This window comes from Modestobacter sp. SYSU DS0875, assembly GCF_054050915.1.
Window position 1 is genome coordinate 1 of the sequence record NZ_JBJHAH010000014.1, and the last position, 110,561, is coordinate 110,561.

The 110,561-nt window shown below is 75.0% G+C and carries 118 protein-coding genes, 4 pseudogenes and 1 riboswitch (1 of these 123 running past the window's edge); of the genes and pseudogenes, 63 read left to right on the top strand and 59 right to left on the bottom strand.

Going from position 1 to position 110,561, the window contains the following annotated elements; translation table 11 throughout:
- The 9 genes and pseudogenes from ACI79Y_RS10425 to ACI79Y_RS10465 all read left to right on the top strand — a co-directional run.
- Positions 1-136 (top strand): annotated as a pseudogene (locus tag ACI79Y_RS10425) (methyl-accepting chemotaxis protein); the annotation flags it as partial.
- A gap of 237 nt (positions 137-373) precedes the next feature.
- Positions 374-1,312 carry a hypothetical protein gene (locus ACI79Y_RS10430; RefSeq protein WP_457158412.1) on the top strand — a complete coding sequence of 313 codons (939 nt, stop codon included), beginning with the start codon at positions 374-376 and terminating at the stop codon, positions 1,310-1,312.
- Positions 1,313-1,412: 100 nt separating this feature from the next.
- Positions 1,413-2,546, top strand: a complete 1,134-nt coding sequence (locus tag ACI79Y_RS10435) for a protein-glutamate methylesterase/protein-glutamine glutaminase (RefSeq protein WP_457158413.1) — start codon at positions 1,413-1,415, stop codon at positions 2,544-2,546.
- Complete coding sequence (locus ACI79Y_RS10440; protein WP_457158414.1) at positions 2,543-3,367, top strand: CheR family methyltransferase; 825 nt, start codon at positions 2,543-2,545, stop codon at positions 3,365-3,367. The genes ACI79Y_RS10435 and ACI79Y_RS10440 overlap by 4 nt, the downstream gene beginning before the upstream one ends.
- A 2-nt stretch (positions 3,368-3,369) precedes the next feature.
- Positions 3,370-3,756 carry a response regulator gene (locus ACI79Y_RS10445; RefSeq protein ID WP_457158415.1) on the top strand — a complete coding sequence of 129 codons (387 nt, stop codon included), beginning with the start codon at positions 3,370-3,372 and terminating at the stop codon, positions 3,754-3,756.
- A complete protein-coding gene (locus tag ACI79Y_RS10450) occupies positions 3,753-4,262 on the top strand; it encodes a chemotaxis protein CheX (RefSeq protein ID WP_457158416.1) in 510 nt (169 codons plus the stop codon). Before ACI79Y_RS10445 ends, ACI79Y_RS10450 begins: the two co-directional genes overlap by 4 nt.
- Positions 4,259-4,621 (top strand): response regulator, encoded by a 363-nt coding sequence (locus ACI79Y_RS10455; RefSeq protein ID WP_153362206.1) that lies wholly within the window; start codon positions 4,259-4,261, stop codon positions 4,619-4,621. Before ACI79Y_RS10450 ends, ACI79Y_RS10455 begins: the two co-directional genes overlap by 4 nt.
- Positions 4,618-5,106 (top strand): hypothetical protein, encoded by a 489-nt coding sequence (locus tag ACI79Y_RS10460; protein WP_457158417.1) that lies wholly within the window; start codon positions 4,618-4,620, stop codon positions 5,104-5,106. Before ACI79Y_RS10455 ends, ACI79Y_RS10460 begins: the two co-directional genes overlap by 4 nt.
- Positions 5,107-5,274: 168 nt before the next feature.
- Positions 5,275-7,038, top strand: a complete 1,764-nt coding sequence (locus ACI79Y_RS10465) for a SpoIIE family protein phosphatase (protein WP_457158418.1) — start codon at positions 5,275-5,277, stop codon at positions 7,036-7,038.
- 6 nt (positions 7,039-7,044) lie between these two features.
- On the opposite strand, the gene ACI79Y_RS10470 is transcribed toward ACI79Y_RS10465, so the two are convergent.
- From ACI79Y_RS10470 to ACI79Y_RS10480, 3 genes are all read right to left on the bottom strand, one after another.
- Entirely contained in the window at positions 7,045-7,992 is a 948-nt protein-coding gene (locus tag ACI79Y_RS10470; RefSeq protein ID WP_457158419.1) for an alpha/beta fold hydrolase, read from the bottom strand.
- Between the two features lie 63 nt (positions 7,993-8,055).
- Positions 8,056-9,243 (bottom strand): AAA family ATPase, encoded by a 1,188-nt coding sequence (locus ACI79Y_RS10475; RefSeq protein WP_457158420.1) that lies wholly within the window; start codon positions 9,241-9,243, stop codon positions 8,056-8,058.
- Between the two features lie 248 nt (positions 9,244-9,491).
- Positions 9,492-10,211 (bottom strand): TVP38/TMEM64 family protein, encoded by a 720-nt coding sequence (locus ACI79Y_RS10480; protein WP_457158421.1) that lies wholly within the window; start codon positions 10,209-10,211, stop codon positions 9,492-9,494.
- A 113-nt stretch (positions 10,212-10,324) separates the two neighbouring features.
- On the opposite strand from ACI79Y_RS10480, the gene ACI79Y_RS10485 reads away from it, so the two are divergent.
- Together ACI79Y_RS10485 and ACI79Y_RS10490 are read left to right on the top strand one after the other, a co-directional pair.
- Positions 10,325-10,714, top strand: coding sequence for a phage holin family protein (locus ACI79Y_RS10485; protein ID WP_457158422.1), 390 nt, complete (start codon positions 10,325-10,327; stop codon positions 10,712-10,714).
- 73 nt (positions 10,715-10,787) lie between these two features.
- Complete coding sequence (locus tag ACI79Y_RS10490; protein WP_457158423.1) at positions 10,788-15,752, top strand: NAD-glutamate dehydrogenase; 4,965 nt, start codon at positions 10,788-10,790, stop codon at positions 15,750-15,752.
- A gap of 146 nt (positions 15,753-15,898) precedes the next feature.
- On the opposite strand, the gene ACI79Y_RS10495 is transcribed toward ACI79Y_RS10490, so the two are convergent.
- Positions 15,899-17,311, bottom strand: coding sequence for an amidase (locus ACI79Y_RS10495; RefSeq protein WP_457158424.1), 1,413 nt, complete (start codon positions 17,309-17,311; stop codon positions 15,899-15,901).
- Between the two features lie 42 nt (positions 17,312-17,353).
- Entirely contained in the window at positions 17,354-18,112 is a 759-nt protein-coding gene (gene yaaA / locus ACI79Y_RS10500; RefSeq protein ID WP_457158425.1) for a peroxide stress protein YaaA, read from the bottom strand.
- 175 nt (positions 18,113-18,287) lie between these two features.
- Between yaaA and ACI79Y_RS10505 the strand changes: the two genes are divergently transcribed.
- Positions 18,288-19,142 (top strand): PP2C family protein-serine/threonine phosphatase, encoded by an 855-nt coding sequence (locus ACI79Y_RS10505; protein WP_457158426.1) that lies wholly within the window; start codon positions 18,288-18,290, stop codon positions 19,140-19,142.
- A gap of 65 nt (positions 19,143-19,207) precedes the next feature.
- Here the strand turns inward: ACI79Y_RS10505 and ACI79Y_RS10510 are convergent, their stop codons facing one another.
- From ACI79Y_RS10510 to ACI79Y_RS10525, 4 genes are all read right to left on the bottom strand, one after another.
- Positions 19,208-19,750, bottom strand: a complete 543-nt coding sequence (locus ACI79Y_RS10510; RefSeq protein ID WP_457158427.1) for a hypothetical protein — start codon at positions 19,748-19,750, stop codon at positions 19,208-19,210.
- 6 nt (positions 19,751-19,756) lie between these two features.
- Positions 19,757-20,032, bottom strand: a complete 276-nt coding sequence (locus tag ACI79Y_RS10515; protein WP_457085117.1) for a hypothetical protein — start codon at positions 20,030-20,032, stop codon at positions 19,757-19,759.
- 275 nt (positions 20,033-20,307) lie between these two features.
- The gene (locus ACI79Y_RS10520) at positions 20,308-21,108 is read right to left on the bottom strand and encodes an exodeoxyribonuclease III (RefSeq protein ID WP_457158428.1); all 801 of its coding nucleotides are present in this window, start codon (positions 21,106-21,108) and stop codon (positions 20,308-20,310) included.
- 32 nt (positions 21,109-21,140) lie between these two features.
- Entirely contained in the window at positions 21,141-22,103 is a 963-nt protein-coding gene (locus tag ACI79Y_RS10525) for an acyl-ACP desaturase (protein WP_457158429.1), read from the bottom strand.
- A gap of 284 nt (positions 22,104-22,387) precedes the next feature.
- Here ACI79Y_RS10525 and ACI79Y_RS10530 point away from each other — a divergent pair, with 284 nt between their 5' ends.
- Positions 22,388-23,980 carry an LCP family glycopolymer transferase gene (locus tag ACI79Y_RS10530; protein WP_457158430.1) on the top strand — a complete coding sequence of 531 codons (1,593 nt, stop codon included), beginning with the start codon at positions 22,388-22,390 and terminating at the stop codon, positions 23,978-23,980.
- A gap of 3 nt (positions 23,981-23,983) precedes the next feature.
- Here ACI79Y_RS10530 and ACI79Y_RS10535 read toward each other — a convergent pair whose 3' ends face one another.
- The 3 genes from ACI79Y_RS10535 to ACI79Y_RS10545 are packed head-to-tail and all read right to left on the bottom strand — an operon-like array spanning position 23,984 to position 27,059.
- Positions 23,984-24,505 carry a GNAT family N-acetyltransferase gene (locus ACI79Y_RS10535; protein WP_457158431.1) on the bottom strand — a complete coding sequence of 174 codons (522 nt, stop codon included), beginning with the start codon at positions 24,503-24,505 and terminating at the stop codon, positions 23,984-23,986.
- A gap of 59 nt (positions 24,506-24,564) precedes the next feature.
- Positions 24,565-26,166, bottom strand: coding sequence for an ABC transporter permease (locus ACI79Y_RS10540; protein WP_457158432.1), 1,602 nt, complete (start codon positions 26,164-26,166; stop codon positions 24,565-24,567).
- Positions 26,163-27,059 (bottom strand): ATP-binding cassette domain-containing protein, encoded by an 897-nt coding sequence (locus ACI79Y_RS10545; RefSeq protein ID WP_457158433.1) that lies wholly within the window; start codon positions 27,057-27,059, stop codon positions 26,163-26,165. The genes ACI79Y_RS10540 and ACI79Y_RS10545 overlap by 4 nt, the downstream gene beginning before the upstream one ends.
- Positions 27,060-27,156: 97 nt before the next feature.
- Here ACI79Y_RS10545 and ACI79Y_RS10550 point away from each other — a divergent pair, with 97 nt between their 5' ends.
- On the top strand, positions 27,157-27,666 hold the full coding sequence (locus tag ACI79Y_RS10550; protein ID WP_457158434.1) for a GbsR/MarR family transcriptional regulator: 510 nt from the start codon (positions 27,157-27,159) through the stop codon (positions 27,664-27,666).
- A 9-nt stretch (positions 27,667-27,675) separates the two neighbouring features.
- The gene (locus tag ACI79Y_RS10555; protein ID WP_457158435.1) at positions 27,676-27,873 is read left to right on the top strand and encodes a hypothetical protein; all 198 of its coding nucleotides are present in this window, start codon (positions 27,676-27,678) and stop codon (positions 27,871-27,873) included.
- A gap of 59 nt (positions 27,874-27,932) precedes the next feature.
- Here ACI79Y_RS10555 and ACI79Y_RS10560 read toward each other — a convergent pair whose 3' ends face one another.
- From ACI79Y_RS10560 to ACI79Y_RS10585, 6 genes are all read right to left on the bottom strand, one after another.
- Positions 27,933-28,115 carry a hypothetical protein gene (locus tag ACI79Y_RS10560; protein ID WP_457158436.1) on the bottom strand — a complete coding sequence of 61 codons (183 nt, stop codon included), beginning with the start codon at positions 28,113-28,115 and terminating at the stop codon, positions 27,933-27,935.
- Positions 28,112-29,458 carry a hypothetical protein gene (locus ACI79Y_RS10565; protein ID WP_457158437.1) on the bottom strand — a complete coding sequence of 449 codons (1,347 nt, stop codon included), beginning with the start codon at positions 29,456-29,458 and terminating at the stop codon, positions 28,112-28,114. The genes ACI79Y_RS10560 and ACI79Y_RS10565 overlap by 4 nt, the downstream gene beginning before the upstream one ends.
- 1 nt (position 29,459) lies before the next feature.
- The gene (locus tag ACI79Y_RS10570; protein WP_457158438.1) at positions 29,460-29,960 is read right to left on the bottom strand and encodes a SigE family RNA polymerase sigma factor; all 501 of its coding nucleotides are present in this window, start codon (positions 29,958-29,960) and stop codon (positions 29,460-29,462) included.
- Positions 29,961-30,077: 117 nt separating this feature from the next.
- Complete coding sequence (locus ACI79Y_RS10575) at positions 30,078-31,289, bottom strand: acyl-CoA dehydrogenase family protein (protein WP_457158439.1); 1,212 nt, start codon at positions 31,287-31,289, stop codon at positions 30,078-30,080.
- Positions 31,290-31,370: 81 nt separating this feature from the next.
- On the bottom strand, positions 31,371-31,829 hold the full coding sequence (locus ACI79Y_RS10580; protein WP_457158440.1) for a DUF4383 domain-containing protein: 459 nt from the start codon (positions 31,827-31,829) through the stop codon (positions 31,371-31,373).
- Between the two features lie 123 nt (positions 31,830-31,952).
- Positions 31,953-33,614, bottom strand: a complete 1,662-nt coding sequence (locus ACI79Y_RS10585) for a carbamoyltransferase family protein (protein WP_457158441.1) — start codon at positions 33,612-33,614, stop codon at positions 31,953-31,955.
- 284 nt (positions 33,615-33,898) lie between these two features.
- On the opposite strand from ACI79Y_RS10585, the gene ACI79Y_RS10590 reads away from it, so the two are divergent.
- The gene (locus tag ACI79Y_RS10590) at positions 33,899-34,384 is read left to right on the top strand and encodes an ABC transporter permease (protein WP_457158442.1); all 486 of its coding nucleotides are present in this window, start codon (positions 33,899-33,901) and stop codon (positions 34,382-34,384) included.
- Positions 34,385-34,398: 14 nt separating this feature from the next.
- The gene (locus ACI79Y_RS10595) at positions 34,399-35,067 is read left to right on the top strand and encodes an ABC transporter ATP-binding protein (RefSeq protein ID WP_457158443.1); all 669 of its coding nucleotides are present in this window, start codon (positions 34,399-34,401) and stop codon (positions 35,065-35,067) included.
- A 21-nt stretch (positions 35,068-35,088) separates the two neighbouring features.
- Here ACI79Y_RS10595 and ACI79Y_RS10600 read toward each other — a convergent pair whose 3' ends face one another.
- Genes ACI79Y_RS10600 through ACI79Y_RS10610 form a run of 3 tightly spaced genes read right to left on the bottom strand, consistent with a single transcriptional unit; the run spans position 35,089 to position 38,547 of the window.
- Positions 35,089-36,795, bottom strand: coding sequence for a RecQ family ATP-dependent DNA helicase (locus ACI79Y_RS10600; RefSeq protein WP_457158444.1), 1,707 nt, complete (start codon positions 36,793-36,795; stop codon positions 35,089-35,091).
- Positions 36,796-36,851: 56 nt separating this feature from the next.
- Positions 36,852-38,276: a phospholipid carrier-dependent glycosyltransferase gene (locus ACI79Y_RS10605; RefSeq protein ID WP_457158445.1), complete on the bottom strand. Its 1,425-nt coding sequence runs from the start codon at positions 38,274-38,276 to the stop codon at positions 36,852-36,854.
- Positions 38,277-38,280: 4 nt separating this feature from the next.
- Positions 38,281-38,547, bottom strand: coding sequence for a hypothetical protein (locus ACI79Y_RS10610; protein ID WP_457158446.1), 267 nt, complete (start codon positions 38,545-38,547; stop codon positions 38,281-38,283).
- A gap of 168 nt (positions 38,548-38,715) precedes the next feature.
- Here ACI79Y_RS10610 and ACI79Y_RS10615 point away from each other — a divergent pair, with 168 nt between their 5' ends.
- The 9 genes and pseudogenes from ACI79Y_RS10615 to ACI79Y_RS10655 all read left to right on the top strand — a co-directional run bounded on the left by ACI79Y_RS10615 (position 38,716) and on the right by ACI79Y_RS10655 (position 45,435).
- The gene (locus ACI79Y_RS10615; protein ID WP_457158447.1) at positions 38,716-39,498 is read left to right on the top strand and encodes a polyprenol monophosphomannose synthase; all 783 of its coding nucleotides are present in this window, start codon (positions 38,716-38,718) and stop codon (positions 39,496-39,498) included.
- Between the two features lie 68 nt (positions 39,499-39,566).
- Positions 39,567-39,959 carry a TOBE domain-containing protein gene (locus tag ACI79Y_RS10620; RefSeq protein ID WP_457158448.1) on the top strand — a complete coding sequence of 131 codons (393 nt, stop codon included), beginning with the start codon at positions 39,567-39,569 and terminating at the stop codon, positions 39,957-39,959.
- 68 nt (positions 39,960-40,027) lie between these two features.
- Positions 40,028-40,816, top strand: coding sequence for a molybdate ABC transporter substrate-binding protein (gene modA, locus ACI79Y_RS10625; RefSeq protein ID WP_457158449.1), 789 nt, complete (start codon positions 40,028-40,030; stop codon positions 40,814-40,816).
- 32 nt (positions 40,817-40,848) lie between these two features.
- Complete coding sequence (locus ACI79Y_RS10630; protein ID WP_457158450.1) at positions 40,849-41,625, top strand: ABC transporter permease; 777 nt, start codon at positions 40,849-40,851, stop codon at positions 41,623-41,625.
- A gap of 29 nt (positions 41,626-41,654) precedes the next feature.
- A pseudogene (locus ACI79Y_RS10635) lies at positions 41,655-42,092 on the top strand (ATP-binding cassette domain-containing protein); the annotation flags it as partial.
- 120 nt (positions 42,093-42,212) lie between these two features.
- A complete protein-coding gene (locus ACI79Y_RS10640; RefSeq protein ID WP_457158527.1) occupies positions 42,213-42,668 on the top strand; it encodes a TOBE domain-containing protein in 456 nt (151 codons plus the stop codon).
- A gap of 12 nt (positions 42,669-42,680) precedes the next feature.
- Positions 42,681-43,256 (top strand): nucleotidyltransferase family protein, encoded by a 576-nt coding sequence (locus ACI79Y_RS10645; RefSeq protein WP_457158451.1) that lies wholly within the window; start codon positions 42,681-42,683, stop codon positions 43,254-43,256.
- Positions 43,257-43,279: 23 nt separating this feature from the next.
- Positions 43,280-43,699: a molybdenum cofactor biosynthesis protein MoaE gene (locus ACI79Y_RS10650; RefSeq protein WP_457158452.1), complete on the top strand. Its 420-nt coding sequence runs from the start codon at positions 43,280-43,282 to the stop codon at positions 43,697-43,699.
- 134 nt (positions 43,700-43,833) lie between these two features.
- Positions 43,834-45,435 (top strand): SpoIIE family protein phosphatase, encoded by a 1,602-nt coding sequence (locus ACI79Y_RS10655; RefSeq protein WP_457158453.1) that lies wholly within the window; start codon positions 43,834-43,836, stop codon positions 45,433-45,435.
- Between the two features lie 9 nt (positions 45,436-45,444).
- Here the strand turns inward: ACI79Y_RS10655 and ACI79Y_RS10660 are convergent, their stop codons facing one another.
- From ACI79Y_RS10660 to moaA, 3 genes are all read right to left on the bottom strand, one after another.
- On the bottom strand, positions 45,445-45,666 hold the full coding sequence (locus ACI79Y_RS10660; protein ID WP_457158454.1) for a hypothetical protein: 222 nt from the start codon (positions 45,664-45,666) through the stop codon (positions 45,445-45,447).
- Positions 45,667-45,761: 95 nt separating this feature from the next.
- Complete coding sequence (locus tag ACI79Y_RS10665) at positions 45,762-46,004, bottom strand: MoaD/ThiS family protein (RefSeq protein WP_457158455.1); 243 nt, start codon at positions 46,002-46,004, stop codon at positions 45,762-45,764.
- An 85-nt stretch (positions 46,005-46,089) separates the two neighbouring features.
- Positions 46,090-47,139, bottom strand: coding sequence for a GTP 3',8-cyclase MoaA (moaA, locus tag ACI79Y_RS10670; protein ID WP_457158456.1), 1,050 nt, complete (start codon positions 47,137-47,139; stop codon positions 46,090-46,092).
- 121 nt (positions 47,140-47,260) lie between these two features.
- On the opposite strand from moaA, the gene ACI79Y_RS10675 reads away from it, so the two are divergent.
- Together ACI79Y_RS10675 and ACI79Y_RS10680 are read left to right on the top strand one after the other, a co-directional pair.
- Positions 47,261-48,526: an MFS transporter gene (locus tag ACI79Y_RS10675; RefSeq protein WP_457158457.1), complete on the top strand. Its 1,266-nt coding sequence runs from the start codon at positions 47,261-47,263 to the stop codon at positions 48,524-48,526.
- Between the two features lie 346 nt (positions 48,527-48,872).
- On the top strand, positions 48,873-49,124 hold the full coding sequence (locus tag ACI79Y_RS10680) for a hypothetical protein (RefSeq protein WP_457158458.1): 252 nt from the start codon (positions 48,873-48,875) through the stop codon (positions 49,122-49,124).
- A 27-nt stretch (positions 49,125-49,151) separates the two neighbouring features.
- Here the strand turns inward: ACI79Y_RS10680 and ACI79Y_RS10685 are convergent, their stop codons facing one another.
- A complete protein-coding gene (locus ACI79Y_RS10685) occupies positions 49,152-49,322 on the bottom strand; it encodes a hypothetical protein (protein WP_457158459.1) in 171 nt (56 codons plus the stop codon).
- Between the two features lie 3 nt (positions 49,323-49,325).
- Here ACI79Y_RS10685 and ACI79Y_RS10690 point away from each other — a divergent pair, with 3 nt between their 5' ends.
- The 3 genes from ACI79Y_RS10690 to ACI79Y_RS10700 all read left to right on the top strand — a co-directional run bounded on the left by ACI79Y_RS10690 (position 49,326) and on the right by ACI79Y_RS10700 (position 52,199).
- Positions 49,326-50,816 carry a SulP family inorganic anion transporter gene (locus tag ACI79Y_RS10690; protein ID WP_457158460.1) on the top strand — a complete coding sequence of 497 codons (1,491 nt, stop codon included), beginning with the start codon at positions 49,326-49,328 and terminating at the stop codon, positions 50,814-50,816.
- A complete protein-coding gene (locus tag ACI79Y_RS10695; RefSeq protein WP_457158461.1) occupies positions 50,816-51,223 on the top strand; it encodes a helix-turn-helix domain-containing protein in 408 nt (135 codons plus the stop codon). The genes ACI79Y_RS10690 and ACI79Y_RS10695 overlap by 1 nt, the downstream gene beginning before the upstream one ends.
- Before the next feature lie 133 nt (positions 51,224-51,356).
- Complete coding sequence (locus ACI79Y_RS10700; RefSeq protein ID WP_457158462.1) at positions 51,357-52,199, top strand: aldo/keto reductase; 843 nt, start codon at positions 51,357-51,359, stop codon at positions 52,197-52,199.
- Here ACI79Y_RS10700 and ACI79Y_RS10705 read toward each other — a convergent pair.
- The 3 genes from ACI79Y_RS10705 to ACI79Y_RS10715 form a co-directional block, all read right to left on the bottom strand.
- The gene (locus tag ACI79Y_RS10705) at positions 52,184-52,636 is read right to left on the bottom strand and encodes a GntR family transcriptional regulator (RefSeq protein ID WP_457158463.1); all 453 of its coding nucleotides are present in this window, start codon (positions 52,634-52,636) and stop codon (positions 52,184-52,186) included. The two genes, ACI79Y_RS10700 and ACI79Y_RS10705, sit on opposite strands and share 16 nt — an antisense overlap.
- Before the next feature lies 1 nt (position 52,637).
- Positions 52,638-53,570, bottom strand: a complete 933-nt coding sequence (locus ACI79Y_RS10710) for a hypothetical protein (protein ID WP_457158464.1) — start codon at positions 53,568-53,570, stop codon at positions 52,638-52,640.
- A gap of 86 nt (positions 53,571-53,656) precedes the next feature.
- A complete protein-coding gene (locus tag ACI79Y_RS10715) occupies positions 53,657-54,466 on the bottom strand; it encodes a DUF3097 domain-containing protein (RefSeq protein WP_457158465.1) in 810 nt (269 codons plus the stop codon).
- 280 nt (positions 54,467-54,746) lie between these two features.
- On the opposite strand from ACI79Y_RS10715, the gene ACI79Y_RS10720 reads away from it, so the two are divergent.
- Entirely contained in the window at positions 54,747-55,532 is a 786-nt protein-coding gene (locus ACI79Y_RS10720; protein WP_457158466.1) for a DUF2382 domain-containing protein, read from the top strand.
- A gap of 79 nt (positions 55,533-55,611) precedes the next feature.
- Here ACI79Y_RS10720 and ppk2 read toward each other — a convergent pair whose 3' ends face one another.
- The 14 genes from ppk2 to ACI79Y_RS10790 all read right to left on the bottom strand — a co-directional run bounded on the left by ppk2 (position 55,612) and on the right by ACI79Y_RS10790 (position 68,425).
- Positions 55,612-56,529, bottom strand: a complete 918-nt coding sequence (gene ppk2, locus ACI79Y_RS10725; RefSeq protein WP_457158467.1) for a polyphosphate kinase 2 — start codon at positions 56,527-56,529, stop codon at positions 55,612-55,614.
- Positions 56,530-56,585: 56 nt separating this feature from the next.
- Positions 56,586-57,767, bottom strand: coding sequence for a glycosyltransferase family 4 protein (locus ACI79Y_RS10730; protein WP_457158468.1), 1,182 nt, complete (start codon positions 57,765-57,767; stop codon positions 56,586-56,588).
- Positions 57,757-58,665 (bottom strand): lysophospholipid acyltransferase family protein, encoded by a 909-nt coding sequence (locus ACI79Y_RS10735; RefSeq protein WP_457158469.1) that lies wholly within the window; start codon positions 58,663-58,665, stop codon positions 57,757-57,759. The genes ACI79Y_RS10730 and ACI79Y_RS10735 overlap by 11 nt, the downstream gene beginning before the upstream one ends.
- Complete coding sequence (locus ACI79Y_RS10740; protein WP_457158470.1) at positions 58,662-59,441, bottom strand: GNAT family N-acetyltransferase; 780 nt, start codon at positions 59,439-59,441, stop codon at positions 58,662-58,664. The genes ACI79Y_RS10735 and ACI79Y_RS10740 overlap by 4 nt, the downstream gene beginning before the upstream one ends.
- 149 nt (positions 59,442-59,590) lie before the next feature.
- Complete coding sequence (locus ACI79Y_RS10745) at positions 59,591-60,958, bottom strand: glucose-6-phosphate dehydrogenase (RefSeq protein ID WP_457158471.1); 1,368 nt, start codon at positions 60,956-60,958, stop codon at positions 59,591-59,593.
- Between the two features lie 44 nt (positions 60,959-61,002).
- Positions 61,003-61,728, bottom strand: a complete 726-nt coding sequence (locus ACI79Y_RS10750; protein ID WP_457158472.1) for a carbon-nitrogen hydrolase family protein — start codon at positions 61,726-61,728, stop codon at positions 61,003-61,005.
- A gap of 26 nt (positions 61,729-61,754) precedes the next feature.
- The gene (locus ACI79Y_RS10755; protein WP_457158473.1) at positions 61,755-62,345 is read right to left on the bottom strand and encodes an O-methyltransferase; all 591 of its coding nucleotides are present in this window, start codon (positions 62,343-62,345) and stop codon (positions 61,755-61,757) included.
- Positions 62,346-62,355: 10 nt separating this feature from the next.
- Positions 62,356-63,054, bottom strand: a complete 699-nt coding sequence (locus ACI79Y_RS10760) for an ABC transporter ATP-binding protein (RefSeq protein ID WP_457158474.1) — start codon at positions 63,052-63,054, stop codon at positions 62,356-62,358.
- A complete protein-coding gene (locus ACI79Y_RS10765) occupies positions 63,048-64,007 on the bottom strand; it encodes an ABC transporter ATP-binding protein (RefSeq protein ID WP_457158475.1) in 960 nt (319 codons plus the stop codon). The genes ACI79Y_RS10760 and ACI79Y_RS10765 overlap by 7 nt, the downstream gene beginning before the upstream one ends.
- On the bottom strand, positions 64,004-64,825 hold the full coding sequence (locus ACI79Y_RS10770) for an ABC transporter permease (RefSeq protein WP_457158476.1): 822 nt from the start codon (positions 64,823-64,825) through the stop codon (positions 64,004-64,006). The genes ACI79Y_RS10765 and ACI79Y_RS10770 overlap by 4 nt, the downstream gene beginning before the upstream one ends.
- Entirely contained in the window at positions 64,818-65,873 is a 1,056-nt protein-coding gene (locus ACI79Y_RS10775) for an ABC transporter permease (protein ID WP_457158477.1), read from the bottom strand. Before ACI79Y_RS10775 ends, ACI79Y_RS10770 begins: the two co-directional genes overlap by 8 nt.
- Positions 65,870-67,483, bottom strand: a complete 1,614-nt coding sequence (locus ACI79Y_RS10780) for an ABC transporter substrate-binding protein (RefSeq protein ID WP_457158478.1) — start codon at positions 67,481-67,483, stop codon at positions 65,870-65,872. The genes ACI79Y_RS10775 and ACI79Y_RS10780 overlap by 4 nt, the downstream gene beginning before the upstream one ends.
- Positions 67,484-67,621: 138 nt before the next feature.
- A complete protein-coding gene (locus ACI79Y_RS10785) occupies positions 67,622-68,023 on the bottom strand; it encodes a YchJ family protein (protein ID WP_457158479.1) in 402 nt (133 codons plus the stop codon).
- A gap of 24 nt (positions 68,024-68,047) precedes the next feature.
- Positions 68,048-68,425 (bottom strand): VOC family protein, encoded by a 378-nt coding sequence (locus ACI79Y_RS10790; protein WP_457158480.1) that lies wholly within the window; start codon positions 68,423-68,425, stop codon positions 68,048-68,050.
- Between the two features lie 92 nt (positions 68,426-68,517).
- Here ACI79Y_RS10790 and ACI79Y_RS10795 point away from each other — a divergent pair, with 92 nt between their 5' ends.
- Positions 68,518-68,886 (top strand): PadR family transcriptional regulator, encoded by a 369-nt coding sequence (locus tag ACI79Y_RS10795; protein ID WP_457158481.1) that lies wholly within the window; start codon positions 68,518-68,520, stop codon positions 68,884-68,886.
- A 62-nt stretch (positions 68,887-68,948) separates the two neighbouring features.
- Entirely contained in the window at positions 68,949-69,566 is a 618-nt protein-coding gene (locus ACI79Y_RS10800) for a hypothetical protein (RefSeq protein WP_457158482.1), read from the top strand.
- 110 nt (positions 69,567-69,676) lie between these two features.
- Here the strand turns inward: ACI79Y_RS10800 and thiC are convergent, their stop codons facing one another.
- Positions 69,677-71,473, bottom strand: a complete 1,797-nt coding sequence (gene thiC / locus ACI79Y_RS10805) for a phosphomethylpyrimidine synthase ThiC (protein WP_457158483.1) — start codon at positions 71,471-71,473, stop codon at positions 69,677-69,679.
- A riboswitch (TPP riboswitch) is annotated at positions 71,467-71,580 on the bottom strand. (Overlaps the previous gene by 7 nt.)
- A 245-nt stretch (positions 71,581-71,825) precedes the next feature.
- Between thiC and ACI79Y_RS10810 the strand changes: the two genes are divergently transcribed.
- Entirely contained in the window at positions 71,826-72,755 is a 930-nt protein-coding gene (locus ACI79Y_RS10810; protein ID WP_457158484.1) for an HNH endonuclease signature motif containing protein, read from the top strand.
- A gap of 27 nt (positions 72,756-72,782) precedes the next feature.
- Here ACI79Y_RS10810 and ACI79Y_RS10815 read toward each other — a convergent pair whose 3' ends face one another.
- A complete protein-coding gene (locus tag ACI79Y_RS10815) occupies positions 72,783-74,072 on the bottom strand; it encodes a M18 family aminopeptidase (protein WP_457158485.1) in 1,290 nt (429 codons plus the stop codon).
- Here ACI79Y_RS10815 and ACI79Y_RS10820 point away from each other — a divergent pair.
- The 7 genes from ACI79Y_RS10820 to ACI79Y_RS10850 all read left to right on the top strand — a co-directional run bounded on the left by ACI79Y_RS10820 (position 74,071) and on the right by ACI79Y_RS10850 (position 79,122).
- Positions 74,071-74,202, top strand: coding sequence for a hypothetical protein (locus ACI79Y_RS10820; RefSeq protein ID WP_457158486.1), 132 nt, complete (start codon positions 74,071-74,073; stop codon positions 74,200-74,202). The two genes, ACI79Y_RS10815 and ACI79Y_RS10820, sit on opposite strands and share 2 nt — an antisense overlap.
- Positions 74,203-74,241: 39 nt before the next feature.
- A complete protein-coding gene (locus ACI79Y_RS10825; protein WP_457158487.1) occupies positions 74,242-74,511 on the top strand; it encodes a hypothetical protein in 270 nt (89 codons plus the stop codon).
- A gap of 37 nt (positions 74,512-74,548) precedes the next feature.
- A complete protein-coding gene (locus ACI79Y_RS10830) occupies positions 74,549-75,445 on the top strand; it encodes an AAA family ATPase (RefSeq protein ID WP_457158488.1) in 897 nt (298 codons plus the stop codon).
- Positions 75,438-76,538 (top strand): vWA domain-containing protein, encoded by a 1,101-nt coding sequence (locus tag ACI79Y_RS10835; RefSeq protein WP_457158489.1) that lies wholly within the window; start codon positions 75,438-75,440, stop codon positions 76,536-76,538. Before ACI79Y_RS10830 ends, ACI79Y_RS10835 begins: the two co-directional genes overlap by 8 nt.
- 77 nt (positions 76,539-76,615) lie before the next feature.
- Positions 76,616-77,737: an XdhC family protein gene (locus ACI79Y_RS10840; protein WP_457158490.1), complete on the top strand. Its 1,122-nt coding sequence runs from the start codon at positions 76,616-76,618 to the stop codon at positions 77,735-77,737.
- Positions 77,734-78,306 (top strand): MOSC domain-containing protein, encoded by a 573-nt coding sequence (locus ACI79Y_RS10845; RefSeq protein WP_457158491.1) that lies wholly within the window; start codon positions 77,734-77,736, stop codon positions 78,304-78,306. Before ACI79Y_RS10840 ends, ACI79Y_RS10845 begins: the two co-directional genes overlap by 4 nt.
- Before the next feature lie 81 nt (positions 78,307-78,387).
- A complete protein-coding gene (locus tag ACI79Y_RS10850; protein ID WP_457158492.1) occupies positions 78,388-79,122 on the top strand; it encodes a hypothetical protein in 735 nt (244 codons plus the stop codon).
- A 57-nt stretch (positions 79,123-79,179) separates the two neighbouring features.
- On the opposite strand, the gene ACI79Y_RS10855 is transcribed toward ACI79Y_RS10850, so the two are convergent.
- On the bottom strand, positions 79,180-79,767 hold the full coding sequence (locus ACI79Y_RS10855) for a helix-turn-helix domain-containing protein (protein WP_457158493.1): 588 nt from the start codon (positions 79,765-79,767) through the stop codon (positions 79,180-79,182).
- Positions 79,768-79,864: 97 nt separating this feature from the next.
- On the opposite strand from ACI79Y_RS10855, the gene ACI79Y_RS10860 reads away from it, so the two are divergent.
- On the top strand, positions 79,865-81,055 hold the full coding sequence (locus ACI79Y_RS10860; protein WP_457158494.1) for a benzoate/H(+) symporter BenE family transporter: 1,191 nt from the start codon (positions 79,865-79,867) through the stop codon (positions 81,053-81,055).
- A gap of 7 nt (positions 81,056-81,062) precedes the next feature.
- On the opposite strand, the gene ACI79Y_RS10865 is transcribed toward ACI79Y_RS10860, so the two are convergent.
- From ACI79Y_RS10865 to ACI79Y_RS10875, 3 genes are all read right to left on the bottom strand, one after another.
- Positions 81,063-81,854, bottom strand: coding sequence for a vWA domain-containing protein (locus ACI79Y_RS10865; protein ID WP_457158495.1), 792 nt, complete (start codon positions 81,852-81,854; stop codon positions 81,063-81,065).
- Between the two features lie 236 nt (positions 81,855-82,090).
- Entirely contained in the window at positions 82,091-83,005 is a 915-nt protein-coding gene (locus ACI79Y_RS10870; protein ID WP_457158496.1) for an AAA family ATPase, read from the bottom strand.
- Positions 83,006-83,015: 10 nt separating this feature from the next.
- Entirely contained in the window at positions 83,016-84,143 is a 1,128-nt protein-coding gene (locus ACI79Y_RS10875) for an NDMA-dependent alcohol dehydrogenase (protein WP_457158497.1), read from the bottom strand.
- A 145-nt stretch (positions 84,144-84,288) separates the two neighbouring features.
- Between ACI79Y_RS10875 and ACI79Y_RS10880 the strand changes: the two genes are divergently transcribed.
- The 4 genes and pseudogenes from ACI79Y_RS10880 to ACI79Y_RS10895 all read left to right on the top strand — a co-directional run bounded on the left by ACI79Y_RS10880 (position 84,289) and on the right by ACI79Y_RS10895 (position 86,598).
- Positions 84,289-85,677, top strand: a complete 1,389-nt coding sequence (locus ACI79Y_RS10880; RefSeq protein WP_457158498.1) for a bifunctional 3-(3-hydroxy-phenyl)propionate/3-hydroxycinnamic acid hydroxylase — start codon at positions 84,289-84,291, stop codon at positions 85,675-85,677.
- Positions 85,678-85,691: 14 nt separating this feature from the next.
- A pseudogene (locus ACI79Y_RS10885) lies at positions 85,692-86,030 on the top strand (phosphotransferase-like protein); the annotation flags it as partial.
- Positions 86,018-86,221 carry a phosphotransferase-like protein gene (locus ACI79Y_RS10890; RefSeq protein WP_457158499.1) on the top strand — a complete coding sequence of 68 codons (204 nt, stop codon included), beginning with the start codon at positions 86,018-86,020 and terminating at the stop codon, positions 86,219-86,221. The pseudogene ACI79Y_RS10885 and the gene ACI79Y_RS10890, both read left to right, overlap by 13 nt.
- Positions 86,222-86,382: 161 nt before the next feature.
- Positions 86,383-86,598 (top strand): hypothetical protein, encoded by a 216-nt coding sequence (locus tag ACI79Y_RS10895; RefSeq protein WP_457158500.1) that lies wholly within the window; start codon positions 86,383-86,385, stop codon positions 86,596-86,598.
- 169 nt (positions 86,599-86,767) lie between these two features.
- Here the strand turns inward: ACI79Y_RS10895 and ACI79Y_RS10900 are convergent, their stop codons facing one another.
- Both ACI79Y_RS10900 and ACI79Y_RS10905 read right to left on the bottom strand, forming a co-directional pair.
- On the bottom strand, positions 86,768-87,592 hold the full coding sequence (locus ACI79Y_RS10900; protein ID WP_457158501.1) for a hypothetical protein: 825 nt from the start codon (positions 87,590-87,592) through the stop codon (positions 86,768-86,770).
- Positions 87,589-88,116 (bottom strand): SigE family RNA polymerase sigma factor, encoded by a 528-nt coding sequence (locus ACI79Y_RS10905; protein ID WP_457158502.1) that lies wholly within the window; start codon positions 88,114-88,116, stop codon positions 87,589-87,591. The genes ACI79Y_RS10900 and ACI79Y_RS10905 overlap by 4 nt, the downstream gene beginning before the upstream one ends.
- A 59-nt stretch (positions 88,117-88,175) precedes the next feature.
- Here ACI79Y_RS10905 and ACI79Y_RS10910 point away from each other — a divergent pair.
- Positions 88,176-88,469 (top strand): annotated as a pseudogene (locus ACI79Y_RS10910) (hypothetical protein); the annotation flags it as partial.
- Positions 88,470-88,488: 19 nt separating this feature from the next.
- Here the strand turns inward: ACI79Y_RS10910 and ACI79Y_RS10915 are convergent.
- Entirely contained in the window at positions 88,489-88,800 is a 312-nt protein-coding gene (locus tag ACI79Y_RS10915) for a hypothetical protein (RefSeq protein ID WP_457158528.1), read from the bottom strand.
- Positions 88,797-89,270, bottom strand: a complete 474-nt coding sequence (locus ACI79Y_RS10920; RefSeq protein ID WP_457158503.1) for a hypothetical protein — start codon at positions 89,268-89,270, stop codon at positions 88,797-88,799. The genes ACI79Y_RS10915 and ACI79Y_RS10920 overlap by 4 nt, the downstream gene beginning before the upstream one ends.
- A gap of 150 nt (positions 89,271-89,420) precedes the next feature.
- Between ACI79Y_RS10920 and ACI79Y_RS10925 the strand changes: the two genes are divergently transcribed.
- The gene (locus ACI79Y_RS10925; protein ID WP_457158504.1) at positions 89,421-90,623 is read left to right on the top strand and encodes a cysteine desulfurase-like protein; all 1,203 of its coding nucleotides are present in this window, start codon (positions 89,421-89,423) and stop codon (positions 90,621-90,623) included.
- 2 nt (positions 90,624-90,625) lie between these two features.
- Here ACI79Y_RS10925 and ACI79Y_RS10930 read toward each other — a convergent pair whose 3' ends face one another.
- Both ACI79Y_RS10930 and ACI79Y_RS10935 read right to left on the bottom strand, forming a co-directional pair.
- Positions 90,626-91,090 (bottom strand): SRPBCC family protein, encoded by a 465-nt coding sequence (locus ACI79Y_RS10930; protein ID WP_457158505.1) that lies wholly within the window; start codon positions 91,088-91,090, stop codon positions 90,626-90,628.
- A gap of 9 nt (positions 91,091-91,099) precedes the next feature.
- A complete protein-coding gene (locus ACI79Y_RS10935; protein ID WP_457158506.1) occupies positions 91,100-91,822 on the bottom strand; it encodes a mycothiol-dependent nitroreductase Rv2466c family protein in 723 nt (240 codons plus the stop codon).
- A gap of 132 nt (positions 91,823-91,954) precedes the next feature.
- Here ACI79Y_RS10935 and ACI79Y_RS10940 point away from each other — a divergent pair, with 132 nt between their 5' ends.
- A complete protein-coding gene (locus ACI79Y_RS10940; RefSeq protein WP_457158507.1) occupies positions 91,955-92,506 on the top strand; it encodes a hypothetical protein in 552 nt (183 codons plus the stop codon).
- A 58-nt stretch (positions 92,507-92,564) separates the two neighbouring features.
- Positions 92,565-93,104, top strand: coding sequence for a hypothetical protein (locus ACI79Y_RS10945; RefSeq protein ID WP_457158508.1), 540 nt, complete (start codon positions 92,565-92,567; stop codon positions 93,102-93,104).
- 19 nt (positions 93,105-93,123) lie between these two features.
- On the opposite strand, the gene ACI79Y_RS10950 is transcribed toward ACI79Y_RS10945, so the two are convergent.
- Complete coding sequence (locus ACI79Y_RS10950; protein ID WP_457158509.1) at positions 93,124-94,281, bottom strand: diguanylate cyclase; 1,158 nt, start codon at positions 94,279-94,281, stop codon at positions 93,124-93,126.
- Between the two features lie 78 nt (positions 94,282-94,359).
- Positions 94,360-94,965, bottom strand: coding sequence for a mycofactocin system transcriptional regulator (mftR, locus tag ACI79Y_RS10955; protein WP_457158510.1), 606 nt, complete (start codon positions 94,963-94,965; stop codon positions 94,360-94,362).
- Between the two features lie 116 nt (positions 94,966-95,081).
- On the opposite strand from mftR, the gene mftA reads away from it, so the two are divergent.
- The 3 genes from mftA to mftC are packed head-to-tail and all read left to right on the top strand — an operon-like array spanning position 95,082 to position 96,746.
- Positions 95,082-95,204 carry a mycofactocin precursor MftA gene (mftA, locus tag ACI79Y_RS10960; RefSeq protein WP_457158511.1) on the top strand — a complete coding sequence of 41 codons (123 nt, stop codon included), beginning with the start codon at positions 95,082-95,084 and terminating at the stop codon, positions 95,202-95,204.
- A 7-nt stretch (positions 95,205-95,211) separates the two neighbouring features.
- A complete protein-coding gene (gene mftB / locus ACI79Y_RS10965) occupies positions 95,212-95,520 on the top strand; it encodes a mycofactocin biosynthesis chaperone MftB (RefSeq protein WP_457158512.1) in 309 nt (102 codons plus the stop codon).
- Positions 95,517-96,746 (top strand): mycofactocin radical SAM maturase, encoded by a 1,230-nt coding sequence (gene mftC / locus ACI79Y_RS10970; RefSeq protein ID WP_457158513.1) that lies wholly within the window; start codon positions 95,517-95,519, stop codon positions 96,744-96,746. Before mftB ends, mftC begins: the two co-directional genes overlap by 4 nt.
- A 7-nt stretch (positions 96,747-96,753) precedes the next feature.
- Here the strand turns inward: mftC and ACI79Y_RS10975 are convergent, their stop codons facing one another.
- A complete protein-coding gene (locus tag ACI79Y_RS10975; protein ID WP_457158514.1) occupies positions 96,754-98,070 on the bottom strand; it encodes an endo-1,4-beta-xylanase in 1,317 nt (438 codons plus the stop codon).
- Between the two features lie 88 nt (positions 98,071-98,158).
- Here ACI79Y_RS10975 and mftE point away from each other — a divergent pair, with 88 nt between their 5' ends.
- Positions 98,159-98,860, top strand: a complete 702-nt coding sequence (gene mftE / locus ACI79Y_RS10980; RefSeq protein ID WP_457158515.1) for a mycofactocin biosynthesis peptidyl-dipeptidase MftE — start codon at positions 98,159-98,161, stop codon at positions 98,858-98,860.
- Positions 98,861-98,932: 72 nt separating this feature from the next.
- Here mftE and ACI79Y_RS10985 read toward each other — a convergent pair whose 3' ends face one another.
- A complete protein-coding gene (locus ACI79Y_RS10985; protein WP_457158516.1) occupies positions 98,933-99,931 on the bottom strand; it encodes an iron-siderophore ABC transporter substrate-binding protein in 999 nt (332 codons plus the stop codon).
- A gap of 130 nt (positions 99,932-100,061) precedes the next feature.
- On the opposite strand from ACI79Y_RS10985, the gene ACI79Y_RS10990 reads away from it, so the two are divergent.
- From ACI79Y_RS10990 to ACI79Y_RS11010, 5 genes are all read left to right on the top strand, one after another.
- Positions 100,062-101,534: a 3' terminal RNA ribose 2'-O-methyltransferase Hen1 gene (locus ACI79Y_RS10990; RefSeq protein WP_457158517.1), complete on the top strand. Its 1,473-nt coding sequence runs from the start codon at positions 100,062-100,064 to the stop codon at positions 101,532-101,534.
- A complete protein-coding gene (locus ACI79Y_RS10995; RefSeq protein WP_457158518.1) occupies positions 101,531-104,077 on the top strand; it encodes a polynucleotide kinase-phosphatase in 2,547 nt (848 codons plus the stop codon). The genes ACI79Y_RS10990 and ACI79Y_RS10995 overlap by 4 nt, the downstream gene beginning before the upstream one ends.
- A 122-nt stretch (positions 104,078-104,199) precedes the next feature.
- Positions 104,200-104,451, top strand: coding sequence for a type B 50S ribosomal protein L31 (locus ACI79Y_RS11000; RefSeq protein ID WP_457074503.1), 252 nt, complete (start codon positions 104,200-104,202; stop codon positions 104,449-104,451).
- Positions 104,452-104,536: 85 nt separating this feature from the next.
- Positions 104,537-105,970, top strand: a complete 1,434-nt coding sequence (mftF, locus tag ACI79Y_RS11005; protein ID WP_457158519.1) for a mycofactocin biosynthesis glycosyltransferase MftF — start codon at positions 104,537-104,539, stop codon at positions 105,968-105,970.
- A gap of 143 nt (positions 105,971-106,113) precedes the next feature.
- Complete coding sequence (locus ACI79Y_RS11010; RefSeq protein WP_457158520.1) at positions 106,114-107,421, top strand: multidrug effflux MFS transporter; 1,308 nt, start codon at positions 106,114-106,116, stop codon at positions 107,419-107,421.
- Between the two features lie 6 nt (positions 107,422-107,427).
- On the opposite strand, the gene ACI79Y_RS11015 is transcribed toward ACI79Y_RS11010, so the two are convergent.
- Positions 107,428-108,159: a hypothetical protein gene (locus ACI79Y_RS11015; RefSeq protein ID WP_457158521.1), complete on the bottom strand. Its 732-nt coding sequence runs from the start codon at positions 108,157-108,159 to the stop codon at positions 107,428-107,430.
- 127 nt (positions 108,160-108,286) lie between these two features.
- Here ACI79Y_RS11015 and ACI79Y_RS11020 point away from each other — a divergent pair, with 127 nt between their 5' ends.
- The 3 genes from ACI79Y_RS11020 to ACI79Y_RS11030 all read left to right on the top strand — a co-directional run.
- On the top strand, positions 108,287-109,516 hold the full coding sequence (locus tag ACI79Y_RS11020; protein WP_457158522.1) for an MFS transporter: 1,230 nt from the start codon (positions 108,287-108,289) through the stop codon (positions 109,514-109,516).
- A gap of 103 nt (positions 109,517-109,619) precedes the next feature.
- Positions 109,620-110,153 (top strand): (2Fe-2S)-binding protein, encoded by a 534-nt coding sequence (locus tag ACI79Y_RS11025; protein ID WP_457158523.1) that lies wholly within the window; start codon positions 109,620-109,622, stop codon positions 110,151-110,153.
- A protein-coding gene (locus ACI79Y_RS11030; RefSeq protein WP_457158524.1) for a xanthine dehydrogenase family protein molybdopterin-binding subunit crosses the window boundary here: on the top strand, positions 110,150-110,561 show its beginning. Its footprint extends 2,048 nt past the window's final position; only the first 412 of its 2,460 coding nucleotides appear in the window; the start codon lies at positions 110,150-110,152; its stop codon lies beyond the right edge, outside the window. Before ACI79Y_RS11025 ends, ACI79Y_RS11030 begins: the two co-directional genes overlap by 4 nt.

Genomic DNA, 110,561 nt, shown 5'->3' on the forward strand with positions numbered 1-110,561 from the left:
CGCGGCGAACATCACCGGGGTCTCCAGCGCGGCGTCGTCGACCACGCAGGCGCTGGGGCAGACCCGGCAGGCGGTCGACGAGCTGTCCCGGATGGCCAGCGACCTGCGGGGGAGCGTCGCCCGCTTCGCCTACTGACGGCGGAGCCGGACCCAGCGGCCGCCGCCCTCCCCGACGGAGGGCGGCGGCCGCTGCCGCGTCCGGGGGCGGTCATCGTCCGGGTGACGGCCAGTTCACGCGTTGTCACCACGTCCTGACCGAGCGAGGCGAACGCGCAGCCGGCGTCAGGTCGCTGTCGCGCGACCGGGTGACGGCCGCGTGGCGCACTGTCGACGCCGCCCCCACGATGGGTGCACCACTTCCACAGGAGGCGACGTGCCCTACTCACTGGTCAGCGCGGCCACTCTCGGCTTCGACCTGGTCCGCCTGCCCGCCGGCGGTCAGGTGGCCGATGTGCTGCTGACCGGTCTGGGCGCCGACGCGGCCACCCTGCACCGCCTCGCCGCGGCGCACCCGGGCGCCGGGCGGCCGGCCGCCGAGCGCGCCGAGATGGCCGTCCGTGCCCGGCGGGCGCACGAGCTGGCCGCGGCCGGCGTGCCCCAGCTGCGCGACGTCCCCGGCAACGTCCCCGGCAACGTCCCCGGCGGGGCCGACGAGGGCGGCGAGCGCAACGCCCGCCTCGTGGCGCTGCTCGAGCGCGGCACGATCGGCAACACCCCCGCGCTGGAGCGGCTCGTCCGCGACGACGTCCTCGGCGCCGAGCACCCGGTGGTCGCCGACCTCGACCCGGCGGTGGCCGCCGTCGCCGCCGACGTGCTGGCCGACGCCGCCACCGGCTGGTGGGCCGCCGAGGCCCTCGACCGTCCGGTCCGGCAGGAGCTCACCGCGCCCTACGCCGCCGCCACCGCGCTGGAGCCCGCCCCGCGCCCGGAGCTCGGCCCGGCGACCGCCGGGCTGGCCGAGCTGCTCGGCGAGGTCCGCGAGCTCGGCGAGGCCGGCCGCCGGCGCTGGCGGCTCGCCGTCGAGGTCGGCAGGTCCCAGCGGCGGCCGTGGGCCGCCGCCATGCACGGCGCGTCCTGGGCCGCCCACGTGTCCGGCCGCACCCGCACCCTCGCCGCGGCGCAGCTGACGGCGGTCACCGCCTTCGTCGAGAGCGGCTTCACCTCCCGCGACGGCGCCGAGGGCGTGTGGAACGCGCTGGCCGGGTGCGTGCAGGGCCTGGCCATGTCCGACCTCCTCGACGAGGAGTCGATGGCCGTCCTCGGTGCCCCGTGGGCGATGGTGACCGGGAGGTCGCTCCCCCTCGCGGGTTAGTCCTCAGCTCGTCCCGCCGCTGCGCTCAAGAGAAGGCAGCGGATGCCGATGAAGGTCGTGTGCGGCCCACCTGGCCGGTACATCGGCAGCGGGGGAGCGCGTGGAAAAGATCAAGGTCATGGTGGTCGACGACTCGGTCGTCGTCCGCAAGATCGTGACGGACGTCCTCTCCGAGGACCCGATGATCCAGGTCGTCGGCACGGCGGCGAACGGCCGGATCGCGGTGGCGAAGCTCGAGCAGCTGAAGCCCGACCTGGTCACGATGGACATCGAGATGCCGGACATGAACGGCATCGAGGCGGTGCGGGCCATCCGCAGCCGCGCCGGTGGCCAGGCGTTCAGCCGGGTGCCGATCATCATGTTCAGCACGCTCACCGAGCGAGGCGCCTCGGCCACCCTGGACGCACTGTCCGCCGGTGCCAACGAGTACGTGACCAAGCCGGCCAACGTCGGCAGCGTCGCGCAGTCGATGGAGAGCGTGCGCCAGCAGCTCATCCCCAAGATCAAGGCGCTCACCGGGCGTCCGATCAGCTCCGGCCCGGCCGCCGCGCCCGCCCCGGCTGCGGTGGCCCCCCGTCCGCCGGCCCCGCGGACCCGCGCCGCCAAGGAGCCCGCCGTCCTGGTGATCGGCTCCTCGACCGGTGGCCCGGAGGCGCTGACCAAGGTGCTGCCGTTGCTGCCGGCGTCCTTGCCCGTGCCCGTGCTGCTCGTGCAGCACATGCCGCCGGTCTTCACCCGGCAGTTCGCGCAGCGGCTGGACCGGCTGTGCCCGCTGCGGGTCGTGGAGGCCGTCGACGGCACCCCGCTGGCGCCCGGCACGGTGCACATCGCCCCGGGTGACCACCACCTCACCGTCAGCTCCAGCGGTGGCAACAAGCGCACGGCGCTGAACCAGGCGCCGCCGGAGAACTTCTGCCGCCCCGCGGTCGACGTGCTCTTCCGCTCCGCGGTCGCCGCCTACGACGGCGCCGTCCTCGCTGTCGTGCTCACCGGCATGGGCTCCGACGGCCGGATCGGTGCCGGCCAGATCCGTGCGGCCGGCGGCACCGTCGTCGCCCAGGACCAGGCCACCTCGGTGGTCTGGGGCATGCCCGGGGCGGTGACCCAGGCCGGCTACGCCGACGAGGTCCTGCCGTTGGGCCGGGTCGCCGAGGCGATCACCCGCCTGCTCCCCCACCCCCGCCCGATGGGCGGCACCGTCCGCCCCCTCACGACCATGGGAGGCACGCGATGACGCTCACCGCCACCAGCTTCGACTGGGTGCGCCAGCTGGTGCACCGGGAGAGCGCCATCGTGCTGCAGCCGGGCAAGGAGTACCTGGTGGAGGCCCGGTTGCTGCCCATGGCGCAGCAGCGCGGCCTCTCCGGGGTCAGCGAGCTCGTCGAGTCCGTCCGCAACCGCCCGGACCCGGCCACCACCCGGCGGATCGTCGAGGCGCTCACCACCAACGAGACCTCCTGGTTCCGCGACGGTGACCCGTTCACCGCGCTGACCGGCACGGTCCTGCCCCAGCTGCTCGCCGCCCGTGGGCCCAACGAGCGGCTGCAGATCTGGTCGGCCGCCTGCTCCAGCGGGCAGGAGGCCTACACGATCGCGATGCTGCTGTCCGACGCGCTGCCGAACGCGACCAGTCGGGTGTCGATCACCGCGACCGACCTCTCCCGGGAGATGGTCGAGCGCACCCGCGCCGGCCGGTTCAGCCAGCTCGAGGTCAACCGCGGGCTGCCCGCGCCGATGCTCGTCCGGCACTTCACCCGGGCCGGCAACGAGTGGGAGATCGCCCCCGAGCTGCGCCGGATGGTGACCACGAGCGAGTGCAACCTCGCCGCGCCGCTGCCCCGGCTGGGCCCGTTCGACGTCGTCTACCTGCGCAACGTGCTCATCTACTTCGACCTCCCCACCAAGCAGGGGATCTTGAACCGCGTCCGCCAGCTCATGCGACCCGACGGGTGGCTGTTCCTGGGTGCAGCCGAGACCACCCTCGGCGTCGACGACAACTGGGAGCGGGTCGTGGTCGGCCGCGGCTCCGCCTACCGCCCGAGGAAGGGGTCCTGACCGTGCGAGCCCTCGTGATCGACGACTCCCGCGCCATGAGGCGCATCGTCGGCAGCATCCTGACCGATCTCGGGTTCGAGGAGGTGCGGGAGGCCGGCGACGGCCAGCAGGCCCTCGACGTCCTCGAGTCCGGCTACGTGCCGGACATCTGCTGCATCGACTGGAACATGCCGGTGATGGACGGGCTGCAGTTCGTCCTCGCCGTGCGCGCGAACCCGGCCCACCGTCAGGTGACGCTGATGATGGTCACCACCGAGAGCGAGCACGGGCAGATCGTCAAGGCCCTGGCCGCCGGGGCGCACGAGTACCTGATCAAGCCGTTCACCGCCGATGCGCTCCGCGACAAGCTGGCGCTGCTCGGCCTGCTCCCGGAAGGTGCCCCCGCATGACCGCCTCCCCCGAGATCGTCCAGCCGATCTCCGCGTTGCTCGACGTGCAGACCGTGCAGAGCATCGCCGACGAGGTCTGGCCGTCCCTGGTCGGCGACGGCGAGGTCTTCATCCCCGTCCCGGCCCCGCCGCCGCTCGAGCCGGTCAGTGCCTGGGTGACGATCACCGGCCCGTGGAACGGCGCCGTCGTCCTCACCTGCGACACCGAGACCGCCGAGGCGCTCACCGAGAGCGTGCTCATGCTCCGCCCGCCGACCCTCGTCGAGGACGAGGACGTCGAGGACGCGCTGGGCGAACTGGCCAACGTCCTCGGCGGCAACATCAAGTCCGTCCTGCCCGGGCCCTCCAGCCTCGGGCTCCCCCAGACCGGCGCCGCACCGCCCACCGGGCGGCTCGACGACGTCTGCCGCGTCAACGGCCAGTGGCGCGGCCAGTCCCTGACCATCACCGTCCAGGGCGCCCCCACGGCGCCGGACACCGAGCGGAACGAGGTGCCGCAGCAGTGAAGATCCTGGTGACCGACGACAGCCGTGTCATGCGGCAGATCGTGATCCGCACCCTGCGCCAGGCGGGGTACGACGACCACGACATCATCGAGGCCGAGGACGGGCAGCAGTGCCTGGCCAAGGTGGGGTCCGACAAGCCCGACCTCGTCCTCTCCGACTGGAACATGCCCAACATGACCGGCATCGAGTGCCTCGAGGCGCTGCGCGCCTCCGGGTCGCAGGTGCCCTTCGGCTTCGTGACCTCCGAGGGCTCCCCGGAGATGCGGGAGAAGGCGGCCAACGCCGGCGCCCTCTTCCTCATCGCCAAGCCGTTCAACGAGGACACCTTCAAGGACGCGCTGGACGGGGTGATCGCATGACGGCCGCCCTCCAGCCGGCCACGCTGCCCACCGCCAAGGACGTCCGCGACATGCTCCAGGGCCTCTTCGGCAAGGACGTCGTGGTCTCCCCCGGGGACCCGGTGTCGCTGAACGACAAGCCCGCCGTCGCCGTCTACGTCGACCCGACCATGGCCACCACCGCGCTGTGCCTGGTCGACCTCCGGCTCGGGGCCTGGCTCGCCGGCGCCCTCGCGCTGCTCCCCAAGGGCGGCCTCGAGGACGCGATCGACGAGGGCGAGCTCTACCCCATGCACCTCGAGGCGCTGTACGAGGTGGTGAACATCGCCGCCTCGATGTTCAACGGCGAGGGCGTCAACCACTCGAAGCTGCACACGCTCCACGCACCCGGGGAGTCGGTCCCCGGGGACATCGCCGGGCTGGCGGCGGCGTTCAACCGCATCGACCTCAAGGTCGACGTCGCGGGCTACGGGTCGGGCTCGCTGTCCATCGTGATGGCGCACTGACCCTGCCGCGACACCCAGCGCGACCCCGGGACCGGGGGAGCGCAGCCGTCACCGCCGACGGCTGCGCTCCCCCGGTCCCGTCGTCCGTCACCCCCTGGAGGGACGCGCCGCGCTGATTCCCGGGTGAGCAGTACGGCACTGTCCCTGCCATGGGGCAGAGTGACCGCCATGAGCCCGGACGGCGCCGCGCCGCCGGCGGACCTGCTGGCGCAGGCGGTCGAAGCGATGCCCCGGCCGCTGTTCGTGCTGGACGACGAGTGGCGGTTCAGCTACGTCAACCCGGCCGGCGCCCGGCTGCTGCAGCGGCGGGTCGAGGACCTGGTGGGCCGGGTGATCTGGGCGGAGTTCCCAGAGGCTGTCGGCAGCGTGTTCGCCCGGCACTACGAGCACGTGGCACGCACCGGTGAGCCGGTGGGCTTCGAGGCCTGGTACCCGCCGTTGCAGACCTGGTTCCGGGTGGACGCCTTCCGCGCTGCCGGCGGGCTCGTGGTCACCTACGACGACGTGACCGAGCGGCGGGCGGCGGAGCAGGCCCGAGCCGAGGCGGTCGCGGCCCGCGAGGAGGAGGCCGCGCGCGCCGCCGAGGCCGCGCACGCCGCCGAGCTGGCCGGCCGCCACCTCATGCTGCTCGGCGACGTCAGCCAGGCGATGACCGCGACGCTGGACAGCGACGAGGCGGTGCAGCGCCTCGCGGAGCTGGTCGTGCCACCGCTGGCCGACTGGTGCCTGGTCAGCGTGATCGAGGACGGCGTCCGGCGGGACGTCGGCCGCGCGCACCGCGACCCGGCGATGGTGCCGCACATGCACCGGTACGCCGACCTGCGCGCCCGCACGAACCAGGCGACCGCGCCGGTGCCCACCGCGCTGCGGGCCGGTCGGCCGGTGGTCATCCAGGGGATCGAGCCGCAGCAGGTGGCGGCGATGACCACCCTGGCGGCCCGGGAGGCGCTGGCGCCGCTGCGGGTGCACTCGGTGGCGACGTTCCCGCTGATCGCCCGGGGCGAGCTGTTCGGCGCCGTCACCTTCGTCACCGGTCCGGAGCGGGGTGCGTTCACCGACGCCGAGCTGCGCACCGCCGACATCATGTCCCGGCGGGCCGGGCTGGCGCTGGACAACGCCCGGCTGGCGACGGCGCAGACCCGGGTGGCCGAGCGGCTGCAGCGCAGCCTGCTGTCCCCGCCGGTGCAGCCCGACGCCCTGGAGCTGGCGGTCCGCTACCGGCCGGCGGCCCAGGACCTCTCGATCGGCGGCGACTGGTACGACTCCTTCCTCCAGCCCGACGGCGCAACCGTCCTGGTCATCGGCGACGTGATGGGCCACGACCTCGAGGCGGCCGCGACGATGGCCGAGCTGCGCACCCTGGTGCGGGCCATCGCCTACGACCGGCAGACCGGCCCGGGGGAGGTGCTGCGGCGGGTCGACCGAGCCGTCGTCGGCCTGGGCGTCGCCTCCTTGGCCACCGCGCTGGTCGCCCGGATCGAGACCGACGACGCCGACCGGGCCGCCGGCGTGCGCCGGCTGCACTGGGCCGTCGCCGGGCACCCGATGCCGCTGCTGGTGCTCCCCGACGGCACGGTGACCGACCTCGACGCGCCGGTGGGCCCGCCGCTGGGCCTGGGGCTGGACGGCGCCCGCGGCGAGGGGGCCACCGCACTGCCGCCGGGCAGCACCCTGCTGCTGTTCACCGACGGCCTGTTCGAGCGGCGGACCAGTGACCTGGACGCCGGCCGGGAGCGGCTGCGCGCGGTGGCGTCCCGGCTGGCGGGGGAGCCGCTGGAGCGGTTCTGCGACCAGCTGCTGGGGGAGCTGCTGGCCGACGGCGCCGAGGACGACGTCGCGGTGCTGGCGGTGCGCTGCCACCCGGTGGACGCGCCGCGCCCGCCGCCGGCCGCACCGCGGGCACTGGCGGCCGCCGTCCCCGCGCCGGACTGACCCGGGTCAGCGGTCCGCTGCTGCGGCCGCCCGGACCGCCTCGGCGACCGCGGCCACCCCGTCGGCCGACCAGATGATCGAGTCGTGGTCGGTGCCGGGCACCTCGCGGGCGCGGACGTGCGCGTCGGACAGGTTCATCCCGGCCAGCCGCACCTCGTCGTAGAGGCCGGGCACCTCGCCGTCCATGCCGCGGGTGGCCCACAGCAGGGTGGCCGGCACCGGCAGGTCCGTGGTCGTCTCCAGCACCGCCTGGTTGCGGAACATGTCCGCGCCGTCGACGCGCACCGCCTCGTGCACCACCGAGCTGCGCAGCTCCGGCGGCTCACCGGTGAGGTCACGGGCGAGGAAGGCCCCCACCGTGGGGTCGTCGACCCACCGGCCGATGACCGGGTGGTCGGCCCAGAAGGCGCGGACGGCGGCGAGGTCGGCGAAGGGCCGGTCCAGCCGCTCCAGCGTCGGGCCGAGGAAGGCGGCGAGCATGTCGTCGGTGTCGGCGGCCGGGGGAGTGGCGAAGGGGAGGCCGCCGTCGACGAGCACCAGGCCGTGCACGAGGTCGCGGGCCTGGCCGGCGGTGGCCAGGGTGGCGACGAAGCCGCCCATCGAGTGCCCGACCAGCACCGTGGCGTCGGCACCGCCCGCTCCGTCCGCGCCGAACCGCTCCAGCAGCGCGGTGACGTCGGCGGCGTGCGCGGAGAGGCCGTAGGGGCCGGGCAGGCCGGCGCTCCCGGCCCGGCCGCGCAGGTCGGGGGCGACGACCTCGCACTCGCCGGCCAGCGCGGCGGCCACCGTCGCCCAGGTGGCCGCGTTGGAGGTGATGCCGTGCAGGAGCACCACCAGGGGAGCGGCGGGCGCGTCGGCGGCCCAGTACAGCGCGGCCAGGTCACCGCCGGCCACCGGGACGGTGATCTCCTCGGGCGTGCGGACGTCGTACCTGCTGCTCCCGGTCGCGCTCATGTGATCACCCTGCCCCGGTGAGCGGCTGGTTGCACGTGGAACGGCGTCCTGCCACGTCCGCCGTCAGTCGGCGTGGCTGAGCAGGTAGCGCCCGAAGTGCGGCACGGTGAAGGCGATCTGCCCCCGCTCGGCGGAGTAGACCAGGCCCTTCTTGATCAGCGAGTCACGGGCGGGGGAGAGCGAGGCCGGCTTGCGGCCCAGCGCGGCGGCCACCTCCGCCGTCGCCACCGGGGTGCCCTGCGGCCCGCCGAGGTCGGCCATCGCGTGCATGTACTCGCGTTCGGCCGGGGTGGCGCGGTCGTAGCGGGAGCCGAAGAAGCCGACGGCGAGCTCGGCTTCGGCGGCCGGGGCGGCCATCGCGACGTCGGCGGCAGTGACGGGGGAGGAGGCGGCGACGTCCCAGGTGACCTTGCCGTAGGCCTGCACGAAGTAGGGGTAGCCGTCGGCGGCGGCGTAGAGGGCGTCGAGCGCGTCGGGCTCGAAGGTGACGTCCTCCCGCTCGGCGGGGGCCAGCAGCGCCCGGTCGGCGGCGGGCCGGTCGAGCCGGTCGATCCGCAGGTAGCGGAAGAGCCGCTCGGAGTAGCTCTTGGACGCCGACAGCACCGCGGGCAGGTGGGGGAGCCCCGCCCCGACGACGATCAGCGGCGACCCCTGCTGGGACAGCTCGTGGCAGGCCGCGCAGATCGCCGACACGTCGGGCGCCTGCACGTCCTGCATCTCGTCGATGAACAGCGCGATGCCCTTGCCGACGTCGGCGGCCAGGCCGGCGGCGTCGCTGAGCAGCTCGACCAGGTCGATCTCCATGTCCCCGGAGTCGGCCCGGCCGCTGGTGGCGGGGGCGTCGATCCCGGGCTGCCAGCGCTCGCGCACCTTCGCCGAGGCGTCCGACCCGCGGAGGGCGAACGCCTTGAGCACCCCCAGCACCGCCTCCATGGACTCCTGGTCGGGGTGCCGCAGCTCGCGCAGCGCCATGTGCAGGGCCGAGGAGACCGGCCGGCGCAGCGACTGGTCGGGCCGCGCCTCGATCTTCCCGGTGCCCCAGCCGCGGCTGATCGCCGCCGAGCGCAGCTGGTTGAGCAGCACCGTCTTCCCGACCCCGCGCAGCCCGGTGAGCACGAGCGACCGCTCCGGCCGGCCGTGTGCGATCCGCTCGAGGACGACGTCGAAGGCGGAGAGCTCGGTGTCCCGCCCGGTCAGCTCGGGTGGGCGCTGGCCGGCGCCGGGGGCGTACGGGTTCCGCACGGGGTCCATGTCGAGCACCCTATGGCCTCGTATAGACCGAGCGGTAGAAACCGATAGACGAGGGCATGCAGCAGCGACTCTCCCGTCGTCTGCACGCGTCTAGCTCGATCGCTAGACACGGACAGACGACGGCAGAGCCGTCGTCCTCCGCTGCCGCCGAGGCTAGCAGATCCGTCGAACGTGTGTTCGAATGACCTCGGCGTCGAGGAGGAGGGGTCGAGGTGGCGAGTGCTGTATGTCGCTCTCTCGTGTCTGCGCTAGAGAGTGATAGACGACGGGAGAGTCGGCTCCGGGCGACCGGTCGCCGCACCCCGGCGCCGCCACCAGTGGGCACAGGTGAGGACGACGAGCGCCAGGGTCAGCGGCACGAGGGCCAGCAGCAGGGTCCGGCCGTCGCCGAGGCCGGCCGCGCCCACGCTCGCCCCCACCGCGACGTGCAGCACGGTGCCCGGCGTCAGCCCGACGGCCGAGCCGAGGAGGTGGTCGCGCAGCCGCATCCCGGACAGGCCCCCGGCATAGCTGACCAGGGTGAACGGCAGCACGGGCGTCAACCGGGCGACCAGCACCGCGACCGCGCCGCGGTCGGTGAGCAGCGCGTCGGCCCGGGCCAGCCGTGGCCCGGCGAGCCGGGTGACCGCCTCGCGGCCCAGCAGTCGGGCCAGGGTGAAGCCGGCGAGGGCGCCGAGCACACCGCTGGTCAGCGCCAGGGCGAGGCCGCCCCAGAACCCGGCGAGCACCCCGGCCAGCACCGACAGCGCGGTCCGCGGCACGGGGGCCAGCGTGGCCAGCGCCGAACCGGCGAGCAGGCCCGCCCACCCGGCGGGGCCGGCGTCGTCCAGCCAGCCGCGCACCTCGCCCACCCCGGGCACGTCGACGGCGACGGCGAGACCGGCGCCGAGCAGCAGCAGCACGACCAGCAGCGCGGCCCGGCCGGCAGCGGGCGCCGGCAAGCGGCGGTGTCGGGCCTGTTCGGTCATCGTCCACCCAGTGTGCCGCCTGTCGGTCTCTGTGCCCTTCTACGACAGACGCGAGACTGCACTAGACGGGGGAAGAGGGGCTGGCGTCGGGTCTCGGGCGCTAGCGTGCCGACGTGGCAACGATCGGGAAGTTCGCCGTCCGCGTCGTCGTGCTCGCGGCGATCATCTATGCCGTCACCCGGCTCGTCGACGGGATCGAGGTGATCGGCAACCCCACCGGGTTCTTCGGCGAGACCGGCACGTACCTCTGGGTGGCGCTGCTGTTCGCGCTGGTCAACTCCATCGTGGGGCCGATCGTCCGGCTGCTCGCGCTGCCGTTCGTGATCCTCACGCTCGGGCTGTTCCTGCTGGTGATCAACGCCGCCATGCTCGGGCTGACCGCGCTGATCTCCGAGCGGTTCAGCGTGGAGAGCTTCTGGGCGGCGCTCGTCGGCGGCTTCCTCATCGCGCTGTTCAGCTGGATCGCCGAGCTGATCCTGCCGCTGAAGGTCCGCGCCGGCTGAGCTCCCCGGCGTGCCGCGCCGGGCTCGTCGGTGTACGTGCGGCCCGGGGCAGCGGCCACTAGCGTGGCCGGACATGGTCCGCCGCGGTTCCTCCTCCGACGTGGGCGCCGACATGGCCGCCCTCGAGGCCGCCCAGGAGGAGAAGCGCCGCCTGCTCGACCGGGCGGCCGAGACCGCCGGCGGGCTGGTCGCGACCGCGCAGCCGGCGGCCGGCCAGGCCCCGCTCGGCCCGGTGGACACCGCGGCGCTGCTGCACCGCTTCTACGCCGGTGAGCCGGCCGCCGAGATCGTCGGGCACGACCCCGCCGACCTCGCGGCGCTCGCCGTGGCCCACCTCCGGCTGGCCGCCACCCGGCCGGCGGGCACCGCCACCGTCGACGTCCACCGCACCGCCGGGGGGCGGGCCGTGCTGCGGGTGGTCGTCGACGACATGCCCTACCTGGTCGACTCGGTCACCGCGGAGGTCGTCCGCCAGGGCGTGGCCGTGGAGCACGTCGTCCACCCGGTCGTCGTGGTCCGCCGGAACCCCGACGGTGAGCTGACCACGTTCTGCGACAGCGCCGATGCCGCCGCCTGCGGTGCGGACGCGACCGCCGAGTCGTGGATGGCCGTGGTGCTCGCCGGCCAGGTCGACGACGAGGCCGCCGCGGACCTGGTCGCGGGGCTGGCCGGCGTGCTCGCCGACGTCCGGCGCGCCCACGAGGACGCCGCGGCGCTGGCCGACCGCGCCCGCCAGGTCGCCGACGACCTGGACCGGCTTCCCGCCGACCCGGCCGACGACCCTGCCGGGCACCCCGCCGACGACCCGGCCGAGGCCGCCGCCCTGCTGCGCTGGCTGGCCGACGGCACGTTCCTCTTCCTCGGCGCCCGGACCGTGGAGCTGGTGGGGGAGGACGCGACCCCCGAGGTGGTGCCCGGCTCGGAGCTCGGCGTGCTGCGCAGCTCCCCGGACCGGGCCACCTCCGTCGCCCCGGCCGCGCTGGCCGCCCGCGGCGGCACCGGCCACCGGGTGCTGGTCACCAAGGGCGACGCCCGGTCGACCGTGCAGCGCCCGGCCTGGCTGGACCTCGTGGTCGTCGACCTGCCCAGCGACACCCCCGGAAGCCGGGCACGCCAGCACCTGCTGGTCGGCCTGTTCCCCACCGAGGCCTACGCCAGCAGCGTCCGCGACGTGCCGCTGGTGCGCCGTACCGCCGAGGCAGTCCTCGCCGGCTCCGGCGTCCCGGCCGACAGTCACTCCGGCAAGGAGCTGCTCGACGTCCTGGAGAGCTACCCGCGCGACGAGCTGCTCCAGGTCGACGTCGACGAGCTGCTGCCGGTGGCGCTGGCCGTGCTGCACCTGCGCGAGCGCCGACAGACCCGGCTGTTCCTGCGCCGCGACCCGTTCGGCCGGTTCTTCTCCGCGCTGGTCTACCTGCCCCGCGACCGCTACACCACCGCCGTCCGGCTGGCGATGCAGCAGCTGCTGCTGGAGCACCTGGGCGGCACGACGGTGGAGTTCACCGTCCGGTCCAGCGAGTCGGTGCTCACCCGGCTGCACTTCGTCGTGCGGGTGCCGGTCAGCCGGCGCGGGCTGCCCCGGCTGCCCGCCGTCGACGTGCCGGCCCTGGAGGCGGCGCTGGCCGGCGCCGCCCGCAGCTGGACCGACGACCTGGCCGATGCGCTGGCCGCCCGCCACGGCGACGACGCGCCGCGGTTGCTCGCCCGGGTCGCCGACGCCTTCCCCGCCGCCTACCAGGAGGACTTCCCGGCCGCGGTCGCCGTCGACGACCTGGCCCGGCTGGACCGGCTCGGGCCCGGCGAGATGGACCTGCGGTTGCGGGCTCCCCGCGACCCGGCCGAGGGGGAACGGCGGCTGACGATCTACCGGGTGGGTGATCGGCTGCTGCTGTCCGACGTCCTCCCGGTGCTGCAGCACATGGGCGTCGACGTCCTCGACGAGCGGCCCTACGAGATCGACCGGATCGGCGCCCCGCTGGCCTGGGTCTACGACTTCGGGCTCGCCTCCCCGACCGACGAGGTGCCCTTCGCGGGCACGCTGCCGGAGCGGTTCACCGACGCGGTCACCGCGGTCTGGGCCGGTCGCACCGAGGACGACGGGCTCAACGCGCTGGTGCTGCTCGCCGGGCTCACCTGGCGCCAGGTGGCGGTGCTGCGCGCCTACGTGCAGTGGCTGCGCCAGGGTGGGCTGCCCTTCGGGCAGGGCTACGTCCAGCAGACCCTCGCCGCCCACCCCGGCATCGTCGCCCGGCTGGTCGCGCTCTTCGAGACCCGCTTCTCCCCCGACCGCGCGGCCGGGCGGGACGCCCGCACCGAGGCGCTGGTCGGCTCGCTGACCGAGGCGATCGGCGAGGTGGCCTCGCTGGACGCCGACCGGGTGCTCACCGCGCTGCTCGCCGCCGTGCAGGCGACCCTGCGCACCACCGCCTACACCGCCGACGTCGTCGCCGGTCGCGCGCCGCTGGCGCTGAAGCTCGACCCGACCGGCGTCCCCGACCTGCCCGAGCCGCGGCCGGCCCGGGAGGTCTGGGTCAGCTCGCCGCGGGTGCTGGGGGTGCACCTGCGCTTCGGCGCCGTCGCCCGCGGCGGGCTGCGCTGGAGCGACCGCCGCGAGGACCTGCGCACCGAGGTGCTCGGCCTGGTCAAGGCGCAGACGGTGAAGAACACCGTCATCGTGCCCACGGGCGCCAAGGGCGGGTTCGTCCCCCTCCGGCCGCCGGCCGGTCCCGATCCCACCCGCCCCGCCTCGCGCGACGACGTGCTGGCCGAGGGGCAGGCCTGCTACCGGCTGTTCATCGGCGCCCTGCTCTCGCTCACCGACAACTACAGCTCGGACGGGGTGGCCCCCGGCGAGGTCGTCCCACCGGAGCGGGTGGTCCGGCACGACGGCGACGACACCTACCTGGTGGTCGCGGCCGACAAGGGGACGGCGACCTTCTCCGACCTGGCCAACGCCGTGGCCATCGAGCGCGGCTACTGGCTGGGTGACGCCTTCGCCTCCGGCGGCTCGGTCGGCTACGACCACAAGGCCATGGGCATCACCGCCCGTGGCGCCTGGGAGTCGGTCACCCGGCACTTCCGCGAGCTCGGCGTCGACGTGCAGAGCCAGGAGGTCACCGTCGTCGGCATCGGCGACATGTCCGGCGACGTCTTCGGCAACGGCATGCTGCTGTCGGAGCACCTGCGGCTGGTCGCCGCCTTCGACCACCGGCACGTCTTCGTCGACCCGACGCCGGACGCCGCCGCGTCCTTCGCCGAGCGGCAGCGGCTGTTCGCCCTGCCCCGGTCCTCCTGGGCGGACTACGACCGGTCGCTGATCAGCCCGGGCGGTGGGGTGTGGCCGCGGACGGCGAAGGCGGTGCCGGTCTCCGCCCCGATGCGCGACGCGCTGGGCCTCGCTCCGGGCATCGAGTCGCTCAGCCCGGTGGAGCTGGTCCGCGCGGTGCTGCTCGCCCCGGTCGACCTGCTCTTCAACGGTGGCATCGGCACCTACGTGAAGGCCGCCACGGAGAGCGCCGCCGACGTCGGCGACAAGGCCAACGACGCCGTGCGGGTGGACGGCGGCCGGCTGCGGGCGCGGGTCGTGGGGGAGGGCGGCAACCTCGGCCTGACCCAGCGCGGCCGGATCGAGTACGCGCTGACCGGCGGGCGGCTGAACACCGACGCCATCGACAACTCCGCCGGGGTGGACACCTCCGACCGTGAGGTCAACATCAAGATCGCACTGAACCGCGTGGTCGACGAGGGCCGGCTGGACGCCGGGGGACGGGCCCGGCTGCTGGCCGAGATGACCGACGAGGTCGCCGCCGCCGTGCTCACCGACAACCACGCGCAGAACGCCACGCTGGCCGGCGAGGCGGCCGCCGCCCGCGGCCTGCTGGACGCCCACCAGCGTCACCTGCGCTGGCTGGAGCGCGGCGGCCGGCTGGACCGGGCCGTGGAGTTCCTGCCCGACGACCGGGCGATCACCGAGCGCCGCCGCGACGGGCTGGCGCTCACCGGCCCCGAGCTGTCGGTGCTGCTGGCCTACGCCAAGATCGAGGCCGGCGACGCGGTGCTCGCCTCGGGGCTGCCCGACGACCCGGCGCTGGCCGGGCTGCTGTCGGACTACTTCCCCCGCCCGCTGCGGCGCCGGTTCGCCGCCGCGATCGCCGACCACCCGCTGCGCCGGGAGATCGTGGCGACCGTGCTCACCAACCGCACGGTGAACGTCGCCGGCGTCACGGGCGTGTTCCGGCTGGCCGAGGAGACCGGCGCGCCACTGTCCGCGGTGGTCCGGGCCCACGCCGTCGCCCGGGCCGTCTTCGACGTCGACCGGCTGTGGGACGCACCCCGGCAGCTGGACAACCGGGTGCCCGCCGCCACCCAGGTGCACGTCCGCACCGAGGCGACCCGGCTGGCCGAGCGGGCCACCCGCTGGCTGCTCCGGCTGCCCGGGCTGACCGCCGAGCCGGCGCCGTCGCTGCAGGAGGTCGTCGACCGGTTCGCCGGGCCGGTCGCGGAGGTCTGCGCGGGGCTGCCCGGGTGGCTGCTGGGCGCCGACGCCGCCGGCTACGCCGAGCGGGCCGCCGCCCTGCACGCCGAGGGGGTGTCCGCCGAGCTGGCCGCCGAGGTGGCCGTCGCGCCGCTGCTGCCGGCGGCGCTGGACCTGGCGGTGGTCGCCGAGACGACGGGGGCGCCGATCGCGCTGGCCGCGCAGGTGGCCCAGTGCCTGGGGGAACGGCTGGGGCTGGTGCCGCTGCGGGAGCTGGTCATCGCGCTGCCCCGCAACCGGCGCTGGGACTCGATCGCCCGCACCTCGCTGCGCGACGACCTCGCCGCCGAGCAGGCCACGCTCACCGCCGACGTGCTGGGCCTGCGCCAGGCCGGCGACGAGCCCGCGGACGCGCTGGTCGGCCGGTGGGCCGACGCGTGGGACGTCGCCCAGCAGCGGGCGGCGGCGCAGCTGGAGGAGCTCGCGGGCGGCGAGCGGCACGAGCTGGCCGAGCTGCTCGTCGCCGTCCGCACCCTGCGCGGGCTGCGCCGCCGGGCCGGCTGACCGGGCGGGCATGACCCGTTGGAGCACGCCGGGGAGGAGGCGCCGGCGTCCGGCTGCGTCCGCCTGGGGCCTGAGCCGGCTCAGCTGATGGGGAGCCGTGCTGTGACGCGGCTCCCCATCAGGCCGCCCGGCTCGACCCGGGCGGCTCAGAGCTCCGGACGGCGCAGACCGTGGCCGGTGGCCTGCTCGAAGGCGTGCCCGACCTCCAGCACCCGGCGGTCCGCCCGTGGGGCGCCGACGATCTGCAGCCCCACCGGCAGGCCGTCGGCGGTGAACCCGCCGGGCACCGACAGCGCGGGGCAGCCGGTGGCCGAGATCAGCGTGCAGGAGCGCATCCAGCCCAGGTAGTCGTCGAACTCCACCCCGTTCACCGCGGTGGGGTACTCGACCTCCACCGGGAAGGGCAGCACCTGCGTGGTCGGGGCGAGCAGCACGTCGTACCGCTCGAAGAAGGCGACGACCCGCTCGTAGAGCTTCGTGTGCGCCACCTCGGCGCGGCCGACGTCGGCGCCGGTGAGCTCCGCGCCCCGCGCGGCGTTCCAGCGGATCGTCTGCTTGAACGACTCCGGGCTGCGGCGCACCTGGTCACCGAAGCTCGCCTCGAACAGCCAGGCCCGCAGCACGCCGAAGACCTCGTCGGCGTCGCGCAGGTCCGGGCAGTCCTCGTCGACCGTTGCGCCGAGGTCGCGGAAGACCCCGAGCTGGGCCATGAGCACCTCGGTGATCGCCGGGTCGACCGGCACCTGACCGCCCAGGTCCGGGGTCCAGGCGATGCGCAGGCCGGTCAGCTCCGTGGGCAGTGGTGCGGCGAACGGGTGGCCGGGGTCGGACAGCGAGATCGGCACCCGCGGGTCGGGGCCGGCCAGCACCGACAGCTGCAGCGCGACGTCGGCGACGGTGCGACCCATGGGGCCCTGCACCGACAGCTGCGACCAGCCGATCGGCGCGGGGTGGGTGGGCACCCGGCCCGGGGTGGTGCGCAGCCCGACGACGTTGCAGAAGGCCGCCGGGTTGCGCAGCGAGCCGCCCATGTCGCTGCCCTCGGCCAGCGGCACCAGCCCGGCCGCGAGCGCCGCGGCGGCGCCGCCGGAGGACCCGCCGGCCGACAGTCCGTGCCGGTAGGGGTTGTGGGTGGCACCGAACAGCGTGTTGAAGGTGTGCGAGCCGGCGGCGAACTCCGGCACGTTCGTCTTGCCCACCCGGATCGCGCCGGCGGCCCGCAGCCGGGCGACGGCGAGCTCGTCGCGGGCGGGCACGGTGTCGGCGTGCAGCGGCGAGCCCCACGTCGTCCGCATGCCCCCGGTCTGGTGGGTGTCCTTGTGCGCCACCGGCAGGCCGTGCAGCGGGCCGACCGGCTCCCCGGCGGCGAGCTGCGTGTCGGCGGCATCGGCCGCGGCCCGGGCGCCCTCGGCGTCCAGCGTCACGATGGCGTTGAGCGCCGGGTTGAGCCGGTCGATCCGCGTCAGGTGCGCCTCGAGCAGCTCGCGGGCGCTGACCTGCCGGGCGCGGACCAGCGCCGCGAGCTCGGTGGCCGGACGGGTGCACAGGTCGTCGCTCACCCCGGCGACGCTAGCCGGTCTCTCAGCGCTGAGGAACCGCGCTCACCGGGTGACCGCGTCGGCCGGGACGACGAGGGTGAGCTGGCTGCCGCCGTCGTGTTCCACGTGCAACCCGTTCCGGCGCAGCAGGGCCCGCAGCCGCACCACGGAGTCCGGCTCGGCCGTCGTCGTGGCCAGCAGCCGCGCGATCCGGCCCTTGTGCGCCTTGTTGAAGTGGCTGACCACCGCCCGGGTGCCGTCCGGTCGCTCGCTGAGCACCTGGACGGTGACCGCGTCGGGCACGGGGGCCAGCTCCGCGTAGGCGCCCGAACGCAGGTCGACGACGAGCTCGTCGGTCGCGGTCAGCGCGTCGGTGAGCACGGGCTTCCACAGCGACCGCAGGGTGGGCAGGCCGGGCAGCACCGAGCCCGCCGACAGCCGGTAGGCCGGCACCCGGTCCCCGGCCCGGACGACGCCGAACAGCGCCGACCCCACCGCCAGGCGCGTCGCGGCCCGGGCCCGCTGGGGGCGGGTCAGCGACCGGACGTCCAGCGCGTCGTAGAGCACGCCGGTGTAGCGCTCGATGGCCGGCATGGTCGGGCTGGTGCGCAGCGCGGCGTTGCGGGCGATCTCGTCGTCCTGCTTCGCCGACAGCCCGAGCGCGGCGCGGGCGGCCGGGACGTCGGCGGCGAGGGTGACCAGCGCGTGGACCAGCTGCTCCCGGACCGGCGTCAGCTCGGGCGCGGTCAGTGCGGCCAGGTCGAGCGGCGGGCCGTCGCCACCGGGCTGCTTGGTCTCCGACGGGGGCAGCAGGACGAGCACGTCGTGCGACGGTACGGGGCGGCGGTGAGCGCCCGGGCACCCCGGTGGCAGGCTGTCGGCACGCCCGGGGCCGCGGCGCGCACGGCGCTGCCCGGGGGCGCCGCGCCGTCGCGTCATCTAACGTCCTCTCGATCACTGCCGTGCGCGGTGCCAGGTGAGATCTGCAGGTCAGGAGGTGGAGACGGTGCTCGTGCTGGACAGCGCAGCCGTCTCCACCCGCGGCCCGCGCCCGGACAACCAGGACTCCGCGGTGGGTGGCCCGCTGCTGGTCGCGATCGCCGACGGCGTCGGCGGCAACGTCGGCGGGGCCGTGGCCTCCTCGCTGGTGGCCACCTGGCTCGCGCCGCTGGCGGTGGGCAGCACGGGTGAGGGCTCCGACGACCCGGTCCGGGTGGTGGCCAGCGCCAACGAGCGGATCCGGGCCGCCTACACCGAGCGCCCGCGGCTGCGCACGATGGCGACCACCCTCACCGCGGTGCACGCGGACGCCGAGGGGCTGGTGCTGCTGCACATCGGCGACTCCCGTGGCTACCTGCTCTCCGGCGGTGAGCTGGAGCAGGTGAGCACCGACCACACCCTGGTGCAGGCGCTCATCGACGCCGGCAGCCTCACCCCGGCCGAGGCCCGGGTGCACCCGCAGCGGTCGGCGGTCTACGCCGCGCTGCACGGCGCCGACGACGACGTCGCCGCCCTCGACGTGATCCGGCTGGGCGCCGCCGCCGGTGACCGGGTCATGGTCTGCTCCGACGGCCTCTCCGACGTCGTCCCGCCCGACGTCATCGCCGGGCTGCTCGCCACCGGCACCCCCGCCGAGGCCGCGGCGGCGCTGCGGGACGCCGCGCTGGCCGGCCCGCCCACGGACAACATCACGGTGGTGGTCGCCGACGTGCGGGCGACCGAGGAACCCGTGCCGCAGCGGCTGTGCACGGTGGGAGCGGCGCAGGAGCTGCGTGAGGAGACCGCCGAGGCGCTGGAGGCCGACTGGCCGGGTCCGGTGCCGGTCGGGCTGGTCCAGCACCGCCCGCACTGACCCGCGGAGCTGCCGCGGCAGAGAGACACGGCCCGCTGCGGCAGCTCCGAGGCGCTCAGGGGGTCTCAGGGCCTCGTGTCGACGTCCTGGGCCGTCGGGCGCGGGTCCTGGTCGGACGGCGCGACGGCCGTCTCCTCGTCATCCGCTGCCACGACGTACTCGTCGTCGCGCCGTCCGTCGTGGAGCCGGTCGTCGTCGAGTCGCGCGTCAGCGTCCGCGTCGTGCACCACGCCGGTGCGTGCGGCGTCGTCAGTGCCGGTGTCGTGCGCGACGCGGTTCTCGTGGCTCCCGGACTTCGCCAGGCCGCGAGCGAGCAGGTAGCCGATCGTCAGGTACGTGATGTAGCGGAGGGCGGACTCGGCCCCGAAGGGGTCCTCGCCCCCTCGGCCGTCGTCGTTGACGGCGAGCGCGGTGATGACGACGGCGAGCACGGCGCCCACGTAGGCGAGGAACTCGGTCGTCCGCAGCGCGGACTTCGTCTCGGTGCTCGGGCGGAGGTGCACCGCCTGGGCAGACGGGTTCCTGGCGGTGTCGCGGTTCGCGGTGCCGTTCGCCTTCTGGCTGTTGCTCGGCTTGTTGCGCTTCTTCCGGCGCTGGTTGCGGGACATCCGCGGTCAGCTGCCGTGCTCGTCGTAGAAGTCGCGGCTGCCCGACTTGGCCAGACCGCGGGCCACCATGTAGCCGATGGTGAGGAAGGTGATGTAGCGGATGGCCTCGGAGGCGCCGAAGGGGTCGCCGCCGCCGTCCTCCCCGTCCCCGACGACGAGGGCGGTGATCACCACCGCCGCCACTGCGGCGACGTAGGCGTACAGCTCGGTGGTCTTGGTCGACGCCTTGGTCTCGGTGCTGAGACGGCGGTCGCGGGTGGTGCGCTGGGCGGTGTTCGCCACGGGGTTCTCCTGGAGGTGTGTCGAACGAGCACGCCGCCGGGTGCACACGTCGCAGCCGTGCCGCGAAGCGCCGCCGATGCGGGCTCGTGGACGTGACGGGACGAGCGAGGGGGTGACGTGCTCGTCGCTCGCCGATCGGCGACGCACGGATGCCGGGGTCCACGCTGCTGGGACTGGCCAGGAACCATTCCTACGGCACCTGCGGCCCGCCGGCCACTCGGGTGAGCCACGGCGAGATCCAGCTGGAGCTCATGCACGTGCCGTCCTGACGGGCCTCAGTCGGCGAGGTCGACGACCACCGGGGCGTGGTCGCTGGCGCCCTTGCCCTTGCGCTCCTCGCGGTCGATGCGGGCGTCGGTCACCCGGCGGGTGAGCGCGGGGGAGCCGAGCACGAAGTCGATCCGCATGCCCTCGCGGCGCGGGAAGCGCAGCTGCGTGTAGTCCCAGTACGTGTAGACGCCGGGCCCCGGGGTGTACGGCCGGACGACGTCGGTGAACCCGGCGTCGACCACGCCCCGGAACGCCGCCCGCTCGGGCTCGGAGACGTGCGTGGAGTGGCTGAACACCGAGATGTCCCAGACGTCGTCGTCCTGCGGGGCGATGTTCCAGTCGCCGACCAGCGCGACCTGCGCGTCGGCGTCGTCGGTCAGCCAGCCGCCGGCGCTGACCCGCAGGGCCTCCAGCCACTCCAGCTTGTACTGCAGGTGCGGGTCGGTCAGCGTGCGGCCGTTGGGGACGTACAGGCTCCACACCCGCACGCCGCCGCAGGTCGCGCCCAGGGCGCGGGCCTCAGCGGCCGGCTCGGCGCCCTCCTTGGCCCACGAGGGCATCCCCGGGAAGCCGACCTCGACGTCGGTCAGCCCCACCCGGGACAGCAGCGCCACGCCGTTCCACTGCGAGTGGCCCACGTGGGCCACCTCGTAGCCCAGCGCACGGAAGCGCTCCTCGGGGAACTGCTCGTCCTTGCACTTGGTCTCCTGCAGCGCCAGCACGTCGACGTCGCTGCGCTGCAGCCAGGCCTCCACCCGGTCCACTCGGCTGCGGATGGAGTTCACGTTCCAGGTCGCCAGGCGCACGGGGACCGAGCCTAGGTGGCCCCCGGCGCGGCTCAGGCTTGGGGGAGCGGGGTCAGCTGGGTGTCCTGGCGGGCCTGCTGGCGGGCGCGCATCCGCTCGCGGCTCTCCACGAACTTGGTCGCCTGGGCGTCCAGCCCGGCCATGAACTGCGCGAGCTCCTCGCGGGCCTGCTCGCCGGCGGGGCCGAGGTTGGTCCGCTCGAACACCTTCCAGGCGCGCAGTACCGGGGAGATGACCTCGTCGTGGTGCAGGCGCAGGTCGTAGATCCCGGCCTTGGCGATGATCACCGAGTTCTTGCGGAAGCCGGCCATGGTGGCGCCGGGCATCTCGAAGCGCATGACCTCGTCGGCGACCGCCCGCATGGTGGCGTCGGGGTCGATCTCGAACGCCGCGGAGACGATGTTCCGGTAGAAGACCATGTGCAGGTTCTCGTCCTTGGCGATCCGGGCGAGCAGCTTGTCCGCGATCGGGTCGCCGGTGGCCTTGCCGGTGTTCCGGTGGCTCACCCGGGTGGCGAGCTCCTGGAAGGAGACGTAGACGACGGTCTCCAGCGCGGTCTTGTCACCGGAGTCGTAGCCGGAGGTCATGTAGTCCATCCGGGCCCGCTCGAGCTCCACCGGGTCGACGCCGCGGGTGACGACGAGGTAGTCGCGCAGGGCGATGCCGTGCCGGTTCTCCTCCGCCGTCCAGCGGCCCACCCAGGTGCCCCAGGCGCCGTCCCGGCCGAACTGGGTGGCGATCTCCCGGTGGTAGCTGGGCAGGTTGTCCTCGGTGAGCAGGTTGGTGAACATCGCCGCCTTGGCGGTCTCGTCCAGCATCGACTGCTCCGGCGACCAGTCCTCGCCGCCGAGGAAGGCGAAGTCGCGCCCCTGCGACCAGGGGATGTAGTCGTGCGGGTGCCACTCCTGGGCCAGGCCGAGGTGGCGGTTCAGGTTCTCCTCCACGACGGACTCGAGCTCGATGAGCAGTGCTGCCTGTGCGGTGGTCTGCGGCACGGGTCCTCCCGGATTCACCTACGGTCTCGTAACCTACGCAACCGTAACAACGGACGCAGCGGCTGGCGCTCCCCGACTACCCGCCTTCGGGCCGGCGCAGTCCGCGGGCTGTGCGAGTGGTCGCCGCCGCGCCCCCGCTTTGCCGCTGACCGTGATCATGTGCGGACGCACCGTCGACGCCGGGGGCCCGGACGGGTGATCCGCGGTCGCATCCGGGGCACCGCACCCGCCCACGGTGGGAGCATGGGCGGGATGACCGGGTGCTGCGAGGGGACGACGGCTGCGTGAGCGACGACCCATCGGGCCCCGCCCGCACCTCCGGGCCGCCTCCGCCCACCGGTGCCACGGCAGCCGGCCGTCGCGGCCGGTACGCCGACCGCGGCTTCGGCGCCGCGCTGGGGCTCACCGTCGTCGGCGCCGTCCTGCCGGGCACGGCGCTGGTGGCCGGTGGCCGCCGCCGTCTGGGCGCTGCCGTGCTCGTCCTCTTCGGGCTGCTGATGGCCGCGCTGGCGTGGCTGGGCCTGGGCGGCTGGCGGGACGCCGTCCGGGTGGCCGTGGACTCCACCGCCCTCACCTGGGTGGTCGTGGGGCTGGTCGCGCTCGCGGTCGCCTGGGCGCTGCTGGTGGTCGCCGGCTGGCTGGTGCTGCGCCCCCGCCGGCTGCGCCCCTGGCAGCAGGCCGTGGGAGCCGCGGTCGTCCTGGCCCTGTGCGCGGGGATCGCCTGGCCCACCTACCAGGCGGTGGGCGCGACCCTGGCCCAGCGCGACCTGGTCGACACGGTGTTCGCCGACCGGGAGAGCGCCACGGTCACCGACCCGGTGGACGACGAGCACCCCTTCGGCGACCGGGAGGAGGTCAACGTCCTGCTGCTCGGTGGCGACGGCGGGGAGGGGCGCGAGGGGGTGCGCACCGACACCGTCATCGTGGCCAACATCCAGACCCGGACCGGGGAGACGACGCTGTTCAGCCTCCCCCGCAACCTCCAGGACCTGCCCTTCCCGGAGGACAGCCCGCTGCACGACGTCTGGCCCGACGGGTTCGACGTCGGCAGCGAGAGCGAGAGCCTGCTCAACGCGGTCTACCGCAACGGGCCGGCCTGGTACCCCGACATCCTGGGCCCGACCGACGACCTCGGCGCGGACATGCTCAAGCTGGGCGTCGGCGAGGCGCTGGGCCTGCACATCGACTACTTCGTGCTGGTCAACCTCGAGGGGTTCAGCCGGCTGGTCGACGCCCTCGGGGGCATCACCGTGAACGTGAACTACTGGGTACCGATCAACGGCATCGTCGGCCAGGAGCTCCCGGACGACTACATCGCGCCGGGCCCCGACCAGCACATGGACGGCGTCCGTGCGCTGGACTTCGCCCGGGGGCGCTACGGGCTGTCGGACTACCAGCGGATGGACCGCCAGCGGTGCGTCATCGACGCGATCGTCGAGGCCGCCGACCCGGTGACCCTGCTGTCCCGCTACCGGGAGCTGGCCGCGACCACCCAGGACATCGTCTCCACCGACATCCCGCAGTCGCTGCTGGACGACGTCGTCGACCTGGCCTTCCTGGTGCAGGACACCGAGATCCGCAGCGTCGTCTTCGACGACACCGTGATCACCCCGGCCTACCCCGACTACGACCGCATCCGCTCGCTGGTGCAGCAGGCGCTGCAGCCCCCCTCGGACGGCGATGCGGCGGCCGGGACCACCGCGCCGCCGGCCGACGCCACGCAGCCGGCCCCCTCGAGCTCGACGGCCCGGTCGAGCGCACCGGCAGAGCCCACGCCGGCCGACCCGGTCGCCGAGGTCACGGACGCCTGCGCGTACGACCCGGTCCAGGCCCAGGAGGCGCTGGAGGCCGGAAAGCCGCCGACGAAGCGCGGCTGAGCCTCAGAGCCGGTCGAAGGGTGCGGCGTACCGGAAGGTGCCCGCGGGTGTGGCCGGCCCCAGCAGCCGGGCCTGGAAGTGCTCGCCCCACCCCGGGTCGGGAGCCGTCACGGCCAGCTCGGCGGCCGGGCGGAAACCGAAGCGGCGGTAGTACGCCGGGTCGCCCAGCAGCGCCACCAGCCGCTCGTCGCACGCCTCGGCCGCCGCCAGCACCGCGTGCACCAGCGCCGTCCCGACGCCGCGCCGCTGCGCGGCGGGCAGCACGCCCAGCGGACCGAGCCCCAGCGCCGGGACGCCGAGGGGCTCGAGCCGGCCGCGGGTCGCCAGCACGTGCCCGAGGACCCGGTCGCCGTCGACCGCGACCAGCGACAGATGCGGCAGGAAGCCGGGGTCCGCGCGGAGCTCGTCGACCAGGCGGGACTCGGGGACCTCGGCGCCGTCCGGCAGACCGGGCGCGGCGAAGGCCGCCCGGTGCACCTGCCGGACCTGCTCGGCGTCGGTCGGCTGCTCACGGCGGACGATCACGTCGGCATGCTGCTCCCGCGCCCCGGTGTCCGCACCCGGTTTGTGCCGGCCGCGCGCCCTCAGGCGGTGGCGAGGTCGCGGCGACGGAACGTGGCCAGCCCGATCACCGTCAGCGCCGCGGTGACCGCCAGCAGCCCGGCCACCGGCGCGGTCGACCAGGGCTCCACCGGCATGGCCGGCGTCCAGGCCAGCGGCGAGAGGTCGGCGACCCAGCCGGGCCAGTCGAAGGACTCTGCGAACAACGTGACGACGGCGACCAGGCCGAAGGCGGCCCATGCCGCGGGCAGCGCCGGCTCGGGCGCCAGCCCCACCAGGGCGACGGCGACCGCCACGAGCACCCAGACGCCGGCAGTGTGTGCCAGCGCCGCGCCGAGCACCCGGACGAGGTCGCCGGCGTCCCCGGTGGAGGCCGCGCGAGCCGCGCCCGTGCCGAGCCCGCCCAGCGCCAGCAGGACGACCGTCCCGGCGAGCGCGACGAGCACGTGCCCGCCGAGCCAGCGGCTCCGCGAGGTGGCGGTGGCCAGCACCGGCTCGGCGCGCCCGGCGGTCTCCTCCGCGCGGGCCCGCAGCGCCGCGGCGACCCCGTAGGCGGCCACCAGCAGCGCGGTCGTGGTGAGCGCGACGCCGATGAAGGCGTCGACCAGGCCGGCGGCGGTGGCGTCGGGCAGGAAGGCGGCGACGTCGGGGTTCTCGGCCAGCAGCGTCTCCACGGACTCGGCGAGGGCGCCGTAGGCCGCGCCCAGCAGGGTCACCCCGACCGCCCAGCCCAGCAGTGCGCCGCGGTGCAGCCGCCAGGTCAGCCCCAGTGGCGAGAGCAGCGACCGCGGGGCCACCGCGGCCGCGGGGCGGGGTTGCACCAGCCCGGCGCCGAGGTCGCGCCGGTCCAGCACCTGGGCGGCGGCGGCCATCCCCAGGAGGCCACCGGCGACGCTCAGCAGCAGCGGCCACCAGCGGTCGCCGGACCAGGGGTGGCTGGCCTGGGCCCACCCCACCGGGGATGCCCAGGACAGGCCGTTGCCCTCGACGTCGCCGATCGCCCGCAGCACGAGGGAGACGCCCAGCAGGGCACCCACCAGCCCGTACACCCCGCGGGCGGTGGAGACGACCTGGGCAGCCAGTGCAGTGAGCCCGGTGAAGGCCAGCCCGGTCGCCGTCGCGGATGCGCCCAGCACGAAGGCCCCGAGCGCGGGGAGCCCGCTGGCGGTCGCCCCCGCGCCGATCGCGGCCCCCAGCGCGGCGCTGGCGAGCGCGGCGGCCCCGGCCGCCGCGGCCAGCGGGGCGTGCCGGCCGATCTGGGTCGACCGGACCAGCTCGGTGCGCCCGAGCTCCTCGTCGGCGCGGGTGTGCCGCACGGTGGTGAACATGACCATCAGCACCGCGACGACGGCGAGCGGGGTGGCCATCTCGAAGGCGACGGTGCCCGCGATCGTGTCCAGGCCCACCGGCGGGCCGGCGAGGGCGATCGAGGCGGCGTTGCTGCCCACGGAGGCCCGGTAGGCGGCCAGCGAGCCGGGGGAGTCGTAGGTCGACTGGGCGGCGGCGGACTGCACGACCACCAGCAGGGTGCCGCCGACCACCCAGACGGGCAGCCGGACCCGGTCCCGGCGGAGCGCGAACCGCAGCAGCGCGCCGGTGCCGGTCAGCGCGGGGCGGGCGGTCACCGCGCGTGGGCCGTCTGGTCGTAGTGCCGGAGGAAGAGCTCCTCCAGGGTGGGCGGCGCGCTGTGCAGGGACCGCAGCCCGGCCTCGCTCAGGCAGCGCACCGCGGCGTCCAGCGCGTCGCCGTCGACGTCGAAGGCGACCCGGCCGTCGGTCACCTCCAGCCCGTGCACCCCGGGCAGCTCGGCCAGCCCGGGCGCCGGGCGGTCGGTCTCCGCGGTGACCGCGGTGCGGGTCAGGTGGCGCAGCTCGGCCAGGCTGCCGCTCTGCACGGTGCGGCCCTGCCGGATGATGCTCACCCGGTCGCACAGCGCCTCCGCCTCGGCGAGGATGTGGCTGCTCAGCAGGACCGTGCGGCCCTCGGCACGGACCTCCTGCACGCAGCGCTGGAAGGTCGCCTCCATCAGCGGGTCGAGCCCGGAGGTCGGCTCGTCGAGCACCAGCAGCTCGGCGTCGGACGCCAGCGCCGCGACCAGCGCGACCTTCTGCCGGTTGCCCTTGGAGTAGGTGCGCGCCTTCTTCCGCGGGTCGAGGTCGAAGCGGTCCAGCAGCTCGGCGCGGCGCCGGGGGTCCAGGCCGCCGCGCAGCCGGCCGAGCAGGTCGATGACCTCCCCGCCGCTGAGGGTGGGCCACAGGACGACGTCGCCGGGCACGTAGGCGAGCCGGCGGTGCAGGGCGACGGCGTCGCGCCAGGGGTCGCCGCCGAGCAACCGGACGTCGCCGGAGTCGGCGCGCAGCAGCCCGAGCAGCACCCGGATGGTGGTGGACTTCCCGGCGCCGTTCGGGCCGAGGAAGCCGTGCACCTCGCCGGTGCGCACGGTGAGGTCGAGCCCGTCCAGCGCCCGGGTGCGCCCGAAGGACTTCACCAGCCCGGACACCGCGATCACCTCGGTCATGGCGGCGAAGCTACACACAGTTCACAAATTTCTGAAGTTCATTGAGGGTGATACAGGCGGGTAACCTCGCGTCCCGAGGTGCAGGAGAGGAGGTCCGGTGGCCGATGAGGACGACGCCGAGCGGGTCGTGCTGCTCCGGTTCGTGGAGCGGTTCGCCCTGGTGCTGCGCGAGACCGGTATGCAGCCGATGGCCGCCCGGGTGCTCGCCTACGCACTCGCCGACGACGCCGACCGCTACACCGCGACCGAGCTCGCCGAGGGGCTCCAGGTCAGCCCCGCGGCGATCAGCGGCGCGGTGCGCCAGCTGGTGCAGATCGGTTTCCTGACCCGGGAGCGGGAGCCGGGCACCCGCAGTGACCTCTACGTGCTGCACGACGAGGACCTCTGGTCCCGGTTCTTCGCCGCCCGGCTGGGCGCCCTGGAGCACTACGAGCGGGTGGTCGCGGGCGGGGTGGCCGACCTCGGCGACGAACGGCCCGGTGGCCGGCGGCTGGCCGAGACCCGCGACTTCTTCGCGTACTTCCGGGAGGAGCTCGCCGCGATGCTCGATCGGTGGCCCGCCGAGCGCGACCGGCGTGCCGCCGGTGGCGCACCTGCCCGCCCGTAGGGTCGGGGCGTGACCTCACCCGGCCCCCACCGCCCCCGTGAACGACTCGTCGGCCTGCTCGTGCTGGGCATCGCGGCCGTGCTGCTGGTCTCCAGCGTCACCTGGTTCGGCGCCGACCGGGCCGGCGTCGGCATCGGCCAGCTGGTGCTGGGCGTCGTGCTCGCGGTGGTCGGGTTCCTGCTGTACCGCCGCGCGCCGCGCGGCTGAGGCGGGGACCAGGCGCTCTCTCGCACCACGAGGTCCGCGGCGACCGCCTGGAACCGTCCTCAGCGGCCGCCCGGGGGCTCGTCCTCGGCATCGGCCGGCCGATGGCCGGCGCGCTGCTGGCGGCGGTCGGCCGCGTACTCCGCCGCCGTCCGCAGCAGCGCCGTGCCCGGGCCACGCGGCCGCCGGTGGGCCTCCTCGGCCAGTTGCCGCATGGCGACGACCGACGCGGGCTCCCCGGTCATCGCGCCAGCTCGGTGACCGGTGCCTCGGCCAGCTCGGTGCCGTCCGCGGCCAGGAAGCGGACCGTGGCCGCAGCTGGGCCGTCCCCCGCGCTGCCCACCCCGGAACCGGCGACCAGCGGCAGGGTCGTGAGGAGCGCCCCGTCGCTGTCCAGCACCTCGGCCACCGCAGCGTCCGGGGGGCCGCTCACCGCGAGGTCCCCGCCCAGCGGCACCGCCAGCAGCTGATCGACCAGCGGGACGCCGGCCGGCCGCGGGTCGGCGGTCGACGCCGAGCCGGTGGTCGACCCGTCGGCCTCCAGCCGGGTGGCGCCGACCACCAGCACCGTCGCGCCGGAGCGGAACGTGACGCCGGCCAGCACCATCTCCCCGCTCCCGGTCGGCCCCGCCGCGAGCAGCACCGGGGTCGCGCCGTCCAGCCCGGACCCGTAGGTGCCCACCGCCACCTGCAGCATCTGCTGCACCGCCTGCTCGGAGACCCGGGACCGCAGCCCCCGCGGGTCGCTGGCCTCGACCGGGATCGGGAGCACCGCCTCGGCGCGGTCGGTCATCGTGAGGCTCATCGAGCCGAGCGCCTGGCCGTTCCGCTGGACCGCGATGTGCATGGGAGGCGTGCCACGCGGGTCGCCGATCGCGCCGGCGGCCACGCCGTCCGCTCCCGGCATCGTGCGCCGGTCCACTCGTTCCTCGCCGGCCGCGGTCACGGTCGTCCCGTCGACGTACTCCACGGTGTCGCCGGGGAGGCCCACCACGACCAGGAGGCTGGACGACCCGCCGGCGGGGACGTCGACCAGGCCCGTGGGCTGGTTGCGGACCAGCCGCTGCACGCCGGTCGCCTGGGTCATCTCCGCGGGCTCCGCGCCGGCGGGGCCGGTGAACCAGGTCCCGCTGATCCGCCCGTCCGCGCTGCCCAGCACGAAGGCGATCCGGACCCCGTCCACGTCGTCGGCCCAGGCCACCCGGTGGCTGTCGACCGGCGGAGGGGTGGCCGGGTCGAGCTCGTCGGGCTCCCACGGCAGCGCGGCCACCGCCTGCAGCCACGCGGCGTCGTCGGCGAGCGCCCCGCGGACGGGGACGTCGTAGAGGCTCGTGGTCGTCACCGTCCGGGTCGCCGGGGCCGCGGCGTCGGACCGGCCGACGTCGGGCAGCAGACCGCCCACCACCGGGACCGCGCCGAAGACCAGCACCACCGACAGCCCGACGCCGGCGACGGCGGCCTGGTGGCGGCGGCGACGGCGGTGCCGCTCGCGGGTGCGGGTCACCAGGTCCCGCGGGTCGGGGGCCAGTGGGGTGGGCCGGTTCGCCAGGTGCGACCGCAGCTCGGTCTCGACGTCCAACAGGTCCACGTCAGCACTCCTCGAGGGCGCGGGCGGGCAGGGCTGCGCGCAGCCGCGCGAGCCCTCGGGTGGTCTGGCTCTTGACGGTGTTGACCGAGCAGCCCAGCGCGGCGGCGGTGGCCGCCTCGCCGAGGTCCTCGCCGTAGCGGAGCACCAGCACCGCCCGCATCCGGGGCGGCAGGGTGGCCAGCGCGGTGGCCATCCGGTCCCGTTCGGCGACGTCGTCGGTCGGGTCGGGGCCGGCGACGTCGTGCGCCGGGAGCGAGACGATCTCCTGCGTCGTCCGCCGGCGTCGCCAGCTGGCCGCGCTGGTGACCAGCACCTTGCGCACGTAGGGGTAGGGGTCCTCGCGGGAGATCCGCCCCCAGTGGCGGTAGGCCTTGAGCAGCGCCGTCTGCAGCAGGTCCTCGGCGTGACCGCGGTCGGCGGTCAGCAGGAACCCGACCCGCAGCAGGTCGTCGGAGCGCGCGGCGACGAACGCCTCGAACTCCGCCTCGTGGTCGGCTCGCACCCGGTCTCCTCCCGCCGTCACCCCCTAGGACGCCGTGAGGGGCGCCGCGGGGGTGTCACCGTGACCGAGTCGTGACCTCCAGCCCTGATACACGCCGGCCCGGAGGACGTGCGGGCGTCAGCCGTGCCAGGGGCGCTCGCGCGCCAGCTCCTCCCGGGCGACCGAGCGGACGTGCACCGCGTCGGGCCCGTCGACGATCCGCAGCGTGCGGGCGCTGGCGTAGAACCGGGCCAGCACGGTGTCGTCGCTGACCCCGGCGCCGCCGTGCACCTGGATCGCCCGGTCGATCACGTCGCAGGCCACCTGAGGTGCGGCCACCTTGATCGCGGCGATCTCGGTGCGCGCGCCCTTGGCACCGTGCCGGTCGATGAGGTCGGCGGTCTTGAGCACCAGCAGCCGGGCGGAGTCGATCTCGATGCGCGAGCGGGCGATCAGCTCCCGGACGGTGCCCTGCTCGGCCAGCGGCCGGCCGAAGGCGACCCGGGCCTTGGCCCGCTCGACCATCAGCGTGAGCGCCCGCTCGGCCATGCCCAGCGCGCGCATGCAGTGGTGGATCCGGCCGGGGCCCAGCCGGGCCTGGGCGATCATGAACCCGTCGCCCTCCCCGGCCAGCAGGTTCGACACCGGTACCCGGACGTCGGTGAACCGCAGCTCCGAGTGCCCGTGCTGGTCCTGGTAGCCGAAGACCGGCAGGTGCCGGACGATCTCCAGGCCGGAGGTGTCCCGGGGCACCAGCACCATCGACTGCTGCCGGTGCGCGGCGCCGTCGGGGTCGGTCTTGCCCATGACGATGAAGACCTGGCAGCGCTCGTCGGCGGCGCCGCTGGTCCACCACTTGCGGCCGTTGACCACGTACTCGTCGCCGTCGCGCACGATCGAGGTCTGGATGTTGCGGGCGTCGGAGCTGGCGACGTCGGGCTCGGTCATCGCGAACCCCGACCGGATCTCCCCGGCCAGCAGCGGCTCCAGCCAGCGCGTCTTCTGCTCCGGCGTGCCGAAGAGCATCAGCGTCTCCATGTTGCCGGTGTCCGGGGCCCCGCAGTTGGTCACCTCCGGCGCGATCACCGGTGACCAGCCGGTCACCTCGGCGACGCTGGCGTACTCCAGGTTGCTCAGCCCGGACAGCTCGGGGGAGAAGAGGTTCCACAGCCCGCGGGCCCGCGCCTCGGCCTTGAGCTCCTCGAGCACCGGCGGGTGCCCGTGGTCGTCGTGCCCGCGGGCGGCCCGCCAGGCGTCGTACACCGGCTCGGCGGGGAACACCCGTTCCCGCATGAAGTCCCACATCCGGCCGGTGACGTCCTCGGCCCGGGCGGACAGGCTGAAGTCCATGTCCGGACCGTAGTCGCGCCGACGCACGACCGCCCCGGACGCCAGTCGGCGTCCGGGGCGGTCGTGCGATCGGGGTGTGGCTCAGCGGGTGCGCAGGGACTCGTCCCGGCCGCGGGTGGTCGCGTCCTTCACCGGGCCCAGCGCGATGGCCAGGCCGGCGATCACGCTGACCAGGTGCAGCCAGTTGTCCGCCCAGTTGATGCTGAGGAAGTTCAGCGGCTCCTCCTCGCCGGCGGCGAACAGGCCGTAGATGAACGCCGCGCCGTAGCCGACGGCGAGCAGCCACCCGTAGGTCCGGGCGGTGCTGAGCTTCCGGGCCAGCGCGATGCCGGCCAGGCCGATCACCAGGTGCACGATGTTGTGCAGCGGGTTGATCGAGAAGCCCAGCAGGGTCTCGTCGGTGTGCGCGGCGAAGTCGTCGAAGCCGGTGATGAAGAAGCCGATGATGCCGATCAGCGTGTAGATCACACCGATCGCCATGGCCAGCATCTGTGGCCAGGTCATGCCTCGGTTGCCGGTGCCGTGGTCTGCTGCGGTCATGGGTGCCCTCCGTGATGTCGTCGGGCCGCCGGGTCTCAGCGGGCCGTTACAGGGAGTTCCCAGGGATGATCACCGGAAACGGCCGCCACCCGAACGGGTGAAGGTCGTTCCCGGATCGTGATCTCAGGCCGGGCGGGGCGTGGCCTTCGGCCGGCGGACGACGAACGGGCCGATGGCCAGCAGGTCGACGGGGGCCGAGCCGAAGCACTCCAGCGCGTCCCGCGGGTCGTCGACCATCGGCCGGCCGGCGGTGTTCAGGCTGGTGTTGACCACGACCGGCAGCCCGGTGCGCCGCTCGAACGCCGAGATCATCCGGTGCACCAGCGGGGACGTCTCCGGGTCGATGGTCTGGATCCGCGCCGTCCCGTCGACGTGGGTGACCGTGGGGATGCGGTCACGCCACTCCGGGGCCACGTCGTGCACGAACAGCATGTACGGCGAGGGGATCGGGCCACGGCTGAAGATCTCCGGGGCCTTCTCCAGCAGCACCATCGGCGCCACCGGGCGGAACTGCTCGCGGCCCTTGACGTCGTTCATCCGCTCGAGGTTGGCCTCGAAGCCGGGGTGGGCCAGCAGTGAGCGGTGGCCCAGCGCGCGCGGGCCGTACTCGCTGCGGCCCTGGAACCAGGCGACGATGCCGTTGTCGGCGAGGACCTCGGCCACGGCCTCGGCGACGTCGTCGGGGCGCTCGTAGTCGATCGCCGCGGTCGTGAGCACCTGCTCGATCTCGTCGTCGCTCCAGCCGCGGCCCAGCGCCGCGCCGGGCATCGGCTGGGTCTCCTCGCCGAGCTCGCGGGCGACGTGCAGGGCGGCGCCCAGCGCGGTGCCGGCGTCGCCGGCGGCCGGCTGCACCCAGACCTGCTCGAACGGGCTCTCGGCCAGGATCCGGGTGTTGGCGACGCAGTTGAGCGCGGTGCCGCCGGCCAGGGTGAGGGTCTTCTCCCCGGTCTGCTCGTGCACCCAGCGGGCCAGGTCGACCAGCACCTCCTCCAGCCGGGTCTGCACGCTGGCGGCCAGGTCGGCGTGGTCGGAGGTCCACTGGTCGCCCTTGCCCAGGCGCGGGGCGAACTCGGTGAAGTCGATCTCCTCGGTGCGGAAGCCGCCGTCCCCGGTGGCCCGGATGAGCTCGGTCAGGTCGCCGAGGAAGCGCGGCTTGCCGTAGGAGGCCATCGCCATGACCTTGAACTCGTCGGAGCTGCGCAGGAAGCCCAGGTGGTCGGTGAGGTCCTCGTACATCAGGCCGAGGGAGTGCGGCAGCGCCTGACCGGCGAGCACCTCCAGCTGACCGTCGACGTAGCGGCCGGCCAGGTGGCTGTGCGCCTCACCACGACCGTCGAGCACGAGGACGGCGTTGTCGCGCCGTCCCTCGCGCCCGGGGGCGGCCAGGCCGGCCGACGCGGCGTGGGCGACGTGGTGCTTGACGAACCGGACCTTCGCCGGGTCCAGGCCGGGCAGCGCGTGGGCCAGGAAGTCCGGGGCCATCTCGGCGTACTTCTTGCGCATGACGTCGCCGTCGTCGAACAACCCCGACTCCTCCGGGGTGCCCATCAGCGCCGGGTCGAAGGAGTAGGCGACCGCGTCGAGCTCCTCGGGCCGGATGCCGGCCTGCTTGAGGCACCAGGCGGCGGACAGCTCGGGCAGCTCCCAGGCGCTCCACGGCAGCGGGCGCTTGCCGTGCTTGCGCCGGCTGAACCGCTCCTCCTCGGCCGCGGCCACGACCTTCCCGTCGACGACCAGCGCCGCCGCCGGGTCGTGGTAGATGGCGTTGATGCCCAGGACCTTCACGCGCGTGCTCCTCCCGGCCGGGCGCGATCCGCCCGGTCCTCGCTCATGATCAAGCCGCGGCGGAGAACGCGCACGCCGAAAGGGGTCTGTTTCACCCACTCGTACGGGTGGCCCCGGGTCACCCGGTGTGATCTTGTGCAGCGGTCGGCCGCTACGTTCTGCGGCCAGTCGGCCGAACGGAAGGGGCACGCATGCGTTCGGGCGGTCGGACACCGCGCAGTGGCCCGTGGCGCGTGGTCTCCGGGGCCTCTGTCGCGATGGGTGTCGGGTTCTCCGTTCTGCTCATGTCGCTCTCCTACGGGGTGTCGGACCGGATCAGCGGCGACCTGGGCACCCCGGAGGTGCGCGCGGCCGGCGTGGTCGACGTCGACCTGATCGAGTCGATCCTCCGCGAGCTGACGGTCGCGGTGACCCTGGCCATGGTCGTCCAGACGGCTGCGGCGACGGCGACCGTGGGCTGGGTGCTCATGCAGTCGCGGAAGCGTGAGATCGGCATCCGCCGGCAGAGCGGGGTCTTCCGCAGCCGGCTGGTGCGCGACTTCCTCCGGGAGATGGCGCCCCCGGTCCTCGGTGGGGCGCTGGTGGGTGAGGCCGCCGGGATCGTGGGCGGGCTCGCCGTCCGCGAGTTCACCGTCCTGCCGGTCTCGTTCACGGCCGTGTCCCTGCTGGCGGCCTTCCCGGTCACCATCCTGCTGGCCGGCGCCGCGACCACCGTCCCGGCCTGGGTGGCCGCGGGCCAGTCCCCCAAGAGCGTGCAGGCGCAACAGTGACGGAGAGTGGCGGGTTGGCGGAGAAGATCGTCGAGGTCCGGGGGCTGCGCTTCTCGTTCCCGGACGGGCCGACGGTGCTCTCGATCGACGAGTTCGACGTGACGGGCCCCGGTCTGGTGGCCGTGGTCGGGCAGAGCGGTGCGGGCAAGTCCACGTTCGGCGCGCTGATCGGAGGGCAGGAGCAGGCGCCGTACGAGGGGTCGGTCAAGGTCCTCGGGCAGGAGTGGTCGGTCCTGGCGCAGGGACGGCAGGACGACGAGCGGCAGCTGCACCGGCGCAGGATCGGCTACATCCCCCAGGACTACGGGCTGCTCCCGGACTACACGCCGTGGGAGATGCTGCTGCTGGACATGGGCGATGCCGAGATCGACGAGGAGCAGCGGACGCCCCGCGCCCAGCGCGCCCTGGAGGCCATGGGCCTGGCGGAGATGCGGGACCGCCGGATCGCCGAGCTGTCCGGCGGACAGCAGCAGCGGGTGGCCATCGCGCGGATGCTGGCGCGGGACGTGGCACTGGTCGTCGCGGACGAGCCCACCGCCAACCTCGACGAGGCCACGACGCGGGACGTCGTGGCGGCCCTGCGCAGGGCCGCCGAGAGCGTCCCGGTCATCGTCATCACCCACGACCGCTGGGTGGCCGACCAGTGCCGGTGGCGGCTGGAGCTCAGCCCGCCGAGGAGCTGATCGCGGCGTCGGCTGCCGGGGTCAGCCGCCCGTGCGGGCGGTCAGCAGCCGGTTGTCGACGACGGCCTGGAGCGCGAGGGTCTTGTAGCCGACCGCGTCGAAGAGCACGACCACCCGGTCGTCCTCGTGGCGCATGACGACGCCGGGGCCCCACTCGGTGTGCTCCACGGCCAGGTCGACCGGGAAGGGGTGGTCGGCGTCGGCGGTGTGCTGCTCGGTGGACAGCCCCGCGCTGCAGTTGTCGCAGTTGCCGCACGGCTCGTCGAGCTGCTCCCCGAAGTAGCCGAGCAGGAACTGGCGTCGGCAGCCGGTGGTCTCGGCGTAGCCGCGCATCATCTCGATCCGGCTCTCGTCGACCCGGATGTGGTGCTCGGCCAGCTCGCGGGCGGCCGCCGCGGCCTCTCCGGGCGCCGGTGCGTCGGGGGCGGGGGCCGCCGTCCCCTCGTCGTCCAGGACGACGGCGCCGGCCTGTTCCAGCAGGTTCAGGTCGCGCACCAGCGGCGTCGCGGGCCGGCCGGTCTCCCCGCGCAGCTCCGTCACGTCCACGCCGTCCATGCCGGCCTCGACGCCGGCCCGGACCAGCCCGGCGACCTGCTGCAGCTCCTCCTCGGCCGGGGCGCCGGCGGCGAAGAACCTGCGGATTCCGAGGTCCTCCTGCCGGTGGACCAGCACGGCGGTGGCCGGCTCGCCGTCGCGGCCGGCCCGGCCGATCTCCTGGTAGTAGCTGTCGATCGAGTCCGCCGGCTCGGCGTGCACCACGAACCGGGTCTCGGGCTTGTCGATGCCCATGCCGAAGGCGGTGGTGGCGACGACGACGTCCAGCTCGTCGTCCATGAAGGCCCGCTGCACCTCTTCGCGGTCGCTCTTCCTCAGCCCCGCGTGGTAGGCCTGCGCCCGGAGCCCGCGTTCGGTGAGCGCTTGCGCGAACTCCTCGGTGCCCCGGCGGGTGGCGCTGTAGAGGATCCCGGTGCCGCGCTGGGTGAGCTCGGTGACCCGGTCGAGGACGGCGGCGTGCTTGCCGTGCGCGTCGGCGTGCTGCTCGACCTCCAACCGGATCTCCGGCCGGTCGAAGCCGGCGACGACGACCTCCGGGTCGCGCATCTCCAGCCGCTCGAGGATCTCCGCGCGCACCGGCGGCGCGGCGGTGGCGGTGAGCGCCAGCACGGTCGGGTGGCCGAGCTGCTCGACCACGCCGCCCAGGCGCAGGTAGTCGGGGCGGAAGTCGTGCCCCCACGCCGAGACGCAGTGCGCCTCGTCGACGACGAACAGCGCGGGCCCGGCCTCGCGGATCGCGTCCACGACCTCGGGCTTGGCCAGCTGCTCGGGGGCGAGGAAGCAGTAGCGGACCGTTCCGTCACGCAGCCCGTCGAGCGCCGCCCGCTGGTCGCCGCCGGACAGGCTGGAGTTGAGCACCACCGCTCGGCCGACGGCCTGCTCGCCGAGCTCCGCCAGCCGCTGGACCTGGTCGCGCTGCAACGCGATCAGCGGCGAGACGATCAGCACCGGGCCGTCGAGGAGGGTGCCGAGCACCGTGTAGACCGCCGACTTCCCGGCGCCGCTGGGCAGCACCGCCAGGGTGTCCCGGCCGGCGGCGACGGCCTTCATCGCCTCCTCCTGGCCGGGGCGGAAGTCCTCGAATCCGAGCACCTCGCGAGCGGTCTCCCGGATGCGCCGGGTGCGCGCCGACGCGGAGCCGCCGACGGGGTTGTCCTGCTGGGTGCTCGTCACCGGCGGCCTCTGCCCGACCCCAGAGATCGGCAAACGACGCCCCGGAGCGGCGCCGGTCACCGCCAGGTGGGCAGCCAGTACCGCAGGTCCAGCAGGTCGGGGTCCGTCGGGAGCCCCAGCCAGATCGGGGCGAAGAACGCGAACGCCGCGACCGACAGGACGGCGAGCCCGGCGCCGACCAGCCGGGGGCGCGGCCCGACCTGGACCGCGCGGACCAGCGCGAAGGCGATGAACGGCACCGCCGGCACCAGGTAGAAGAAGTAGCCGGGCTTGCCTGCGGCGAGCCACGGGGCCCACAGCAGCAGCAGCGGCACGAGGATGCTGGCGGCGATCCCGTCCCGGCGGGCGACGGCGCGCCACAGTAGCACCGGGTAGGCCAGCAGCGCCGGCCACCACAGCGCGGGGCTGCCCAGCTGCACGATGCGGGCCTTGGTGCCCGGGGGGACGGCGCAGTCGTCCGGGTCCGCGGTGGCGGCGCACTCCGCGGCGTAGCTGAGGACCGGGCGCTGCAGCCAGGGCCAGCCCAGCGGGCTGGAGCGGTACGGATGGGTGGCCTCCAGCCTCCCGTGGTAGGCGACCACGTCGGCCTGGTCCGCCGCCCAGGTCTCCAGCCGGTCGGCCGCCGACGTGCCGCAGTCACCTTCGGCGCAGGCGACCGCGGCGGCCCGGCTGTCGGAGTAGGAGGCGAAGAAGCCGGCGTAGCTGGCCAGGTACACCGCGGCGGGCACCAGCAGCAGGCTCAGCACGCCACCGGCGGCCACGGCCACGCCGCGACGGGCCGCCCGGGGCAGGCCCTCGCTCCGTCCGGCCAGCTCGGTGCCGAGCACCAGCAGGCCCGCGGCGGCGACGGCGAGCAGCCCGGACCACTTGGTGCCGACCGCCAGCCCCAGTGCGACGCCGGCCAGCCACCGGTACCGGGAGCCCAGCAGCGACCGGCGCAGCGGCTCGCCGGGACCGCGGGCGGCCCGGCGGGCGTCCCGGTCGATCAGCACCAGCCAGAACGCGGCGACGACGAACAGCCCGAGGGTGGCGTCGAGCATGCCGATCCGGCTGGTCGTGACGGCGAGCCCGTCCAGGCAGACCAGCAGGGCGGCCAGGGCGGCGGGGGCGGGGCGCCGGAACAGCCGCAGGCCGCAGAGGTACGTGAGGAGGACCGTCAGCGAGCCGGCGACGGCCACCCCGATCCGCCAGCCGGTGGGCGTGGCGCTGCCGAAGAGCTCGATGCCCAGGGCGATGACCCACTTGCCCACCGGGGGGTGGACCGGCCGGCCCTCCTCGACGCCGCGGTTGAGGTAGTCCACGGCGTCCTGCACGTAGTACTTCTCGTCGAAGTACAGGCGGCCGGGGTCGCCGAGGGCCCACAGCCGGACGGCCGCGGCCAGCAGGAAGAGCGCGAGCGGCAGTGCCCAGACCCACAACGGGCGGCGCCGGAAGGCGCCGCCCGTTGCTCGGTGCTCCACGTCGGGAGCGACTGTGCTCATCGCATCAGCCGTTGTCCTCGGTGCTGTACTCGGTCTCCGTCTCGGTGTTGACCTCGGTCTCGGTCTCCACCGTCTCGGTCTCGGTGTCGACCTCGGTCTCCGTGGGCTCGAGGGTCTCGGTGACCTCGGTCGACTGCTCCTCGGTCTCGGTGACCTGCTCGGTCTCGGTGACCTCGACGGTGCCCTCCTCCTCGGAGCCGCAGGCGCCGAGGCCGAAGACGATCAGGCCGGAGAAGGAAGCGGCGGCGATGCCGCGGGTCATGCGGTTCATGGGGTGCTCCTGAGATCGGGGAAAACGGTCCTCCGTCCCATGACCGCACCTCCGGGCGGGTACCCACGCGAGCAGGTAACGATCCGATCTCGCCTGTTCCCGGATTCGTTGCACGATCGTGTCCTCGTCCAGGTGTCCAGCGGCCGGACAGCGGCAATGGCCTGGACGGTGACCCCTCGAGACGTGTGCGTCTGCATCCCCACGTACCAGGAGCGCGAGAGCCTGCCCCGGACGCTGTCCGCCGTGCTGCGGGCCGTCCCGGACGCGCACGTCCTGGTCATCGACGACAACAGCCCGGACGGCACCGGCGCCCTGGCCGACCGGATCGCCGCCGCCGATCCCCGGGTGCACGTGGTGCACCGCCCGGGCAAGGCCGGCCTCGGCCCGGCGTACGTCCAGGGTTTCCGCTGGGCGCTGGACCAGGGTTACGCGGTGATCGCGCAGATGGACGCCGACGGGTCGCACCGCGCCGAGGACCTGCCGCGGCTGCTGGACCGGCTCGCCACCGCCGACGCCGTGCTCGGCTCGCGCTGGGTGCCCGGCGGCCGGGTGCAGGACTGGCCACGGCACCGCGAGCTGCTCAGCCGGGCCGCGAACCGCTACGTCCAGGTGGCCCTCGGCCTGCCGCTGGGCGACGCGACCGGCGGCTTCCGCGCCTTCCGGCGGCAGGCGCTGGAGTCGCTGGACCTGGGGTCGGTCCAGTCGCAGGGGTACTGCTTCCAGATCGACATGGCCCGGCAGGTGTGGTCCCGGGGCCTGCGGCTGGCCGAGGTGCCGATCGTCTTCGCCGACCGCGAGTTCGGGCAGAGCAAGATGAGCGGCCGGATCATCCGCGAGGCGCTGGTCCGCGTGGGCGTCTGGTCGCTGGCCTCGCTGCGCCCGGCCCGGGGCGGGGAGCGGCCGGTCCGCGGCCGGCACCCGGTGCTGCTCCGCCGCCGCGCCCTCGCCTGAGCCTCCTCGCCGCACCTGCGGACAGGGGTCGCTTGTAGGTCCGCAGCTGCGGTGGTTACGGTGCGCCGGTGCCTGCCACCTATCGGATCGCCGAGGCGGCCGCGCTCCTCGGCGTGAGCGACGACACCGTGCGGCGCTGGATCGAGGCCGACCGGCTCGCCGCCTCCCGCGACGCGGGCCCGGCCCGGGTCGACGGCGCCGATCTCGCCCGGGTGGCCGCCGAGCTGCACGACGCGCCGCCGCCGGGGGTCACCCGGTCCTCGTCGGCGCGCAACCGGATGGCCGGGATCGTCACCCGGGTGCTGCGCGACGGGGTGATGGCCCAGGTGGAGATCCAGGCCGGCCCCTTCCGGCTGGTGTCGCTGATGAGCCGCGAGGCCGCCGACGAGCTCGGCCTGGACGTCGGTGCCCGCGCCGTCGCCACCGTCAAGGCCACCCAGGTCAGCGTGGACGTGCCGTGAGCGGGCATCGCAGCGAGCGCCGGCGGACGAGGAGCGGAGCGAGCGCGCACCTGCGGGGTCATCGTGCCGTGAGCGAGCGCCTGCCGCGGCATCGCGCCGTGCGGGGGGCGGCCGTGGCGGCGATGCTGCTGAGCGGCTGTGGGGCGCCGGCCGCCGACGGGGACAGCACGCTCACCGTCTTCGCCGCTGCCTCGCTCACCGACGTCTTCACCGACCTGGGCGCCGAGCTGGAGGCGCAGCGCCCGGGCCTGACCGTGCAGTTCACCTTCGCCGGCAGCGCGACGCTGGCCACCCAGATCACCCAGGGCGCCCCGGCCGACGTCTTCGCACCGGCCGACGAGGGGCAGCTGGCGCGGGTCGCCGACGCCGGGCTGACCGGCACAGCGGAGGTGTACGCGTCCAACCGGCTCATGGTCGCCGTCCCCCCGGCGAATCCGGCCGGCCTCACCGCGCCGGACGCAGCCGGGGTCCCCGGGCTGGCCGAGCTGCTGCCCGACGACGTCACGCTCGCCGTCTGCGCCGTCGAGGTGCCCTGCGGCGCGGCGGCCGCGGAGGTGCTCGAGGCGGCCGGCCGGTCCGACTCCCCGGACACCTACGAGGACGACGTGCGGGCCGTGCTCACCAAGGTCGAGCTGGGGGAGGTGGACGCCGGCCTGGTCTACCGTTCCGACGTCCTCGCCGCGGGCGACCAGGTGCTGGCGTTCGGGTTCCGCGAGGCCGAGCAGGCCGCCAACCGCTATCCCCTGGCTCCGCTGGCCGACGCGCCGAACCCGGCCGCGGCGCAGGCGTTCGTGGACCTGGTGCTCAGCGACGCCGGGCAGCAGACGCTGACCGACGCGGGCTTCTTCGAGCCGTGACCCGGGCGCGCACCCGACGCCGGGAGGCCGGGGTGCCGGCACCACTGCTGGTGCCGGCGGTGCTCGCCGTCGTCTTCCTGGTGCTGCCGCTGCTCGGCCTGGTGCTGCGCGCGCCCTGGTCGCAGCTGCCCACCCTGCTCGCGGAGCCGGCGGTGGGCTCGGCGCTGCGGTTGTCGCTGGTCTCGGCGACCCTGGCCACCGGTCTGTCGCTGCTGCTCGGCGTCCCGCTCGCCTGGGTGCTGGCCCGCTCCCGGGCGCGCGGGCGCAGCGTGCTCCGGGCGCTGGTCACCGTGCCGCTGGTGCTGCCCCCGGTGGTCGGCGGCGTCGCGCTGTTCCTGGTGCTCGGCCGGCAGGGGATCGTCGGGCGCGAGCTGTACGAGGCGTTCGGCTGGACCATCCCGTTCAGCACGACCGCGGTCGTCATCGCCGAGACGTTCGTGGCGATGCCGTTCCTGGTGATCAGCGTGGAGGGGGCGCTGCGCGCCGCCGACGCCCGGTTCGAGGACGCCGCGGCCACCCTCGGCGCCGACCGGTGGACGACGTTCCGCCGGGTGACCCTGCCACTGGTCGCCCCGGGGATCGCCGCGGGTGCGGTGCTGTGCTGGGCGCGGGCGCTGGGCGAGTTCGGCGCGACGATCACCTTCGCCGGCAACTTCCCCGGGACGACGCAGACGATGCCGCTGGCGGTGTACCTGGCGCTGCAGTCGGACCCGGAGGCGGCGATCGCCCTGTCCCTGGTGCTGCTCGGCGTCTCGCTGGCGACCCTGCTGCTGCTCCGCGACCGCTGGCTGGGGCGGGCGGCCGCATGACCCTGGACGCGCACGTGTTCGTCGACCGCGGCGGGTTCACCGTCGACGTCGAGGTGTCCGTCGCCGACGGTGAGGTGCTCGCGGTGCTGGGGCCGAACGGGGCCGGCAAGTCCACCGTCTTGCGGGTGCTGGCCGGGCTGCTGCGCCCGGACGGCGGCCGGGTCCGGGTCGGCGACGAGGTCTGGGACGCCCCCGGCGTGCACCTCCCCCCGTACCGCCGGTCGCTGGGCATGGTCTTCCAGGACTCCCTGCTGTTCCCGCACCTGACGGTCACCGAGAACGTCGCCTTCGGCCCGCGCTCCCGGGGGGCTCGCCGGGCCGACGCCCGCGCCGCGGCTGCGGCGTGGCTGGACCGGGTCGGGCTCGCCGATCTCGGCGCCCGCCGCCCCGGGGAGCTGTCCGGGGGGCAGGGGCAGCGGGTCGCGCTCGCCCGGGCGCTGGTCGGCGACCCGCGGGTGCTGCTGCTCGACGAGCCGCTGTCGGCGCTGGACGCGCGGACCCGGCTCGCCGTCCGGACCGAGCTGCACCGCCACCTGGCCGACTACGCCGGCAGCGCGGTGCTGGTCACGCACGACCCGGTGGACGCGATGGCGCTGGCCGGGCGGGTGCTGGTGGTCGAGGACGGGCGGGTCGTGCAGACCGGCACGCCGGCGGAGGTGGCCCGGCGCCCGCGCACCGACTACGTCGCCCGGCTGGTCGGGCTGGTGCTCCTGCCCGGGGACGCCGCGGGGACGTCGGTCGCGCTCGAGGGCGGCGGCACCGTGTCGATCGCGGAGCCGGCGCACGGCCCGGTCTTCGCCGCCGTCCGGCCGGAGTCGGTGGCGCTGCACCTGGAGCGGCCCGGGGGCAGTCCGCGCAACGTGTGGCCGGTGGAGCTGGTCGCCGCCACGCCGCACGGCTCGGTGGTGCGCTGCGACCTGGCCGGGGAGGTGCCACTGACCGCCGACGTCACCGCGGCGTCCTTCGCCGAGCTCGCCCTGGCCCCCGGCGCCCGGGTGTGGGCCGCGGTGAAGGCCAGCGAGATCACCGTCCACCCCCGCTGAGAGAGTGGGCGGGTGACGTCCGATGCGCCCGTAGCCGGGCTGGTGCTCGCCGCCGGGGGCGGCCGGCGGTACGGCATGCCGAAGGCCCTGGTCGAGTACCGGGGCAGCCTGCTGGTCGAGCGGGCGGTGCGCACGGCGACGGCGGTGTGCGACCCGGTGCTCGTCGTCCTCGGCGCCTCCGCCGTGGAGGTGTGGCAGCGCGCAGACCTCGCCGGCGCGACGGTGCTGGCCAACCGCGACTGGGAGACCGGCATGGCCTCCAGCCTGCGCACCGGACTCGACGGGTTGCGCTCGTGGCCCGGCCGCGTCGACGCCGTCCTGGTGCAGTTGGTGGACATGCCCGGGATGACGCCGGAGGCGCTGACCCGGGTCGCCGCGCACGCCGCCCCCGATGCCCTGGCGGTGGCCACCTATGACGGCGTCCGCAGCCACCCGGTGCTGCTCGGCCGCGAGCACTGGGCCGGCGTCGCGGAGACCGCGACCGGCGACGAGGGCGCGCGCGGCTACCTGGCCGGCCGCGACGTCGTCGAGGTCGACTGCACCGGCCTGGCCGACCCGACCGACCTGGACGTGCCGCCGTCCGGGTGACCCGCGCGGGTACCGTCGCCGCCGTGAGCACGCTGCTGGCCCGGGTCACCGACGAGCCGCTCTCGGTCGCCGAGCACGAGGACGCGGTCGCCGACGAGGCGGCCGGCGCGGTGGTCTCCTTCGCCGGGGTCGTCCGCGACCACGACGGCGGCCGCGCGGTGACCGAGCTGGAGTACGTCGGTCACCCCACCGCCCCGGAGCTGATCGCCGAGATCGCCGCCGAGTTCGCCGCACGCCCGGAGGTCCGCTCCGTCGCCGTCTCGCACCGGATCGGCCTGCTGGGCATCGGCGACGTCGCGCTGGCGTGCGCGGTGAGCGCCGCGCACCGCGGCCAGGCGTTCACCGCCTGCGCCGAGCTGGTCGACGAGGTGAAGGCCCGGTTGCCGATCTGGAAGCGCCAGGTGTTCACCGACGGCGAGGAGGAGTGGGTCGCCTGCCCGTGACCGGTGGGGCCGTTGTGGTGCGGCTGCTTGCCGGTCATCGAACCGTCATGGCATAACAGAACTGCTCGTCTGTGAACCGGGCGAGCAGCTCCGCCGCCCCGGCCGCAGAGCGGTCACCGGGGGAGGTGCAGCCGATGGCAGACGACGAGGGCGACGCCCGCGTGCTCGAGTCGATGCCCATGGGCTACCTGTCGGTCGACCCCGAGTGGCGGATCACGTACCTCAACGCGACCGGGGAGGCCGTGGTCAGGCGGTCCCGGGAGGAGCTGCTCGGCCAGGACTTCTGGACGGCGTTCCCGGCCAACGCCGACAACGAGTTCGGCCGCGTCTACCGCGAGTGCATGGCCACCGGGATCCCGGCGGTGGTGGAGGGGCACTACCCCGACCCGCTGGACCGCTGGATCGAGGTGCGGGCGGTGCCCTCCGAGCAGGGCCTGGCGATGTACTTCACCGACGTGACCGAGCGGCGCCTGGTGCAGGAGCGGCTGGCGGTGCTGGCCCGGATCAGCGCCGAGCTGGCCGGCACGCTCGACCTCGGCACCGCGGCCGTGCGGATCCCCCGGCTGATCGTGCCGGCACTGGCCGACTGGTGCGTCCTCACCGTGCTGGACGAGGAGGGGCGCCCCCGGGACGTCGGCTGGTGGCACCCGGACCCCGCCATGCAGCCGCTCGTGGAGCGGTACGTGGAGCTGCGGCTGGCGTCCATGCCGGCGGACAGCCCGGTCGCGCGGGCGCTGGTCGGGGAGACGGCCGTGACCCGGGTGGGCCGGTCGTTGCTGCCCGCCGGGGAGTCGCTGGACGTCTTCGCCCGGCTGGGGGCCACGACCCTGGTCGCCCTGCCGGTCCGGGCGCGGGGCCGGACGGTGGGCGCGCTCACCCTCTACTCCGGGAACGGGCGCGCCGTGGGGCCGCCGGAGGTGGCGACCGCGCGCGAGGTCGCCGACCGGGTCGGCCTGGCGCTGGACAACGCCCGGTTGTTCGACCAGCAGCGCCAGCTCGCCGAGGCGCTGCAGCGCAGCCTGCTCACCGGCGGCTACGAGGACGACCAGGCCGAGGTGGTGGTCCGGTACACCCCGGCCGCGGAGGCCGCGCGGGTCGGCGGCGACTGGTACGACGCGTTCACCCAGCCGTCCGGGGCGACGATGCTGGTCATCGGCGACGTCGTCGGTCACGACACCGCCGCCGCCGCCGCGATGGGCCAGCTGCGGGCGCTGCTGCGCGGCGTCGCCACCTACAGCGACGCCGGCCCGGGGGAGGTGCTCCGTGGCCTGGACGCCGCGATGGCCCAGCTGCACGTGGACACCTACGCCACCGCGGCGGTGGCCCGCTTCGAGCAGACGCCGGCGGAGGCCGACCGTGGGCTCACCCGGATGCGCTGGAGCAACGCCGGGCACCTGCCGCCGCTGGTGATCCACCCCGACGGCACCCTCGCCGCGCTCGCCGACTGGCGTGGTGACCTCATGCTCGGGGTCGACGCCACCGCGGAGCGCACGGAGTCGGTGGTCACCCTCGCCTGCGGGACGACGGTGCTGCTGTACACCGACGGGCTCATCGAGCGCCGCGGCGGCGACCTGGACGAGGGGATGAGCCGGCTGCGGCAGGTCGCGGTCGAGCTCGCCGGCCTGCCGCTGGATCAGCTGTGCGACGAGCTGCTGGACCGGCTGGTGCACGGCCGGCCGGAGGACGACGTCGCCGTGGTGGCGATCCGCCTCGGCGGGGGGCCCGGAACGCGCTGACCGCTGAGGTCAGCGGGTTCCGGCGCCGGCCAGCCCGTCGTCGTCCGGGCGCTGCTGCTCGGTGCCCTCCTGCTCGCCGTGCTCGGCCTGCTCCTCCTCGGCCTCGCCCTCGAGCCGGCGCGCCTCACCGTCGAGGGCAGCGGCCACGTCGCCGTGCGACTGGCCCCAGACCTCCTCGGCGTGACCCACGGCCTGCTCGACCTTGGCCTTGGCCTTGTCCCACACGCTCATCTCGTACCTCCAGGTCTCAGCCGCCGGTCCACGGGGCGGCTTCCGCGCCCCGGTCCGCTCCTCGCTCGTCCCTCGCTGCGATGCTCCCGGGGCTGTCAGCCTCCGGCGAACGGCGGCAGGACGTCGACCACCGACCCGGGCGTCAGCACCAACGACCGGTCCCGGGTCTGCGTTCCGTCGACCAGGAACGAGCAGGCGGTGAGCACCCGCTCCAGCCGCTCGCCGTGGGCGTCGACGATCTGCCCGACCAGCTCCTCGAGGCTGGCCGCCTCCCGCGTCTCGGTGTCCACGCCCGCAGCGGCGCGCGCCCCGGCGAAGTACCGCACGGTCACCGTCACCCGGTCGCTCCCGCGGAACGCTCCGCCCCTCGCTCGCCGGCGCTCACTGCGATGCTCACGTTCCTGTCCGCTCCCACCACGATCCTCAGCCCCCGATCGCGGACATCGGCCGCGAGGGCTGCAGGAACGACGGGTCGTCGATGCCGTGACCGGGCAGCTTGCCCAGGGTGGCGATCCGCCAGCGGTCGGCCAGCTCGGCGTCGGTGGCGCCCTCGCGCATCGGGCCGCGCAGGTCGGACTCCTCGCGGGCGAACAGGCAGTTGCGCACCTGGCCGTCGGCGGTGACCCGGGTGCGGTCGCAGGCGCCGCAGAAGGACCGGGTGACCGAGGCGATCACGCCGACCGTGGCCGGCCCGCCGTCGACCAGCCAGCGTTCGGCGGGGGCGGAGCCGCGGTCCTCCCCGGCGGGGGTGAGCGTGTGCGCGGCCGAGAGCCGTTCGAGGATGTCCTCGCCGGTGACCATCCGGCCGCGGGTCCAGGCGTGGTGGGCGTCCAGCGGCATCTGCTCGATGAACCGCAGCTCGTAGCCCTGCTCCAGGCAGAAGTCGAGCAGCGGGACGGCGTCGACGTCGTTGATCCCGTGCAGCAGGACGGCGTTGACCTTCACCGGGGTGAGGCCGGCGTCCTGCGCGGCCCGCAGGCCGGCCAGCACGTCGTCGAGCCGGTCGCGGTACGTCAGCTGCTTGAACCGGTCGCGGTCCAGGGTGTCGAGGCTGACGTTGATCCGGTCCAGTCCGGCCGCGGCCAGCGCCGGCGCCATCCGGGACAGCCCGATCGCGTTGGTGGTGAGCGACACCTCCGGCCGGGGGCGCAGCGCGGTGCTGGCCGCCACGATGCCGGGCAGCCCGGGGCGCAGCAGCGGCTCACCGCCGGTGAACCGCACCTCGCGGACGCCCAGCAGCTCGACGCCGATCCGGACCAGCCGGACGACCTCGTCGTCGGTCAGCTGCTCCACCTTCGGCAGCCACTGCAGGCCCTCGGGTGGCATGCAGTACGTACAGCGCAGGTTGCAGCGGTCGGTGAGCGACACCCGCAGGTCGGTGGCGACCCGGCCGTGCCGGTCGACCAGGCCGCCGGTGCCCGGGGTGACCTGCGGGCGCACCCGCGGGTCGGGCAGGGGGCTGGAGGTCGTCACCGGACCCAATGTAATGGCGCACGCGAGCGGATGGCGCGCTGCTACGTTCGGCACCGCCACCCGAGGGTCCGGCGGGCACCCCCGCACTCGCCTGTGGCCAGAGAGCGCGAGAACGAGAACCGTGTCCCCCCGCACCGTCTTCTCCCCCTACGCCCGGCTGTTCACCGTGCCCGGCGCCCGGGCCTTCTCCCTGGCCGGCTGGTTCGCCCGCGTCCCGATGGCCACCGTCGGGCTGGGCTCGGTGCTGCTCGTCGCCGGGGAGACCGGCAGCTACGCCCTGGCCGGCGCGGTCGCCGGCACGCTGTCGCTGTCCTTCGCGATCGCCAGCCCGCAGTGGGCGCGCCTGATGGACCGGATCGGGCAGAGCCCGGTGCTGCGCTGGACGGCGCTGCTCTACCTGGTCACCGGCCTGGCCTTCGTCGCCGTGGTCGTGGCCGACGGGCCCCGCTGGGCCTGGTTCGCGCTGGCCGCCGTCTGCGGGGCCAGCGGCTCCAACGTCGGGTCGGTGGTCCGCAGCCGCTGGGCGCACGCGCTGCCGGACCCCGCGCAGCGGCAGACCGCCTTCGCCTTCGAGTCCGTCGCCGACGAGGTGGTGTTCGTCGCTGCGCCGCCGCTGGTCACCGTGCTCGCGGCCGCGGTGTCCCCGCCCGCCGGCTTCCTGACCGGGCTGCTGCTCGGCGTCGTCGGCGGGCTGGTGCTCTCCCGGCTGGAGGCCAGCGCGCCGCCGGTGGAGCGCCAGGTCGCCGGCCAGCCGCGGCCCCGGGTGCGGGTGCTCACCGCCGGCCTGGTGGCGATCGCGGTCACCTACCTGGCGATGGGCAGCGTGTTCGGCGCGATCGACGTGGTGGTCGTCGGGTTCGCCGACGCGGAGGGGCACCCGGCCGCGGCCGGCATCGCGCTGTCCACGTACGCCGCGGGCAGCCTGGTCGCCGGGCTCGCCTACGGCGTGCTCCGGCTGCCCGGCACCCTGGTCAGCCGGTTCCTGGCCTGCGCGCTGCTGTTCGCCGTCGCGGCGCAGACGCTGCACCTGGTCGACTCGCTGCCGATGCTGGTCGGCCTGGCCTTCCTCGCCGGGCTGACCATCGCGCCGGTGCTGGTGGCCGGGATGTCGCTGGTCGAGTCGCGGGTGCCCCGGGCAGCGCTCACCGAGGGGCTGACCTGGACCTCCACCGGGCTCACCGTCGGCGTGACCGCGGGCTCCGCGCTGGCCGGCGCCGCCGTGGACGCCTGGGGTGCCGAGGGCGCGTTCGCCGTCCCCGCCCTCGGCGCGGCGCTGGCCGGCCTGGTCGGCGTCGCCGGGTGGCTGGTGCTCCGCCGTCCGGAGGCGCCGGTGGTCCAGGCCCCGGTGCCGGGTCCGTCCGCCGGCGTCACCGCACGGGAGCGGTAGTCGCCGGGAGGGGTCGGTCGACCGCTCCCGAGCGGCCCTGCCCGGCCGCTCGTGGTCTTCCCTGATCTCCTCCGCCTGCGCCGACGACGCCGCCGGCCCCGCTCCTCGCCCTGCTGGGCACGCTCGCCGTCGGGGCGCTCATCGACCGGGTCGACCCCCGGTGGGTGACCGCCGGCTCGATGGCGCTGCTCGCCGGTGGCCTGGTGATGGGGACCGTCGTGGGGCCGGGGTGGTCGGCGATCGTGTTCGGCGCGCTGATCGGCGGCTCGGGTGGTGCGGTGCGCACCGTCGAGGCCAGCGCCTTCCCCGCTGCTTCGGCACCACCCACCTCGGCGCGATCCGCGGCGTGGTCGCCGCGGTCAGCGTCGGCTCGACCGCCCTCGGGCCGGTGGCGTTCGCGCTGGTGCACGACGCCACCGGCGGGTACGGCGTCGCGCTGGCCGCCTCGGCCGTGCTGCCGGTGGTCGTCGGGGTGGTCGCCCTGCTGCTGCCGGTGCCCCCGCCGCTGGGGGACGACGTCGTCCCGCCGGCCGGCGCGCGACCGGCCGAGCCGGGGACGGTGCCGGCGCCGGTGCCCGACCCCGCGCCGGAGAAGTGACCAACGCCGCACTCACCGACCCTTACGTCAGGGGAGAGTCGGCGGCAGACTGTCCGTGACCGCGCACCCGGCCGCGACGACGTCGTCCCGGTCCGAGGGATGCGCCAGCACGGTGCGCCGACGTACCGCCCCGTCCTTCCCGGCACCGGACTCGGTGCCGTCCTGCGCGCCCGAGCGGGCGTACGACCTGGAGAACACGACTTGTCCTCAGCACTGCCCGCGCTGCCCAAGCCGCGCCTGAGCCGGCCCGCCTGGCTCTCCCCGTCCGTCGCCCGCACCGAGGTGCTCGCCGGCCTCGTCGTCGCCCTGGCGCTCATCCCCGAGGCGATCAGCTTCTCCATCCTCGCCGGGGTCGACCCGCGGGTGGGGCTCTACTCGTCGTTCGTGATGGCGGTGGTCATCGCGTTCACCGGCGGCCGCCCGGCCATGATCACCGCGGCGACCGGGGCCATCGCGCTGGTGGTGGCGCCGCTGGCCCTGGAGTACGGCGTGGAGTACCTGTTCGCCGCCGTCGTCCTCGGTGGCGTGTTCCAGGTCGTGCTCGGCCTGATCGGGTTCGCCCGGCTGATGCGGTTCATCCCGCGGAGCGTCATGGTCGGCTTCGTCAACGCGCTGGCCATCCTGATCTTCACCGCGCAGCTGACGCACCTGGTCGACGTCCCCTGGCTGGTCTACCCGCTGGCGGCCGTCGGCCTGCTGATCATCTTCGGGCTGCCGCGGCTCACCACGGCCGTGCCGGCGCCCCTGGTGGCGATCGTCCTGGTGACCGGCGCGGTCGTCGCCGCCGGGTGGGACGTCCCCACCGTCGGGGACGAGGGCGCCCTGCCCGACAGCCTGCCCTTCTTCGGCATCCCGGCCGTTCCGTTCACCCTCGAGACGCTGGCCATCATCGCGCCCTTCGCCCTGGGGGTCGCCTTCGTCGGGCTGATGGAGTCGCTGATGACGGCCAAGCTGGTCGACGACATCACCGACACGGGTTCGAACAAGAGCCGGGAGTCCTGGGGCCAGGGCACCGCGAACATCGCCTCGGGCCTCTTCGGTGGAATGGGCGGCTGCGCGATGATCGGCCAGACCATGATCAACGTGAAGTCCGGCGCCCGCACGCGGCTGTCGACCTTCCTGGCCGGTGCCCTGCTGCTGGTGCTCGTGGTGGCGCTCGGCGACGTCGTCGCGATCATCCCGATGGCCGCGCTGGTCGCGGTGATGATCTTCGTGTCGATCGCCACCTTCGACTGGCACAGCCTGCGCACCATCCACCGGATGCCGCTCAGCGAGACCGCGGTGATGCTCACGACCGTCGCCGGCACGCTGATCACCCACAACCTGGCCATCGGGGTGGCCGCCGGCGTGCTCGTCGCCTGTGTGCTCTTCGCCCGCCGGGTGGCCCACCTCGTCGAGGTCACCAGCGTCCGGGGCGCCGACGCGGACACCCGGGTCTACCAGGTGCACGGCGCGCTGTTCTTCGCCTCCAGCAACGACCTGTACACGCAGTTCGACTACGCCGGCGACCCGCAGAACGTGGTCATCGACCTGACCGACGCGCACGTCTGGGACGCCTCGACCGTCGCCGCGCTGGACGCGATCACCCACAAGTACGAGGTGCGCGGCAAGCAGGTCCGGGTCGTCGGGCTCACCGGCCACTCGGCGGACCGCTACGAGCGGCACTCGGGCCAGCTGGCCGGGGCGCACTGATGCCGCCGGCCACCGCGTCCGCCGGCGGTGGCCTGGTCCAGATCGGGCAGGTCGCCGAGCGGACCGGGCTGAGCCTGCGCACCATCCGGTTCTACGAGGAGAACGGCCTCGTCGTCCCCACCGCACGCACCGACGGCGGCTTCCGGCTCTACAGCGAGGCCGACGTCGCCCGGTTCGAGGTGATCAAGCGGATGAAGCCGCTGGGCTTCACCCTCGAGGAGATGCACGAGCTGCTCGCCCTGCTCGCCGACCTGGCGCGCGGGGAGGGGGACCGCGCGCAGCTGCTGGACCGCCTCAGGATGTTCCACGAAGCGGCCACCGCCCGGGTGACCGCGCTGCGCGAGCAGCTCGCGGTGGCCGAGGGGTTCGCCGAGAGCCTGACCGGGCACCTGGCCGCCAACGGCTGAGCATTCCCGGTGCGGCGGGTGAGATCTCTCGCGGGTAACCGCGGGAGGGGCCGGGTAGGCCCGCAGGCAGGCCGGCAGCGCGGCTCCCGCCGCGCGCCGCCAGCTCACCGCACCCCATCGAGGAGGACCCCGCATGGCCACCGTGCCCACCATCCCCCTGAACAACGGCGTCGAGATCCCGCAGCTCGGCTTCGGCGTCTTCCAGATCAAGCCCGAGGACACCGTCGAGGCCACCCGCACTGCCCTCGAGGTCGGCTACCGGCACATCGACACCGCCGAGATGTACGGCAACGAGGCCGAGGTCGGCGAGGCCGTCCGCCAGTCCGGCATCCCGCGCGAGGAGGTCTTCGTGACCTCCAAGCTGAACAACGGCTTCCACGCCCGCGACGCCGCGCTGAAGGCGTTCGACGGGACGATGGAGGCGCTGGGCTTCGACTACCTGGACCTGTTCCTCATCCACTGGCCACTGCCGGGCATCGACGTCGACTACGTCGAGACCTGGAAGGCGATGGAGGAGATCTACCGGTCCGGCCGGGTCAAGGCCATCGGCGTCTCCAACTTCAACGCCCACCACCTGCGCCGGATGTTCGGCGAGACCGAGATCCGCCCGGTGGTGAACCAGATCGAGGTGCACCCCTACTTCGCGCAGAACGACCTGCGGGCGTTCAACGCCGACCACGAGATCCGCACCGAGGCCTGGGCGCCGATCGCGCAGGGCAAGGTCCTCGACGACCCGACCCTCATCCGGATCGGCGAGCGGTACGGGAAGAGCCCGGCGCAGGCGACGCTGCGCTGGCACCTCCAGCGCGGCGACATCGTCTTCCCGAAGTCGGTCACCCGCAGCCGGGTCGAGCAGAACTTCGACCTGTTCGACTTCGAGCTCACCGACGACGACATGCGCGAGATCGACGGCCTGGACCGCGCCGACGGCCGCAACGGCCCGAACCCGGACGACTTCAACTACATCCCCAGCTGAGCCCGTCGGGCTCCTCGCCGGCCGCCGTCCCCTTCCGGGACGGCGGCCGGCGTCGTCTCCGGGGTCGGTGCCGCCCGCAGCGCGGCTCGGACGACGGCGAGCACGGTCTCCTCCGCCACACCGTCCTCGAAGGCGACGCGGGCCAAGGCTGCGGCGGCCGCGTGCACCCGGTCCTGTCCGGCGGGCGGCCCGGCCTGGCTGAGGACGACGGTGCCGACCCGTCGCCGACTGACCACCAGTCCGGCGTCCTCCAGTTCCGTGTAGGCCCGCGCCACCGTCCCGGCCGCCACTCCCAGGTCGGCGGCCAGCGCCCGGATCGTGGGCAGCCGCGCGCCGGCGGCCAGCAGGCCGCCGCGGACGTGCCCGGCGATCTGTGCGCGGATCTGCTCGTACGGCGGCGTCGGGCTGCTGACGTCGACCGTGACGTCCAGCGTCATCTCAGGCCGCGATCGGCTCGTCGGCCGGGACGCCGGGCGCCCGGACCGTGAGGACGACGACACCGGCGAGCGCCGTGACCAGCCCCAGCACCGCCGCGATGCCGCCCGCCCAGGGGAGGGCGGCGACGGCCGTCCCCGCGTCGAGGCCGTTGGCCGAGGCGGTGGCGACAACGCCGGAGGAGGCCGAGTGCACCGCGTTCCCGCTCACCGTCAGCAGCCCCCCGGTCACGACCAGCGTGGTGGCGGCGGTCCCGCGCAGCACCCGGTGGGCAGAGGCGCGGCGCAGTGCAGCCTCGATTCGGTCGTCGGTGGTGACGACGGCGGGTCGCTGCGCGACCACCCGGAGCGCCCCGACGGTGAGGACCGTCAGCACCAGCAGCCCGAGAGCTGCGGGCCCGCCGTAGTCGAGCCCGGCGAAGGGCGAGGCCGTGCCGCGGACCATCCCGTCGGCCGCGGACACGTCGAACGACCGGCCGTCGGGGGCCGCGAGCGGCGCGCCGAGCAGCACGACGACGGCGCCGCCGAGCAGCGCCGCCGCCGTCAGTCGGACCAGCCAGCGCGGCGCGGCGTCGAGCAGTCCCCGGTGCACCAGCCGAGCCCGCCGCACGTCACCCTCCGGGCGCGGCCAGGTCAGCTCTCCGAGCAGCAGGACGGCGGTGTGGACGGTGCCGAAGGCGAGTGGGACCAGCAGCGCCCACACCCCGTTCCGATTGGGTGACTGCAGCACCCCGGGCACCGCTGCGACGATCACGGTCGTCAGGGCGGCGATCCCCGCCAGAATGACGGCTGCGGCAGCGCTGATCGACGCGTGCCGGCGGGCGGCCGCGACCGTGGTCTCCCGGCTGGGGGTTGGCCTCCGGGCGAGCCCCGCGCCACCGGCGGCGGCCAGGGCGAGCGCCAGGACGAGCACGCCGAGCAGCGGCAGGGTGGCCACGACATCCTCCACTGAGTCATTGAATCAACTGATTGACACAATGGCGGAGGAGTGACCGGTGCGCAAGCACCCTGGCCGTGCGGAGCTCAGTCGGTGGTGACGAAGTCGATGAGCTCCTCGACCCGGCCGATCAGCGTGGGCTCCAGGTCGGTCCAGACCTTCACCCGGGCCAGGATGCGCTGCGCCCACACGTAGCCGGTGTCGTCCTCCCAGCCCAGCCGCTTGCAGACGCCGGTCTTCCAGTCCTCGCCCCGGGGCACCGTCGGCCAGGCCTTGATACCGACGACGGAGGGCTTGACCGCCTGCCAGATGTCGATGAACGGGTGGCCGACGACGAGCGCGTGGTCGCCGGTGATCTGCGACGCGATCCGGGACTCCTTGGACCCGGTGACCAGGTGGTCGACGAGCACGCCCAGCCGCCGCCCCGACGACGGGCGGAACTCCTTCACGATCCCCGGCAGGTCGTCGACGCCGTGCAGCGGCTCGACGACGACGCCCTCGATCCGCAGGTCGTGGCCCCAGACCTTCTCCACCAGCTCGGCGTCGTGCTTTCCCTCGACGTAGATCCGCCCCTCGCGGGCCACCCGCGCCCGGGCGCCGACGACGTACGTCGAACCGGAGGCGCTGCGCTGCGGGCCCGAGGGCGCGTTCTGCTTGGGCCGCACCAGCACGACCGGCCGGCCGTCGACCCAGAAGCCGGGCCCGAGCGGGTAGGCGCGGACGCGGCCGAACCGGTCCTCGAGGTGGACGACGTCCTTCTCGCACCGGACGACGGCGCCGACGAACCCGCTGCTGGGGTCCTCGACGACGACGTCCTTCAGCGCCTCGACCTGCGGGGAGGGCTTCTTCTGGGTACGCGGGTGGACCAGGTTGTCGTACGGCGAACGGGGAGGCACCCCTCCATGCTGTGCGCCGCACCGCCCGGTCCGGTGGACGACACGCCCGGTCCCTGTCGGGGCACCTGACGCCCGGGCGTGTCGTCCACGAGCGCCCCGGCTGCGGCCCGCTGCCCTTTGCGATCGGCTGACCTGCGGAGACGAGGGCGAGGTGAGTGGTGTGGGGGCGGGAGCCTCCCCGCGCTCGCGCGTGTCGATCATGGGCCGGCCGTTTCCGCACGGGGTGCGTGGGCAGACCTCTCTGCGACGACACGTCCCCGAACTTGAGGAGAACGGAACCATGATCGGCACCGACACCCTCGACCGCGTGATCGGCGCAGACGTCTACGACGCCGACGGCGACAAGATCGGCACTGCTTCCGAGGTCTACCTCGACGACCAGTCCGGCAACCCGGAGTGGGTCACCGTGAAGACCGGCCTGTTCGGCACCAAGGAGTCCTTCGTCCCGATCGCGGACGCGGACCTCACCGGCGACGGGGTCCGCGTCCCGGTGAGCAAGGCCCAGGTGAAGGACGCGCCGAAGATCGACACCGACGGGCACCTCTCCCCCGAGGAGGAGCAGGAGCTCTACCGGTACTACGGCACCTCCCGTGGCGCCGCCACCGAGACCACCACCCGGACGGAGACGGCCGGCACGGCCGACACCAACCGGCACGGGACGGTCGGGCACGACACCTCCGGCCCGACCACCGACGACGCCATGACGCGCTCGGAGGAGCGCCTCAACGTCGGCACCCGGCAGGAGGAGGCCGGCCGCGCCCGGCTCCGCAAGTACGTGGTCACCGAGAACGTGACCGAGACCGTCCCCGTGTCCCACGAGGAGGTCCGGGTCGAGCGCGAGCCGATCACCGACGCCAACCGCGGCAAGGCCACCGACGGCCCGGCCATCTCCGAGGAGGAGCACGAGGTGACGTTGCACGCCGAGCGTCCGGTCGTGGACAAGGAGGCCGTGCCGGTCGAGCGCGTGCGCCTGGACACCGAGACGGTCACCGAGCAGCAGCAGGTGAGCGGCGAGGTGCGCAAGGAGCAGATCGACACCGACGGCGGGGACACCACCCGCCGCTGATCCACCCAGAGCCAGCACAGCGCCCGCCCCGGCCGTTCGGGGCGGGCGCTGTGTCGTCCGGGGGCTGGCCGTCCGGGGGTCAGCGCCCTGCGGGCAGTTCGTCGGCGGCCGGGCCGACGATCAGCGGGTCGGGGACCCCGACGACCTCGACGTCCTTGTCGGTGTAGTCGAAGCGGTGCAGCACGTGCTGCATCGCGCCGAGCCGGGCACGCTTCTTGTCGTTGCTCTTGACCACCGTCCACGGCGCGTGCTCGGTGTCGGTGTGCAGGAACATCGCCTCCTTCGCCTCGGTGTAGGCGTCCCACCGGTCCAGCGAGGCGAGGTCGGTGGGGGAGAGCTTCCACTGCCGCACCGGGTCGATCTGCCGGACGATGAACCGGCTCCGCTGCTCGCCACGGGTCACCGAGAACCAGAACTTGACCAGGTGGATGCCGGACTCGACGAGCATCCGCTCGAACTCCGGGGCCTGGCGCATGAACAGCCGGTACTCCTCGGGCGTGCAGTAGCCCATCACCCGCTCGACGCCGGCCCGGTTGTACCAGGAGCGGTCGAACAGCACGATCTCCCCGGCGGCGGGCAGGTGCTGCACGTAGCGCTGGAAGTACCACTGCGACTGCTCGCGCTCGGACGGCTTGTCCAGCGCCACCACCCGGGCGCCCCGGGGGTTCAGGTGCTCGGTGAACCGCTTGATGGTGCCGCCCTTGCCGGCGGCGTCCCGGCCCTCGAACACGACGACCATCTTCTGGCCGGTCTCCTTCACCCAGCCCTGCAGCTTCAGCATCTCGATCTGCAGCAGGCGCTTGCGGATCTCGTACTCGCGGCGGTGCAGCCGCTCGTCGTACGGGAAGGCCTCGCGCCAGGTGTCGACCCGGTTGCCCTCTGGGTCGAAGAGCTCACGGTCGTCGTCCCAGTCCTCGTCGCTGTTGGTGTCGGGAAGGGCGTTGAGCCGCCACTGCGACAGGTCGAGCACGGATGAGGGTGCCGGTCGGATGTCCATGTCCCGATCCTCACCCGAACTGCCTCGGTGGTTCCACGTGGAACGGCCGGTCTCGTTCACCGGGACAGCGCAGCGGCGGCCCGGACCTGCCGCAGGTGCTCGATGAGCGCGTCGCCGACCCGGCCCCAGGTGCGGCTCTCCACCGAAGGTCGCGCCCGGACGGCGGCCGCCGCAAGCGCTGCCGGGTCGTCCCGCAACCCGGCGACGATCGCGGCCAGCACCTGCGGGTCGTCGCCGGCCCACAGCCAGCCGTTCTCCCGGTGCCGCACCAGGTCCAGCGGCCCGCCGGACGCGGCGACGACCGCCGGCACCCCCGCGGCCAGCGCCTCCTGCACCGCCTGGCAGAACGTCTCGTCCGCCCCCGGGTGCACGAACAGGTCCAGCGAGGCGACGACGGCGCCGAGGTCCGCCCCACCCAGCTGGCCGAGGAACCGGGCCCGCGGCATCGCCCTGGTCAGCGCCCGCCGCTGCGGACCGTCGCCGACCACGACCAGCCGCACCCCGGGCAGCTCGCTGACCGGGCCGAGCAGGTCCAGCCGCTTCTCCAGTGCCAGGCGGGCCACCACGCCCACCAGCAGCTCGCCGCCGGGCGCCAGCTCGGCGCGCAGCGCGCGGTCGCGCCGGGTCGGGCAGAACTGCTCCAGGTCCACCCCCCGCGGCCAGAGCGCCACCGGGCCGATCCCGTGCCGCCGCAGCTCCGCCGCCGTCGGCGAGGAGGGGGCGAGCGTTAGGTCGGCGGTGCCGTGCACGGTGCGCAGGAAGCGCCAGGCGGCGGCCGGTCCGCCCGGCAGCCGGTAGCGCTGGGCGAAGGCGGCGAGATCGGTCTGGAACACCGCCACGGACGGCACGCCCAGGCTGCGGGCGGCGCGGGCCGCGGCCAGGCCGAGCACGGCCGGGGACGCGAGGTGGACGACGTCCGGCGCCAGGCGGCGCAGGACCGCGGTGAGGTCGCCGGTGGGGCGGGCCAGCTGCAGCTGCCGGTACCTCGGCAGGCGCATCGCCGGCACGGTGACCACCTGCACCCGGGCGCCGCAGCGGGACTCGTAGTCGGCCCCCGACGGCGCCAGCACCACCGGGTCGTGCCCCCGCACGGCGAGGTGGTCGACCAGCCGCAGGACCGAGTTCACCACCCCGTTGACGGCCGGGAGGAAGGTCTCGGCGACCACCAGGACGCGCATCCCCGGCGCGCCGGGCACGGCCACGGTGGTCGGGTCGGCGGGCACCGCCTCACGCAGCACGGGAGGCTTCCCGGGGCGCCGGCACGACCTGCCGGACGGGGACCCGCAGCCGGCGCGGGTGCGCGGCGACGACCGGTGCGCGTGACTCGGTGACCGCGGCGACGGCGTACTCCGCCAGCGCGGCCAGCTCCCGGCGGCCCGCCCCCGCCGGGTCCAGCGCCGGCAGCAGGTGCACCTCCACGACCAGGCCCCGCGCGGCGACCACCCGGGCCACGCTGCGCCACAGCGGCTCGTCGGCCAGGTAGCCGGCGAGCGCGGTGGCCTCCCCGCCGGCCAGCCGGTACCGGACGGCGACCGGGCACACCGGGGCGGCGGCGTCGACCGCGGCCTGGAAGAAGGCGGGGCGGAACCGTTCCAGCTCCACCCCGCAGGACGTCGTCCCCTCCGGGTGGACCGTCACCGTCGTGCCGGCGCGCAGCGCCGCGGCGGCCTGCGCCACGGCGCCCGGCAGGGTGCGGATCCGGGCGCGGTCGAGCAGCACCAGGCCGGCCCGGCGGGCCAGCCCACCCACGAGCGGCCACTCGCCCACCTCGCGCTTGGCCACCGGCAGACCGGGGACGACGGTGAGCATCGCCAGGTCGTCCACCCAGGACACGTGGTTGCTGACCACCAGGTGCCCGGGGCCGTGCCCGGGACCGGTGCGGGGCCAGCCGACCGGGGACGGGTGCACCTCGACACGGACGCCGACGGCGGTCAGCACCCGGGCCGCAGCGCAGACGAGGATGCGGCGGCGGCCGCGGGCGCTGACCGCCGGTGCGCGCAGCGACGCCGCTCCCGCGCCGGCGAGCGCACCGGCCAGCCGCAGCCAGCGGCGGCGCCGGGTGGCCGGGTCCACGGTGGCGGCCGGGTCACCGGCGCAGGCCGACGTGCAGGTGCTGACCGGCAGCCAGACGCTCACCGGGCACCTCCGGTGAGGCGGTCGAGCACCGGGCGGGGGACGGCGGCGAGGTCGAGCAGCACGTAGAAGTCCGCCGTCCCGAAGGCGGGGTCCCAGGCCGGCCGCCCGCAGACCCGCGCGCCCAGCTTCAGGTAGGCGCGCAGCAGCGGCGGGACCACCAGCCGGGCCGGCCGGGGCGGGGACTCGACGTCGAAGGGCAGGTGCGGCACGACCCGCAGGTGGGCGGGGGACAGGTGCCGGTCGCGGACCAGGTCCCACACCCCCGCGGCGGTCTCGCCGCCGTCGGACAGTGACACGGAGGCGCAGCCCGCCAGGTGGGTCGCGCCCCGGTCGAGCACGTACCGGGCGACGCCGGCCCACAGCCGGGTGATCACGGCGCCGCTGCGGTGGGCGGGGTGCACGCAGCTGCGGCCGGCCTCGACCAGTCCGGGGCGCAGCGGGGCGTGCCGGTCGAGGTCGAACTCGCCGGCGGAGTAGCTGCGGCCCGCGGCGGCGGCGCTCTCGGGCGGCAGCAGCCGGTAGGTGCCGACCACCTCGCCGGTCCGCTCGTCGCGGACCAGCAGGTGGTCGCAGAGCTCGTCCCACTCGTCGACGTCCCGGCCGGTGGCGGCGCCCGCCGGGCCCAGCTGGGCGCCGCCTTCCACGGCGAACACCTCGTGCCGCAGGCGCTGGACGGCGACGAGGTCGGCGGCGTCGGTGGCCAGCGTGGTCGTGTAGGTGGTGGTCGTGGACCGGAGCGCGGGGAGTGGGGGGAGCGTGGTCGGGGTGGGGGTCACGGGGACACCTCGGGTGCCGGGAGGCCCCTGGGCGGGGCCCGGACGCCGCCAGGTTCAGCGGGCGAGGTGTCCGTCGAGTGGCCGCGGCCTGGCGCGTCCCCGTCGGGACGGCAAATCCCGGCCGGGGAGTCACCCGGCCGGGGGACGCATCAGTCCCGGGCGGGCCCCGCCGACCCGGCGGGGTACTCCCGCAGCGGCACCTCGCCGGCGGCCCACGCGGCGAGGATCGGCTCGACGATCCGCCACGACTCCTCGGCCTCCACGTCGCTGATGGACAGCGTCGCGTCGCCGGCGGCCATCTCCCGGAGCAGCAGGCCGTAGGCCGACAGCGGGTTCGGTGACAGCCCGATGTCCAGGGCGTGGCGCTCCAGGTCGAACGGGTCGTCGGCGCCGTTGAGGTTGATCTCCACGGTGATGTGGTCGGGGTCGAAGCGCATCCGCAGCACGTCGGGCTGCGGCTGCTCGTGCGCGAAGGCCAGGTGCGGCACCGGCTTGAACCAGACCGCGATCTCCTGCCGGCCCTCGCCCAGCGCCTTGCCGGTACGCAGCCGGAACGGCACCCCGGCCCACCGCCAGTTGTCGATGGTGACCGTGTACTCGGCGTAGGTCTCGGTCTCCCGAGCGGGGTCGACCCCGTCCTCGCTGGTGTAGTCGGGCAGCTCGCGACCGGCGACGGTGCCGGCGGTGTAGCGGGCCCGCACGGTGTCCCGGGCCATGTCGGCCGGGGGGCGCACCGCCCGCAGCACGTCGGCCTTGCGGGCGGACAGGCTGGGGCCGTCGACCGCCAGCGGCGGCTCCATCGCGATCAGCGCCAGCTGCTGCAGCAGGTGGTTCTGCAGCATGTCCCGCAGCGCGCCGGCGGTGTCGTAGTAGCCCGCCCGCCCCTCCAGGCCCAGCGTCTCGTCGAAGACGATCTCGACCCGCTCGACGTGCCCGGCGTTCCAGACCGGCTCGAACAGCCGGTTGGCGAAGCGCAGACCCAGGATGTTCAGCACCGTCTGCATCGCCAGGAAGTGGTCGGTGCGGAAGACGCGGTCCTCGGGCACCAGCCGGTGCAGCACGGCGTTCAGCTCGCGGGCGTCGGCCTGGTCCCGGCCGAAGGGCTTCTCGACGCCGATGGAGGTGCCCTCGGGCAGGTCGACCTCGGTGAGCGCCTGCAGGGTGGGGAGGAAGACGGTGTTGGGCAGGGCCAGGTACACGACCGGGCGGCCCTCGGCCCGGTCCAGCGCCCTGCGCAGGTCGGCGGGCTCGGTGACGTCGCCCTGCTGGTACCCCAGCCGGGCGACCAGCCGGTCCCGGGTCTCCTCCGGCACGTGCCCGGCGTGCTCGGCCAGCCGTTCCCGGGCCCAGTCGCGGTACTCGTCGTCGGACCACTCGGCCCGGCCGACCGCGAGCAGGTCGATCTCGCCGTCGAAGCCCTCGCCGTCGGCGGCGTCGAACAGCTCGGCCAGCCCGGGCAGGAGCAGCCGGCCGGTCAGGTCGCCCCGGCCGCCCAGCACCACGAAGGTCACACGCATGCAGGCGACCTGCCCACCGGGCGGCGTCCTGAACCCCCGCGGTCCTACCCGGTGACCGCGTCGAGCCGGGCGGGGACGGTGGTGAGGAGGAGCTGCTCCCCGGGGCCGGCGGTGCGCACCGCCCCGTCGGCCGTCCAGACCCCGCTGTCGCCGTCGGCGTCGTGGGCACCGCTGGGCCGGGCGTGGTTGGCGAACGCGACGGTGATCCCGTACCGGGTGGCGGCCGCGCCGGCGCGAGCGGCGTCGGTGGCCCAGCCGTCCGTCGAGGCCAGGACGCCCAGCACCCACGCGTCCGCCGTCGTCCCTGCCTCGCGGGCCTGCCCGGTGTCGCCGAGGTCGGCGCAGATCCCGAGCGCCAGCCGCCGGTGCGCCACCTCCAGCACGACCGGCTGCCGACCGGACTGGAAGACCTCCTGCTCCGGTCCGAACAGCCGGCGCTTGCCGTAGCCGGTGACCGGCCTGTCCGGGGCGATGACCAGGGCGCCGAGCAACCGCGCGCCGTCCTCCCGCAGAGGTGCGCCGACCACCGCGGTCAGCCCGGCCCGGGCGCAGGCGGCACGCAGCGGCGCCAGCCGGGCGTCGTCGGGGGTGAACCAGAGGTCGGCCCGGTCGGCGACGAGGTCCAGCTCGTAGCCGGTCAGCGACAGCTCGGGGAAGACCACCAGCTGCGCACCGGCTGCCCCGGCCTCGGCGATCCGGTCCTCGTGCGCGACGAGGTTCGCGGCGACGTCCCCGGGGCGGCTGGCGGTCTGGGCGAGGGCGAGCAGCACAGGGGGATCGTGCCAGCCCGACCTGGTCACCGGGCCCGGCGGACCGCCAGCAGCAGGCCCTTGCCGACCGGGGCGACGGTCGAGGTGAGGCGTGGGTCGGCCTCGATCCGGCCACGGACGTCGGCGACCTGGTCGGGGTGGGAGAGCACGTTGTCGATGGCGAGCAGGCCACCGGCGCGCAGCACCCGCACCGGGTGGGGCCACCAGTCCGCGTACCGCGAGCGTTCGGCGTCCAGGAACACCACGTCCTGGCCGCCGTCGGGCAGCCGGCGCAGCACGTCGCCGCCGTCGGCGCAGCGGAGCTCGACGTGCTCCGCCAGGCCGACCCGGGCCAGGTTGGCGGCGGCCGCCTGCTGCCCGACGGCATCGACGTCCACGGAGAGGACCGTGCCGTCGTGCTCCTGCACCGCGCGGGCGAGCCACAGCGTGGAGAAGCCGTTGGAGGTGCCGATCTCCAGCACCCGCCCGGCGCCCATCGCCTGGACGACCACCGCCAGCAGCGCCGCCGCGTCCGGGCTGAGGTTGCGCGGTCGCTTCGCGGGGTTCGCCCGGTCGGCGTCGAGGCGGGCGCCCTCCTCGTGCAGCGCGCGGACGACGTCGTCGAACTCCTCGGTCATGACGACCGTCCTACCCGGTCGCCGTCACGCCGGTCTCGGCGCCCCTGCCCAGGGCGACGACGCGGTCGGCCCAGACGGCGAGCAGGTCCTCGTCGTGGCTGATCGCCAGCACGCCGAGCCGTCCGGCCGCGACCTCGGCCCGCACGACGCCGACCAGCGCGGCCGCCGTCGACGCGTCGAGCATCGCGGTCATCTCGTCGCACACCAGGTACCGCGGCCGGGCGGCGAGCGCGCGGGCCAGGCACGCCCGCTGCAGCTGCCCGTCGCTGACCTCGTGCGGCCGCCGCGCCAGCAGGTCGGCCGTCAGGCCCACCCGCTCGGCGAGCTCTGCGGTGCGCGCCGCGCGGGCGGCCGCCCCGCGCCGGCCGGCGGTGGGCAGGCCGCGCAGCCGCAGCGGCTCGGCGATCACGTCGCGCAGCCGCAACCGGGCGTCCACCGACCGGCGCGGTGACTGGAACACCATGCCGACGGCGGTGCGCAGCTCGGGCGGCCGGGCGTACCGGACCCCGCCGGCCGGCACCCCGTCGACGGCCACCGTGCCCTGCTGCGGGGCGAGCAGCAGCGCGGCGACCCGGGCCAGGGTCGTCTTGCCGGTGCCGCTCGGCCCGGCCAGCCCGACCACCTCGCCGCGTGCCACGTGCAGGTCGACGCCGCGCAGCACCGGCCGGTCCGGTTCGTGGCCGGCGGTGACGCCGGTGAGGGTCAGCACCGGACACCCGCCGGGGGCCGGCAGCGGCTGGTCCGCGCGCCGGCCACGTGCACCTGGTCGCCGCCGTCGCAGGCCCCGCTGTCCGGCCGGCGGGCGTGCCAGGCGCAGCCGGGCGGCAGGTCGGTGAGCGTCGGCGCGGTACCGGGGATCGGGACCAGCCCGCCGGCGGGCAGCGCGCCGAGCAGCGCCCGGCTGTAGTCGTGCGCCGGGTCGCCGAGCACCGCTGCGGCCGGGCCGGTCTCGACCAGCCGGCCGGCGTACATGACGGCGACGTCGTCCACCAGCTCCGGGGAGCGCTGCAGCGCCCCGAGGTCGTGGGTGATGAGCAGGACGGCGGTGCCCCGGTCGGCCACCGACCGGAGCAGGCGCAGCGTGCGGTCGACCAGCGGCCGGTCCAGCCCGGCGGTCGGCTCGTCGGCCAGCACGACGTCGGGGTCGCCGGCCAGCGCGAGCGCCACGACCACCCGCTGCGCCATGCCACCGGACAGCTCGTGCGGGTACCGGTCCAGGTCGGCCGGGTCGAGCCCGACCCGGGTGGCCAGCGCGTCGGCGCGGTGCCGCCGGTCGGCGTCCGGGGTCAGCTCGGCGACGGTCTCCTCCAGCTGCGACCGCACGGTGCGCACCGGGGTGAGCGCGGTCGCCGCGCTCTGCGGCACGAGCGCCACCCGGCGCCCCCTGATGCTGCGGCGCAGCGCCCGCGCCGGGGCGCTGAGCACGTCGACCTCCCCGGCCAGCACCGCCGCGCCGCTGACCTCCGTGCCGGGCGGCAGCAGCCGCAGCAGCGCCGCGGCCAGCACCGACTTGCCGCAGCCGCTCTCCCCGACCAGGGCCAGCACCCGGCCGGGGACGAGGTCGAAGGAGACGTCGGTGGCCGCGTGCACGGCGGCCCGTCCGCGGCGCCCCGTGGGGAACCGGACGGTGAGCCCGGAGACGGCGAGCGCCGGCGCGGTCACAGCCGGGCTCCGGCCCGCTCGGGCAGCGCGGTGCGGTCGCGCAGCGCCGACCCCACGGCGGCGACGGCGAGGGTGGCGAGCACCAGGCCGAGCGCGGGGAACACCAGCGTCCACCAGCCGCCGAGCAGCAGCGAGCTGCGGGCCTCCTGGAGCAGGGTGCCCAGGCTGGCGGCGTGCGGGGGGAGGCCCAGCCCGAGGAAGCTCAGCGTCGACTCGTGCCACACGGCGTGCGGCAGCAGCAGCACGGCGGCGACCAGCGCCTGGGGGGCTGCTGCGGGCAGCAGGTGCCGCTGCACCACCCGCCAGCGGGTCGCGCCGCCCAGCAGCGCGGCGTCCACGTGCTCCCGGTCGCGCAGCGACAGCACCTCCGCGCGGACGATCCGGGCCACCTGGGTCCAGTGGGTGAGCGCGATCGAGGCGATGATCGCCACCAGGCTGCCCCGGAACAGCGCGACCAGCACGATGCCCAGCAGCAGGTGCGGCACGGCGTTGACCGCGTCGACGGCCCGCATGGTCAGCCGGTCGACCCAGCCCCCGGCGGCGGCGGAGAGCGCGCCGACCAGCGCGCCGATCAGCACCGAGAGCACCGCGCAGACGACGGCGATGAGCAGCGAGATCCGCAGCCCGGCGGCGGTGCGGACGAACAGGTCCCGCCCGGCCGAGTCGGTGCCGAACAGGTGCGCCCAGGACGGCGCCTGCCGGGCGGTGGCGAAGTCAGTCACCCGGTCGTCGACACCGGCGACCCACGGCACCAGCAGGGCGTAGCCGGCCAGCAGCGCGATCACGGCCAGCCCGGTGAGCAGGCGGCGGTCAGCCATCGGCGGCCACCCGCGGGTCGAGCAGCACGTAGGCGGCGTCGGCGAGGAGCGAGCCGAGCAGCACCGCCGCGGTCGTGAGCAGGGTCAGCACCGCCAGCAGCGGGAAGTCCAACTGGACGGCGGAGGTGACCACCGCCTGCGCCACGCCCGGCCAGCTGAAGACCTCCTCGACCAGCACGGCGCCGACCACCAGCTCGGGCAGCCGGGCGCCGAGCAGGGTGACGAACGGCAGCAGCGCGGTCGGCAGGGCGTGCGCGGCGACCACGGTGTGCTCGGCCAGCCCACGGGCCCGGGCGGCGACGACGGCGTCGTCGGCGAGCGCGGCGAGCACCGACTGGCGCACGTTGAGCAGCAGCCAGGGCAGCTGGGAGGCGGCCAGCACGGCGGCGGGCAGCACCAGGTGCCGGGCCACCTGGCCGGTGGAGAGCTCGGCGCCGGCGTCGGTCAGGCCGGCGACCGGCAGCCAGGACAGGCCGATGGCGAACAGGGCCACCGCGCCCAGCGCCACGACGAACGGCGGCACCGCCTGCAGCAGCAGGCAGACCGGGGTGACCACCCGGTCGACCCAGCCGCCGCGCCGGGCCGCGCTCCACGTGCCCAGCACCAGGGCGGCGACGACGGCGAGGCCGAGCGCGACGGTGACCAGCAGCAGCGTCCAGGGCAGCCGCTCGGCGAGCACGTCGGCGACCGGCTGGCCGAAGGACCGGGAGGTGCCGAGGTCTCCGGTGAGCAGCCCGCCGACCCAGTCGCCGTACTGCTGCCACCAGGGCCGGCCGGTGCCCAGCTCCTCGGCGATCCGGGCCTGCGCCTCCTCGCTGGCGGTCAGGTACCGGTCGCCGAGGTAGCCGACCAGCGGGTCGAACGGGGAGGCGGCGGCGAGGGCGAAGACGCCGCCGGAGACGACGGCGAGCACCGGCAGGACGAACAGCAGCCGGCGGCGGGCCAGCCGCCCTGCCGCCTGCCAGCGCGCCCGCCGGGGCCGCCGCCTCCGGGCCGGAGCCGGGGCCGCCTCGGTCGTGCGGGTGGGGAGGAGCTCGGTCAGGGTCACCCGTCGCGCCGCCAGTCCCGCAGGTTCCACCACGGGCCCCAGCTGACGCCGTGGGAGTGCGGCTCCAGCACCGGCTCGGTGCCGGTCCAGCCGCCGTCCCGCACCACGTAGACGTGCTCGAGGAAGACCAGCACGACCGCGGGTGGGTCGGCGACCAGCTGGCGCTGCACCTCGCGGTACGCGTCCACCCGGACGGTGTCGTCGGTGCTGCGGCGGGCCTCGTCGAGCGCGGCGTCGACGGTGGGGTTGCGGTAGTCGGCCGGGTTGTCGAACGGCCCGCCCACGCCGTCGGCGGTGAAGGAGGAGTGCAGCGCGTTGTAGAGCTGGGTGTCCGGGTCGTAGGGGACGTCGCCGCCGCCGAGCAGCGAGGCGTCGACCGGGATGCGGGGCCGGAACTGCGGCCGGTCCACCGCCTCCAGGTTGACCTCCACGCCGACCTCGAGGGCGTCGGAGGCGAAGGCCTGGGCGAGGTCGCGGCGCAGCGTCTCCTCCGGGAAGTACATGACGGTGAACTCCGCCCGCTGCCCGTCGCGCACCCGGACGCCGTCCGGCCCGGGCGCCCAGCCGGCCTCGTCGAGGACGCGCCGGGCCTCCTCCGGGTCGTGCTGGAACACCGCCGAGGGCTCGGCGTACTCGCCGAACACGGCCGGCACGAAGGTGGAGGCCGCCTCGCCGTGGCCGCCGAGCACCGACTCGACGACGGCGTCCCGGTCGACGGCGAGGTTGAGCGCCTGCCGTACGGCCGGGTCGCCGGTGACCGGGTTGCCGGCCGGCAACGACACCGCGCGCCAGTCGGCCGAGGGGTGGCCGACCACGGTGAGGCCGTCCTCGTCGGCGAGGGTGTCGGCCAGCAGCGGGGGCAGCGTCGTCCCGTCGAACTCCCCGGAGGCCATGCGCTGGGCGCGGGTGTTGTCGTCGGGCACGTAGACCACGACCAGCTCGTCGACCTCGGGGGCGCCGTCCCAGTGGTCGGGGTTGGCGCGGAAGACCGTCCGGTCGCCGCGCCGCTCGGTGAGCACGAACGGGCCGGTGCCGACCGGGGCGGTGTTCAGCTCCGACTCCTCGGCCGGGCCGGGGGTGGCCAGCGTCTCGGCCGGGGCGATGCCCAGCAGCAGCTTCGTCGGGAAGGGCACGTAGGAGTAGGCCAGCCGGAAGACGACGGTCTGCGGGTCGACCGCCTCGACGCTCTCCACCATCGCGTAGTTGCTGGCGATCGGGGAGGCCGACGCCGGGTCGAGCACGGCCTGGTAGGTGGCGACGACGTCCTCGGCGTCGAACGCCGTCCCGTCGGAGAAGGTCACGCCCTCGCGGAGCGGGACGGTCCACTCGGTGGCGTCGTCGTTGCCCTGTGGCAGCTCGGTGGCCAGCGCCGGCTCCAGCGCGGGGATGCCCTCCCCGCCACCGGCGAGGCGGACCAGGCCGTCGTAGACGCGGGAGTACCCGGTCTCGCCGTGCCCGGCGACCGGGTTGAACGACTCGGGCTCGTAGGCGTCGGCCAGGACCAGCCGGTTGCTGCCCGCAGCGGCTGCGGTGTCATCGCCGCTGCCGGGGGCGGTGCAACCGGTCAGCACGACGGCGGTGAGGAGGACGAGCGGGACGCGGGGGGACAACGAGACTCCGTTCACGGGCGGCAGGGCTTGCTGCGAACAGCTCGCAAGAACGTAGCTGTTGCGAAGAGGTCGCAACAAACCGGTGGGCATCGCCTGGGTGAACAGTGGCCGCCCGCGCCTCGGGGCACGGCGAGACCGTCAGGGCAGGGCGACGCCGTCCAGGTAGCGCCAGGCGCCGTCCTCCCGGACGAACCGGCTGGCCTCGTGCTGGCTGCCGGCCGCCCCGCCGACGACGTAGGAGGCCCGGAACTCCACCGTCCCCTCGGCGGCCAGCAGGGCGCCGCCGGTGGTGCGGAGCACCTCCAGGCCGGTCCAGCGGACCTCTGGGTCGAGCGCGAGGGTGCGCGGGCGGGTGCTGGAGTGCCAGGTGGCCAGCAGGTACGCCGGGTCGCCGACGGCGAAGGCGCTGTACCGGGAGCGCATCAGCTGCTCGGCGGTCGCCGGGGTGGCGGTGCCCTCCTGTCGCAAGTCGTCGTGCAGCCGGCCGCAGCACTCGGCGTAGGGCAGGCCGGAGCCGCACGGGCAGGGTCGGGGAGCCACGGCCCGAGTCTCCCGGACCCCGCCTCAGTGGCGCCGGGGCAGACCGTCCGGCCGGGCGTGGCCGAGGACGTTCAGCACGTGGCCGTCGGGGTCCCTGGTGAAGAAGCGGCGCACGCCCCAGGGTTCGTCGGTCAGCGGGTGCGCGATCTCGGCCCCCGCGGCGACCGCCGCCGCATGGGCGGCGTCGACGTCGTCGACCTCGACGGACACCGCGGGCAGGACCGGCGCCGTGGCCTCACCGGTCAGCAGGCTCAGCTGGGTGCCCGGCGTCCCGGGGCTGGCCAGGGTGGCGATCCAGTCGTGGTCCATGACCACCTCCAGCCCCAGGACGTCCCGGTAGAACGCCACGGCTGCGGGCATGCCCCGGGTTAGGAGGTCGGCCACGACCCGCTGGACGGTCATGGCGTCAGCGTCCGGCGCTGCCGTCGACCACGTCGTGAACGAATCGGCGCAGGTACTTGGCGACGCCTGGTAGCTCCTCTACCTTGTGTCGCATGACAGCCGACGCCGACCGGCAGGCGCAGCTGCTGCGGGGTGCCCTGGACGTCTGCCTGCTCGCGCTGCTCGCGGAGCAGCCGACCCACGCGTACGACCTGGTGGTCCGCCTGGAGCAGCGGGGCCTGCGGGACGTCGGCTACGGGACGATCTACCCCCTGGTCGGCCGGCTGCGGCGTCTCGGGCTGCTCGACGAGCGCGCCGAGCCGAGCCCCGCGGGCCCCGCGCGCAAGGTCTTTAGCCTCTCGGTCGCGGGGCGGGCCGCGCTGTCCGAGTGGGTCGGGCAGTGGCTCGCCACCACGTCCGCCGTCCGCGGGCTGCTGGCGTCAGCAGGGGCACTGCCCAGCTACGAGGAGGAGCGAGCATGACGCCGTCCGGAGGATCATCGCGGAACCCCGAGCTCAGGGCCGTGGAGCGGGAGTGGCGCCGGATGCGGCTCCCGCGCGCCGCGCGGCGCGAACTGCTCGACGAGGTGGGTGCCGACCTCACCGCTGCCGCGGCCGACGGCGTCACCCCGGCTGAGCTGCTGGGGCCCGACCGTGCCCGGTTCGCCCGGGAGGCCGCGCAGGCCCGGGGCTTCCCGCCGGCCCCGGCGGCCTGGTGTCGCACCGTGTTCGGCGGCGTGCTCGGCGCCGCGGTCGCCCTGGTCGTCGGCTACGTCGTGGTGGTCGTGCTCGCCCCGCCGCTGCTGGCCTCGGTGGTCCAGCTCGACGGCAGCTACCCGACGGCGGGCCCGGTGCTGGCCTACGTGCTCATGGGGCTGGTGTGCCTGGCCGGCACCCTGGTCGCGCTGGCGACGGTGCTCCGCGACCGGGAGGCGGCCAGGGCGACGGTGACCCGGGCCGCCGTCCTGCTGCCCGTCGTGGGCGGGATCGGCCTGCTGGCGGCGATGCGGCTCGGCGCCGACCAGGACCTGACTCCCGGGCTCGTCGTCGCGCGGGTGCTGGTGGTGCTGGCCGCCGTCGTCGCCGCGATCGCCGGTGCCCGCTGGTGGGCGTTGCGCGGAGTTGACCGGGCGGAGCCGCGGCGCCGGGCGACCATGCGGTGACGCCGATCAGGTGGGCGTTCGGTGGCGACCTCCTGCGGTGCGCCGGCCTCGCCGCACGTCGTCCACTCGGCCCACAGGCGGCGCCGGCCCGTCCCGGCGCCGCCTGTGGATCAGGGGCGCGCCGGGTCCTCCGGTGCCACCGTCTGCGCCAGCTCGGCCATCGGCAGGTACACCCGCCCGCCCTCGTCGCGGAACTGGGCGGACTTCTCCGCCATCCCGGCCCGGAGCGCCTCGGCGTCGTCCAGCCCCTTCTGCGCGGCGTAGGCGCGCACGTCCTGGCTGATCCGCATCGAGCAGAAGTGCGGCCCGCACATGGAGCAGAAGTGCGCCGTCTTCGCCGCCGGCGCCGGCAACGTCTCGTCGTGCATCTCGCGGGCCGTGGTCGGGTCGAGGGAGAGGTTGAACTGGTCCTCCCAGCGGAACTCGAACCGGGCGTCGGAGAGGGCGTCGTCCCAGGCCTGGGCGCCGGGGTGCCCCTTGGCCAGGTCGGCGGCGTGCGCGGCGATCTTGTAGGTGATGACGCCGTCCTTGACGTCGTCCCGGTCCGGCAGGCCGAGGTGCTCCTTGGGTGTGACGTAGCAGAGCATCGCCGTCCCGTACCAGCCGATCATCGCCGCGCCGATGGCGCTGGTGATGTGGTCGTAGCCGGGTGCGACGTCGGTGGTCAGCGGGCCCAAGGTGTAGAACGGCGCCTCGTCGCAGACCTCCAGCTGGAGGTCCATGTTCTCCTTGATCTTGTGCATCGGGACGTGTCCCGGCCCCTCGACCATCACCTGCACGTCGTGCTCCCAGGCGATCTTCGTCAGCTCGCCCAGCGTGCGCAGCTCGCTGAACTGGGCCTCGTCGTTGGCGTCGGCGATGCAGCCGGGGCGCAGCCCGTCGCCCAGGGAGAAGGTCACGTCGTAGGCGGCCATCAGCTCGCACATCTCGCGGAAGTGCGTGTAGAGGAAGTTCTCCTCGTGGTGCGCCAGGCACCAGGCCGCCATGATCGACCCGCCGCGGGAGACGATCCCGGTCTTGCGGCCGGCGGCCAGTGGCACGTACCGCAGCAGCACCCCGGCGTGCACGGTCACGTAGTCGACGCCCTGCTCGAACTGCTCGACCAGGGTGTCCCGGTAGATCTCCCAGGACAGGTCCTCGGCCTTGCCGTTCACCTTCTCCAGCGCCTGGTAGATCGGCACCGTCCCGATCGGGACGGCGCTGTTGCGGATGATCCACTCGCGGGTGGTGTGGATGTTCCGGCCGGTGGAGAGGTCCATGACCGTGTCCGCGCCCCACCGGGTCGCCCAGGTCATCTTCGCGACCTCCTCCTCGATCGAGGAGGCGACGGCGCTGTTGCCGATGTTGGCGTTGATCTTGACCAGGAGGTTGCGGCCGATCGCCATCGGCTCGGACTCCGGGTGGTTCACGTTCGCCGGCAGGACGGCGCGGCCGCGGGCGATCTCGCTGCGGACGTGCTCGACGGAGACGCCCTCGCGCAGCGCCACGAACTCCATCTCGGCGGTCACCTCGCCGCGGCGGGCGTAGGCCAGCTGGGTCACCGTGCGGCCGGGCAGCGCCCGCCGCGGCTGGTGGGTCGTGGCGAAGACGCTGTCCAGGTCGCGCCCGTCGTCGGTGCGGCGACCGTCGTCGATCGGCTGCACCGGGCGGCCCGCGTAGGTCTCGGTGTCACCGCGCTCCCCGATCCAAGCCTCGCGCAGCCGGGGCAGACCGCGGCGGACGTCGGTCGAGATGCCGGGGTCCGTGTACGGCCCGGAGGTGTCGTAGAGGACGACGCTGTCGCCGGTGGTGAGCTGCACCTCCCGCATCGGCACCCGCAGGTCCGGGCGGCTGCCGGCCAGGTGCGTCTTGCGGGAGCCGGGGAACGCGCTGTCCTGGGCCTCGGTCGGGGTGTGGACGGCAGTCATCAGGGGTTCCTCCCTACGCCGGTGCTAACCGGGTCAGGTGCGAACGGTCAGCGGCCGGTCCTGCCGCCCTCTCAGCCTCGGTTCGTGAGGCTCCCGCGGGTCGTGGTGAGCCTAGGGCTGGGCTGCTCCATGGCGCCAGCCCCCGTGGGCTCCGCGCCCCACTCGTCCCCGCGGGCGAGGGCACAATCGGCCGTATCGATGCTGGTCAACGGCTTGCGCGCTTGCTCCTTCGAACGTGATCGAATGCGTCGACACGCCGGCCGGTTCCGTCATCGAGGGCTCCGCCGCGCCCTCTGGCGTGTCGACGGGGTCCCCACTGGTCGGCGGTCTGTCGGCCGGCCCGCTCGGCACGGTGCAGGCTGCGGATCGGGAGGTCGCGCGGCAGACCGCCTGCGCGATGAGCCCGGAGCGCTGGGCGGCCCGGGCCGAGGTGCTGCGTCCGGTGAGCGAGTGGGCCGCCCGGGAGCTGGTCGTGGCCCTGTCGATCACCGCGGAGGCCGTCGAGGGGCTGCTCGAGCGCTCGTTGACGCTGGTCCACCGGCTGCTGGGTGACACGACGCGCTGGTGGGCTGAGCTGGAACAGTGGCTGCTCGCCGACGATGTCGGGCCACCCGATCTCCCGGACCGGTTCAGCGGCACTGCCAGTGCGCCCGCCGACGCCTGCCGGGCCGACGCGGTCGACGAAGCGGCCCGGCGAAACGGCCCAGCCGGTCAGGTCGACGCCGCCGACGACGCCCTGGCCGCGCTGGAGGCCGCCGCCGACGAGCAGCGGGCGGTGCTCGCCGATCTGCTCACCCGGAACGGGGGTGGTGGCCTCGCCGACCGCCCGCGGCTCGTGCTCGCCGACGCGTTGACCGGGAGCTTCCTCGCGCTGACCGGCCTCCCCGAGCTCCGCCGCGCCACCGCCTGCGGTGCCCGGCGGTGCCGGCAGCGACCCGGGGAGTGCACGCACGACCGCACCGGCCGTCCGCGCATCGGCCCACCCGGCCCGACCGACGGCTACCGCCCCGGAGCCGAGCTGGACCGGTTCGTCCGCGCCCGCGACCGGCGCTGCCGGTTCCCCGGCTGCCGCCGCCGCGTGCCCTGCGGCGGTGAGCTCGACCACGCCGTGGCCTACCGCGACGGGCCGACGAGCGCGGCCAACCTGACCGGCTACTGCACCACCGACCACCGCGGCAAGCACCAGGCCCCCGGTTGGCGGCACGAGCTGGCCGCCGACGGCGCGCTCACCGTCACCATCCCCACCGGCCTGACCGCCGTCACCACCCCGCCGCCCTACTGAGCCGTGGAGCTCGGGCAGCAGTGCGGTTCAGTCGGTGAAGCAGGCGGTGAGCGCCGCGACCATCAGCGGGACGTCCCGGGCGCTGGCCAGCTCGCGGGCCGAGTGCATCGCCAGCATCGGCGCGCCGACGTCCACCGTGGCGACGCCCAGCCGGGTCGCGGTCAGCGGGCCGATGGTGCTGCCGCACGGCAGGTCGGCGCGGCTGACGAACCACTGCACCGGCACCGACGCCGAGGCGCAGCGCTCGGCGAACCACGCGCCGCCCACCCCGTCGGTCGCGTACGCCTGGTTGGCGTTCACCTTCAGCACCGGACCGCCACCCAGTTGCGGGGTGTGGGCCGACTCGTGCCGTTCCCCCCGGGTCGGGTGCACGGCGTGCGCCATGTCCGCGCTGACCAGCACGGACCGGGCGATCGTGCGGTGCACGGCCTGGGCGTTCCCCGGGTCGGTGGCGGCCACCAGCCGGTCGACGACGTCCTCCAGGAAGCTGCCCCGCGCCCCGGACATCGATCCGCTGCCCACCTCCTCGTGGTCGTTGCAGACCAGCAGCTGCGTGCGCTCACCGGCCGGCGCGCCGATCAGCGCGGTCAGCCCGGAGTGGCAGCAGGCCAGGTCGTCCAGCCGCGGCGCGGCCACCCAGCTGCCGTCGGCGCCGGCCCGGGCCGCCGGCTGGGTGTCGGCCAGCACCAGGTCGTGCCCGACGACGTCGTCCACCCCCACCCCGACCGCCGCCGCGACCGCCTCGCGCAGCCCCGGCTCGGTGCCCAGGTCGCGGTCCCACACCGGGACCAGGTGCCGCTGCGGATCGAGGGTGAGCCCCTCCCGCACGCTGCGGTCCAGGTGGATCGCGAGCGACGGCAGCCGGAGCGGTGCCCCCGGCAGCTCGACCAGCGCCTCCGCGCCTCCGCGCAGGGCCACCCGGCCGGCGACGGTCAGCTCGCGGTCCAGCCAGGTGTGCCACAGCCCGCCGCCGTACGGCTCGACGCCCACCAGTCGGTATCCGGCCTGGCGGACGTCGGAGTGCGGCCGCACCCGGAACGTCGGGGAGTCGGTGTGCGCGCCGACCAGTCGCATCCCGGTCTCCGCCAGCGCTCCGGTCCCCAGCCGGAAGGCGATCAGGCTGCCGCCCCGCCGGACGACGAAGTGCGCCCCGCCCGGGGAGAGCTGCCAGCTGTCGGTCTCGACCAGCTCGGTGAACCCGGCCTCGACCAGCCGGCGGGCCATCTCGGCCACCGCGTGTCCCGGCGAGGGGGAGGCGTCGATGAAGGCGCGCAGGTCGTCGCCGAGGGAGAGGTCGTCGGTCGGGGGCTCCGGCATGACGCCCATCGTGCCCCGGCCGGGCGGAGAGCAGATCGCGGGGACGGCGCTGCCGGTCGCGGCGCCCCCCGACCAGATGGGCGCCGCGGGCGTGGCCCAGTGCCGGCGCGCCTGGGGTCCGCCCGCCTGACCTGCGTTTCCCGGAGCCGACGCGGGTAGGGGATTCCCCGTGGCGGACGACGACATCGAGATCAGGGCCCAGGGCGAGCGCGAGTACGTGGTCGTGCAGGCCACCGAGGCCGACGACGTGACCACCTGGTTCACGCTCTCCCCCGAGGTGCTCGACCGGCTGGGCACCGACGACGAGGAGGACGTCGTGCTGCGCACCGTGCGGTTCCTCCGCCGGCACCAGGACGTCGCCGACTTCCCCGACGTCATCGAGCTGGAGGACGTCATCGCCAGCTACGAGGACTACCTCCCCGCCATGACGGAAGACTGATCGGACGCGACGGCCCAGCGGTGGGATGCTGCGGAGCGTGACCTCGCCCACCGACCCCGCCGCGCTCGCCGACGCCCTCGAGTCGACCGGCTACCTGCCGGACGAGGGCCTGGCGACGGCGGCGTACCTGGCGCTGGTCATGCACCGGCCGCTGTTCCTGGAGGGCGAGGCCGGCGTCGGCAAGACCGCGCTGGCCCGGGCGCTGGCCGAGGTCACCGGCCGGCCGCTGTACCGGCTGCAGTGCTACGAGGGGCTGGAGGCCAGCCACGCCCTCTACGACTGGGACTTCGGTCGCCAGCTGCTGCACCTGCGCGCCGCCGAGGCGGCCCACGCGACCGGCTCCGCCGCCTCCCCCGACGACGTGGCGCAGCTGGAGGCCGGGCTCTACGACCGCCGGTTCCTGCTGGCCCGCCCGCTGCTGCAGGCGCTGGAGGATGCCCCGTCGGTGCTGCTGGTCGACGAGGTCGACCGGGCCGACGACGAGTTCGAGGCCTTCCTGCTGGAGGTGCTCAGCGACTTCACCATCTCCGTCCCGGAGCTGGGCACCATCCGGGCGGAGACGCCGCCGCTGGTCGTGCTCACCTCCAACCGCACCCGCGAGGTGCACGACGCGCTCAAGCGCCGCTGCCTCTACCACTGGCTGGAACACCCGGACTTCGAGCGCGAGGTGGCGATCCTGCGCCGCCGGCTGCCCGAGGTGACCGAGGAGCTGGCCCGCCAGGTCGCGCAGGCGACCGGCCGGCTGCGCGAGCTGGACCTGCTCAAGCCCCCCGGTGTCGCCGAGGCGATGGACTGGGCGAGCGCGCTGCACGCCCTGGGCTGCCGGGAGCTCGACCCGGACACCGCCGCCCGCACCCTCGGCGCGGTGCTGAAGTACCGGGAGGACGGCGAGCGGGTGCGCTCGCTGGCCCGGGGGGCGCTCTTCGGTGGGTGACGTCGTCTCGACCGTGCTGGGGTTCGCCCGCACGCTGCGGCACGCCGGGGTCGCCGCCTCGCCCGACCGGGTCGAGGCGATGCTGGCCGCGGTGGCGCACCTCGACGTCCTCGACGCCACCGCCGTCTACTGGGCCGGCCGGCTGACCCTGTGCGGCAGCCCCGACGACCTCGACCGCTACGACGCCGCGTTCGCCGCGTACTTCGCCGGCGAGGCGCCGCGGACGCGGCGGGGTGCGCCCGCCGAGCCGCCGCGGGTGGCGCACATCGCCCCGCTGGGCAGCGGGGACGGCGGCGAGCCCGGCGAGGAGCCCTCGGACCTGGCGACGAAGGCCAGCGGCGAGGAGGTGCTGCGGCACCGGGACGTCGCCGAGCTGACCACGGCCGAGCGCGCCGAGCTCCGCCGGCTGTTCGCGCTGCTCGCCCCGGCCACCCCGATGCGCCGGTCACGCCGTCGCGGCCCCTCCCCGCACGGCACCGTCGACGCCGGCCGCACCGTCCGCCGGGCGCTGCGCGACGGGGGTGAGGTGCGCCGGCTGCACCACCGCCGGGCCCGGCCCCGCCCGCGCCGGGTGGTGCTGCTGATCGACGTCTCCGGCTCGATGAGCCCCTACGCCGACGCGCTGCTGCGCTTCGCGCACGCCGCCGTCCGGGCCCGCCCGGCGTCGACCGAGGTGTTCACCATCGGCACCCGGCTCACCCGGGTCACCCGTGAGCTGCGGCTGCGCGACCCCGACCGTGCCCTGGCCGCCGGGGGCGCGGCGATCCCCGACTGGTCCGGCGGCACCCGGATCGGCGAGGTGCTCAAGGCGTTCCTGGACCGCTGGGGCCAGCGCGGCACCGCCCGCGGCGCCGTCGTCGTGGTGTGCAGCGACGGCTGGGAGCGCGGGGGCGCAGAGCTGCTGGGCGAGCAGATGGCCCGGCTGCACCGGCTCGCGCACGCCGTCGTCTGGGTGAACCCGCACAAGGGCCGCTCCGGCTACGAGCCGCTGACCAGCGGGATGGTGGCGGCGCTGCCGTCGGTCGACCACTTCGTCGCCGGGCACAGCCTGGCCGCGTTCGAGGAGCTGGCAGGGGTGATCACCAGTGCTTGAAGGTGCGAGGACCTCGTCCTCCTCCTCCCTCGCACGCTCGGGACGGGCCTCTGGACGAGGCCGGAGGGAGGACGCAGATGCGCGAGGTTCTTGAGGACCTGGTCGGGTGGTGGCAGGCCGGGGAGACGGTCGGCGTGGGCACCGTGGTGGGCACCTGGCGGTCCGCGCCCCGTCCGCCGGGCGCGGCCATGCTCGTCGGCCCGGACGGGACGGCGGTGGGCAGCGTCTCCGGCGGGTGCGTCGAGGGCGCGGTCTACGAGGAGGCCCGGGACGCCGTCGCGACCGGGACGCCGTCGCTGCAGCGCTACGGGGTGAGCGACGACGACGCCTTCGCCGTGGGCCTGACCTGCGGCGGGATCCTCGACGTCTACGTGGAGGCGGTCTCCCGGGAGTCCTTCCCCGAGCTCGGCGAGGTCGCCGCGTCGGTGGGGGCCCACGAGCCGGTCGCCGTCGTCACCTGCGTGCGCGGGCCCGACGACCGCCTCGGCAAGCGGCTGGTGCTCTGGCCGGACCGCACGTCCGGCACGTTGGGCGCGCAGCGGCTGGACGACGCCGTCGCCGACGACGCCCGCGGCCTGCTGGCCGCCGGGCGGACGGCGACGCTCACCTACGGCCACGACGGGGAGCGGCGCGGCGACGAGCTCACCCTGTTCGTCTCCTCCTTCGCTCCGCCGGCGCGAATGGTGGTCTTCGGCGCGATCGACTTCGCCGCCGCCGTCGCCCGGGTGGGCGCCTTCCTCGGCTACCGGGTCACCGTCTGCGACGCCCGGCCGGTGTTCGCCACCGCCCGCCGCTTCCCGGATGCCCACGAGGTGGTGGTCGAGTGGCCGCACCGGTACCTGCAGGCCGAGGTGGACGCCGGGCGGATCGACGAGCGCACCGTGCTGTGCGTGCTCACCCACGACCCGAAGTTCGACGTCCCGCTGCTGGAGGTCGCGCTGCGGCTGCCGGTGGCCTACGTCGGCGCGATGGGCTCCCGGCGCACCCACGACGAGCGGCTGGCGCGGCTGCGCGAGGCCGGGCTGACGGAGGCCGAGCTGGCGCGGCTGGCCTCGCCGATCGGGCTGGACCTGGGTGCCCGCACGCCCGAGGAGACGGCGATTTCGATCGCGGCGGAGATCATCTCCGGTCGCTGGGGCGGCACCGGCGAGCGGCTGGCGGAGGTCGCCGGCCCCATCCACCGCACCGCCGACCGGTGAGCGACGACCTGCCGTACGTCCACGACGTCGAGGTCGTGGGGCTGCTCGCGTCGCCGGAGCACCGGTACGACGGGCGGCCGGACGACGCCGTCGCCGCTCGGCCGGTGGAGCGGCGGGACCGGATCGAGGTGCGGGCCGGGCTGGGCGTCGTCGGCGACCGCTACTTCGGCAAGCCCGCGCACCGGGACGCGTCGGTGACCGTGCTCGCCGTGGAGGCGGTCGAGGAGCTGGCCGCGGAGCTGGGGAGCGGCCCGCTCGATGCGCTGGCCACCCGGCGCAACGTCGTCCTGCGCGGCGCGGAGGTCGAGGCGCTGCGGGGGAGCGAGTTCAGCCTCGACTGCGGGGAGGGTGAGGTGCTGCTCGCCGGCGGCCGGCCCGCCCATCCCTGCGCCTGGCTCGACCGGGTCCTCGCGCCGGGCGCGCACCGCGGCATGCGCGGCCGGGGTGGGGTGCGCTGCGCGCCCCGGACCGGCGGGGTGCTGCGGCTCGGCCCCGCGGTGCTGCGCTCGGCGGTGCCGCTGGACGCCGCCCGGGCGGGGGTGGCGGTCCGGCCGCCGGTGCGCCGCTGAGGGCCGCACAGCCGTACCGGGCATGATGCGCCCGGCCGGGATGCGACGAGCGTGTCCGGCGCACCGAGGGACGGAGACCCCATGCAGATCCGCAGGCTGGCCACCGCCGGCGCCACCGCAGGACTCACCGCCGTCCTGCTCGCCGGCTGTGGCGGGGACAGCGACACGACCAGTGAGTCGTCGTCGCCGTCCGCCTCGGAGACCAGCAGCGAGTCCGGCCTCGCCGAGCAGACCGGCGCCGAGGTCTCGGCTGCCGCCGCCGACGCCCTCGAGGAGGCCGGCTCGGTGCACGTGACCGGCAGCGCCGGCATGGGTGCGGAGCTGGGGAGCATCGACCTGGTCATGCAGGGCGACGACGTGAGCGGCACCCTCGGCCTGGTCGGGCAGACAGTGGGCCTGCTGCGCACCGACGGCGTGTTCTACATGCAGGCGCCCGCCGACTTCTGGACCGCCACTGGCGTGCCGGCCGACCTGGCCGGCCAGGTGGACGGCGCCTGGGCCGTCGTCCCCGAGGAGAGCGAAGCGGTCTTCGCGCAGCTGACCCTCGCCACCCTGGTCGAGGGGCTGCGCAACCCGACCACCGAGGTCGAGGACGAGGTCAGCACCGCCGAGCGCGAGGGCCAGCCGGTCGTCGTCGTCACCCATGCCGACGGCAGCGCCCTGGCCGTCGCCGCCGAGGGCGAGCCGTACCCGCTGGAGATCGTGAACCAGGGCGACGCGAGCCAGACGTTGACCTTCAGCGAGCACGGCGAGCAGTTCGACATCGCCGCGCCGGAGTCGCCGGTCGACCTCAACGAGCCGCAGCCCGGCGCCTGACGCAACAGTTCCGTGTCACTGCGTCCTCGGGGTGGCAGGTCAGCCGCTGCCCGCTCGTCAGTGTGGTTGGGCTCCGCCGTCGTGCGGACCGCTCGTCGTGGACGTGATGAGCAGGGTCGCGTTGGCTCCGCTGTCGCCAGCGGCGTAGTGGTGCGGCAGTGATCCATCGAACCGTGCGTAGTCGCCCGGCCCGAGCTCCGCGGAGCGCGCGGGTGTTCCCACGTGCAGCGTGCCGGACTGGACGTGCAGGTGCTCCGTCGTGCCGGGTGGGTGTGGGGCTGACTCTGTTCGTGTCCGAGAGGGAACGGTGAGCGAGTAGAGGTCTGCTGTCATCCCCTCGCTCCGGCAGTGCGCCAGGAGCACGGCACGCAGGGTCGTTCCTTCGACCAGGGTGCCCTCGCCGCGACGGAGCACCACCATCGACTCCGCCTGTGGCGGAGGCTCGATGAGCGCGGTCAGCGGCACGTCGAGTGCGTTGGCGAGGGCGTACAACGTCTCGAGCGTGGGGTTGCCGGAACCGGCCTCGAGCTGGGTGAGCGTGGCCCGGGAGATGCCGGCACGCTCGCCCAGCGCCACCACGGACAGGCCGCGCGCCTGTCGCACCTGGCGGAGCCGAACGCCGACCGTTTGGACCACTGCGCTCACGAGTGGCCAGCCTACCGATCACTATGACTGTTAAAGTAGCCAACGTGGCTACTGAACTAGCCGGTCGCGTGATCTGTGCGGCTCGATGAGAGGCACCGTGATCGCGGGCCCCTCCGGGACCACCATGGCGGGCCTGGTCACCGCACTGGTCGGTTTCCTGAGCTCCTTCGCCGTCGTGCTCGCCGGGCTCCGCGCGGTGGGAGCCAGTCCTGCTCAGGCCGCCTCTGGCGTCCTGGTGCTGGCTCTCACCATGGGCCTGGGCACCGTTCTGCTCGTCCAGCGCACCCGCATGCCGATCACCTTGGCCTGGTCCACTCCGGGCGCGGCCCTCCTGGTCGCCGCAGACACCCACCAATGGGCTGACGCGGTCGGGGCGTTTCTCGCGGTGGGTCTGCTGATCCTGCTGACCGCGGCGTGGCCGCAGCTGGGATCCGCCCTCGCCGCCATTCCCGCGCCGCTGGCGCAGGCCATGCTGGCCGGTGTCCTGGTGCCCCTGTGCCTGGAGCCGGTGAGAGCGGCCACGTCCATCCCCTGGCTGGTGGCTCCGGTCATCGCCGGCTGGGCGGTGCTGGGCCGGCTGGCCCCTCGGTGGGCGGTGCCGGGCGCCTTCGCGATCACCCTCGGGATCGTCGGTTGGCAGACGGTCCGGGACGGGCGGTTGGCGGTCGAGGACCTGGTGCCTGCAGCAATCTGGACCACTCCGCACGTCGACGCATCGGCCTTGATCGAACTCACCGTGCCCCTGTTCCTGGTCACGATGGCGTCGCAGAACCTGCCCGGAGTGGCGGTCCTCGCCTCCTTCGGCTTCCGGACGCCGTGGCGTGCCGTCATGGCGGTCACGGGGGCGGGCACCGTGCTCGGCGCCCCGTTCGGCGGCCATGCGATCAACCTCGCGGCGATCAGCGCCGCGCTCGCCGCCGGCCCAGGAGCAGACCCCGACCCGAGCCGCCGCTACCGGGCCGCTCGAACCGCCGGACTGGCCTACGTGGCAATGGCCCTGATCTCGACCGGAGCTGCTGCTCTCGTGGCCATCGCGCCTGAGGGCCTCGTTGCCGCCGCAGCAGGACTGGCCTTGTGGCCGGTGCTGGCCTCCGCCTTGGCTGGCGCGCTGGAGGAGTCGCAGATGCGCCTACCGGTGATCGCCACCTTCCTCACGGCCGTCAGCGGTACCACCGTCGCCGGCGTGGGGCCGGCCTTCTGGGCACTTGCCGTGGGCGTGGCCCTCTGGCTGTGGCACCGACGGCCAGACGTTCCCGCGGTGGTGCCGGGACGGGCGGCCACGGAGTAGGTGCGACCTAGTCGAGCAGGGCCCGCACCGCGGCCGGGGCCAGCGCGGGGCGGTGCAGCGGCGCACTGCGGCCCCCGCCGGCCGCGGCCAGCGCGGCGCAGTTGGCCACCGACTCCTCGTCGGTGGACAGCCCCAGCACGTGCAGCCGCGCCCCCGCGCGGGTGAGCGCGGCGGCCGCTGGCCGGGGATCGGGGCTGTCGGTGGGCATCCCGTCGGACAGCAGCAACACGTCCCGCGCCGCCGTCCGGGTCCGGGCCAGCTCGCGCCCCGCCGTCCGCAGCGCCAGGTCCAGGTCGGTGGTGCCGCCCCCGCGCAGGTCGAACAGCCGGTCGACGACCAGCTCCGGCCGGGCGACCGCCGACAGCGGCTGCAGCACCACCGCCGTCGACCAGAACGCGACGACGGCGAGCTCGTCGCCCGGCCGCATGCGCTGGGTGAGCGCCGACGCCGTCAGCACCGCCGCGGCCAGCTCGTCGCCGGCCACCGAGCCGGAGGCGTCGACCAGCAGCACGCAGGCCCGGCCGGTCGCCCGCCAGCCGCGGGTGTGCAGGTGCTCGGCCCGCCAGTGCGGCTCGGCGCCGCGGGCCGCCAGCGTGGCGTCCAGGTCGACGTCGGACCCGGCCGGGTCGCGGCGGGTGACCACCCGCCGGCTGCCCGGCCGGTCCGGCAGGCCCCGGCGGGGCGCGGTCACCGGCAGCCGCGCCGCGAGCGCCCGGGCGGCGGCCCGCAGCGCCGGGTCGACCGCGCGCCCCAGCGCGGTCAGCAGCCGCACCGCCGCGTCGGGGTCCCGGCCGGCCACCTCGGCCAGCGCCGCCTCGTCCAGCCGACCGGCCTCCGGGCTGACCTGCGGCAGGTCCGGGTGCGCGCGGGCCAGCTCCGCCCGCCCGGCCCGCGGGGTCCGCTGCCCGCGCAGCAGCGCCTCGACGTCGGCGTCCTCGCTGACCGGGGCGGGCTGCGCCGGCCGTCGTCCCGGCGGGTCGGCGAGGCGGTCGGGCGGCGGCGGAGGCGCCGGTTCCCCCGGTTCCGGCCCGGGGGTCAGTCTTTTCCCAGCTCCTCACCGGCCCGGCGCCAGATGTCCCGGACGACGTCCTCCACCGGTCGCGCGAGGCCGTCGGTGACGGTGACCTTGCCGGTCAGCGCGGCGAGCGCGGCGTCGGTGCCGACCTCCTCGTCGGCCGGCTCCAGGTCGCGCACGGCTGCCAGCTCCCGGGCGATCAGCACCGTGTCGATCGCGCCGCGGACCGAGGAACCGATCCGCAGCTCCGGGTGGTCGCGGGTGATACGCACCGCCCGCACCGCACGGTGCAGCAGCAGCGCGGGGCCGCCAGTGGCGGCGGCCACCACGGCCCGCTCGTCGTCCTCGGTCTGGTAGCCCATCGCGACCCGGCACGACCGGTCGTACAGCGCCGGGGTGATCCGGGCGGTGCCGACGGCATCGAACGGGTTCATCGCCGCGACCAGCCGGAACGTCGGCCGGGCGGGCACCCGGCCGTAGCGCGGCACGTGCATCTCGCGCTCGGAGAGCACCCCGAGCAGCACGTTCATCGTCTCCTCGGGCACCCGGTTGAACTCCTCCACGTAGAGGAGCGCGCCCTCGGTCATCGCCCGGGTGAGCGGGCCGGGCACGAAGTTCTCCGGCCGGTAGTCCTCGGTGAGCACCCGGGAGGCGTCGTGGTGGCCGACCAGCCGGGTGGGGGTGAGCTCGGCGTTGCCCTCGACCAGCACCAGCGGCACCCCGGTGCCGTCGGCCAGCGCCCGCAGCAGCGTGGTCTTCCCCGTGCCGGGCGGGCCCTCCAGCACCACGTTGCGTCCCGCCGCCAGCGCCGCGGCGACGACCTCCGCCTCCCGGACCCGGGCCACCACCCGCTGCCGGGCGGTCTGCACCATGCCGACGCCGTCGAGGCGGGCAGCGGTCGTCCCGGTCGTGGCCTCGGCGGAGGTCGTCGTCATCGGGCGCGGCTCAGCCGAACTCGATGACGCCGCGCAGGTTCTTGCCGGCGTGCATGTCGTCGTAGCCGGCGTTGACGTCCTCCAGCCGGTACCGGTTGGTGATCAGGCCGTCGAGCTTGATGTTGCCCTCCTGCCAGAGCCGCAGCATCCGCGGGATGTCGGTGGTGGGGTTCTGGTCGCCGAACAGCGCGCCCTTGATCTCCTTGCCGAAGAGGGTGAACTCCATCGAGGAGATGGGCAGGCCGACGGCGGAGACCGGCCCGAGCCCGGTCACCACGACCACGCCGGCCTTGCGGACGGCACCCAGTGCCGCGGCCACGTGCTCGCCGGTGGTGACGCCCACGGTGACCAGGGCCTTGTCCGCGCCCTGGCCGTTGGTGACGCTGCGGGCGAAGTCGGCGGCCTCCTCGATGTCGCCGAACGCGTGCGTGGCGCCGAACTCGCGGGCCTTCTCCTGCTTGAACGGCACCGGGTCGACGGCGATCACGTGGCTGGCGCCGGCGAAGGCCGCGCCCTGGACGGCGTTGATGCCGATCCCGCCGATGCCCATCACGACCACCGTCTCGCCCGGCTCGACCGCGCCGGCCTGGGTGGCGGTGCCGAAGCCGGTGCCGACGCCGCAGGAGACCAGGCAGGCGACGTCCATCGGGATGTCCGGGGCGATCTTCACCGCGGACCGGACGTCGATGGTGGTGACCTCGGAGAAGCTGCCCAGCCCGCACATCTGGCCGACCGGGGTGCCGTCGGGCAGGGAGTAGCGGAAGCTCTCCGCGTCGTCCCAGCGCGAGCCCATGCCGATGTTGGCGCCGGAGTCGCACAGGTACTGCTTGCCGGTGGCGCACCAGCGGCAGCGGCCGCACGCCGGCAGGAACGAGAAGACGACGTGGTCGCCCTCCTTGATGTCGGTGACCCCGGCGCCGACCCCGATCACCTCGCCGGCGCCCTCGTGGCCGCCGCAGATCGGGTAGTGGCCGCTGGGCATGTCGCCGGTGGCGATGTGGTCGTCGGAGTGGCACAGCCCCGACGTCGCCAGCTTCACCTGGATCTCGCCGGTGCGTGGGTCGTCGGCCAGCAGGTCGGTGACCTCCCACTTGCCGGGGGCCTCGCGCAGGATCGCGCCGCGGGTGGGGACGGGCACGGGGACCTCCTCCTGCCCTCCTGATCGAGGGCGTCGGTGCTCCGGGCGCGGCACTGCGCCCGGAGCCGGAACCTATGCCGCGGGTCACACCCGGGCAAAGCAGCTTCCGTCAGGTGGCACGGCGGCCGTGGGAGAGACTCGCCCGGTGACGGTGGTGGTGGTCGGCGCCGGGCCGGTGGGCGTGACCGCGGCGCTGCTGCTGGCGCGCCGCGGCGTCGACGTCCTGGTGCTCGACCGGCACGCCGGGCCCTACCCGCAGCCGCGCGCCGTGCACCTCGACGACGAGTCGCTGCGGGTGCTGCAGGCCGCCGGCGTCGCCGACGCGTTCGCCGCGGTGAGCCGGCCGATGGCCGGGTTGCGCCTGCTGGACGCCGACCACCGGGTGCTGATGGAGGCCACCCGGGGGAGTGGGGTGCACGGCTGGCCGCAGGGCTCGATGTTCAGCCAGCCCGACCTGGAGGCGGTGCTGCGCGCGGCGCTGGACGCCGAACCCCGGGCCGGGCTGCGCGGCGGGGTCGAGGTGTTGCACGTGGAACAGCGGGACGGAGCGGTCCGGCTCGGGGTGCGCGACCGGGCGACCGGGGCGGCGGAGGTGCTGGTCGCCGACGCGGTGCTCGGCTGCGACGGGGCGAACAGCACGGTGCGCCGGCTGATCGGCGGGTGGATGCGCGACCTCGGCCCGGCCGAGCGCTGGCTGGTGGTCGACCTGGTCTCCGGTGTCCCGCTCGACGTCTGGCCCGGTGTGCACCAGGTGAGCGACCCGCGGCGGCCGGCGACCTTCATGCCGGTGGCCGGGAACCGGTACCGGGCGGAGTTCCGGCTCGCGCCGGGGGAGTCGGCGGCCGACCTGGACCTGCCGGCGCTGCTGGACCGGTTCGGCGCGGGCAGCGCCGAGGTCGTGCGGACCGCGGAGTACACCTACCGCGCGCAGGTGGCCGACCGCTGGCGAGCCGGCCGGGTGCTGCTGTGCGGGGACGCCGCGCACCTGACGCCGCCGTTCATCGGTCAGGGGCTGGGGCTGGGGCTGCGCGACGTGCACCAGCTCAGCTGGAAGCTGGCGGCGGTGCTGGCCGGGGCGGACGACGCGCTGCTGGACACCCACCAGGCGGAGCGGGCGCCGCACGCGACCGCGCTGATCCGGCTGGCGGTGCTGCTCGGCCGGCTGATGAACGGGGGTGGGCGCTCCGCGGCGCTGCTCCGCCGGGGCGTGCTCGCGCTGCCCGGGGTCGCCGGCTTCGCCGCGGACAGCCGGACGCCGCCGCTGCGGCCGGGGCCGTTGGTGCGGCGTGGCCGGTTCGCGCCGGGGTCGCCGGTGGGCACGCTGGTGCCGCAGCCGGCGGTGGCCGGTGCGCGGCTGGACGACGTGCTCGGCGACGGGTGGGCGGTCCTCGCCGCGGGCGGCCGGGTGCCCGCCGACTGGCCCGGGCCGGTCGTCGACGCGGCTGCGCTCGGTTCGCCCGAGCTGGTCCGGTGGCTGCGTGGCCGGTCCGTGCTGGTGCGGCCGGACCGGATCGTCGCGGCGGTGGCCCGGTGACGACGCAGGTCATCGTGCTCAACGGCGGATCGAGCTCCGGCAAGTCCGGGATCGCCCGCTGCCTCCAGGCGGTGCTGCCGGACCCGTGGCTCCGCCTCGGCGTGGACGACCTGGTCGACCGGCTCCCACCCGCGCTGCTCGACGGCTCCGACGGCATCGCGTTCGGGCAGGGCGGCGAGGTGGCGGTGGGCGCGGCCTTCCGGGACCTGGAGTACGCCTGGCTGGCGGGCGTGGCCGCGATGGCCCGGGCCGGGGCGCGCGTGATCATCGATGACGTCTTCCTCGGCGGGGCGGCCTCCCAGGAACGCACGCGGGTCCACCTGTCCGGGCTGGCGGTGCTGTGGGTCGGCGTGCGTTGCGATCCGGTGGTCGCCGCGGGCCGCGGGCCGCGGGCCGCGAGGTCGCCCGGGGCGACCACGTCACCGGGATGGCGGCCGCGCAGGCCGAGAGCGTGCACCGGGGCGTCCGCTACGACGTCGAGGTGGACACCACCCGCACCGAGGCGCTGGACTGCGCCCGCATCATCGCGGCCTGCGTCGGCTGACGGCGGTTCGGGCGGGGTGGCGCCGTGGCAGGATGCCGGGCGTGACGGTGACCCCGCTGTGGTGGTGCACCCCTTAGGGGTTGCCGAATCGTCGCGCCAGCCCCCCCGACACCGGTGGGCTGGCCGCTGCGCTCGGTCGACCGCCCGCGAGAGGACCGTCCGTGCAGGCACGACCAGATCCGACCGACCCGAGGACCCCGGGGCCGGCGAGCGTCGGCGACTACCTGATCAGCTCCCGATCGCTCGCCGAGTACCGGGCCATGTTCTCGCTGACCGACGGCGACCTGGTCGGCCCGTTGCTCGACTGCCCCGGGGGCGGCGCCAGTTTCACCGCTGACGTCTGTGGCCGGGGCGGCCGTGCGCTCGCCGTTCGGTAGCCGAGGAGCGGTGCATCGCCGCGTGCGTGTCTCCGGGGGAGGCCGTGGTGTCGGCGGGTGTGCGCGTCGGCGGCCAGCTGCCGAGCAGCGCACAGGAGAGCCGAGTCGCTGGGGCTGCTGATGCACCGGTCACTTGGTGGCCGGTGGTGGGCCAGACCTTCTTGAGACATCAGTAGGCCGGCATGGGACAGGCGGACTGTGAGACCTGCGTGCCGCCGGCCGTGAGGCCGCCGTAGGGGTGCCAGTCGCCGCCGCTGGCGATGAACGCCTCCTCGCTTGGTGGGGTGAGGGGGGTGTAGCCCTTGGCCAGGACGCACTGGTAGACGGTGAGGTAGTCGGCGTACAGGACCCGGTAGGCGTCGTCGCTGAGCAGGGGCACGTCGACGTAGCCAGCCTGCTGATGGCAGGCGTCCTCGGCAGCGTCGAATGCCGCCTGCTGGTCGGGAGCTGGTGATGCCTTGTAGCCGCCGCCGATCACGGTGGTCTCGAAGCCTGCTCGGTCCAGGCAGTCGTGCATCACCTGTCCGTAGGCCTGGTCGCGGTCGGAGGCGGCGGCGAGGTCCGCTTCGCCTCGGACTCGAGTGGCTTCCGGGAGGGCGGCGGCCACCGCTGCGGCTTGCGCGGCGGCCTCAGCGGCGGCCTGGGCCTCAGCGGCGGCCTGGGCCTTGGCGGCGGCCTCAGCGAGGGCCTGGGCCTCAGCGGCGGCCTGGGACTCAGCGGCACGCCGAGCAGCAGCCTCATCGGGGGAGCTCGTGGCGCCTGGGCCCGCCACCTGGGTGCCCTGTGGGCTGGAGGCCGACAGTGTCCCGATGGTGAGGGGGCCACCGACGATGGCGACCGTTGCGGCGGTCACGGCGACCAGGGCGACTCGGGATCGGCGTTGGCGGCGGTGGATCGCCTTCGCCGCCGTCACGTGGTCGGCGGCGTCGGTGACGGTCAGCTCATCGCCGACGGTGTGCAGCCGGGTGTGGACGAGGTTCTCGATGTCGTTCACGGACGCCTCCTCGAGACGGAAGCCAGGTGGCCGGGGGTGTCTGGGGTGAAGAGGGTCCGCAGCGTGGCCAGGCCCTTGGTGACGTGGTTGTTCACGGTGCTCACCGAGCAGCCCATGAGCTCGGCGGTGGAGGCTTCGGTGAGGTCGTCGAAGTAGCGCAGGACGATCGCGGTCCGCACGCGGGGCGAGAGCTGCGCGAGAGCGGTGAGGACCTGGTCCCGGTCGGCGTGGGCGGCCTGCAGGTCGCCGCCGCCGTGGTCGGGGAGGTGTTCGATGAGCTGCTCGGTGTTGGACAACCGCCGCCGCCAGCTCAGGTGGCTGTTGATCATCGACCGGCGGACGTAGGCGAGCGGGTTGTCGGCCCTCTGCACCTTGGCCCAGTGGGTATAGGCCTTGGCCAGCGCCGTCTGCATCAGGTCCTCGCCGTGCCCGCGGTCACCGGTCAGCAGCCAGGCGGTACGCAACAGCTGAGCACTGTTGGTCATGACGAACTCGGTGAACTCATCGTCGCGCGAACCGCTCACATGCCCCCCTCGCTCGTGGCCTCTGACAGATAGACGAGGCGAGCACCTGGGTGCGCCCTATGCCGATCGGTCACTGTTCGGTAACGCCAGCGGGCTTGACCACGAGCTGGGTGCGGCCGTTCTTGAGCAGGCTCGATCGCACCTTCGAGGTCGGTACCGCCGCGACTTCTTCTTCCGGCCTGTCAACCTTCCCGGCATCTCACCGCGTCCTAGGGGTGAGCGGAACAACTGGGAGAGGGGGGTGGGTGGTCCAGGGTCGGGACGGTGCCTTCACCCAGTTCGTCCAACGTCATCAGAGTGGACTGCGGCGAACCGCTTACCTACTGACCGGTGACCACGCGGCGGCTGAGGATCTGCTGCAGAACGCGCTGCTCAAGACGTACACGCACTGGGCGCGTAGAAGAGCCAGCCGCCTACACCCGGCGGGTGCTCCCCGAGCTGACCGGGGCCGACGTCGAAGCCGAGCGCGTGCAGCTCGTCGTGCAGCTCCGCCTGGATGAGGTGCACCTGCCGCAGGTTCGGCTGGGACGGGTCGGCCGCCACCCGGGACCGGTGCTGGACGGTCACGCCCGCGTGGGCGTCGCCCCGGACGCCCCAGCCGGCCACCAGCTCGATCGCGGCCACCGTGAGCTTGGAGAACGCGTGCTCGGCAGCGGTGTGCACCGTCACGACCCGCCCGCTCACCGTCGCTCGGGCAGCGGCACGTCGATGGCGGGACCGTCCCCGACCGTGATCTGCAGCCGGCGGGCGTCCGCCGGGGGCGTGGGCAGGAAGCGCAGCAGTGCCCGCCACGGGTGCTCACTGCCACCGAACTCCCCGGTCGAGACGCTGTACGCCGTCCCCACGTCGTCGGTGACCCAGTACCGGAGGGCACTCAGGCGCTCCCCCGGAGCAGAGGGTGGCGCCTCGAGGTGCTGGGGAGCCGCACCCCACGTGGTGAACGCGTCGGTGTAGGCCCGGACCTGTTCCTCGGCGACCGGCCCGGTGCCCTCGAGCACGATCGTCACGTGGTTGGCGAGCTCGACGTCGGTCAGCCGTACCTCCACGCTGCCCAGCTCGGCCACCACCGGGTCGCCGGTCGGGAGATGGATCCGCGGGACGCGGGTGACGGTCGCGAGGAAGACGTGGTCGGGGTCGCCGAAGTCGACGTGCACGACTCCCTCGGCCAGCAGCAGGAGGGTGCTCTCCTCCGGCCGTGGCAGGCGGTCGCCGCCGAAGACGAGCAGCTGGGTGGCTCGGGGAGGTCGACCATGCGGCGGAACCTAGCGGCAGTGGGCCCCGACTCCCACGGCTAGCGTGGCCGGGTGAGCTTCGACGTCGCCGCGCTGCGCGCACAGTTCCCGGCCCTGCAGGGCGGGGCCGCCCACTTCGACGGGCCGGGCGGCTCGCAGACGCCGCTGGCCGTGGCGCAGGCGGTCGCCGCGACGATGACCGCGCCGATGGCCAACCGCGGCCGGGTCACCCAGGCCGAGCGGAACGCCGACGCCGTGGTCGTCGGTGCCCGCCAGGCGATCGCGGACCTCACCGGCGGCGATCCGGGCGGCGTGGTGTTCGGCCGCAGCGCCACCGCACTGACCTACGAGCTCTCCCGGGTGCTCTCGGCCGGCTGGGGTCCCGGCGACGAGGTGGTCGTCACCCGGCTCGACCACGACGCCAACATCCGCCCCTGGGTGCAGGCCGCCGAGGCCCGCGGCGCCATCGTGCGCTGGGCCGACTTCGATCCGGCCACCGGCGAGCTGGCCCCGGAGGTGGTCGGCGCGCTGCTGTCCGAGCGGACCCGGCTGGTCGCCGTCACCGGCGCCTCCAACCTCATCGGCACCCGCCCCGACGTCGCCGCGATCAGCGCGCTCGCGCACGACGCCGGCGCGCTGACCTGGGTCGACGGCGTGCACCTCACCGCGCACGCCCCGGTCGACGTCGCCGCCCTGGGCGCGGACTTCTTCGTCTGCTCGCCGTACAAGTTCCTCGGCCCGCACTGCGGCTGCCTGGTCGCCGCCCCGGCGCTGCTGGAGACGCTGCACCCGGGCAAGCTGCTCCCGTCGACGAACGCGGTCCCCGAGCGGTTCGAGCTGGGCACGCTGCCCTACGAGCTGCTCGCCGGCACCACCGCCGCCGTCGACGTGCTGGCCGGGATCGCCGGCCCGGAGGGCGACCGGCGCAGCCGGCTCACCGCCGCGATGACCGCCGTGGAGGAGCACGAGGACCGGCTGCGGGCGCGGATCGAGGACGGCGTCCGGGAGCTGCCCGGCGTCACCCTCTGGTCACGGGCCGGCCGGCGCACCCCCACCCTGCTGCTGACCTTCGCCGGGCGGGACGCCGCCGACGCCCACCGGTACCTGGCCGAGCGGGGCGTCAACGCCCCCGCCGGCTCCTTCTACGCGATCGAGGCCAGCCGCCACCTGGGGCTGGGTGACACCGGCGGACTGCGGGTCGGTCTGGCCCCCTACAGCGACGACGCCGATGTCGACCGGCTGCTCACCGGGCTGCGGGAGTGGCTGGCCGGCTGACCTCAGCCGTTCTCGGCGATGCGCCTGATCGCGGCGAGCGTGGCCGGGATGCCCTCGTGCGCGGCCTTCGTCCGGTTCTCGATCTGGGCCTGGGCCTGGTCGCCGTAGTTCTCCGCGAAGAAGGCCAGTCCGGCGGGGAGGAACTCCCAGGACTCGGTCAGCCGGGTGCCGCCCTCGACCGGCGTCATCGTGAACCCCCAGCGCACCAGCCTCCCGCCGACCAGCCAGGCGAACTCCCGGCCCCGCTCGGCGGCCACCACCTGGCTGCGGGTCTCCCAGGTGCGCCCGGGCACCTCGTTGCGCCCGGTGAACCAGTCGCCCACCTGCCCGGTGGCGCCCTCGTCCCACCAGCAGGCGGTGCAGACCGGGCTCCACTCGCCGGTGCGGGTCACGTCGGAGACCAGGTCGTAGAGCGCCTCCGGCGTGGCGCGGACGACGACGGAGTCGGAGTGGGCGTGGCTGTCCATGGGGTGTTTCTACTTGTGCTGCCGGCGGCTGCCGCCGTGCCAGTCCTCCTGCGCGCCGACCTCCCCCTCCTCGACGCCCAGCCCGCGCAGCTGGGGCAGCTCGCGCAGGCTGCGCTTCAGCTCCGCGAAGCCCGGGAAGCCGGCCAAGCCGACGACGTGGTCCCACAGCCGGACGGCGTCCTCCTCGGCGGGCAGCCGGCTGATCACCGGGCCGAAGAAGGCCAGCCCGTCCGGCGGCTGCACGTGCAGGATCGGCGTCCCGACGTCCCTGCCGGTCAGGGCCAGGGCCTCGTCGGTCTCCGCCTGCACGACGGCGTCGTACGAGGAGTCCTCCAACGCGTCGGCCAGCTCGACCGGCAGGCCGGCGCCCTCCAGCACCGGCGTCAGGTAGCCGCGGGTGCCCCGGTCGCCGTCCCGGGCCCCGGGGGCGGGTGCGGTGTCGAAGATCCGCTGGCCGAGCGCCTCGTACAGCGTGCCGACGGCGGCCCGGCCGTGCTCGTCACGGGTGCGGGCGGCCACCCGCAGCAGCCGCAGGCCGGCGGTGTGCCCGGCCTCGTACTCCGGCGGGAACTGGGCGTCGTAGTCGACGTGCGCGTTGACCAGCCGCAACGAGATGAACCGCCAGTCGACGGTGTAGTCGCGCTGGGACTGCACCAGCCGCACCCACCGGCTGGTCATCCAGGCGAAGGGGCACACCGGGTCGAAGTAGAAGTGCAGGTCGGCGTCGGCCATGGCCCGAGGCTGCCACGTCCTGGGGCCGATGGCGTGTCGGTGGGTGGGATGCGGAACTCCGGGGTACCAGGCGGACCATGTGCGGTGCCCCCCCCCGGTCGCCGCCCCACCCCGGACGACTGGAGCCCACCCATGGCCCGCAACACCCTGTCCCGTTCCCTGCACGACGTCGGTCTCGCGGCCTGGTTCGGCGGCACCCTCGCCAACGCCGTCGCCCTGAACGAGGCCGCCGCCGAAGCCGGCAGCGCCAAGGCCACCGGCGCGGTCGCCAACGCCGGCTGGAACCGGTGGACGCCGGTGAACGCCGCCGCGATCGGCGCCCACCTGATCGGCAGCGTCGGCCAGCTCCAGGCCAACAAGCAGCGCGTCGCCCAGCAGCAGGGCGCCGGCGCCATGTCCACCGTGAAGACGGTGCTCACCGCCGCGGCCCTGGGCGTCACCGCCTACAGCCGGGTGCTGGGCAAGGTCGTCGCCTCCAGTGGCGCCACCCCGTCGAGGCGGGGCACCAAGGCCTCGAAGCGGGCCCGCGCCGAGGTCGCCGTCGCCCAGGAGCGGCTCGACCAGCTCCAGTGGGTCGTCCCGGCGCTGACCGGCGCCCTGGTCGTGGTCAGCTCCTACGCGGGCGAGCAGCAGCGCCCGTCGGAGGTGCAGCGCGGCATCGCGCAGAAGGCCACCACCGTCTGAGCCACCGGCCGTGGCGCGGGTGCTGGTGTCCCGCGTCACGGCCTGCCACCCTCGCGAGGTGGCCGTTCCCGTTCCGCGTCTGCCGTGGTGGGCGCAGTCCCTGCTCGTCGGGCTCCTCTGCGCCCTCGCCGGGGTCGGCGCCGCGCTGCTCGTCAGCCACGACGACCTGGGCCGCGACCTGGCCCAGGCGCTGCTCAGCGGGCTGGTCGTGGGGTTCGCGGGTGGCCTGGGCACCGCCTGGAACGCCCGCCGGCAGGACGCCCGGTTCCGGGAGGCCACCGCCGGGCTCGGCGACGACGGGGCGCGTGCGGCCCACCGTGCGGTGCGCCGAGGGCCGGTACCGGGCGATCCGCGGGTGCGCGAGGCCGCCGTCCGGCTGCTCGACGTGCGGCTGGACGTGGCGACCCAGCATCCGGGGTTGAACTTGGCGTGCATCCTGCTGGTCGGCGGGTACGCGGCCGTCCAGGCGCTGACCCGCACGCCGTGGTGGTGGCTGGGTGTCCTGGTAGCTCTCGGGGCCGCGGTGTCCTGGTACCGGGAACCGGTGCGGCTGCGGCGGCGCCGGGCGGAGCTCACCGGCGACCCGGTGGCCGCCTGAGCGACGTCGTCCGGGCCGGTCAGGCCAGTACGGCGCGCGCCGCGCTGACGGCGTCCCGGCTGGCCTTGGCGCGGTAGAGCTCGGCGTCCGCGGAGGCCAGCAGGCCGCGCGGGTCGGCACCGGCCCCGACGGCCGCGGTGACGCCGAGTGACAGGCTGACCCCGGGACCGGCGAACCCCTCCGGCCACAGGTCGTGGGCCTCGGTCCGGAGCCGCTCGGCCAGCCGTACGGCGTGCACCAGATCGGCCCCGGGCAGCAGGAGGGCGAGCTCGTCACCGCCCAGGCGGGCCACCAGGTCACCGGCGCGCACCCGGCTGCGCAGCAGGCCGGCCACCGCCTGCAGCGCCGCGTCCCCGGCGGCGTGGCCGAACCGGTCGTTCACGTGCTTGAAGTGGTCGACGTCCAGCAGCACCACCGCCAGCCGCTCGCCGGTCTCCCGGGCCCGGGTGCAGCCGGCCGCCAGTTCGTCGTCCCAGCGGCGGCGGTTCGCCAGCCCGGTGAGCGGGTCCTCGTGGCTGAGCCGTTCCAGCCGGACCAGCAGCTGGTGGGTGCGGCGCTGCTCGGCGTCCAGGCGGACGCGGGTGGCCAGCTCCGCCGCCGCCAGCCGGGCGCGCCGCCAGTGGGCCAGCAGCGCGACCAGCGAGGTCAGCGCGACGTACACGACGACGGCCGCGGTGGTGCGGCCGCTCAGCTGCGCTGGGGCGGCGACCACCGCCAGCGCCAGCGCGGTCCAGGTGGTCGAGACCAGCGCGACGGTCCAGCCCAGCCCGACCGACAGCAGCACCCCGCTGCCGTGCAGGGCCAGGGAGAGGCCGAGCAGGTAGAACTCGACGTGGTCGACGACGGCCAGCATCCAGGCGGTGGTCAGCTGGACGACCGCGAGGCCGGCGAAGATCAGCGCGCCCGGCCGCAGCCGGCCCGCCGGGTGCGAGCGCAGCAGCGCCAGCGCGGTCCAGATGAGCACCGTGCCGACCGCCCGGACCGGCACCAGCGAATCGGCGACCGCGGGTTCCAGGACGAGGTCCAGCACGGTCCAGGCGGGGTAGCCGATCGCCGCGATCACGCCGACGAGAAGCCCGGAGGACCGGGCCTGGTCGAGCGCCTCCCGGCGCACCGCGACCCGGACGTCGTCCCGTCGCTGCCCGGCGACGTTGCTCGCGGGGGCGCTGCTGGTCACCCCGAGGTGATCGGCTCCGAGGAGCGACTGCTGGGGCTCCGCCGCGCCGTCGGCCACCCGGAGGGGGGAGGCCCCGGATCAGCGGCGCAGGGCGGGGAAGCCGGCGGCGAGCTGGTCGAACGCGCTCTGCAGCGAGGCCGCCAGGGTGATGCCGCCGTCGGCGAGCCACACCTCGAACGCCGTCGTCGCCGCTGCCCGGGTGCTGGTGGCGACCAGCCGGGGCAGCAGCGCGCCCGGCGTCGTCCCGCTGCGGCGGGCCACGTGCTCGGCCACCACCCGGTCGACCTCGGCATAGCGCAACTGCGAGTGCGCCTGCAGCGCCGGTTCGGTGAGGATCAGCCGCATCCGCTGCCGCAGCAGCGGCAGGTCGGCCTCGGCGTAGTCGTTGACCTCCACGTAGGCCGCGCAGATCGACGCCATCACCGGCTGCTCGCCGTCGGTGGCGGCCAGCCGCGCCTCCAGCCGTTCGACGTGGCCGGCGAAGTCGCCCCACACGGCGTCGGCCTTCGTGGCGAAGTAGCGGAAGAAGGTGCGCCGGCTGATCCCGGCGGCGTCGGCGACCTCATCGGTGGTGACCTGCTCGAACCCGGTGCCGGTGAACAGCTCCAGCGCGGCCTGCTCGATCCGGGCCCGCGTCAGGTCCCGCGCGTCCCCGACCACCGTCTCGACTCCTGTCCCGACCACTGGCCGCCATCCTCTCTCTTCCGCCGCACGGAAAGGGCCCCTCACCGCTCTTGTCCGTGGCACTGGGTGTCACCTAGCGTCGCCGGAGTCCACGTGACCCAGCTCACCCGGAGGCAATGGTGCCCGAGACCACGCAGCAGGACAGCCAGATCGACAACGCCGCGCCCGCCGAGGAGGCGCTCGTCGAGGAGTCCCTCGTCGAGGAGGTCTCCATCGACGGCATGTGCGGCGTCTACTGAGCCGACCGTGACCGCCCCAGCTCCGGCCGCAGCCGGATTCGACCCCGCACTCCCCTGGCGGCGGGCCCGGTCGGTCGCGTTGCGGCCGGAGCCGTTCGGCGCGCTGGTCTACCACTTCGGCAACCGCAAGCTGTCCTTCCTGAAGTCGAAGGCGCTGGTCCGGGTCGTGGAGTCCCTCGCCGACCACCCCGACGTCCCCGCCACGCTGGCGGCCTGTGACGTGCCCGAGGCCCAGCGCCCGGCCTACGTGAAGGCGCTCGCCGACCTCGCCCGGTCGCAGATGATCGAACCTCGTTCGGAGGGAACCCCCGCATGACCGCAGTGCTGCCGTCACGCCCCACCCACGACCGTCCCGTCGGCGGCCGGCTGGTCGACCAGTTCGAGTACGGCCTCGACGCCCCGATCTGCCTGACCTGGGAGCTCACCTACGCCTGCAACCTGGCGTGCGTGCACTGCCTGTCGTCCTCCGGACGGCGCGACCCCCGGGAGCTGTCCACCGCCGAGGCCGAGGCGGTCATCGACGAGCTGCAGCGGATGCAGGTCTTCTACGTCAACGTCGGCGGCGGCGAGCCGACCGTCCGGCCGGACTTCTGGCACCTGCTCGACTACGCCATCGGGCACGACGTCGGGGTCAAGTTCTCCACCAACGGCGTGAAGCTGGACAAGACCCGCGCGGCGCAGCTGGCCCGCACCGACTACGTCGACGTGCAGATCTCCCTGGACGGCGCCACGGCCGAGGTCAACGACCGGGTCCGCGGGGCCGGCTCGTTCGCCACCGCCACCCGGGCGCTGGAGAACCTGGCCGAGGCCGGGATGAAGGACTTCAAGGTCTCGGTCGTCGTCACCCGGGAGAACGCCGGGCAGCTGGATGAGTTCAAGGCGCTCACCGACTCCTACGGCGCCCAGCTGCGGATCACCCGGCTGCGACCGTCCGGCCGCGGGGCCGACGTCTGGGACCAGCTGCACCCCACGATGGCCCAGCAGAAGGACCTCTACTCCTGGCTGCTGGCCAACGGCGACAACGTGCTCACCGGCGACTCGTTCTTCCACCTCTCCGCGTTCGGTGAGGCCCTGCCCGGGCTGAACCTGTGCGGCGCGGGCCGGGTCGTCTGCCTGATCGACCCGGTCGGGGACGTCTATGCCTGCCCGTTCGCCATCCACGAGAACTTCCTCGCCGGCAACGTGCGCAGCGAGGGCGGCTTCCAGCGGGTCTGGCAGACCTCGGACCTCTTCACCGAGCTGCGCAGCCCGCAGACCGGCGGCGCGTGCACCAAGTGCGCCCACTTCGACGCCTGCCGCGGTGGGTGCATGGCGGCGAAGTTCTTCACCGGGCTGCCGCTGGACGGCCCCGACCCGGAGTGCGTGCAGGGCTACGGGGAGAGCGCCCTGGCGGCCCGGGACCTCGAGCTGGTCACGCCCAAGAGCCACCTGGACCACTCGCACAAGGGCCCGGTGCGCGGCCAGCCCACCCTGCTGGGCATGCCGAGCATCCCGGCGAAGATCTGCGACGAGTCACCCCTGGCCGGGCTGCAGCTGGGCTGACCGGGGCTCAGCCGGGCAGGCGGACCTCGACGTCCGCCTGCCCGGCTGCGGGCAGCTCGAACGCCGCCGTCGTGCCGGCGGCGGTCAGCTCGTAGCCGCCGAGGAAGCCGCGCACCGGCACCCGACCGGCGTCGTCGGTGCGCAGCGCCGTCGGCGCCAGCCACCACTCGCCCTTCACCAGGCCGTGCAGCGCGTCGTAGGCCGGCTTCGGCGACCCGTCGGCGCGGACGAACCCGACCGGCGCGCCCAGCCACGCACCGGCGTCGGACAGACCCCAGTAGGTCACCGACTGCACCGACGGGTGCGACAGCAGCGTCCGGTAGTGCCGCACCACCTCGTCGGCCTGCCGCGCCTCGCCGTCCGGCGTGGACGGCCACTCGTCGACCTGCCAGTCGTTGAGGTCCTCGATCTCCGGCGGCATCAGGTCGCCGGACAGCAGCGTGCTCTCGGTGAAGTGGATCGGCAGGCCGTAGCGGGCGAACCGCTCCAGCGTCTCCAGGGTGCGCTCCTCGCCCCAGTACCCCTGGTGCATGTGGCTCTGCAGCCCCAGCGCGTCGACCTGCACCCCCGCTTCCAGCACGCCCTCGATCAGGCACTCGTAGGCGGTGGACATGTCGAAGTCGTTGAGCAGCAGCGTCGCCGACGGGTTCGCCGCCCGCGCCTCCTCGAAGGCCAGCCGGATCACCCCGATCCGGCCCAGGTCGCGGGCCAGCCGGGTGAGCCCGTTGTCGTACTTGTCGAACACCGGCATGATCACGACCTCGTTGATCGCGTCCCAGGTGTCCACCACCCCGGCCAGGCCGGCGACCTCGCGCCGGATCCGGCCGCGCAGCTCCGCCTCGATCTCGGCGTTCGACATGCCGAGCAGCCAGTCCGGCGCCAGCGTGTGCCAGGCCAGCGGGTGGCCCTTCACCGCCGCACCGCGGGCGCGGAACCACTCCGCGGTCCGCCGCAGCCGCTCGGTGTCCGGCCGCCCGCGCTGCGGCTCGAAGTCGCCCCAGTAGAACGGCAGCGTCGCCGTGTCGAACAGCGCGAACCAACGGTCGGCCAGCTCCTGCGCCTGCCCGGGGTCCGCGGCCGCGCCGAACACCGAGCCCGGGCCACCCGCCGTCCCCAGTTCGCCGTTGGCCAGCGGGATGAAGTCGAAGCCGATGCAGCCGAACCCGAAGGCGTGCCGCGTCTGGGCGACGGTCACCTCCGCACCGGCCAGCGGCCGGCCGTCGGCGCCTCGGACGGTCACGGTGGTGTCGGCGACCCGGTGGGCCAGCGCCGGGTCGACGGGGTACGTGCGGTCGGCGAAGGAGCGGAGGGGTGCAGCCGGCATCGGTGCGGCCTTCCTGTCAGGGGGCGGTCGCGCCCATCGTCCCCAGCCGCGCCGCGCCCGGCACCTGCGGTCTGGCAGGGTGCCCGCCGTGGACGGACAGCGACTGGCCGGTGCGACCTGGCCGGAGATCGGGTCGCGACCGCTGGTCGTCGTCCCGCTGGGGTCGGTGGAGCAGCACGGCCGGCACCTGCCGCTCGGCACCGACACCGTGGTCGCCCGCACGGTCGCGGAGGCCGCCGTCCCCGACCTGGACGGCGCGTGGTTGGCCCCGGAGCTGGGCTACGGGGCGAGCGGGGAGCACGAGGGCTTCCCCGGCACCATCTCGCTCGGCACCGAGGCGCTCACCGCGCTGCTGACCGAGTACGGCCGCTCGGCCGGGCGGTGGGCCGGCCGGGTGCTGGTGGTCAACGGGCACGGCGGCAACCTGGACGCGCTGCGCACGGCGGTGCCGCTTCTGCGCACCGAGGGGCGGGACGTCGCGTGGTTCCCCTGCGGGGTCGCCGGCGGGGACGCGCACGCGGGGCGTACCGAGACGTCACTGATGTTGCACGTGGAACCGGATGAGGTGGACGAGGCGCTCGCCGCGCCGGGGGTGACGACGCCGATCGCCGAGCTGCTGCCCCGGCTGCGCGCCGAAGGGGTGCGCGGGGTGAGCCCGGACGGCGTCCTGGGTGACCCGACCGGCGCATCGGCGGCGGAGGGCGCCGAGCTGCTGGCGGGGATCGTGCGGCGGTTGGTCGCCGCCGTCACCCGCTGGGACGTCGACGCCACGGGCCGGCTCCGCGGCTGACCCCCGACGCCGAAATGGCCGTTCTGGCGCCCGGGACGGACGCCAGAACGGCCATGTGTGCGGCGAGAGGGGTCAGCTGAGCGCGTCGGCGAACAGCGGGACGGCGTTCTCCAGCGCGTACCGCGTGGCCAGCGGCGTGCCGATCGAGAAGGCGCTGGTCAGCGTGGTGTCGTCGAGCACGACCGCGCGGCCGTCCTGCACCGACGGGACCGCCTGGAACAGCGGGTCGTCGGTGATCTCGCTGGCCTCGATGAAGATCGGGAACATCACCGTGAGGTCGGCGTCGAGCAGGGGCAGCTGCTCGCTGCTCAGCGAGATGGAGAAGCCGTCGGTGGCCAGCTCCTGGACCGCCGGCGAGTTGGTGAAGCCCAGCCGCTCCATGAAGTCCACCCGGGTGTCGCCCTGCACGTAGGCGCCGTAGCCCTCGGCGGTGCGGGTGCCCACGACCACCGACTTCCCGTCGAACTCGGGGTGGGCGGCGGCCGCGTCGGTGAACGCCTGGTCGACCTCGGCCTGCAGCTCGGCGGCCTCCTCGCTCCTGCCGAGCGCGGCGCCGATCATCTCCAGCTGCTCCTCCGAGCTGGTCAGGTAGGCATCGGCCCCCTCGGGCACCCCGACGGTCGTGGCGATGGCGCTGAGCGACTCGTAGCGAGCGGGATCGCCGCTGGACTTCGTGTCCAGGATCAGGTCCGGCTGGAGGGCGGCGATCGCCTCGTAGCTGGGCTCCATCGTCTCGATGATCTCCGGGGCCTCGTCGTAGCGGCCCTCGGCCCAGGGGCCGACGCCCTCGCCGCCGAAGCCGAGCCAGTCGCTCGCGCCCACCGGCTGCACACCCAGCGCCAGCGCCGTCTCGGCGTCGCCCCAGCCGAGCGCCACGACCCGGGTCGGCTCCTCCTCGATCTGCACGTCCCCGAAGGCGGTGCTGACGGTCACCGGGAAGGCGCCGGAGGAGCTGTTCGACGGCGCGCCACCCCCGGCGCCGGTCTCCTCGCCGCCGGAGTCGGAGCCGCAGCTGGTGACGACGAGCGCGGCGGCCAGCAGGGCGGCGCCGCGGAGGACGGTGCGGGACATGCGGTGCTCCTTCGGGTGGTCAGGTGAGCCTCACCTAAGCACACCGGGATCACGGACCGGTCACCGTCGCCGCGCGGCCGACCGGCGAAGTCACTGGCCGACGACGTACCGGAACCGCCAGACTGCCGCGGTGCTGCTGACCCTGTCGACCACCCACGAGCCCGCCACCGACCTGGGCTTCCTGCTGCACAAGAACCCCGCCCGGGCGCAGCAGATCGAGGTGTCCACCGGGGTTGCGCACGTCTTCTACCCGGAGGCGACCGAGCAGCGCTGCACCGTCGCGCTGCTGCTGGAGGTCGACCCGATCGGGCTGGTCCGCGGCGCGCGTGGCACCGCCGCCGAGGGCTTCAGCCTCGGCCAGTACGTCAACGACCGGCCCTACGCCGCCTCCAGCCTGCTCGCGGTCGCCCTGGGCAAGGCATTCGCCAGCGCGCGCCGGGGCACCAGCAAGGAGCGGCCGGACCTGGTCGGGCAGCCGCTGCCGCTGGAGGTGCACCTGCCGGCGCTGTCCTGCCGGGGTGGCGCCGAGCTGGCCGAGCGCTTCTTCGCCCCGCTGGGCTGGACCGTGCAGGCCACCCCGCTGCCGCTGGACGAGCAGTTCCCGGAGTGGGGCGACTCCCGGCTGGTCGACCTGCGGCTGACCGGCACGCTGCGGCTGGCCGACGCCGTCAACCACCTCTACGTCGCCCTGCCGGTGCTCGACGACGCCAAGCACTACTGGGTCAGCACCGACGAGATCGACAAGCTGCTGCGCGCCGGGGAGGGCTGGCTCGCCGGCCACCCGGAGCGCGAGCTGATCACCGCCCGCTACCTGGCACACCGCCGCGCCCTGGCCGGCCAGGCCCTCGCCCGGCTCGCCGAGGTCGACGACGCGGACGCCGAGGCGTTCGACGACGCGGTGGCCCCAGACGCGGTGGCCCCAGACGCGGTGGCCCCAGACGTGGTGGCCCCGGTGGACGACGCGCCTGCCGACCGGCCCACCCCGCTGGCGCAGCTGCGGGCCGGCGCGGTGCTCGCGGCGCTGCGCGCAGCCGGCGCCAACCGGGTCGTGGACCTGGGCTGCGGCAGCGGCGCGCTGCTCCCGGCACTGCTCGGTGAGCCCTCGTTCACCGAGGTCGTCGGCGTCGACGTCAGCGCCCGCGCGCTGCAGGTCGCCGCCCGGCGACTCCACCTGGACCGGCTGCCCGACCGCCAGCGGGCCCGGCTCACCCTGCTGCAGAGCGCGCTCACCTACCGCGACGCGCGGCTGGCCGGCTACGACGCCGCCGTGCTCATGGAGGTGGTCGAGCACCTCGACCCCGACCGGCTGCCCGCCCTGGAGGACGCCGTCTTCGCCGCGGCCGCGCCGGCGACCGTCGTCGTCACCACGCCGAACGTCGAGCACAACGTGCGCTGGCCCGCGCTGGCCGCCGGCGGGTTCCGGCACCGCGACCACCGCTTCGAGTGGACCCGGGCGGAGTTCGCCGCCTGGGCGGAGGGCGTCGCGGAGCGGAACGGCTACACCGTGCGGCTGCTCGGTGTCGGCGAGGACGACCCCGAGGCCGGCCCGCCCACCCAGCTGGCGGTCTTCCGCCGGGGCGCCGCGGCGGAGGTGGCGGCATGACCGAGCTCGCCGTCCCGGACCTGGCGCTCGTCATGCTCATCGGTGCCTCCGGCTCGGGCAAGTCCACCTTCGCCCGGGCCCACTTCCGCCCCACCCAGGTGCTCTCCAGCGACGTCTGCCGTGGCCTGGTCGCCGACGACGAGGACGACCAGGCGGCCACCCCGGACGCCTTCGCGGTGCTGCACTTCATCGCCGCGACCCGGCTCCGGGCCGGGCGGCTCACCGTCGTCGACGCGACCAACGTCAAGCGGGAGGACCGTGCCTCGCTGGTGCAGCTGGCCCGCGACCACGACGTCCTGCCGGTGGCGATCGTGCTCGACCTGCCCGAGGGCGTCTGCCAGGAGCGCAACGCCGCCCGCACCGACCGCGACCTCGACCCGGGTGTGGTCCGCCGGCAGCGCGCCGAGCTCCGCCGGGGTCTGCGGGGGCTGTCCCGGGAGGGCTTCCGCAAGGTGCACCGGCTCTCCTCCGTGAGCGACGTCGACCAGGCGGTGGTCACCTGGGAGAAGCAGTACAACGACAAGCGGGAGCTCACCGGCCCGTTCGACGTCGTCGGCGACGTGCACGGCTGCCGGGCGGAGCTGGAGCAGCTGCTCACCGCGCTCGGCTGGCAGCTGAACCGGGACGACGCCGGGCGCCCGGTCGGGGCGCACCACCCCGAGGGCCGGACGGCGGTCTTCCTCGGCGACCTGGTCGACCGCGGGCCCGACTCCCCGGGCGTGCTGCGCCTGGTGATGGGCATGGTCCGCGCCGGCACCGCGCTGTGCGTGCCCGGCAACCACGAGAACAAGCTGGTCAAGGCGCTGCGCGGCCGGGACGTGCAGCTCACCCACGGCCTGGCCGAGACGCTGCAGCAGCTCTCCGCGGAGAGCGCGGAGTTCCGCGCCGAGGTCGAGGCCTTCTGCGACGGGCTGGTCAGCCACCTCGTGCTCGCCGGCGGCGCGCTGGTCGTCGCGCACGCCGGGCTGCCGGAGAAGCTGCAGGGCCGCTCCAGCGGCCGGGTGCGCAGCTTCGCGCTGTACGGCGACACCACCGGGGAGACCGACGAGTTCGGCCTGCCGGTGCGCTACCCCTGGGCCCAGGACTACCGCGGCCGGGCGACGGTGCTCTACGGCCACACCCCGGTGCCCGAGCCGGAGTGGGTCAACAACACGATGTGCCTGGACACCGGCTGCGTGTTCGGCGGGCGGCTCACCGCGCTGCGGTACCCCGAGCGCGAGCTGGTCGGGGTGCCCGCGCAGCGCACCTGGTACGAGCCCGCCCGCCCCTTCCTGACCGTCGACGAGACTCCGACGCCGACCCGGCCGGACGCGGTCCTGGACGTCGCCGACGTGCTGGGCAAGCGGGTGGTGGAGACCGGGCTCTCCGGGCGGGTGACCGTGCGGGAGGAGAACGCGGCCGCCGCGATCGAGGTGATGAGCCGCTTCGCGCTCGCACCGCAGCAGCTGGCGTACCTGCCGCCGACGATGAGCCCGGTGGCCACCTCCGCGCGGGAGGACCTGCTGGAGCACCCCGCCGAGGCGTTCTCCTACTACCGCGGCGAGGGCGTGGACCGGGTGGTCTGCCAGGAGAAGCACATGGGCTCCCGGGCGGTGGCGTTGGTCCGCCGCGCCGACGCCGACGGCGACCCGGCGCGGCCGGTCACCGAGCGCGGGGCGCTGTACACCCGCACCGGGCGGTCGTTCTTCGGTGCGGAGCTGACCGCGGCCTTCCTGGCCCGGCTCGCGACGGCGGCGCGGACGGCCGGGCTCTTCGACGAGCTGGGCAGCGACTGGCTGCTGCTCGACGGCGAGCTGCTGCCCTGGTCGGCCAAGGCCGGGGAGCTGGTCCGCGGCCAGTACGCACCGGTCGGCACCGCGGCCCGCGCCGCGCTGCCGGTGGCCGAGGCGGTGCTCGCCCAGGCGGCCGACCGGGGTCAGGACGTCGGTGCGCTGCTGGCCCGCCAGCGCTCCCGCCGAGCCGACGCCGAGGCGTTCACCGCCGCCTACCGGCGCTACTGCTGGCCCACCGACGGGCTCACCGGCACCGCGTTCGCCCCGTTCCAGCTGCTCGCCGCCGCCGGGGCGACCTTCCACGACCGCCCGCACGCCGAGCACCTCGCCGTCGCCGACCGGCTGGCCGCCGCCGACCCGGAGCTGCTGCGGAGCACCACGCACCGGTTCGTCGACGTCACCGACCCGGCGCAGGAGGAGGCCGCCACCGCCTGGTGGACGGAGTTCACCGCCGGCGGGGGCGAGGGCATGGTGGTCAAGCCGGCCGGCAACCTCACCCGCGGACGCCGCGGGGTGGTGCAGCCCGGGCTCAAGGTGCGCGGCCGGGAGTACCTGCGGCTGGTCTACGGCCCCGAGTACACCGAGCCGGCGAACCTGGCCCGGCTGCGCGAACGCAACCTGGGCCGCAAGCGCGGGCTGGCGCTGCGGGAGTACGGGCTGGGGCAGGAGGGCCTGGAGCGGCTGGCCCGCGGGGAGCCGCTGTGGCGGGTGCACGAGTGCGTGTTCGCCGTCCTGGCGCTGGAGTCCGAACCCGTCGACCCCCGGCTCTGAGGCGGCTCGACCCGGGCCAGCGAGAGGGAACAGTCGGGTGCGGACGCCGGTTGTACCGGGCAGTCGCGATCAGCCCGCCCCGCCTGGGGGCGGACGTCCCGCGCAGACCGAGAGGACCCACCATGCGCAACGGCATCCACCCCGAGTACCGGACCGTCGTCTTCCAGGACACGTCGACCGGCGCCACCTTCCGCACCCGCTCGACGATCGCCACCGAGCGCACCGTCGAGCTGGACGGCGAGACCCTGCCCGTGGTCCCGGTCGAGATCAGCGCCTCCTCGCACCCCTTCTGGACCGGCAACCAGCGCGTGCTGGACACCGCCGGGCGGGTCGAGAAGTTCAACCAGCGGTACGGCGCCCGCACCCGCGGCTGACCACCCCGTTCTCCCGACGCCCCCGTCGGCCCTCCCGGGCCGGCGGGGGCGTCGTCGTGTGAGCGGCCCCACTACGGTGCCGGGCGTGCTGACGACGCCGTCTCCACCCGAGGAACCGCTGCCCACCGGGCTGGTCGTCCGGCTGGACCCCGCCGTCCAGCGCCGGGAGGACGGCGCGGTGCTGGTCGGCGGCTCCCCGCTGCGCCAGCTGCGGCTGGCCCCCGCTGCCCGCGCGATGCTGGACGGCGACCGGCTGACCGTCACCGACCGGCGCCGCGCCACCCTCGCCGGCCGGCTGGTCGACACCGGGCTCGCCCACCCGGAGGTCGAGCCCGCGTCCACCGGCGACGTCACCGTCGTCGTCCCGGTCAAGGACCGCACCGACGGGCTCACCCGGCTGCTCACCGCACTGCGCGCCGACCCCGGCACGGCGCGCTGCCCGGTGGTCGTGGTGGACGACGGCTCCGCCGACCCGGCCGCGGTGGCCGCCGTCGCGGCCGGCGCCCGGCTGGTGCGGCACGAGCAGGCCCGCGGCCCGGCCGCCGCCCGCAACGCCGGGTTCCGCGTGGCCGCCACGCCGCTGGTGGCGTTCATCGACTCCGACTGCGTGCCCGAGCCGGGCTGGCTGGGGCACCTGGCCGGGCACCTGGGCGCCGACCCCCGGCTGGCGCTGGCCGCGCCCCGGATCACCGCGCTGCCGGTGCAGGCGGAGGGCTGGGTGGCCCGGTACGAGGCGCTGTCCAGCGCGCTGGACATGGGGGAGCGGACGGCCCTGGTGCACCCGCGCAGCGCCGTCCCCTACGTGCCCAGCGCCGCCCTGCTGGCCCGGCGGTCGGCGCTGGGGAACGGCTTCGACGAGTCGATGCAGGTCGCGGAGGACGTCGACCTGGTGTGGCGGCTCATCGGCGCGGGCTGGCGGGTCCGCTACGAGCCGGCCGCACGGGTGGCGCACGAGCACCGGGTGGACCCGCGGGACTTCCTCACCCGGCGGGCCTTCTACGGCAGCGGCGCGGCCCTGTTGGCGCAGCGGCACGGGCCGCTCGTCGCGCCGGTGGTCCTCTCGCCCTGGTCGGGGGCGGCCTGGACGCTGGCGCTCACCGGTCGGCCCGCCGGGGTGCTCGCCGCCGCCGCGGTGCTCGCCGAGGCGTCCCGCCGCCTGGCCGGCCGGGTGGCCGTGCCCGGCCGGCGGCCGCCGTACCGGTGGGCGGCCGGGCTGGTGCTGCGCGGGACGGCGGGGGCCGGCCGGATGCTGGCCCGCTCGGTGACGCGGCACCACTGGCCGCTCGCGCTGGCCGCCGCGGTGGTCTCCCGCCGGGCGCGGGCGCTGGTGCTCGCGGTGCTGGCCGGGGACGCCGTCGCCGCCTGGTGGCCGCGCCGGGCGGAGGTCGACCTGCCCGCCTTCGCCGCAGGACGCCGGCTGGAGGACCTCGCCTACGGCGCCGGGTTGTGGACCGGTGCCTGGCGCGCCCGGGACGCCACCGCGCTGCTCCCGGTCGCGCCACCGCCGGTCGCCGGCTGACACGCCCGGGTGACGTTTCGGTGAACAACCACTCGGCGTACGGAAGGGGTGGAACAAGCCGGTGGGGCCCGGCCTTGGAGAGCGCGAGAGTGCGGTGACCAGCGTCGGCCCCGCAGGACGACCGACCAAACGGGGAGCACCGCTTGAGCACCACCCGGGACACCAGCACCCAGGAGACCGCCGCCGCGACGCGCGCCACCGGTGCGCGGGCGCACCGCGAACCGGAGCCCGCGCCGCCGGGCCAGGCGCGCACCGCGCTGGTGCTGGGCGCGTTCGTCGCGCTCGGCCCGCTGACCATCGACATGTACCTGCCGGCCCTGCCGACCATCACCGAGGACCTGCAGACCACCTCGGCGACGGTGCAGCTCACCCTCACCGGCACCCTCGTCGGCCTCGCGCTGGGGCAGCTGGTGCTCGGCCCGCTGGCCGACGCGCTGGGCCGCCGGCGCCCGCTGCTGGCCGGCACCGCCGTGCACGTGCTGGCCTCGCTGCTGGTGCTCGTCGCCCCGAACGTCGCCGTCCTCGGTGCGCTGCGCTTCTTCCAGGGGGTCGGTGCCGCGGCCGGTGCGGTGATCGCGATCGCCGTCGTCCGGGACATGTTCACCGGCCGGGCGGCCGCGACCATGCTCTCCCGGTTGTTCCTGGTGATCGGCGCCGCACCGGTGCTCGCCCCCACCATCGGCGGGGAGGTGCTCCGGTTCACCTCCTGGCGCGGGGTGTTCGTGGTCCTCGCCGTCTACGGCGCGCTGCTGGTGGCGATGGGCTGGTTCGCCCTGCGGGAGACCCTCCCGCCGGAGCGCCGGCGCAGCAACGGCGTCGTCGGCACGCTGCGCGGCTACCGGGCACTGTTGCGCGACCGGACCTACGTCGGCCTGGTGCTCGTCGCCGGCCTGACCATGGCCGGCCTGTTCGCCTACGTCTCCGGCTCGTCGTTCGTCTACCAGCGCGACTTCGGCCTCAGCGAGCAGCAGTTCGGGCTGTTCTTCGGCTTCGGCGCGTTCTTCCTCATCGGCGCGACCCAGTTCAACCCGGTGCTGCTGCGGCGGTTCGGCCCGGCGCAGATCCTGGTGAGCGCCACGATCGCCGGCGCGGTGGCCGGTGCGGTCCTGCTCCTGCTGGCGGCCACCGGGTTCGGTGGGCTGTTCGGCGTCGCCGTCCCGCTGTGGGCCGTGCTCGCCGCCTGCGGCCTGGCGCTGCCCAACGCCCCGGCGCTGGCGCTGTCCCGGCACGGCGAGGCCGCCGGCACCGCCGCCGCGCTCCTGGGCGCGGTGCAGTTCGGCGTCGGCGCCGCCGTCTCCCCGCTGGTGGGCCTGCTCGGCAACGACGCGGTCGCCATGGGCACGGTGATCGTCGGCTCGCTGGTGCTGGCACTGGTCGTGCTGTTCACCGTGGTCCGGCCGTGGCGGCTGACCGACGTCGACCCCGCGGACGCCCCGGCCGCGGCCCACTGAGCGAGCTCAGCCGATGACCACCGGGGCCGAGGTGCCGACCTGGTACAGCCGGGCCGTCCCGGTGCTCGGGCTGAGGGTCTCCTCCTCCAGCCAGAACACGTAGGGCACGCCGGGAGTCAGGCCGGCCAGCACGACGGCCTGCTCCTGGCAGCCCTCGGCTGCGGGGACCACCTGCCGTACCGGGTCGGCCTGCTCGCCCGGGACGAGCTGCTGGCTCACCGCGGACACCCGGTACGACAGGACCTCGGCCCGGCCGGCGGTCATCCAGCTCACCGTGGCCGAGCCCGGCCCGGGGACGACGCCGGGGGTCATCCGCCGCGGCGCGGAGAAACCGCCGCAGGGGTCGGGGCGGGGCGTGAGCACCGGCGGCTTCCCCACGTTCGCGTTGGGCACCACGACGATCCGGTGCGGCCGCGGGGGCTGGGGGACGACGAGCCCGGTGTCCGCCTGCCGCGCGGCCGCCGAGCCGGCGTGCGCCAGCCCCTCGCTGGTCACCGCCGCGGTGAACGGGTCGGTGCCCACCGGGCTGTTCACGCTGAGCTGCGCGCCCACCGCCACGCCGCGGCTGGCCGTGCTGACCTCCAGCACCGCCGGCGCCACCTGGGTGCCGGCGACCAGCAGCCCGCCGGCGACGGCCAGCGTGGGCACCAGCCACCGCTGCGGGCGGCGCGCCCGGCGGCGCGTGCGGCGCTTGCTGGTGGTGGTGCGATTCGCGGTGGTCCTGCGGGCTCCGGCCATCGCCGCCTCTCCTCGGGTCCTCCGGGGAGTCTCGGCAGGACGGCGCCGGGCTCGCGCCGAAACGGGGAGGCGCGTCCCACACCGCGGCCGGGAATGCCGGGACGGCGGAACGTCCTTGGCACCGGCTGTGAGCGCAGCGCCGACGAGCACGACGACCCCGACCACCACCCGGGACCCGGAGCTGCCCTCGGCGCGGGCCGCCACGCTGGCGATCGGGGCCCTGGGGCTGGGCGGCTTCGCCATCGGCACCACCGAGTTCGTCACCATGGGCCTGCTGCCCGACATCGCCGTCGGCACCGGGGTCACCATCCCCGAAGCCGGGCACTACATCTCCGCCTACGCGCTCGGCGTCGTGATCGGCGCGCCGGTGCTCGCCGCGCTGGGCGCCCGGCTGCCGCGCCGGGCGCTCGCCGTCGGCCTGATGGTCGCCTTCCTGGTGGGCAACGCGCTCACCGCGCTGGCCCCCGGCTACCCGACGCTCCTGCTGGCCCGCTTCGTCGGCGGCCTGCCGCACGGGGCGTACTTCGGGGCCGCCTCGCTCATCGCCGCCTCCCTGGTCGCCCCGCACCTGCGCGGCCGCGCGGTCAGCTCGGTGATGCTGGGGCTCGCCGCGGCCAACGTCGCCGGCGTGCCCGCGGGCACCTGGCTGGGCCAGCACCTCGGCTGGCGGTCGGCCTACTGGGCGGTCGTGGCCATCGCGGTGGTCACCGTCGCGGCCATCCTGCTGGTCGTGCCCTCGTCCCCGGGCCGCCGGGACGCGTCCATGCGCGCCGAGCTCGGCGCGCTGCGCCGCCCGCAGGTGCTGCTCACCCTGGGCCTGGCCACCGTCGGCTTCGGCGGACTGTTCGCCATGTACAGCTACATCGCGCCCACCGTCACCGACGTCGCCGGGATGTCGGCCGGCTTCGTGCCGGTGGTGCTGCTGGCCTTTGGCGTCGGCGGCCTGCTCGGGACGGCGCTGGGTGGCCGGCTGGCCGACCGGGCGCTGTTCCCCTCCCTGATCGGGGCCACCCTGTCCACCGGCGCGCTGCTGGCGCTCATGCTGGTCGGGTCGCTGCACGCCGCCACGCTCATCGCCAACGTCTTCCTGGTCGCCGCCTCGGCCTCGACGATGGTGGTGCTGCTCCAGCTGCGGCTGATGGAGGTCGCCGGCGACGCGCAGATGCTCGGCGCCGCACTCAACCACTCCGCGCTCAACGCGGCCAACGCCCTCGGCGCCTGGCTCGGCGGCCTGGTCATCGCCGCCGGCTGGGGCTACCGCGCCCCCAGCGGTGTCGGCGCCGGGCTGGCCGTCCTGGGCCTGGGCTTCCTGCTCGCCTCCGCGCTGCTGCGCCGCCGGGAGCTCGCCGCCCGCTGACCGGCGTCCTGGGCTGGCCTTCTCCGGCCCTGCGCTGACACACTCTGCTCCGCACCGGCTGTGACGCCGGACACACCTGCCACGCAACGGAGCGGAGGACTCGGTGACCCAGATCAACGTGCGGGTCGACGGGGTGTCCTACACGGACGACGTCGAACCACGGACCCTGCTCGTCCACCACCTGCGGGAGCAACTGGGCAAGGTCGGCACCGTCGTCGGCTGCGACACCAGCAACTGCGGCGCCTGCACCGTCCACCTCGACGGGCACGCGGTGAAGTCCTGCACCGTCTTCGCCGTCCAGGCCGACGGCTGCGAGGTCACCACCGTCGAGGGGCTCGCCGACGGCGCCACGCTGCACCCGGTCCAGCGGGCCTTCACCGAGATGCACGGCCTGCAGTGCGGCTTCTGCACGCCGGGGATGATCATGGCCTCGATCGACCTGCTGCAGGACAACCCCGACCCGACCGACGACGAGGTCCGGGAGGGCATCGAGGGCAACCTCTGCCGCTGCACCGGCTACCAGAACATCGTCCGGGCCGTGCGCGCTGCGGCGGCGGAGATGCGGGCGGAGAACGCGCACGTCGTGCCCGCCGAGGTGGACACCGCGGCCGCCGACCACGTGGTGGTGCAGGCATGACCGTCACCGAGGAGCCCGGCGCCCCCGCCCCCGAGGTCGGGCAGGCGCGACGGCGCAAGGAGGACGCCCGGCTGATCACCGGGCGCACGCAGTGGACCGACAACCTGGTGCTCCCGGGGATGCTGCACCTGGCGGTGCTGCGCAGCCCGATGGCGCACGCCCGGATCACCGCCGTCGACGTCGCCGCCGCCCGGGAGCGGCCCGGCGTCGTCGCCGTCTACACCGGCCGTGACCTGGCCGACGAGCAGGGCTCGCTGCCGTGCGCCTGGCCGGTCACCCCGGACATGGTCAACCCCGGGCACCCCTCGATCGCCGTCGACCGGGTCAACCACGTCGGGGAGGCGGTGGCGGTCGTCGTCGCCCGCAGCCGGACGGCGGCCGCGGACGCGCTCGAGGCGATCGAGATCG

What these genes read in the sequence shown, in the direction of transcription:
- ACI79Y_RS10850 (WP_457158492.1), top strand. Translation starts at nt 78,388, where the DNA reads ATGCAGATCCGCAGGCTGGCCACCGCCGGCGCCACCGCAGGACTCACC.
- ACI79Y_RS10745 (WP_457158471.1), bottom strand. Translation starts at nt 60,958, where the DNA reads ATGCGTGTGACCTTCGTGGTGCTGGGCGGCCGGGGCGACCTGACCGGC.
- ACI79Y_RS10490 (WP_457158423.1), top strand. Translation starts at nt 10,788, where the DNA reads ATGGTCCGCCGCGGTTCCTCCTCCGACGTGGGCGCCGACATGGCCGCC.
- thiC (WP_457158483.1), bottom strand. Translation starts at nt 71,473, where the DNA reads ATGACTGCCGTCCACACCCCGACCGAGGCCCAGGACAGCGCGTTCCCC.
- ACI79Y_RS10800 (WP_457158482.1), top strand. Translation starts at nt 68,949, where the DNA reads ATGCGGCTCCCGCGCGCCGCGCGGCGCGAACTGCTCGACGAGGTGGGT.
- ACI79Y_RS10840 (WP_457158490.1), top strand. Translation starts at nt 76,616, where the DNA reads ATGCGCGAGGTTCTTGAGGACCTGGTCGGGTGGTGGCAGGCCGGGGAG.
- ACI79Y_RS10580 (WP_457158440.1), bottom strand. Translation starts at nt 31,829, where the DNA reads ATGACCGCAGCAGACCACGGCACCGGCAACCGAGGCATGACCTGGCCA.
- ACI79Y_RS10510 (WP_457158427.1), bottom strand. Translation starts at nt 19,750, where the DNA reads ATGTCCCGCAACCAGCGCCGGAAGAAGCGCAACAAGCCGAGCAACAGC.
- ACI79Y_RS10985 (WP_457158516.1), bottom strand. Translation starts at nt 99,931, where the DNA reads ATGTCCCGCACCGTCCTCCGCGGCGCCGCCCTGCTGGCCGCCGCGCTC.
- ACI79Y_RS10770 (WP_457158476.1), bottom strand. Translation starts at nt 64,825, where the DNA reads ATGGCTGACCGCCGCCTGCTCACCGGGCTGGCCGTGATCGCGCTGCTG.
- ACI79Y_RS10755 (WP_457158473.1), bottom strand. Translation starts at nt 62,345, where the DNA reads ATGACCGAGGAGTTCGACGACGTCGTCCGCGCGCTGCACGAGGAGGGC.
- ACI79Y_RS10700 (WP_457158462.1), top strand. Translation starts at nt 51,357, where the DNA reads ATGGCCACCGTGCCCACCATCCCCCTGAACAACGGCGTCGAGATCCCG.
- ACI79Y_RS10475 (WP_457158420.1), bottom strand. Translation starts at nt 9,243, where the DNA reads ATGGACCCCGTGCGGAACCCGTACGCCCCCGGCGCCGGCCAGCGCCCA.
- ACI79Y_RS10930 (WP_457158505.1), bottom strand. Translation starts at nt 91,090, where the DNA reads ATGGACAGCCACGCCCACTCCGACTCCGTCGTCGTCCGCGCCACGCCG.
- ACI79Y_RS10470 (WP_457158419.1), bottom strand. Translation starts at nt 7,992, where the DNA reads ATGAGCGCGACCGGGAGCAGCAGGTACGACGTCCGCACGCCCGAGGAG.
- ACI79Y_RS10560 (WP_457158436.1), bottom strand. Translation starts at nt 28,115, where the DNA reads ATGACCGGGGAGCCCGCGTCGGTCGTCGCCATGCGGCAACTGGCCGAG.
- mftC (WP_457158513.1), top strand. Translation starts at nt 95,517, where the DNA reads ATGACCGCAGTGCTGCCGTCACGCCCCACCCACGACCGTCCCGTCGGC.
- ACI79Y_RS10995 (WP_457158518.1), top strand. Translation starts at nt 101,531, where the DNA reads ATGACCGAGCTCGCCGTCCCGGACCTGGCGCTCGTCATGCTCATCGGT.
- ACI79Y_RS11015 (WP_457158521.1), bottom strand. Translation starts at nt 108,159, where the DNA reads ATGGCCGGAGCCCGCAGGACCACCGCGAATCGCACCACCACCAGCAAG.
- ACI79Y_RS11000 (WP_457074503.1), top strand. Translation starts at nt 104,200, where the DNA reads ATGCGCAACGGCATCCACCCCGAGTACCGGACCGTCGTCTTCCAGGAC.
- ACI79Y_RS10705 (WP_457158463.1), bottom strand. Translation starts at nt 52,636, where the DNA reads ATGACGCTGGACGTCACGGTCGACGTCAGCAGCCCGACGCCGCCGTAC.
- ACI79Y_RS10975 (WP_457158514.1), bottom strand. Translation starts at nt 98,070, where the DNA reads ATGCCGGCTGCACCCCTCCGCTCCTTCGCCGACCGCACGTACCCCGTC.
- ACI79Y_RS10815 (WP_457158485.1), bottom strand. Translation starts at nt 74,072, where the DNA reads ATGCCGGAGCCCCCGACCGACGACCTCTCCCTCGGCGACGACCTGCGC.
- ACI79Y_RS10660 (WP_457158454.1), bottom strand. Translation starts at nt 45,666, where the DNA reads ATGAGCGTGTGGGACAAGGCCAAGGCCAAGGTCGAGCAGGCCGTGGGT.
- ACI79Y_RS10480 (WP_457158421.1), bottom strand. Translation starts at nt 10,211, where the DNA reads ATGACCGAACAGGCCCGACACCGCCGCTTGCCGGCGCCCGCTGCCGGC.
- ACI79Y_RS10450 (WP_457158416.1), top strand. Translation starts at nt 3,753, where the DNA reads ATGACCGCCTCCCCCGAGATCGTCCAGCCGATCTCCGCGTTGCTCGAC.
- ACI79Y_RS10795 (WP_457158481.1), top strand. Translation starts at nt 68,518, where the DNA reads ATGACAGCCGACGCCGACCGGCAGGCGCAGCTGCTGCGGGGTGCCCTG.
- ACI79Y_RS10590 (WP_457158442.1), top strand. Translation starts at nt 33,899, where the DNA reads ATGTCGCTCTCCTACGGGGTGTCGGACCGGATCAGCGGCGACCTGGGC.
- ACI79Y_RS10695 (WP_457158461.1), top strand. Translation starts at nt 50,816, where the DNA reads ATGCCGCCGGCCACCGCGTCCGCCGGCGGTGGCCTGGTCCAGATCGGG.
- ACI79Y_RS10870 (WP_457158496.1), bottom strand. Translation starts at nt 83,005, where the DNA reads ATGACGACGACCTCCGCCGAGGCCACGACCGGGACGACCGCTGCCCGC.
- ACI79Y_RS10940 (WP_457158507.1), top strand. Translation starts at nt 91,955, where the DNA reads ATGGCCCGCAACACCCTGTCCCGTTCCCTGCACGACGTCGGTCTCGCG.
- ACI79Y_RS10605 (WP_457158445.1), bottom strand. Translation starts at nt 38,276, where the DNA reads ATGAGCACAGTCGCTCCCGACGTGGAGCACCGAGCAACGGGCGGCGCC.
- ACI79Y_RS10460 (WP_457158417.1), top strand. Translation starts at nt 4,618, where the DNA reads ATGACGGCCGCCCTCCAGCCGGCCACGCTGCCCACCGCCAAGGACGTC.
- ACI79Y_RS10545 (WP_457158433.1), bottom strand. Translation starts at nt 27,059, where the DNA reads ATGACCGAGGTGATCGCGGTGTCCGGGCTGGTGAAGTCCTTCGGGCGC.
- ACI79Y_RS10935 (WP_457158506.1), bottom strand. Translation starts at nt 91,822, where the DNA reads ATGGCCGACGCCGACCTGCACTTCTACTTCGACCCGGTGTGCCCCTTC.
- ACI79Y_RS10640 (WP_457158527.1), top strand. Translation starts at nt 42,213, where the DNA reads ATGGCGCTGGCCGGGCGGGTGCTGGTGGTCGAGGACGGGCGGGTCGTG.
- ACI79Y_RS10465 (WP_457158418.1), top strand. Translation starts at nt 5,275, where the DNA reads ATGAGCCCGGACGGCGCCGCGCCGCCGGCGGACCTGCTGGCGCAGGCG.
- ACI79Y_RS10790 (WP_457158480.1), bottom strand. Translation starts at nt 68,425, where the DNA reads ATGACCGTCCAGCGGGTCGTGGCCGACCTCCTAACCCGGGGCATGCCC.
- ACI79Y_RS10720 (WP_457158466.1), top strand. Translation starts at nt 54,747, where the DNA reads ATGATCGGCACCGACACCCTCGACCGCGTGATCGGCGCAGACGTCTAC.
- ACI79Y_RS10820 (WP_457158486.1), top strand. Translation starts at nt 74,071, where the DNA reads ATGACGCCCATCGTGCCCCGGCCGGGCGGAGAGCAGATCGCGGGGACG.
- ACI79Y_RS10575 (WP_457158439.1), bottom strand. Translation starts at nt 31,289, where the DNA reads ATGGACTTCAGCCTGTCCGCCCGGGCCGAGGACGTCACCGGCCGGATG.
- ppk2 (WP_457158467.1), bottom strand. Translation starts at nt 56,529, where the DNA reads ATGGACATCCGACCGGCACCCTCATCCGTGCTCGACCTGTCGCAGTGG.
- ACI79Y_RS10440 (WP_457158414.1), top strand. Translation starts at nt 2,543, where the DNA reads ATGACGCTCACCGCCACCAGCTTCGACTGGGTGCGCCAGCTGGTGCAC.
- mftA (WP_457158511.1), top strand. Translation starts at nt 95,082, where the DNA reads ATGGTGCCCGAGACCACGCAGCAGGACAGCCAGATCGACAACGCCGCG.
- ACI79Y_RS10610 (WP_457158446.1), bottom strand. Translation starts at nt 38,547, where the DNA reads ATGAACCGCATGACCCGCGGCATCGCCGCCGCTTCCTTCTCCGGCCTG.
- ACI79Y_RS10655 (WP_457158453.1), top strand. Translation starts at nt 43,834, where the DNA reads ATGGCAGACGACGAGGGCGACGCCCGCGTGCTCGAGTCGATGCCCATG.